The organism is Streptomyces sp. NBC_00390 (genome assembly GCF_036057275.1).
Classification (GTDB): Bacteria; Actinomycetota; Actinomycetes; order Streptomycetales; family Streptomycetaceae; genus Streptomyces.
The window spans coordinates 859884-973799 of sequence record NZ_CP107945.1 but is presented as its reverse complement, the minus strand read 5'-3'; the positions used below and the strand labels follow the sequence as shown (position 1 = coordinate 973799).

Sequence of the window (113916 nt, the reverse complement as noted above, 5' to 3'; positions counted from 1 at the left end):
CGGCGGGTACGGCGGCCAGCACACCGGCCGCCGCACCCGCCTTGAGCAGACTTCTGCGGTTCAGCACGTACATCTCCCTCAGCTCGTGGACGGGCGAGGCGCGTCACGCACGGACATCTGCGCCATACAGGTCAGCAGCGACCGCTCGAACGTGGCGACGAAGCCTTCGACGGTGTCCGTCGCACGCGGCCTGGTCAGATAGGGGGCGAGCCTCTCCTCGACCTCGCGCACGCCCGGCTGGACCGCCATGTGCCGTGCGATGGCGCGCAGATCCCCCTCGTACTCGATGACCCGGACCATCGTGTCGTCGCGGATGAAGACCGCGGTGGACAGAATGCGGGCGCTCTCCTCGCCCCCGTCGTCCTTGACGACGGGCGAGCCCACCCTGCGGAAGCCGGTGAAGATCTCGGTGATCTCCTTCTCGTAGCCGGCCTTGATGTCGTACGTGATGGCGGCGAAGGGCATGGCTGCTCCCCTGGTCGGGTGGACTCCTGCCCGGCCATCGCACGGCACCGCGCTCGCCAGGTGCTCGAGCGCCGGTACACCCGTCCCCGCTCCGCTGGAACATCAACGCTTCTTCGAGCCGGCCTTTAGGTACGGCTGGGACGGTTCGAGCCACTGGACGGACCAGGTCGTTGAGGAGGCGGGCAGTGACCACCGAGATCACGCGCACCGTGCGGGTGCACGCTGACGACGTCGAGGCCAACACCCGGCGCGGCGGCGACATCCGGACGACGCTCAGCCCCAGGACAGTGGGGTGCACTTCCGGTTTCGGCGGTGTACTGACCCTGGAGCCGGGTGACTTCGTCACCGAGCACTACCACCCCTATTCCGAGGAGTTCCTGCACGTCATTTCCGGCCAGCTGGAGATGACCATGGACGGCCAGCCCATCACGCTCGGGCCGGGCGACTCGCTGCTCGTGCCCATCGGGGTACGGCACCGGCTCGTCAACACCGGCAGCGAGACCGCGAAGGGCGCCTTCCATCTCTCACCGCTCGCACCCAGGCCCGAGCTCGGGCATGTGGACACCGAGAAGGTCCAGCGGCCCGAGGAGTCCAACCCCCAGGTGGGCGGTGCCCGGTGAGCCGCAGAGCGGTCATCACCGGCATAGGCGTCGTCGCGCCCGGCGGAGTGGGCAGGGAGGCCTTCTGGGACCTGCTCACCGCCGGCCGCACCGCCACCCGCCGGATCTCGCTGTTCGACCCCAGCGCCTTCCGCTCCCAGGTGGCGGCCGAGGCCGACTTCGACCCGGCAGCCGCGGGGCTGAACGCACGCCAGATACGGCGGATGGACCGCGCGGCCCAGTTCGCCGTCGTCTCGGCCCGCGAGGCCGTGGCGGACAGCGGAGTCGATTTTGCGAACACCCCGCCCGAGCGCATCGGCGTCAGCATCGGCAGTGCGGTCGGCTGCACCATGGGGCTCGAGGAGGAGTACGTCCTGCTCAGCGACGCCGGCAAGCACTGGCTGGTGGACCACACCTACGGAGTGCCGCACCTGTACGGCTACATGGTGCCCAGCACCCTGGCCGTCGAGGTCGCCTGGGAGGTGGGCGCCGAAGGACCCGTCGCCCTGATCTCCACCGGCTGCACCAGCGGACTCGACTCGATCGGGCACGGCGCCCAGCTGATCGAGGAGGGCACCGCGGACGTCGTGCTCACCGGAGCGACCGACGCCCCGCTCTCCCCGATCACCTCCGCCTGCTTCGACGCCATCAAGGCCACCTCGCCCAACAACGACGACCCGGAGCACGCCTCCCGGCCGTTCGACCAGGACCGTGACGGCTTCGTCCTCGCCGAGGGCTCCGCCGTGCTGGTCCTGGAGGAGAAGTCGGCCGCAGAGGCCCGCGGCGCCCACATCTACGGCGAGCTCGTCGGCTTCGCCGGCCGCAGCAACGCCTTCCACATGACCGGCCTCAAGGCCAACGGCCGCGAGATGGCCGAGGCCATCAAGGTGGCCCTGGACCGGGCCCGTCTCGACGCGAGCGCCGTGGACTACATCAACGCCCACGGCTCGGGCACCAAGCAGAACGACCGGCACGAGACCGCCGCGTTCAAGCGCACCCTCGGCGGCCACGCATACAAGGTCCCCGTCAGCTCGATCAAGTCGATGGTCGGCCACTCGCTCGGCGCCATCGGCTCCATCGAGGTCGCGGCCTGCGCCCTCGCGCTGGACCGCCAGGTCGTGCCGCCCACCGCCAATCTGCGCACCTCCGACCCGGAGTGCGACCTGGACTACGTCCCGCTGACCGCCCGGGAGCACCGGATGGACGTGGTCCTCAGCGTCGGCAGCGGATTCGGCGGGTTCCAGAGCGCCATGCTGCTGGCCCGCCCCGGCGCGGCCCGGAACTCGAGGAGCTGACGGTGACCACAACAACGGCCAAGGCCCCCGTCATCACCGGACTCGGCGTCGTCGCGCCCACCGGCCTCAGCGCCGAGGCCCACTGGTCCGCCGTACTCGGCGGGCAGCCGGCGATCGGGCGGATCAGCCGCTTCGACCCGTCCGCGTACCCGGTCCGCCTGGCGGGCGAGGTGCCGGGCTTCGTGGCCAAGGAACAGGTGCCCAGCCGGCTCATCCAGCAGACCGACCGCTGGACCCATCTGGGCCTGTCCGCGGCCGAGGCCGCCATCAACGACGCCGACGTCAACCCGGCCGAACTGCCCGAGTACGAGCTGGCCGTGGTGACCTCCAGTTCCTCCGGAGGGACCGAGTTCGGCCAGCACGAGATGGAGAACCTCTACCAGCACAACCCCGAGTGGGTCGGCGCGTACCAGTCCATCGCCTGGTTCTACGCCGCCACCACCGGCCAGGTCTCCATACGGCACGGGCTGCGTGGCCCCTGCGGCGTGATCTGCACCGAGCAGGCCGGCGGCCTCGACGCCATCGGCCAGGCACGCCGCCTGATCCGCACCGGATCGAGGCTCGTCGTGACCGGCGGCACCGATGCGTCCCTGTGCCCGTACGGGCTGACCGCCCAGCTGTCCACCGGCAATCTGTCCACCGTGCAGGACCCGGCCCGCGCCTATCTGCCCTTCGACAGCGAGGCGTCGGGCTATCTGCCCGGCGAGGGCGGCGCGATGCTGATCGTCGAGAGCGCCGAGGCCGCCGAGGCCCGCGGCGCCCAGAAGATCTACGGCCAGGTCCTCGGCTACGCGGCGGGCTTCGACCCGCCGCCGCCCTCCGCCGCCGGCCCCGATTCCTTCGCCTCCGGCCGGCCCCCGGCGCTGCGCCGCACCATCGCGGCCGCACTCGCCGACGCCGGAGTCCGACCGGACGCCGTCGACGTGGTGTTCGCCGACGCGCTCGGCGTGCCCTCGGCCGATCTGACCGAGGCCGAGGCGCTCGCCGAGATCTTCGGCCCGCGCGGCGTACCGGTCACCGCTCCCAAGACGCTGACCGGCCGGCTGTACGGCGGCGGCGCGCCCCTGGATGTCGCAACAGCCCTGCTCGCCCTGCGCGATCAGGTGATCCCGCACACCGTGGGCCCCACCGCACCGGCCCCTGGGCACGAGATCGACCTCGTGCTCGGCGAACCGCGCCACCAGGAGCTGCGTACCGCGCTCGTCGTCGCCCGCGGACACGGCGGCTTCAACGCGGCGCTCGTCCTCGGCCGGGCGGGCTGAACCCGGGCCGGCCGACAACCGCGCCAACCGACTCACGGCAGGAGGCCGTCATGGCGGGACACACCGACAACAGCATCGTGATCGAAGCGCCGATGGACCTGGTCTGGGACATGACCAACGATCTCAAGTCCTGGCCGCAGCTCTTCAGCGAGTACGCCTCCGTGGAGATCCTCGAGGAGGAGGGCCGGGAGATCACCTTCCGGCTGACCATGCACCCCGACGAGGACGGCAACGTGTGGAGCTGGGTCTCCCGCCGCGTCCCCGACCCGGAGAGCCGCACCGTCCACGCCCACCGCGTGGAGACCGGCCCGTTCGAGTTCATGCGGCTGTTCTGGGAGTACACCCAGGAGGACGGCGGCGTACGGATGCGCTGGGTGCAGGACTTCCACATGAAGCCCGAGGCCCCGGCCAGCGACGCCGGTATGACCGAGCACCTCAACCGCAACACGGGCATCCAGATGAACCTGATCAAGCAGAAGGTCGAGGCCGAAGCGGCCCGCCGCGCCACGGCAGGCTGAGGAGGTTCCAACGGTGATCGCCTATCTGGTCCCCGTGGTGGTCCTCGTCAACGGCCTGGCCGCCGGCGTGCTGTTCGGCACCCAGCTCGGCGGCTGGCCGCTGCTCGCGGCCCTGCCCGCCGACCGCTACGTACACGCACACGCCTTCTTCGCCACACGCTACGACCCGGCGATGCCGCTGTGCCTGCTCGGGACGCTGATCGGCGACGCCGTCCTGGCGGTGATCGCGCCGGAGGCGGCCGTACGCGCCCTGTTCATCGTGGGCGCCGTGCTCGCCGCGGCCACCGTCACCATCTCACTGATCAAGAACGTCCCGGTCAACAAATGGGTGCAGACCCTCGATCCGGACAACCTGCCCGACGACTTCGAGGCCAACGACCCGCGCTGGAACTGGGGCGCGTGGAACCACCGGCGCAGCGTGCTCACCCTGCTCGCGCTGCTGGTCAACTGCGCCGCCCTCGCACTGCTGCTCTGACTGACACTCTTGCGGAGGAATTCATGGATCTCGGTCTCAAGGGCAAGAAGGCCCTGGTCACCGGCGGCACCCGAGGGGTCGGCCGGGGGATCGTCAAAGCGCTGGCCGAGGCCGGCGTCGATGTCCTGACCTGCTACCAGAACTCCGGCGACGCGGTCACCTCGCTGGAGAAGGAACTCAAGGAGACCGGCGGCAACCACCATGTCATGCGGGCCGACGTCTCCGACCCGGACGATGTCGCAGCCCTCCTGACCCAGGCCAAGGAGCAGTTCGCCCGGCTCGACCTCGTGGTGAACAACGCGGGCGCCATCAGCCACATCCCTTACGCGGACCTGCCGTTCGACGAGTGGCGGCGCATCATCGACACCAACATCACCGGAACTCACCTGGTGATCCAGAACGCCCTGCCGCTGCTGCGCAGGGGGTCCTCGGTGGTCAGCATCGGCTCCAAGGCGGTCGAGGCCGGCATCCCGCTGCGCTCCCACTACACCACCACCAAGGCCGCGCTCGTCGGCCTGAACCGTTCGCTGGCCAAGGAGTTCGGCGCCAAGGGCATCCGCTTCAACGTGGTCGCCCTCGGCGTCATCGAGACGGAGAACCTGCGCAAGCTGCCCGCGGACCAGCAGCAGCTGATGATCGAGCGCTACAGCGCCAAGACCGCGCTCGGCCGGCTCGGCACCCCCGAAGAGGTCGCGGGCGCGATCCTCTGGCTGGCCAGCGACCTCTCCCGGTACGTCACCGGGTCCACCATCGGCGTCGACGGAGGGATCTCCTGATGACCAACGGCAAGCACTCACGATCCGAGGGCGCCTTCCGGGTACTGCTCCGCATGGAGATCAACCCCGGTCTGGAGGCCGACTTCGAGAAGGCCTGGCGCGGCAGCACCGAGGCGGTCACCGGCCACCCGGCCTGTCTGGGCCAGTGGCTGTCCAAGGACAACGACGAGGAGAGTGTCTATTTCATCGTCAGCGACTGGACCGATGAAGTGGGCTTCCGCGAGTTCGAGTCCAGCGACGCCCACCTCGCCCACCGCGAACGGCTCCACCCCTACCGCGGCAAGGGCTCGTTCAACACGATGCAGGTCATCGCCCACATCGAGGGCAAGGCCGCCACACATGCCGCATGAGGTCCGGGTCCTGGTCCACCAGGCGGCCCACGACGACGAGCAGCTGGCCGCGGTACGCGCCGCGTACCACGAGGTCAGCAAGCGCCTGGCGGGCGTAGCGGGGATGCTCGGCAACGAACTGCTGCGCTCCCCGCACGACCCCACCGCGCTCGTCGTCGTGAGCCGCTGGAGCGATCTGGCCGCGTTCCGGCGCTGGGAAGAGGGCGCCGGGCACCGTGAGGACACCGCCCCCTTGCGTCCGTACCGCGACACCCGGCTCGCCGTGCCGTTCGGCATCTACGAGGTGGAGGCGGCCTACTGAGAGCCCGGGGTGTGTCCTTCGGATCCAGCCGGGCTCTCGTGCCCTGGTCACCCACAGCCTTCGGCGTGAGTGGTACCCCCACCCCACAGCCTTCGGCGGGGCAGGTGCCCCCACGCGCCTGGTCGTCGGCCGGCATGGCTCACGCCATTCCTGTCTTCTCCGCTCTGCGACATCCCCCGTGGCCCTCCGGGCACGGGCGGTGCCCCCGGCACTGGACCCCACTCGCTGATACGGCCTGATCCCGAAGACACGCCCCGGGCCTCTCGTCCGCCCCGCGATCGCATCCTGTTCACCGCTCCGGCCCGATCCGGAAGAGAGGCCCCGTTCATGACCATCACGGTTCAACCCGTTGGCCGCACCACCGCGGCCGACGAGCAGGCAGCCTGGGTCTCCTGCTCCGGCTGCCGCTCCCTGGTCTACGGCAAACGCTACGCGCGTCTGCTGCGGGTCTGCCCGGAGTGCGGTGCGCACGCCCGACTCGACGCGCCCAGCCGTATCGAGCAGCTCTTCGACACCGGCACCCCCCAGGCGGTGCCGGTTCCGGCCACCCAGGTCAACCCGCTGGACTTCGTCGACCAGCACCCGTACGCGGACCGCCTTCAGCAGGCCAGGACCCGCACCGGACAGCAGGACGCCGTGCTGGTGGTCCGTGGACGGATCGAGGGGCGGCCGCTGGTCGCCGCCGTCATGGACTTCCGGTTCTTCGGCGGCAGCCTCGGCGTGGCGGCCGGCGAGGCGATCACCACGGCCGCCGAGACCGCGCTGCACGACCGCGTACCCCTGCTGATCGTCACCGCCTCCGGCGGAGCACGCATGCAGGAGGGCGCGCTCTCGCTGATGCAGATGGCCAAGACGAGCAACGCCCTGGCCGAACTCGACGAGGCGGGTCTGCTCACCGTCACCCTCGTCACCGACCCCACCTACGGGGGCGTCGCCGCGTCGTTCGCGACCCTGTCCGACGTGGTGGTGGCCGAACCGGGCGCCCGTATGGGCTTCGCAGGACCGCGCGTCATCGAGCAGACCATCCGCCAGAAGCTGCCCGACGGCTTCCAGACCGCCGAATTCCTGCTGGAGCACGGTCTGGTGGACGACGTGTGGTCGCGTACCGAACTGCGCGCCCGGCTCAGCAGACTGCTCGCCGTCGCGGAGGAACCCGGTCCGGACTGGGGCGCCGGTGAGGAGGACCCCGTCGTCCGGGACAGCCAGCTCCTCGACCAACTGCCCGCCTGGGACTGCGTCCAGCTGGCACGTGAGGCCGGCCGGCCCACCGCACTCGAACACATCGGCTACTGGCTCGACGGCTTCGTCGAACTGCACGGCGACCGGGCCGGTGAGGAGTGCTCCGCGATCGTCGGCGGCGTCGGCCGCCTCGACGGACTTCCCGTGATGGTGATCGGTCATCAGAAAGGCCACACGACAGCAGAGTTGGTCAGCCGCAACTTCGGCATGCCCTCCCCGGCCGGCTACCGCAAGGCCGCACGGCTGATGCGGCTCGCCGCCAAGCTCGGCATCCCCGTGGTGACCCTCATCGACACCCCCGGCGCCTACCCGGGCCTCACCGCAGAGGAGAAGGGCCAGTCGGTCGCCATCGCCGAGAACCTGCGGCTGATGGGGTCACTGCCCGTGCCGGTGGTCGCTGTGGTGACCGGCGAAGGCGGCAGCGGGGGAGCACTCGCCCTCGGCGTCGCCGACCGGGTGCTGATGTGCGCGAACGCCACCTACTCGGTGATCAGTCCCGAAGGCTGCGCGGCCATCCTGTGGAAGAACGCCGCCGAGGCCGCCGTGGCCGCCGACGAACTCGCCCTGGACGCCGCCTCGCTGCTGCGCCTCGGAGTGGTCGACGGAGTCATCCCCGAGCCCGAGGGCGGCGGCCACACCGACACCACGGCGATGAGCGACACCGTACGCCGCGCCACCGTCGTGGCGCTGCGCGAGCTGCGCGGCCGCACCACCTCACCGGCCGGACGGCGCCGGCGCTTCCGCGCCTTCGGTCTCGCCCCCGACCCGGGGACACGGACGTGACCAGCTATTTCGCAGGTGGTCACGGCATCGGCAACGGCAGGTACTACGGAGAGATACCCATGAGCGAAGTGACCAAGGAGAGCCTCCGCAATCCCCGGACCGACGACCCGCTCAGCGGTCTGGACTACGACACCAGCGCCCTGGCCCTCACCGACATCTGCCGCAGCATCGCGGACGTCGTACGAGTCGGCTCCAACCACCCCAGGAGGGTGCGGGTGAGTCTGGGCGCGGCCAGCATCGAGGTCGAGTGGGAAGAGGGGCAGGCCCCCCAGGGCGAGGGGCCCACCGCCGCCCCGCCCGTCGAGGAGACGGTCGAGGGCTACCACGAATGCGCGCCCCTGGTCGGCACGTTCTATCTCGCTCCGTCCCCCGGCGCCCCGCCCTTCGTCCGTCCCGGCGACCGCGTCGAGGTCGGCCAGCAGCTCGGCATCGTCGAGGCGATGAAACTGATGAACCCGCTGGAGGCCACCCGGGCCGGCACCGTCGTCGACATCCTGGTCGCCGACGGCGCCGCAGTCGAGTACGGGCAGGCGCTGGTGCTCCTCGATCCCGAGGGCCCGGCGGGCCGCGCGGGGGAGGGGTGACCGTGACCTTCGACACCATCCTGGTGGCCAACCGCGGCGAGATCGCGCTGCGCGTGATCAGGACCTGCAAGGAGATGGGCATCCGGACCGTCGCCGTGCACTCCACCGCCGACAAGGACAGCGCGCATGTGCGCGCCGCCGACACCGCGGTACAGATCGGCCCCGGCATGCCGCGCAAGAGCTACCTCTCCGCGCCCGCGATCATCGAGGCGGCCATCCGCACCGGGGCCGACGCGGTCCATCCCGGCTACGGATTCCTCTCCGAGGACCCCGACTTCGCCGAGATCTGCGCCGACAACGGACTGGTGTTCATCGGCCCGAGGCCCGAGGTGCTCTCCCGGCTCGGTGACAAGGCCGTCGCCCGGGAGCTGATGACCGACGCCGGGCTGCCCGTGCTTCCCGGCAGCCCCGGCACCGTCGACAGCGCCGCCGAGGCCACCGACCTCGCCGCGCGCATCGGCTTCCCGCTCATCATCAAGGCCGCGGCGGGCGGGGGTGGCCGCGGCATGACAGTCGTACGGCAGCAGAGCGACCTGTTGCCCGCCTACCGCCAGACCAGGGCCACCGCACAGGCCGTCTTCGGCGACAACCGGGTCTATCTGGAGCGCTTCTGCGACAGCGCCCGCCATATCGAGGTACAGGTACTCGCCGACGGCCAGGGCAGCGTCCTGCACCTCGGCGAGCGCGACTGCTCCGTGCAGCGCCGCCACCAGAAACTCATCGAGGAGAGCCCCGGACCCGGGCTGCACAAGGAACTCACCGCCGCCATGGCCCGGGCCGCGGTACGCGGCGCCCGCGCGGTCGGCTACACCGGCGCCGGCACCTTCGAATTCCTCGTCCACGACGAGGGGTTCTCCTTCATGGAGATGAACTGCCGCATCCAGGTGGAGCATCCGGTCACCGAGGCCGTCTTCGGCGTCGACCTGGTGCGCGAGCAGATCCGGGTCGCCGCCGGGCAGGCCCTCGGCTACGCCCAGGAGGACCTCGTACCGCGCGGCGCGGCCGTCGAATGCCGGGTCAACGCCGAGGACCCGGCCCGCAACTTCGCCCCGTGCCCGGGCACGCTCGAGGAATTCGTGCCGCCCGGCGGGCCGTTCGTCCGCGTCGACACCCACGGCTACGCCGGCTGGCGGGTGCCCTCGCAGTACGACTCCCTGCTCGCCAAGGTCATCACCTGGGCGCCCGAGCGGGAAGCGGCCCTGGACCGGATGGACCGGGCACTGGCGGAGTTCCGGATCTCCGGGCCCGGCGTGCACACGACGATTCCGCTGCTGCGCGACGTCATCGCCGACCCCGCCTTCCGCAACGGAAAGCACGACACATCGTTCCTGGACGCGCGCCCCTGAGGTGCGTCACGGCACCGGACGGCCGGCCTGGGCGATCGTCCTTGTGGGCCGGCCGGGCCGAGCCGGTCGCTGCGCAGATCACTCGGCGAGGAGGGAATCAGCGATCGAGGTGCGGGCGTAGAGCACCGAGCGGCCCGCTCGGTGTGCGCTGACCAGGCCCGCGTCGCGCAGCGCGGTGAGGTTCTGGGACACCCCTGCCGGGGAGAGCCCCGTACGGTGGGCCAGTTCCGTGGTGGAGGCCGGGGTCTCCAGTTCGGTCAGCAGCAGGGTCCGGGAGCGGCCGAGCACGGCGGCGACTGCCCCAGACCGGCGAGGCGTTGGTGCCCGGCGCCGTACCGCGCGACCGGGACCAGGCGATCAGCGTGGTGCGCCGCGCGGTCGAGCTCGGCGTGAACCACATCGACACCGCCGCGTTCTACTTCTCGCCCCTGCGATCCGCCAACGAACTGATCAGCCGGGCCCTGGCCCCGTACCCGGACGATCTCGTCATCACCACCAAGGTCGGGCCGGGCCGCGCTCCTTCGGGCGAGTGGCTGCCCCACGCCACCCCGGACCAGCTGCGCGGCCAGGTCGAGCAGAACCTGCGTCAGCTCGGCCGCGACCACCTCGACGTGGTGAACCTGCGCATCATCGGAACCGATTCGATCGTCGAGCGCTTCGGCGCACTGGCCGAACTGCGCGACGCCGGGCTCATCCGCCACCTGGGCATCTCCAACGTCACCCCGGAACATCTCGCCGAGGCCAGGGCCATCGCGCCGGTGGTCTGCGTACAGAACCAGTACGGCATCGGAGTGCGGCCCGACCACGACGAGTTCGTGCGTGCCTGCGGTGAGCGGGGCGTCGCGTTCGTGCCGTTCTACTCGATCGCCGGCACCGGGCGCCAGGCGGGCGCGAGCGGCGCCGAGAGCGACGAGGTACTCGCCGTCGCACAGGCGCACGGTGCGAGCGCGGCGCAGGTGCGACTGGCGTGGACGCTGCACCGCGGGCCGCATGTGCTGGCCATTCCCGGTACGGGCGACCTGGATCATCTCGTCGCCAACGTGGCCGCAGGCGCACTGCGCCTCTCCGAGGACGAACTGGCCGCCTTGGACTGCCTGCACCGGCGCGGAGCGTGAGCTTGGGCCCGCTCTCCAAGAGCCGCCGGCCCGGACGCCCGGCACTGATAGCGCCGCGCCACCACTCACCCGTCACCGGCCCCGCTCACCAGCCGACGACTGCATCGCGGCGGAACAGAATCCCGGAGGGCCCGTCGTCGGGCAGGTTCGCCGCGCGGACGACGGCCTCGGCGGCGGCCTCGGGGGACTGCTCGGCCTCCGGGCGCATCCGGGTGCGGACAAGACCCGGATTGACCGCGTTGACCAGCACTCCCGATCCCTCCGTCTCCTTGGCCAGCATCACCGTCAGGGCGTTCAGGGAGGCCTTGGACACCGAGTACGCGGGGCACTGCGGCGCGATGCCGATGGTGAAGGTCCCCGTGCCGCTGGAGACATTGACGACACGCCCCCAGCCGGCCCGGACCATCCGCGGCACGTACGCCTGCGCGACCCGCCAGGAACCCAGCAGATTGACCTGCAGCGTCTGCTCCACCAGCTCCAGCCCGACCTCCGAAGGCGCCTTGCCCCAGTCGAGTTGCACACCCGCGTTGTTGACGAGAACGTCCACCGGCCCGGTGCACTCCACGGCACGTGCCACGGAGTCGGCGTCGGTGATGTCCAGCCCGACGCCCCGTGCGCTCCCGCCCAGCATCTCGGCCGTCTTGCGGGCCGTCTCCTCCTCCCGAGCGGCCACCACCACCCGGTGTCCCTGGGCATGCAGCAGCGTCGCGACCGCCAGACCGAGTCCGCGGTTGCCGCCGGTCACGAGCGCGGTGCGGGGAACAACAGCCATGACACAAGCCTCCATAGGTCGAAGGCCCGGCACCCCCGGGGCGGGGATGCCGGGCCCATTGAGCTCACTCAATCGGTACGGGACAGCAACTGGCTGACTGCGGCGGCCAGTTCACCCTTCGGGTCGGCGGAGCCGGCAGGCGAGCGCCAGGCCACGAATCCGTCGGGACGCACCAGGACCGCGCCGCCGGCCTCGATGCCGTACGTCTTCGGCACGCTGCCGGACGCGGTGAACTCCGCCCCCGCGCCGCCGATACGGTGCGCCGCCAGGGTGATGCCGAGCTCGTCGGCGACGGCCTTCGCCGCGTCCACCCACGCCTGTCCTTCCTCGGCGGTGACGACGACCGCGGAGCGCCCGTACAGGTCGAGCACCGAGATGCTCGTGCCGGAGCGGTCCAGCTCCAGATGCGGCGCCCGGGTCCCCGGCTCGCCGCTGAGGTTCTGCGGCGCGACCGGCGGTCCCGCGCTGTAGCGGTAGCCGAACACCGTGGTGCCGTACGCCTCGGCCGCGTCCTGGCCCTCGGCGTCGTCCCCGGTGCGCTCCTGCATCATCCCGAGGGCCTGCTGGAGCGTCATCCAGGCGACCGGGTGCCGCTCGGCCTGGTAGGTGTCCAGCAGCTCCTCACCGGCCTCGCCGTCGATGACAGCGGCGAGCTTCCACGCCAGGTTGCTCGCGTCCTGGATGCCCAGGCTCGCCCCGAACCCACCGGTGGGCGGCACCAGATGGGCCGCGTCACCGACCAGGAAGACCCGGCCCTGGCGGTAGTTGCGAGCCACCTGGGCGCCGATGACGAAGCTGAGCCACTTCGCCCCGCCCGCAGGCAGCTGGGCGATGATCCCGACCTCCAGGTCGGGCTCGCCGATCGCCGCCCGAACCAGCTCGACCGCCTTCTCCTCGGTCATGTCGTCCAGACTCTCGCCGGGCGGCATCCCGGTCGCGAAGATCCACCGCTTCTGGCCGTCGTGCGCGAACAGGATGGTCGAGGGCGCCGGCTTGTCGAGGTAGCAGACCCCGACCGGACGGCCCCGCGCCGCCTTGCTCAGATCGGCCTCGAAGAGCACCGACACGGTGGTGGCGAACTCACCGGGCCCGTCGGACTCGATGCCGAGCTTCGTACGGATCGGGCTGCGGCTGCCGTCGGCGGCCACGAGGTACTTCGCCCGGACCGTGCGCTCGACGCCGGTACCGGTGTCCTTCAGTACGGCGGTGACGCCGTCCCCGTCCTGATCGAAGGAGACCAGCTCGGTGGAGAACGCCAGCTCGGCGCCGAGCTCCCCGGCCCGCTCGCGCAGCAGGTGCTCGAGCCGGTCCTGGTCGATCGGGGCCCACTCGCACGGGCTGACCGAACCGCTCGGGTCGGGCTGGTCCGTCGGCCCGCTGAACATCTCCGGGCCCGCCAGCGTCTCGGCACGGATCATCAGCAGCTTGCTGAAGTCCGTGGCGAGGCTCGCCTCGGACCAGATCCGGTCCTCGAGCCCGACCTGCCGGTACAGCTCGACGGTGCGCGGGTTGACACCGCGCGAGCGGGGGTGGCTGAGGGTGTCGGGGTGCCGTTCGACGACCAGCGAACGTATCCCGTGCCAGCCGAGGAAGACCGCGGTCGACAGCCCGGTCACGGCGCCTCCGACGACGAGGACCGGGACCTCCTCAGTGGTCTTGCTCATGGACGGATTCCTTTCCTCGGATCGGGACTGCCGTACCGCCGTACTGCCGCAATGCGGTGGTGCCTTGGTGCCGCACTGCCGGGCTGCCGAACGCGGCCGCGCTCACGCGGCCTTGCGGCAGATGACGACCGTGTCGTAGTCGCTGAGCGGCTTGACCTCGGTCGAGGCGAAGCCGGCGTTCTTCGCGTGCTCCAGGAGCTCGGAGGTCGGGTACTCGGAACCGCCGTCGGTCACGAGCAGCATGTCCAGGCTGATCACCAGGTTCTCGACGTGGTCCGGCTCGTCGTCGAGCATCCGGTCGTAGACGATGAGCGCGCCGCCGGGGTTGACCGCGTCGAACGCCTTGGCCACCAGCTCGCCGCGCTGCGTGCGGTCCCAGTCGTGCAGCACGTGGCCCATGGTCACCACGTCAGCCTTCACGGGCAGCGGGTCGGTGAAGAAGCTGCCGCCGTGGAAGTGGACCTTGCCGGTGAGCCCGTAGCTCCCCACGTGCTCGTCGAAGAGCGGCTCCATCGGAGGCAGGTCGAAGACGTGCCCCTCCAGATGCGGCTGGTTCTTCACGATGATCGAGCAGAGATTGCCGCGCGCACCGCCCACGTCCAGGACGGACTGGGAGGTCGACCAGTCGAACTTGCCCACCAGCTCGGGGCCCACGACATGGGTCAGGGCGTCCATCATGTGGACGAACTGCTTGAGGATGTGAGGGTTCTGGACCACGACGTCGAAGTGGCTGCCGGACTGCTGCTCACCGGTGCGCAGGGCCTCACCGAGCCGGCCCCACGCCGGGTACAGGTTGCGGTTGGAGCGCTCGAGGAAGCCGCCGACCCAGGTGCGCTCACCGCGCACGAGGTAGGTGTCCGCGCCCTTGGCATTGCGGTAGCCGCCGTCGGAACGCTCCAGCAGACCGAGCGCCGTCAGCAGGTTCAGCCAGTCGCTCAGCCCGCGTCCGTGCAGGCCGAGCTCCTTGCGGATCTCCTCCTCGGTGGAGGTCCCCTTGTTGTGCAGCGTCGTGAACAGGTCCAGTTCGACAGCGGTCAGCAGCGCCTTGGCGTCGCAGAACGCGTTGCTCAGCCGGATGATTCCGGCCGACGTGCTGACGTCCGGGCTGGTTTGCGTCATGCGCAGGACTCCTTCCAACACGGCGCATGGCCTGGCGCCAGGCCGCTTGGGCGGAGAATCCCGTTCCCGGGTTGAGGTCACCTCAAGAGGGACTGGGGCAGCAGGCCGCGGGTCGCCCGGCCCGTCGTTGCGGGCTAGAGTGTCCGGACGCCGGGGGCGACATCCGCCGCCTCACCCGCCGGACGTAACTCCCCTGCCACGGTTGCCAGGGGAGGCAGGGCGCAGCGCGAGGGCGCACCATATGACCGCTGCCGTCAGTACGGCCGCGGCCATCGCGCCCAGCAGGGGTGCTTCCGGCCGCCAGCCCAGCGAGAGCCGGGTACCCAGGAGGGTGAGCACACCTGCGACCCGCCCCGGGCCGTAGACGGGGACCCTCGCGGCGGCGGCCCGCAGTGCGGTTGCCGCGGCCAGGCCGGTCGCGGTCCAGGCGGCCAGATACGGCCACACCGACCCCGGAGCGGCGGACGGCAGCCCGTACTGCTCGGGGCCGATACGGTACAGAGCGCCCGCCCAACCCAGGCCTACGCCAAGGACGGTGATGCCGGCCACCCACACGGCGTGGCGCCACAGCGGGCCGGGCCGCACGGTCTCTTCGTGGCTTTCAGGGGTGGACGGGTCGTCGACGAGTTCGATCACGCCCAGAAGGACGCGGGCCGACGGCCGCACGTTGCCCCTGGCCTCGGGATTTCGCGCAGCGGCAGACGCCTGCATCGGCCCGACCGCGCTGCCGACCACGAGAAGATCACTGCCCGAGGGGAACTGAGGGAAGCTTACGCGTCTTCCGTACCGGTGCTCCAGGAGACGGAAGTTGAAAGCCGGTGGGCTGCCCGGACATAGTGGCGTGCATGGCTTCCCTGGTGAGACACATAACCATCGACTGCGCCGACGCCTACGGTCTGGGCAGCTTCTGGGCCGAGGCCCTCGATTCTCCGCTGGCCGACGACGACCACCCGGGCGACGATGAGGCGCTGATCGAATCGCCGGGAGCCACGCTGCTGTTCGTGACCGTCCCCGAGCGTAAGGCGGCCTCCGTCAAGAACCGTGTGCACCTGGATCTGCAGCCGCAGGACCGCACCCGGGACGAGGAGATCGAGCGGCTGCTGGCCCTGGGCGCCACCCTGGTGGCCGATCACCGCCGCGCCGACGGCACGGGCTGGGCGACTCTGGCCGACCCGGAAGGCAACGAGTTCTGCGTCGAGCGCAGCGCGGCGGAGCGCGCGGCCGCGGGCCGGCAGTAGCTGCGCCGTATCGCAACTCCGGCACCGCCCCCGGCCGTTACCGTCCCTCCGGGCCTCTTAGCGGTCGGTAGCTCCGTCGCCGACCCAGTTGGCTCTCGTAGATCCGCCTGGGTGAGCCGTCCCGCGGTGCCCGGGGCCACGGCGTGGCGCGAGGCAGCCGCCTCCGCCGCCGGCCCCGCGCCGGTCCGCGCCCTTGGCATTGCGGTAGCCGCCGTCGGAACGCTCCAGCAGACCGAGCGCCGTCAGCAGGTTCAGCCAGTCGCTCAGCCCGCGTCCGTGCAGGCCGAGCTCCTTGCGGATCTCCTCCTCGGTGGAGGTCCCCTTGTTGTGCAGCGTCGTGAACAGGTCCAGTTCGACAGCGGTCAGCAGCGCCTTGGCGTCGCAGAACGCGTTGCTCAGCCGGATGATTCCGGCCGACGTGCTGACGTCCGGGCTGGTTTGCGTCATGCGCAGGACTCCTTCCAACACGGCGCATGGCCTGGCGCCAGGCCGCTTGGGCGGAGAATCCCGTTTCCCGGGTTGAGGTCACCTCAAGAGGGACTGGGGCAGCAGGCCGCGGGTCGCGACCGAGGAACAGGCGCAGCGGCAGGGGAGACGGACACAGCCGCAGGCCGCTGCGCCGACGCACGTCAGGTCGCCCGCACCGACGGGTACGAGAGGTGCTCGACACCCTGGGCACTCACGCTCAGATCGGGCGGCGAGCATCCGGCCCGACTCTGGGCGATCCTCGACGAAGCGGTGCTGCGCCGGACGGTCGGCCCGGCGGAGGTGATGCACGACCGTCCGCGGGCGCCGGCGAGCAGCTGCACATCACTGTGCAGCTCCTGCCGTTGTCGCCCGGCGCACACCCCGGACGCAGGAGGTCGCTGACGATGTCGGGGACTCCCCAGAAATCTTCGACCAGTTGAGAGCCCTCGCCTCCGATCCGTAGAAGACACGCGCCCGCACGAAGGACCATCGCTGCCACGGAGTCGACGCCGTGCGCGCCCCCATGCGCGTCGTGGAACTGCGATCTTCGCGCAGCTCAACACGCGTGCTTCGACGCTCCCTGCCACCGCGCCGAGCACGAGTCCACCGCCAGGTCAGGGAAGGCCTCGCGGCCGCCGGCGAAGATCTCTGACACCAGCGGGGCCCCGTCTTGACTCGGTCATGAAGTCTGCGTCGACCTTCGTAGACGCACACCGGCACTTCCAAGTACCGCATGATCTCTGACGATTGAAGTTTCGAACTAGTGCACTGTCCGAGATCGCTGGAACCGTGCGAAGGCTCTGGATGATCAGGTGAATGGGCCTGGTGGCCGCGTAGGAAACCATGCCAAAATACCTACGGCGGCAGGGGGTCAGGGCACCGCGCTAAACCTCAGGGGCACATAAATTCCGCCGACCACGCCCACTCGAGACTCGATCATCAAGGAAAATTACGCATGGCGCGTTACGGCTTCGAAACGAACATTCCCGAACTGACCCGCCGCCTAGGTCTAAATCTCTACAACGATCCCACCATTTCACTGCGAGAACTCCTGCAGAACGCCAACGACGCATGCATCCTCGCGGAGGGGCTCCTGGGTGCACCAAAAGGACGCATCGACATTTCTGTCGACTCCAAGAATCACAGGTTATCAATCACTGACAGCGGAATCGGGATGGATGAAAGGTGTCTCAAAGAGGTATTGAGCACCATCGCGTCGTCCACGAAGGCAGAGCTTCGAAAGGAGTTGGAGAGGAAGCACTTCAAGCCGGCGCGAGGAATCGCCGGGCAGTTCGGCATCGGCTTTCTTTCCACATTTATCATCGCCGATGATGTTCACATTGAAACTCGCCATCAGCAAGAAAGCGGGCCTGGGTCCTTGTGGCACTCGAAAGGAGACGGCTACTACGATCTGCGGCCGAGCCCGAAGCCTTTGTCCCGAGGCACGACCGTCACACTTGTCCTTAAGGAGGAGTTCCGCAACAAGATCAACACCATGACCATCACCGAGGCGCTTGCGAAGTATTGCCCGTTCATTCGAACGCCCTACTACATCAACAGCTCGGCTCTACCGGCAAACCATGAACTGCCGCCCTGGAGTGATACAGACAATCAAGGTCTTGCCGACGCCTATCTGCGTTCGAATTTCAACAGACGGCCGCTGGTCAACTTCTACATCGATCACGATGGCCCGGTTATCATCGGCTCAGAATCCGTACCGCACCTGAGTATCTCCGGATACCTCGCCATCCCTGATCAGCAGTTTTGGAGTGAAGAGCCTCGGGTTTATACGTCTGGTCTCTACGTCGGCGAGATCAGGGATGGCCTTCCCTCATGGGCACGCTTCGTTCTCGGGGGTATCGAGTGCCCAGATCTTGACTTGACGCTTGGCCGCGACGACGTGATGAAGAACACGACATGGAAGGCGGTCAAGAAGGTTGTAGCGGGAAAGCTGACTCAAGCCATGGTGCGTGACCTATCAGACCGTAGATCCCGGATACGGCAGCGCTGGAACAGCGTATTTGATATCCACGCAGAAGACATCATGCGATCCGCAGTGGAAGATGCGCGCTATGGCGAGGGAGATTTCTACCGGGCAGTGCGAGACATCATCCCATTCCGCATCGGCGGGGAACGGATGTCCCTTGCAACTGCAATTACGCAAGGAAAGTGTATCGAAGAGGGCGGCAAGAAGGTTCTCTTCTACTTCGCACAGGGATTCCGACGCCATGAAAGTGCAGGGGTGCAGGAAAGCCTGCTCTTCGATGAACGCGGGCTCCACTTCATCGACGCGCGAAACTTCTATGAGCGCGATTTTCTCCAGCAATACGGGGCTGACAACTCGTCTCTTGCGCTGGTCCCCATAGAGGACGGACTTGAGTATGTCCTGAACTTCGAGTGCGACGCTGATGACGCCAGGATCATCTCAGAGACCTGCCGCGCACTCGGTTACAACGCCCGGTTGAGTAAATTCGAGCCCTCGGAGCTGGCTGGGGTGATCGTACCGGTTGGCGACCAGGACGGCCATGACAGAGAGTTGGACTGGTCCACGCCCGAGGGGCGGGAGGAAGTCATACAGCTACTCGTGGGCGCAGCCAGTCCGGGAAACTATCGCCCTTACACCCTGTGCATCAATGCCAACAATATCCTGGTGCAGGAAATCCTGCGCTATACCAGAGAACACGGTGTTGACTCGCACATAAAATTGGCGCTGAAGCAAATCTACTTCATGTCGGTCCTGGTGTTCGGTGACGCGAACACTCGTGTCATCGCTGAAATGGCGCCCAGTCTGTCCAGCCTGATGCTCAGTTTCCTGCGGCGCTCAACGGATCTGGATTCAGAGTTGGCTCGGCTGCGCCAAATGGTCTCCGAGGCCCAGAAGCGAGTAGGGGAAAAGGAAGCAGAGCTTCTCAGGAGTGGGATATTGAAGAGGGAAGACGGAACGGTATTTCTCGCCTATGGGTACGATGAGCCGACAGCTCAACTTGTCCAAACGTTCAAGCATCTGCTTCAGGACCGAGGGATATCGGTCATCGACGGACAGGTGGACGCCGCCGGATCGCTGTCTGAGCAAATACTTCGCCGGATCAGGTCTTCTTCCATGTTCGTCGGCGTCCTGACGCCTCGCGACAAGATAGCGGGCGATGGGGGGTCAATCGCTTCCACTTGGGTAATCGAAGAGAAAGGAGCTGCGCGCGCATGCGGAATCCCTGTCCTGCTCATCGTCGACAAGGGCGTAGCCCAACAATTCTACGGTAACTTGGAAGGCGACAACGTCCGAATTGCAGTCGGCGATCAACCTGCAGACTGGGTCGATGCCTTTCGCAGGGCGACCAATATGATCGTGGAGACTCTGCGTCAGACGTCGAATCACGATTGAATCACTCCGGCTGCAGAAGGGCGTGCACGCGCCTGGCCTTGACGATGAGGCCGCCGATGAGTTGTCGCAGTCGCCCTCGTGGTGAACGCCGTGTACGACCCACGAGAGATGCGTATTCAGGACTGACGAGCACGAGAATTCATAGGACTACGTCAATGAGGCCGGGGACCCGCGGTGAAAGCGCCGACGCCCACCGAGACCTCGAAGCAGCCATGCACGCAGGTCATCACGGGAATCGGCCCCGACCCGTCGCAGCCGCCCAAGCTGAGAGGCCGGTCGATGGCCTGCGGACCCCATCCTGACTGAGGCCGAGCGAAGCCGACTGGGCCGCGTACGCGGACTGGCGCGAGCAGACGGCTACGGCCCTTGAGGCACGCGCCGGCTGCTTGGCCGGTCAGGAATCGGCGGCTCCGCCAACTCGGCGGCCCCAACACCCGGAAGAGCGTTCACGAAACTGCGGTCAGTGGCCCTGACCTGGCAGCAGTGGCAGCACATCGTCCGTCCGGACCGCCGTACCGGGGCGGCCGGAGAAGGCCCGGGGCCGTCGGCGGCACCGGTGGCCACCGCCGCATCTCCACTGCCTCTCAAGTCGAAGTGGCTACTCATCAGGGGTGCCGTGGAGGGATCCCGGCGGAAGCCCAGCTTGCCCAGAGGGGATATGCATGTATGACGTGAAGATCCCGGTGCTGATCGTCGGTGGTGGTCCCGTTGGCCTGTCCACGGCGCTGTTCAGCGGCCGGCGTGGCGTGCGGACGATGCTCCTGGAGAAGAGGGACAGCACCTCCATGCTCCCCCGCGCTCCCGGTCTGCAGGCCCGCACCATGGAACTGTTCCGCGCAGCGGGACTCGGGAAGGACATCCGTGCGCTCGAAATGGGTGATTCCCACGCCTACTTCGAGGGCGGGATCATCAAGGTCGACACGTTCGCGGACATCGACAACGCGGAGCTGCTGGAGTCGCCGTCACTGGACGGCGAGACGGTCAGCCCCGAGCGGGTGATGGGCTGTGGCCAGGACCGGTACGAGAAGGTGCTGGTGGCCAAGGCCAAGGAGTACGGCGCGGACGTCCGCTTCAACACCAAGCTGATCTCGTTCGAGCAGGACGCCGACGGCGTCACCGCCATCGCCGAGGAGGGGGAGACCGGCAAGCGGATCACCATCCGTGCCGACTACCTCGTGGGCGCCGACGGAGCGGGCAGCCGCATCCGTGAGGCCCTCGGCGTCAAGCGCGTCGGCCGTGGCACGGTCTTCAACGCCCTGAGCATCTATTTCCGGGCGCCCGAGCTCGAAGTGCTGCTCAAGGACACCAAGTTCATCCTGTGCTACGCCTCCGCGGGTGGCACGCTGATGGGCCTGTCCCGGCTGCACGGCTGCGACCCGTGGCTGGCCGCGCCCATCTACTACCCGGAGAAGGGCGAGAAGCCCGAGGACTACACCGACGAGCGGTGCATCGAGATCGTCCGCCGGGCCTCGGGCAAGGACATCGACGTCGAGATCATGGACAAGGTGCCGTGGCAGGGCGCCCAGCTGGTCTCGGAGACCTTCCGCGCCGGCCGTGTCTTCCTCGCCGGCGACGCCGCCCACGTACACCCCCCGGCCGGCGGCTTCGGTGCCAACACCGGTATCCACGACGCGCACAACCTGTCGTGGAAGCTTGCCGCAGTCCAGCACGGATGGGGCACCGAGGCGCTGCTCGACACCTACGACGCCGAGCGGCGTCCGCTGGGCACCGCCATGTCGGAGCAGGCGCTGGTGCGCAACCGCATCCGGCACGGGTACTCCACCGAGCAGGACCGCGCGGACTTCGTCGACGACGTGATCATCACGCTGGGTTACCGGTACCGCTCCACCTCCATCGTCGGGGCCGAGGGCGCCAAGGTGCTCACCCCGGATCTGGAGCTGACCGGCGAGCCGGGCACCCGGGCGCCGCATGTCTGGCTCGGGCGGGGCGACGAGACGATCTCCACGATCGACCTGTTCTGGGACTCGTTCGTGCTGCTGACCGGTCCCGAGGGCGGCGCCTGGGCGCAGGCCGCGGCACCGCTCGCGGAGAAGCTCGGCATTCCGCTGCGTACGCACACCATCGGCAAGGGCGCGGAGCTCACGCCCACCGACCGCGACTGGGCCGAGGTCTACGGAATCGGCGCGGGCGGCGCGGTGCTGGTACGCCCGGATGCCTTCGTCTCCTGGCGGTCCGAGGGCGGCGCCGACGATCCGCAGAGCGTGCTCGCGGACGTCCTCGCCCGGGCCTCGGGCGTCGAGACCGCTGCCGTCACGGCGCCGTGAGAGGAGACGTGGAGATGACCGCGGACGCCGTAGCGCATCCCGGCGCCGTGCTGGCCCAGGCCATGGCCTTCCAGCCGGCCCGGCTGGTGCTGACGGGCATCGAGATCGGCCTGTTCACCGCGCTCGCCGAGCAGCCGGGCACCGAGGAGGAGATCAGGGAGCGGCTGGGCCTGCACACCAGGGGCACCGACCACTTCCTGGCCGCGCTGGTCGAACTGGGCTTCCTGGAGCGTTCGGCGGGCGGGGAGTTCTCCAACTCCTGGTCGGCGAGGCAGTTCCTGGTCCCCGGCGACGACGGATATCTCGGCGGCTTCCTGAAGATCGCCGGGCAGGTCATGTACCCGGCGTGGGACAAGCTGGGTGAGGCCCTGCGTACGGGTGCGCCGCAGGCGGCCACGTACACCGGCGAGGACATGTTCGGTGAGCTGTACGACAGCGACGAGAAGAAGGACGGGCTGGTCGGCATGGCGGAGGACGCCAGCCGCCCGCTCATCCCGGCGCTCACCGAGTCGTTCGGCTGGGCGAAGTACAACTCCGTGCTGGAACTGGGTGGTTGCCGCGGCAACGTCCTGGCCGGTCTGGCGAGGGCGCATCCTCATCTGGACGCGTGCGTCTTCGACCTGCCCCAGCTGGAGGGGGACTTCGCCGCCCACATGGCCGACATCGGCATGGCCGGCAAGGTCCGCTACCACGGCGGTGACTTCTTCGCCGACGCGCTGCCGCAGGCGGATGTGCTGATGATCGGGCATGCGCTGGTCGACTGGAACGACGAGCAGCGCAAGCAGTTGGTGAAGAACACCTTCGCCGCGGTGCGCCCCGGCGGGGCGTTCCTGGTGTGGGACCCGGTGATCGTCGACGACGACGAGAGCTATCTGCGCAATCTGATCCGCAGCCTGAACCTGCAGCTGATGACGCCGCACGGCAAGGGCTACCGGTTCGAGCAGTGCGCCGAGTGGATGCGGGAGGCCGGCTACGCCGAGGTCACCCACACCGCACTCGGGCACGACGTGACCCTGGTCGTGGCACACAAGGACTGATGTCCTCGTCTCATGACCGGATCCGCTCGAGGTGCCTTTCCTGCAGCTCGCGGCTGCTGCGCATGAAGTCCAGCAGCAGCTCGAGCTGCTCGGTGCTGTAGCGGGCGACCTGCTGGAACCCGTCGACCGCGAGCGGGCCGAAGATCTCCTCCACGGCCTGTACGGCTTTCGGGGTCGGCCGCACGATCGATTTGCGCCGGTCCCTGGGGTCGGGGGAGCGGGTGAGATAGCCGAGCCGGTCCAGGCGGTCCAGCAGGGCCGTGACACTGCCCGTGGTGAGTCCGAGCGCCGCACCCAGTTCGCTGGGTGCGGCGCTTTCGCGCTGCATGAGGACGTCCAGGGCGTGCAGATCGGTGCGGCCCACACCGAGGCGGTCGGCAGCAGCGGCGTCGAAGGAGTCGACGGCCGTCTGGAGTGCCCGGATCTCGGTGGCGAGCTCCTGCTGAAGATTTTTCCCGTTATCACTTGACATCCAAGTAACTCGACCTTCAAGATAAATATCGATAGCTTGGCAATCAAGATAGTCGAGCGCCAAGCGAAGTCAACCCTTCGAATCACGATCGGGTCGTTGCCCGGGTTCCCGGAAGGAACACTGCGATGAACACCCAGAAGAACGGCACCACCGCACAGATCGAGGCCTACTACACGAACGTCAAGCGGCTGGGGCACTGGACCGACTCCCGCACCGTCGAGGTCACGGCCCGACGCGGCTCGGTCCACGTGGACCTGCGCTCCGCGCAGATCCCCGAGGGCGACCTCGAGGTCCGCATCACCGCCGAGCGCTCCATCCTCAAGATCCTCGTGCCGGACGGCACCGTCCTCGACGAGTCGGGGCTCGCGTACGAGGGCCGGTCCGAGGTCAAGGACGCGCAGCGGCACTCCGCATCCGGCGGCCGGCGGCTGCGGCTGACCGGTGTGCTGAAGCGCAGCGAGATCCGGATCGTGCGCGGCGGCGTCGCGACACTCACGGCGATGTTCTCCCGCGAGTTCGTCGACGACTGCCGTACGGCACACCGGGACGGCACGCTGCCGACGGTCCACGCCCCCGAGAGCGTCCGCCAGGGCACCCGGAGGGACAACGTCTGATCCTTCAACAGACCCTTGAGCGCGCCCCCTTAGCGTCGTGACAGCTGCTGCCGGACCCCGCCGTCAGCACGTCGCAGTCGCTCAGGGGGCGTGTTCATGACTCCTCATCAACTTCAGTTCCTCTTCGTCGCACTCGCGGCCATCCTGGTGCTCAGCCGGCTGCTCGGCGCGGCCGCTCGCCGGCTCGGGCAGCCACCCGTGGTCGGCGAGATCCTCGCAGGCATCCTGGTGGGCCCGTCCTTGCTGAACGGGGCGATCGCCGACTTCCTCTTCCCCGCCGACATCCGGCCACTGCTGGCCGCCCTGGCCAACCTCGGCCTGGTGCTGTTCATGTTCGTCATCGGCTACGAACTGGACCTGGCGCTGATGCGCGGCAAGGGGAAGGTGGCGGCGAGTGTCTCACTGTGCTCCGTCGCTCTTCCGTTCGCTCTCGGCGGGCTGCTGGCTCTGCATCTGATTGGACGTCATGAGTCCGTCAGCCGGACCGGATTCGTGCTGTTCATGGGTGCGGCCATGTCCGTCACCGCCTTTCCCGTACTGGCCAGGATCCTGTCCGACAGCGGGCTGGGCCGGACCCGGATCGGCGGGATCGCCCTGGCCAGCGCCGCGTTCGACGACATTGTCGCGTGGTCGCTGCTGGCCGTGGTCGTGACGGTCTCGGGCGGTGGCGACCAATGGTCGATGCTGCTCGCACCGGTCTATCTGGCCGTGATGTTCTTCCTGGTCAAGCCGGGGCTGCGGCTGCTGTTCGACGAGCGCAGGAGCGGTGGCCGGATCACCTCCGACCGGCTCATCGTCGTGCTCGGCGGTCTGATGCTGTCCTGCTGGGCGGCCGAGTGGCTGGGCGTGCATTTCGTCTTCGGCGCCTTCCTGTTCGGCGTGGTCATGCCGCGCCAGACCTCGGAGCTGGTCCGGGTCCAGGTCGTCGACCGGTTCGAGCACCTCAGCCGGCTGCTCCTGCTTCCCGCGTTCTTCGTCGTCGCGGGCCTGAAGGTCGACCTGTCGGGCACCGGGCTGCAGGGTCTCGGGGAACTCGGCCTCATCCTGCTCGTGGCGATCTCGGGCAAGTTCATCGGCGCCTTCGTCGGCGCCCGGGCCAACGGCGTACCGGCCCTTCAGAGCGGTGTGCTGGCGACCCTGATGAACACCCGAGGGCTCACCGAGATCGTCATCCTCACCATCGGCCTCCAACTCGGCGTCCTGGACCCGGCGTTGTACTCCCTGATGGTGGTCATGGCCCTGGTGACGACGGCGATGGCCGGCCCGCTGCTGCATCTGTTCAAGCGGCGCGCAGGCAGTACGGAGGCGATCGGCGACTACGGCGACGCCGCGGGCGATCCTCCCGCCGGGGAGGAGCGGCGCGTCGCCTCGGCGAGCAGCCCGAGGCACTGACCAGGGCGCTCTTCGACCCGGGTGCCCGCTGACCGGGCGCCCGGGCCGGGACGCCGGTCCCGCGGCGACCGGTGCGGCATCTGCCGGATGCGCTGCGTGTACGGGCCGGCGGTCAGTCGACGGCATCGGGTCCGCTGACGGCGAACCCGCCTGGGCTCTGGGGTGTTCGCGTGCTGGGGTGTCGGCATGGAGATCTTGGTTCTGGGTGGAACGGCGTGGGTGGGCAGGGAACTGTCGCGGCAGGCGCTCGAACGCGGCCATCGGGTGACATGCCTCGCTCGCGGCGAGAGCGGAGACGTCGCGGACGGAGCGACGCTGGTGGCCGCCGACCGGCGCGACCCTTCGGCGTACGAGCCACTGCTCGAGCGCGACTGGGATGCTGTCGTCGAGGTGTCATGGCAGCCGGGCTTCGTCCGTGCGGCGCTCGACGCGCTGGGCGGCAGGGCCCGGCACTGGACCTATGTCTCGTCCGTCAGCGCCTATGCGTCCCATGCCACGCCGGACGCGGACGAGTCCGCGGCCCTTCTTGATCCGACCGACCGGAGCGAGGTCGACCGCGCGTTGTACGGCGAGGCGAAGGCGGCCTGCGAGCAGGCGTCGGCGGCCGCCGTGGGCGACCGCCTTCTCGTCGCACGTGCCGGTCTCATCGGTGGCCCCGGCGATCACAGTGGACGCTCCGGTTACTGGGTGGCCCGTGCAGCACGCGATCCGCACGGGCCGATGCTGGTGCCCGATGCACCGGCCATGCCGGCACAGGCAATCGACGTGCGAGATCTCACCGCCTGGCTGCTCGACTCCGCGGAGCAGGGGAGCACCGGCACATACAACGCTGTCGGTCCGGTCGTTCCGCTCGGAGAGTGGATCGAGCTGTCGCGTGCCGTCGGCGGCCACACCGGTCCGGTGGTCACCGCCGTCCCGGCATGGCTGCTCGCGAACGGCGTGGCCGAGTACATGGGGGCCGAGTCGCTGCCGATATGGCTGGCCACGCCGGGCTGGGAAAGGTTCTCCGCCCGGGACGGGGCTGCGGCGCGCGCCGCCGGGCTCCGCCATCGGCCCCCGGCGGAGCTGCTGGCCGACACACTGGTCTGGGAACGCGAGCAGGGCCTGGACCGGGCGCGACGGGCCGGCCTCAGCGCCCGGCGGGAGCGAGAGCTGCTCGACGCTCTCGGCTGACGGCTTTGTCCTCGCCCGCACACCGGGAGCTTCGCCTGCGGCGCCTGCGGTCCCGGGTGCGCGGAGGAGTGGACACTGTCGGCGTACGGGCGGCAGGGCCGCCGACCCGGACCTCAGCCGAGCGTCGCCCCGGCCAGCCGCTCCAGCTGGTCCGCCTGAGCGGTGCAGGGGAAGACCAGCAGCTCGTCGCAGCCGGCCGCCGCATAGGCCGCCGCGGTCTCCCGGAGCCGGCCCTCGTCGGTGATGACCGCCTTGGCCGCCATCTCCGCCTTCGGACCGATGAAGGAGTAGTACGCCCGCAGATACGACTCGGCGGTCTCCTGCGCGCCCGGCCCCAGGCACGCGTACACCAGCGCCACCAGCTTGGGCTCGGTGCCGCGTCCCTCGGCGCGCCAGGCCGCCTTCGCCTGGCGCGCGAGTTCGGCGTACGCGGTCGCCGAACTGCCGCCCGCGATCCACCCGTCGGCGAACCGTGCCGCACGCTTCATCGCCGCCGGCGTGTGACCGCCCACGATGATCCGAGGCCCCTCGCCCGCGGGGAACGGCCCGATACCCGGCACCGGCCCCTTGCCGGCCCAGACCTCACGCAGCTCCGTCAGGATGCCGTCCAGGCGGCGTCCGCGGTCCTGGTACGGGGCCCCGGTGGCCCGGAAGTCGTCGTCACGGCCGCCGGCCGCCACACCGACGGTGAGCCGCCCGCCCGAGATCTCGTGGATCGTGGCGAGCTGCTTGGCCAGCAGGGGAGTGCCGGGCCGGTACGCGGCCAGCAGGATGGACGTCGTCAGCCGGATCCGCTCGGTCACCGCGGCGGCCGCGGCGAGCGAGGTGAGCGGCTCGTAACTGTCGTACACCAGACGGTCGAGCGTGCCGAGGCTGGAGAACCCGTGGTTCTCCGCCAGACGGGCCCAGTCGACGAGCCGCCGTCCGTCGATGTCCGGCACTGTGGTGGGCAGGCCCACTCCGATCTCCATGAAGTCTCCTTGATCGTCGGGTTGTCGGGGCCGGCGATCCCGGCCCCTCGAGGCTCCGCTTCCGGGCCTCGGCGCCCTCGACCTCCCTCTGCGCCCTGCGGGCGGGGGAGGTGACCCCGCGGGACTTTGGTCGGCTCCTCGCCGGTGCTTGCCGACAGGGAACCGCGAATGCAGCACGTCCGGCGTTCGAGGCACGGCCGAAGGACGTCAGGGCCACCGATGCGCCCGCCCCGGTGAAGCAGACCGGTGCCGGTGGCGCAGCACCCCGCGCCACCGGCACCAGCCCGCCACTCGTGCAGATCAGCTCGGCTTACGACCCGTCACCAGCGTGTTTCCCAGCGGTAGTTCGTGCTCGGCGATGCCCGTGAAGCCCGCCACCCGCATCCACTGCCCGCAGTCACCCGGGTGGTACCCCGCCCCCGCCGGCGTCATCACCAGCATGTGCAGGCTCGCCACCAGGCCGGCCAGGTCCGGCTTGTCGCCGGGCATCGGGTCGTAGACCAGCAGCGCACCGCCCGGCCGCACCGCCCGGTACGCCTTCTCGATCAGAAGCTTGCGCTGCTCGAGCGAGAAGTCGGCCAGCACATGCCCGATCACGATCACGTCGGCCTCGGGCAGCTCGTCGCTGAAGAAGTCCCCGCCGGTGAACGACAGCCGGTCCGCCACCCCGAGCGCCTTCGCGTGCTCGGCGCACGGCCCGGCGTTCTGCGGCCGGTCGAAGACCCGCCCGGTCAGATGCGGCTGGGCGCGCAGCAGCAGCCCGGCCAGATTGCCGCGCGCACCGCCGACGTCGGTCAGCGTGCTCCAGCCGCTCCACTCCTGGGACCCGAGCAGATACGGCACCAGCGGCGCGCTCAGCGAGTCCTGCATGGTCAGGAACACCCGCTGCGCGGCCGGGTCGCTGAGCATCGCCTCGAAGTCGCCCTCGGCCTGCGGGGCGCCGGTGCGCAGCGCCTGGGTGAGCCGCCCCCAGGCCGGGTACAGCACGAAATTGGCGCCCTCGAGGAAGCCGCCCGCGTAGTTCTCGCCGCGGACCAGGTACCGCTCGGCCGCCTCGCTGTTGCGGTACCGGCCCGAGCTGCGCTCCAGCAGCCCGAGCGCGACCAGCGCGTCGAAGAAGTCGGTGGCGGCCCGCGGATGCAGCCCGAGGGCTGCCCGCAGCTCCTCCACCCCCGCCTCGCGGTCCGCGGTGCCGGAAAGGGTGGTGAACACGCCCAGCTCCAGGGCGGTCAGCAGCAGCTTGGCCGAGGCGAACCCCAGTCCCAACTGGCCGATACCGGCCGGATCCTTGGGGTCGGTCGCCGGATTGATCGTGGTCATGCTGGACTGTCCTCCTTGAGCGTGGTTTCGCCGGGGCCGCTGCCGGCATCGGCCGGCCTGCCGTCCTCGACCGCACCCGGCTGCTCCGCGTCGCCCGCAAGGCCCCGCACCACGGCATCCCTGCGCAGCGCCAGTGCGCCGCCGGCCGCCAGCGCCATGACCGCGAGCATCAGGTAGTAGAGCGGTTCGGGGATGACGTCGATGAGCCGGACCATGCCACTGCCCGCGCCGCCGCCGAGCGCGGCGAACAGCCAGAGCAGACCCAGCATGTGTGCGATGAACCTCCGCGGCAGTACGTCGGCCACGGCCGCGATACCGACCGCTGCGACGATCAACTCGCCGCATGCGTGCATCAGATAGACGACCAGCAGCCACACCGGGGAGACCTTCTGGTCGCCCGAGGCCAGGGTCGCGGCCAGCGCCATGATCAGGAAGCTGACCCCGGTGAGACCGAGCCCGGTGGCGAACTTGACCGGCACACCGCCGCGCCCGCCGCCGTGCTTCAGCAGCGCCCATGCGAACACCGGCGCCAGGACCAGGATGAACAGCGGGGTCGCCGACTGGAGCCAGCTCACGGGCACGTCGAAGCCCAGGATGTGGCGGTCCGTCGACTCCTTGGCGAACAGGGTGAGCGACGAGCCGTCCTGGGCGATCATCGACCAGAACAGTGTCGATCCGAGGAAGATCCACAGGAAGGACCGCAGCCTTCTGCGGTCCGAAACCGTCAGCTCCTTGCTGCGGTACAGCACCGTGTAGGCGAGGACCGGCGCGAGGATGCTCACGGTGCCGACCATGCCGATGGCACCTGCCGGCCCCAGGCCGCCCGATGCCACACCTCCGGTGACCAGCAAGAGCACCACGGCCGCGGTGACACCGATCCGGCGGTAGGCACGCCGGGACTCCTCCGCGCCGAGCGGCCGGCCCGGCCGCGCCCCGACGTCCTGGAACTGGTGCCGGCTGAGGAACAGCTGGACGGTGCCGAGGAGCATCGCCGTTCCGGAGGCCGCGAAACCGAGCCGCCAGTCGACCCGCTCGCCGAGGAAGCCGGCGATCAGCGGCGAGAGCAGGGCGCTGACCTGGATGCCGACGTACATCAGCGAGATACCCGCCTCGCGGCGGCCGCTGTCCTTGCCGAACATCAGGTTGAGCATCGCCTGATGGTTCGGCTTGTACAGGCCGAGGCCCACCGCGAGCAGGACCAGACCCAGCGGAGTGCTCCACAGCCACGGGGCGGCCAGAGCGAAGTGGCCGACGGTGGTGACAACGGCGCCCATCAGCAGGGTGCGCCGGGGGCCGAGCAGCCGGTCGGCCACCCAGCCACCGGGCAGGCAGAGCATGAAGGCGAGCCCGATCCACGCGCCGAACAGCGCCGCGGCATCGGCCTTCGCGAGTCCCAGGCCGCCTTCGGAGCGCGGAGCGACGGCGAACAGGACGAGGATGGCCTGCATCCCGAAGAAGCCGAAACGCTCCCACACATCACTCATGAAGAGCGTGCGGTACCAGGCCGGCCAGGTTCTGACGGAGCCGGTGCCGGCCCCGCCCTGGCCGGTACCCGGGTCCCCGGTGCCGGGGCCCCGTTCAGCGCGTGCGGTGCTCATGTGGTGGGCTCTCCCTCCGTACGCGCCAGGTGCAGACGGGGGCGGAAGGCAAGGTAGAGACCGCTGACGGCGTTCTCGGGGCTCATCGGGGCCTGCTTCTGCTCGTGCACCTTGTTGAGGTTGGCGAGCGGGTTGGGGTCACCGCTCTCCGCACCGTTGAGGTGGGCGTGCACCCGCGAGTAGACGTCCTGCGCGTCGTCGAGATCGGCGATGCCGGTGACGATGCGGTCGAACGCGTCCTGGATGCTGAGGCCTTCGCGCTGGTCGCTGGTGAGCTTCTGCGCGTTGTAGAAGTGGTGCTCCTTGCCGCGGTAGCTCTCGTAGAACACGGAGACGAGCACCAGCAGGCGCTCGTAGGAGTGCCTGTAGACCGTGTTGTAGAACTCCCAGGCCTCCTTCTCCGTCACCTCGCCGCGCAGCACGCTGGAGATGCTCGCGGCCGCCAGCATGGCGCTGTAGGTGGCCAGGTGGACACCGGTGGACAGCAGCGGGTCGAGGAAGCAGGCCGCGTCGCCGCTGAGCAGGTAGCCGGGGCCGCAGAAGCTCTCGGCGGTGTACGAGTAGTCCTGCTCGACCTTCATCCCAGAGACCTGCTCGGCGCCTTCGAGAAGGCGCTTGATGTGCGGAGTCTCGGAGATGGCCTTGTCGTAGACCTCCTGGATGCCGCCGAGCGCGTTCTTCTTCTCGTTGAAGATGTCCCGTCCGGTGACCAGACCGACGCTGGTGGTGCCGTTGTGCAGCGGAATGTTCCAGAACCACCCGTCCTCCGAGGAGATGACGGCGATGGCTCCGTCGGGCCCGCGGTCGAGCGGCTTGACGTTCTTCCAGTAGGACCAGGCGCCGACATTGCGGAAGATCTCGTGGTACTGACGGTTCTTCAGGTGCTTGGCGGCGAACACACCGCCGCGGCCCGAGGCGTCGATGACATAGTCGAAGGCGATACGGCCGCTCAGGCTCGCGTTCTTGGTACCGGTCCACAGCGCCGCCACGGGTCGGTCGCCCTCGAACTCGAGCTCCTTGACGGTGATGTTCTCCACGACCTCGACGCCGAGCGAGGCGGCGTGACGCAGCAGAATGTCGTCGAACTCGGAGCGCACGACCTGCCAGGCGTTGGCGCCGTCGTCACCGAGGTTGTTGAACACGACCTCCCACTCCTCGGGGCCCCAGAAGAAGTAGGCGCCGCCCTTGGGCTGGAAGCCGTGTGCCTCCACCTTGTCCCAGACGCCGAGCATCTCCAGGATCGGCCGGCAGGAGGGCAGGATCGATTCGCCGATGTGATAGCGGGGGAACTCGTCGCGCTCCAGCAGTGTGACCTCGAAGCCGTCCTTGGCCAGCAGGCCGGCGGCGGTGGAGCCCGCGGGCCCTCCCCCGATGACGAGGATCTGGGTGGAACCACGCATGTATTTCTCCAATCCTCCGGAGCTCGCGAAACGGGGTCTGACCGTCCGCTCGACCGTGCACCCGGCCGCCGGAGGAGCGCTGGAGACGAACTCGACGCAGGCTCCGGCGCCGCTCCGTGCGCGCCGCGCACCGCGTCCGCCGCCGGCCCGGCGTGCCCGGGAAACCCCGGAGGGCGCGAACGGCCGCGAATGTCCGGTTCCAGTCGGCCGACGCCGTTCCGGCCGACGCCTCGCGCGCGGAAAGGGGAGCTGCGCGGTGTGCCGGGGAGGGCTCTTGAGTGCTTCGCGAGCGAGACCCTGCCGCGATCTGGCTGAGTGATGGCCGGAATCCATCGCGTACATCGCGTTCCATCGAGCAAGGGAGAGCCAGATGGCTGCACGTACCGTCCGGTTGTGGGCGGCGGGCACGACGGCGTCCGCACTGCTGGCCGTGGGCCTCGTGGCCGCCGGCAGCACGGCAGGGGCCGATACCACCAAGCACCGGCCCACGGCGACGGCCACGGTCGCGCCGTCGCCGACGGTGCAGACCCGGTACGGCCAGACGACGCTCTACACGACCGACGTCAACAAGCTGCTGAACTTCTACCGGGACGCGCTGGGGTTCGAGGTGCTGTTCCGCCTGCCGGAGACGGGCGCGGCGGTGTTCGGCACGGTCCGGCTGGGTCCGGACTACTACATCACCATGACCACGTACGACAACGTGAAGCAGGCGACCGGGATCGCGAACATCGGCAGGTCGCGGATGCACCAGTCCGAGGTCGTTGTGCTCACCCCGGACGTGGATGCCCTCTTCGCCAGGGCGAAGAGGGCAGGGGCGAGGGTCCTGATGGCCCCCAAGGACCAGCCGTGGGGCGAGCGTTCGGCCTATGTGGCCGACCCTGAGGGCAATCTGATCCAGATCTCCACGCACACCGAGAGCTGACGGGAAGGCCGGCTCGGACGGTGGTTCACCGAGGCACGCGCCCCGAAAGGGGCGCGTGCCTCAGCGCGTTGCGGCAGCGAGGGAAGCCGGCGTGATCGCCTCGTCCCAGCTGACACGGTAGGAGTAGACCGGCTCGGTGGCCTTGACGCCGAGCTTGAGGAAGAAGGGCAGCACCAGGTCGCGCACGCCACGCTGGAAGCCGTTCGACGCGGCCTTCTGGTTACCGGTCCTGCGGCCCTCCTTGATGATCTTCTCCACCCGGTCCTTGCGGATCGACTGGAAGGCGGCGAACGCCTGCTGCGGAGTGTCCAGGTCGCGCAGGCACTTGGCCAGCACGATCGAGTCCTCCATCGCCATCGAAACGCCCTGACCCACGTGCGGCGACGTGGCGTGAGCCGCGTCCCCGACCAGGCAGACCAGGTCCTTGTGCCACTTCGGGATCGACAGCATGTCGTAGATGGGGTATCCGAGGATGCCGCTCTCGGTGGACTCGATGATGGCCGAGACCGGGTGGTGGTCCCGGCGGTGCTTGGCGAGCAGCTTCGGCTTCCACTCCTCGTGCGGGGTCCGCTCCAGCTCGCCGCGTCCGGGCTCCTTGGCCTGGTGGAAGTTCTCGAACCAGTAGATCTCGCCGGACGACGTGGTCTGATAGCCGAAGAAGCCCTCCAGGCAGAACGACATCCGCATCACGCCGTCCGCCGGCGCCGCCTGGTCGCTGCGTGTGTAGCCGGCGGTGCCGACGACGCCGGTGTACTGGGGGTGCGGAGCGTCGGGCAGCACCGTGTAACGGGTCTTGGAGTGGATGCCGTCGCAGCCGACCAGGAAGTCGCCCTCGGCGCTCGAACCGTCCTTGAAGCGGGCCACCACGCCGTCCGCGGTGTGCTCCACGCTCTCGAAGAACTTGTCGAACTCGATCTGCACACCGCGGGCGACGGCCGCCTCGCGCAGTGCCTTGTTGAGCAGCCCCCGCTTGATCAGCAGGGTCTCGGCCGGGTTCAGGCCCAGCTGCTTGCCCTTGTGGTTGAGGAAGGCGGTGCTGGTGGTCTGGGTGCCGTACTTCTCCACCTCTTCGCGGATGCCGAGGGTGTCCAGCACGGCCATCCCGTTGGGGGCCAGGTTGAGGAACGCCCCGGCCTCGTCGCGGGGCGCGCCGCTCCCTTCGTAGATCACGGCGGTCACGCCGATGCGCTGCAGGAACATGGCCAGTACCGGGCCCGCGATTCCGCAGCCGATCAGCACGGCCTTCCGTGCCCCCGCCGCTGCTGTGTTGCCCATGCTCAGTCTCGCTTCCTGTGCGTTCGTGTGCTTCGTGTGCGACAGCTGTTTCGGTCGTGTGGCCCCTGGCCCGGGCGCAAGCCGGGGCCAGGGGCCGGAAGCCCGTCCTCCCCACAACGGGAGAACAGGTCGGTCTGGTTGCGCGCTCAGAGAGAGATGTTTTCCCCCTGCGGGTGAGAGTTCTCGGCGACGGAACCCTGAGATTCCCCTGATAGGGGCGGAGCGTTGTCGCGCAGAGCGCGATGCAGAGCGCCGGGCCACCACATACGTTTGCCGATGTCCAGCGAGAGTGCCGGTACGAGGACGGTGCGCACCAGGAAAGTGTCCAGGAGGACGCCCAGGCCCACCAGTATGCCCAGTTCGGCCATCGTCACCAGGGGAAGCGAAACAAGGATCGAGAAGGTGGCCGCCAGTACGAGACCCGCGCTGGTGATCACCGCCCCGGTGCTGGCCAGACCGGACTGCACGCCCTTCTCATGGCCCAGCAGACCGACCTCCTCACGGACCCTGGTCATCAGGAAGATGTTGTAGTCGATACCCAGTGCCACGAGGAAGACGAAGCCGAGCAGTGGCAGGGAATGATGTACCCCAGCCCAGTCGAATGCATGCTCGAACAGCAGATTGCTTGCGCCGAGCGCCCCGAAGTACGACAGCACCACGGTCGCGAGCAGCACCACCGGCGCAACCACCGCCCGCAGCAAGGCGATCAGCACCAGCAGCACCACGGCGAGCACGACCGGGATGACAAGCCTGCTGTCCCGCGAGACGGCCCGCTGGGTGTCGAGCGCACTGGCAGTCGCACCGCCGACCTTGGCGTCCGCGCCCTCGACCCGGTGCACCGCGTCCCGCAGCCGGTTGACGGTCCGCTCGGCGGCCGGCGTGTCGGGGTCGTCCTCGAGCACCACGGGCACCTGCACCAGCCCGCGGTCGCGCGAGTACTTCACCTGCTGCACCTCGGCCACACCGCTCACCGCGCCGACGGCGTCGACGACCTGCTGTTCGGCAGAGGCCTTGGCGATCACATCCGCCGGCGCGGACGAGCCACCCGGGTAGTGGGCGGCCACCAGCCGCTGACCCGCCACCGAGTCCGGCGTGCTGGTGTACATCTCCGACTGGGTCAGACCGAAGCCGATGCCCGTCGCGCCGAACGCCAGCGCACCCATCACCAGCGTCGCCGTCACCCACGACAGCCGCGGACGCTTCGCCACCGCCGCGCCGATACGGGCCCAGCCACCGTGCTCGGCCCGCTGGGACTGCCCGAACTTCGGCACGAACGGCCAGAAGATCCAGCGTCCCAGGATGACCAGCAGCGCCGGCAGCACGGTGACCATGGCGAGGAAACCGCACAGCACGCCCGCGGCGCCCACCCAGCCCAGGGACTGCGAGGAGTTGAGATCCGCCAGGAGCAGACACAGCAGCCCGATGACGATGGTCCCCGCGGAGGCCAGGATCGCCGGGCCGGAGCGGCGCAGCGCGATCTGCATCGCGGCATGCCGGTTCTCGTGGCGGGTCAGCTCCTCGCGGTAGCGGGCGATCAGCAACAGGGCGTAGTCCGTGCCCACACCGAACACCAGGACGGTCAGCAGACCCGAACTCTGGCCGTCCACCGGCAGATCGGCGAACTTGCCGCCCGCATAGGTGATCACCTGAGACAGCACCGAGGCGAAACCCACCGCGATCAGCGGCACCAGCCACAGCACCGGACTGCGGTAGATGAGCAGCAGGAGCAGGGCGACCACGATCGCACTGCCGATCAGCAGCGTGCCGTCCAGCTCGTCGAAGACGTCGATGGTGTCCTGGAGCGCACCGGCAGGACCCGCCACCTTGACCTGGAGATCGGCCGGCGCGTTCGCGTCGGCGACCTCCCGCGTCTTCTTCAGCACCTCGGAGAACTCTTCGCTGTACGGCACCGGGACGGTCAGCAGCAGAGCCTTGCCGTCCTCGGAAGCGGCCGGCGCGTCGATCGCACGGTCCGGCACCAGCGGTGCCAGCTCCTTGCGGTCCGCCTCCGCCGCGGCCCGGTCGGCCGCCGTGATGCCGCCGTCGCGGACATAGACGACGACCGCCGGCAGCACCTCGTCGGTGTGGAACTCCTCCAGCCGGTCGTTCACCACGGCCGCTTCCGCGTTGCCGGGCAGATAGGCGTTGGCGTCGTTGTCCTCGACGTCCGCCACCTTGCCCGCCAGCGGCCCCAGGGCCATCGCGAGAATCAGCCAGGCGGCGAGGACGAACCACTTGGCCCGTCGCCCGCCCGGTAGGGTCGCCAGCCGCTTCATCTGGCCTCTCCTGCTCTGTCCCCGGTCTTCACGGCAGAACCGGAAGGCCGCTCCCCGGCGGCCGGCGCTCCGGCCGCCGTCTCCTCGATCACGCGGATGGACTTCGTCGGGCAGCCACGCGCCGCCCGGCGGATCTCCTCGTGCAGCGCCTCGGCCGGCGACTCGTCGAGGACCAGCACAAGCCCGTCCTCGTCCTGGTCGAAGACCCCCGGCACGCGGTACACGCACAGACTGCTCACCGCGCACGTCTCGGAGTTGGCCGTCACACGCATGGGGCTCTCCTCACCACTCGACGGGGATCTCGGTGAAGCCCTCCATGAACCCGCCCAGCGCCCGCGGCATCTCCTCGGCCGGGACCGCGAGCCGGATGTCCGGGAAGCGGCGCAGCAGCGACTCCGTGGCGACCTGGAGCTCCATCCGGGCCAGCGCCGCACCCACGCAGTAGTGCAGACCGGCGCCGAAGGTCATGTGGTGGTTCTCCTTGCGGCGGATGTCCAGCTCGAAGGGGCAGTCGAAGACCTCCGGGTCCATGTTCGCGCCCTCCTCGGAGAGCAGGACGCTGGTGCCCTTCTTGATGACCGCACCGTCCGACAGCGGGATGTCGTCGATCGCGTACCGCATCGTGCCCACCGACGAGCCCATGATCTGCGTACGCAGCAGCTCCTCGACGGTCGACGGCACCAGCGACCAGTCCGCCTGGATCGCACGTACGAACTCCGGGTGGTGCAGCAGCACCGCCGTACCGGTGCCGATCTGGCTGGCCGTCGTGACATAGCCGGCGATCAGCAGGCCCTGCGTCCAGAAGTGCAGCTCGTGCTCGTTGAGCCGGCTGTCGTCCTCGTCGTCGCGGACCCGGATCAGTTCGCTGACCAGGTCGTCGCCGGGGTTCTCCCGCTTGGACTCGATCAGGTCGCCGAGGTACTTCCACAGGTTCTGGCGGCACTTGCCGACCTCCTCCGGCGGCATCTTGGTCACCGAGAGGAAGCCGTCGACATAGCCGCGGAACCGGTCGCGGTCCTCCGCCGGCACACCGAGCAGCTTGCAGATCACCATGATCGGCAACGGGAAGGCGAACGCCTCGTTCAGCTCGACCGGCTGCTCGGAGGCCTCCATGGCGTCCAGCAGCTCGTCGGCGACCTGCTGTACATACGGACGCAGGGCCTCGATACGGCGGGCCGTGAACGCCTTGGTGACCAGGGAGCGCACCCGCGTGTGCTCCGGCGGGTCCGGGTCGATGTTCGGGTCCATGAACAGGTCGTTGTCCTTGGAGATCCGCGCGCAGTCAGGCCGTGCGATGTTGCGCGAGAGCCGCTTGTCCGCGAACAGCGCCCGTACGTCCTTGTAACGGGTCACCAGCGTGGCGACGTCCCCGCTCGGCAGGGTCACTTCCATCGCCGATGTCTCGTGCACATCGCGCAGCGCTTCGGGGACCTGCATGGGCGGGGTCCACGCGAACGGATACCTGGGCGGGGTGTGGGTGCTCACAACGGTCCCTTCCGATCAGTGTGTAGTGCGGTACGTCTTCACAGCGGCCAGGACGGCCTGGACCAGGCGCCTTCGGCGAAGGCCCACTCGTAACGGGTGCTGACGGCGAAGTGGTCCACGAGCTCGGCACGTTCGGGACCCGAGAGCTCCTCGCCGAGCCGGTCGGCCGCGGCCATGAAGCCCTTCACCGCGTAGCCGTATCCCTCGCCCGGGTGGTAGATCTCGATCCATTTCGCATAGCGCGAGCCGGGCGTGTGGTGCTCCAGCAGATGGTTGGAAACCTGGAAGTTGAACCACACCATCGGCAGCAGCGCCCCGAACCCGGCGGCGAACGACGTCGCCGACGCCGCCTGGAAGAACGAGCAGTGGGCGTGCGTCGCCGGATCGGCGGCCGCCTCCGGGTCCAGCTGCGGGGCGCCGAGCTCGGGCGCCAGATTCCCGTACGCCTCACGCAGCTTGTCCCGCGCCTCCAGCGACCCGGTGATCGACCGCCCGAGCAGCGCGGTGTACCGGTCGCTGCGGGCGGCGGCGGCCGTACGGGCGAGCGAGCGGGCGTAGGCCGGCAGCAGATGGGCGGTGTCCTGGTGGACGAAGTGCGCCAGCGACTCGCCCGGCAGCGAACCGTCCCGCAGCCCGCTCCAGAAGGGATGCGCCGTGACCTTGTCCAGGATCGGTGCGGCGAGCTCCTTCAGCTCTTCCTGCAGCATGATGTCCCTTCCCGTCGCCATCAGAGGTCGAGTCGTACGCGGTAGTGCCGCAGCCAGGCGTCGAGTTGGAGCACCATCTCCACGTTGCGGCGCTCGCCCCAGCCGTCCACGGCGATGGGCCGGTCCTCCTTGGCGAGCTCCGTGCACGCCGCGCTGTCCAGCAGCGGCTGCACCGGGCTCGACGGATCACCCGCCACGGCGTTGAACCGGGCACGCAGCACCTCGCCGTAGCGGGGGTCCTGCGTGATCGGGAAGGGGCTCTTGCGGCGCTGTGTGACCGACGCCGGCAGGAGATCCGCCACCGCGGAGCGCAGCACGCTCTTCTCCCGGCCGTCGGCGGTCTTCATCGCCCACGGGATGTTGTAGACGTACTCGACCAGCCGGTGGTCGCAGTACGGCACCCGCAGCTCCAGGCCCACCGCCATGCTGAGGCGGTCGTCACGCGACAGCAGCAGCGGCAGCCAGCGCGACAGATGCGCATGGCCGACCACCCGCATGGTGTGCTCCTGGCCCGACTCGCCCGGTACGCGGGGGACTTCGGCGACCGTCTCCGCGTACCGCTGCGCCGAATAGCCCGGCACATCGATCTTCTTCAGGAATCCGGGGTCCAGCAGACCGGTGCTCATGCCGTGCGGCGCGACCCGCAGCCCCATCGTGACCCACGGGAAGTTCGCGGTGTCCACGAGCGTCGGGTCGCGGAACGACTGGTAGCCGCCGAAGAGTTCGTCGGCGACCTCGCCCATCAGCGCGACCGTGGAGCGCTGGCGCACCGCACGCAGCAGCAGATACAGCGAACGGTCCATGTCGGGGATCGGGCGCGGCAGATCCTGGGCGCGCAGGGCCGCGGCGTCGACGACCGGGTCGGCGAGATCGGAGGTGCGTAGCACCACCGGCTCGTGGTCGGTGCCGACATGGCGGGCGACCTCGGCCGCGTAGGGCGCATCCGGGTCCTCGTGCCAGAAGTCCTTGCGGAACCGCTCGGTGTGCCCCTCGAAATCCACCGCGAAGGTCTTCGGCCGCTCACTGCCCGACATCGCGGCGAACGCCGCGATCGCGCTGGAGTCGACGCCGCCGGACAGCAGGGTGCACAGCGGGACGTCGGAGACCAGATGGCTCGCCACCGACTCCTGCAGCAGGCCCCGCACCGTGTCGATCGTCGTGGCGAGATCGTCCGGGTGCTCGTGGTGGGGCAGGGTCCAGTACCGCGACTCGGTGACCGAGCCGTCACGGACCACCGTCACATGGCCGGCCGGCACCTCCCGCATCCCGCGGTAGACGGCATGACCCGGCGTGGCGATGTACGCCAGCAGCTCCGCCATGCCCTCCGCGTCGACCACGCACTCGACCGACGGATGCGCAAGCAGCGCCTTGGGCTCGGAGCCGAACACCAGACCGCGGCCGGCCGAGGCGTAGTACAGCGGCTTGATGCCCAGCCGGTCACGGACGAGCACCAGCTTCCCGTCCCGCGGGTCCCAGACGGCGAACGCGAACATGCCGTCCAGCCGCTCCGCGCAGCGCTCACCCCACTCGAGGTAGGCGCGCAGCACGACCTCGGTGTCGCCGGCCGTCCGGAACCGGTGCCCGAGCGACTCCAACTGCGAGCGCAACTCGCGGTAGTTGTAGATCTCGCCGTTGTGCACCAGCACAGCGAGCGTCCGGCCGCCCTCCTCGGCGACCATCGGCTGCGGGCTGCCGTCCACATCGATGACGGCCAGTCTGCGGTGACCGAGAGCGGCACGCGCGTCGGTCCACACCGCTTCGTCGTCCGGGCCGCGATTGGCGAGCGTGGCCACCATCGCCCGTACCGTCGAAGCCTCTTCGGCGAGGCCCCGTTCGAAGTCGACCCATCCCGCTATCCCGCACATGCGACCACCCTCGACTCGATCTCGGCGACCAGCTCGGCAGGGGACGGCAGACCCAGCATCTGCTCACGCAGCTTGTTCGCGGCGGCCCGGTGGGCATCGCCGCCGATGAGCTTGTCGGCCTCGGCGCGCAGCCGCTCCGGCGTCGCCTCGTCCCGGGTGAGGACCTCGCCCGCCCCGGTCGCCAGCACCCGGCCCGAGTGGCCGAGGTGGTCGGGGAGCTGGGGCACCAGCAGCAGCGGAACTCCGGCCCGCAGCGAGGTCAGCACCGTGCCTGCGCCGCCGTGCGCGACGACCAGATCGGCACCGTCGACGAGCAGATGCAGCGGCGTGTCCTCGACGATCCGGACCTCGCCGGGCAGGTCGCGCAGGAGCGCCGCCTGGCCGGCGGTGACCGCGAGAACCACCTCGGTGCCGGGTGCGGCCAGCGCGCGCGCCACCTCACCGGCCAGGAACCGCTCCGGCGCCAGCCGCGCCATCGTGTGACCCCAGGTCACCACGATGCGCCGGCCGGCGGTCCCCGGCGGGCCGAGCGGGGGATGGAGCGGCCCGCCGGGGCCGTTGAAGGGGATGTACCTCATGGCAAGGCGGGGATGGTCGACCGGCACCTGGAAGTCGTCCGGGCACGGATCGACGGTCAGCAGACCGAACGGGTCGAACTCACCGACCCCGTTGCGCTCCGCCAGCGGCGCCAGCACCTGCGGCAGCAGACCGCGGGCCCGCGCCATCAGATCGGTGCCGTACAGCACACGCACGGCGGGTACGCCCGCAGCGGCGGCAGCCAGCGGACCCGCGAGGGCGGTCGGTTCGAACATCACGGCGTCCGCGCGCCAGTCGCGCGCCAGCTGGGCCAGCTCGTCGGTCATCGAGTCGGCGTGTGCGTAGAACATCTGCATCGCGCGGGGGCCCTTGCCGCTGCGCGGGGTCTGCCCGCCGCCGTCGGCCGGGCCGTTCGCCGTGGGCAGGACGTAACCGCGTACCATCCCCACCGCGTCGACGTCCCTGCCGACCGACACGGCCGGCAGGCCGGTCCGCACGGTCTCCTCGTACAGGGCCGGCTGGCTTGCGACCAGCACGTCATGGCCCGCGGCCCGGAATGCCCATGCCATCGGCACCAGCGCATACAGATGCGATGGCCAGGCCCAGGTCGTGAACAGTACGCGCATGGCTCGCCCCAACCCCTCTCAGTGCCGGCTGCGTCCTGCCCTGTCATGGCTGATCGGGCGAGGTCCGCGATGCGCCGACGGTGGCGCAGTCGGCTATTGCAGCGGTCGCGGCGCGCTAGAAGCGCGCCGGACCGCGGACGGGCGCTGTCCCGGGGACTCGAACACCCTCACACCACCTGGAAGTTGGCCATCATGGCCATGTCCTCGTGCTCGAGGTTGTGGCAGTGGAACATGTACCGGCCACGGTGGCCCGAGAAGCGGGCCAGCACATCGACCACCTCGAACGGCCGGACGTCCACGGTGTCCTTCCAGCCCGCATCCGTCGCCAGCGGCGCCTTCCCGCTGCGCGCCACGACCTGGAAGTGCGCCAGATGCAGATGCACCGGGTGGTGGAAGTCGCTGCTGAACCGCCAGCGCTCCACGGTCCCGAGCCGCGGCCGGGCGGCGAAGGCATCGGAACGGAACGGCTTTCCGTTCACCGTCCACACCGCCGAGCCGTCCCCGGCGTTCGTCTGCCGGAAGTCGAACCGCCGCTCGGCCACCGCCGACGCCGCCCGCAGCGCCTCCACATCCGCGAGCTTCCGCGGCACCCTGCTGTCGTCCTTCGCCGGCCGGGCGACCCGGAACCGCATCACCCGGCGCATCCCGCCCTCGTCGAGGGTGTTCACCAGCGTGACCGTGGACCCCACCGGATACGCGGCGAAGTCGACGACCACGTCGAAGCGTTCGGCCGGGGCGACAGGCAGCGCCTCGTGTGCGCGCGGTGCGCCCAGCAGCCCCGCGTCACTGCCGACCTGCACGAAGGACGCTCCCTCCCGCGGACCGGGCTCCAGCGCGAGCCGGTAGCGGCGCGCGTTGGAGGCGTTCAGGATCCGGAAGCGGTAGCGGGCCGCATCCACCTCCAGCTCGGGCCAGGGCACGCCGTTGACCAGCGTCACATCGCCCATGACGCCTTCCATGTAGGCGTCCTCGACGCCCGGCGCCCCGGTCAGCGAGGGGTCGACGGACGGATAGCGCAGCGCGCCGTCCTCCTCGAACGCCCGGTCGCAGATCATCAGCGGGATGTCCCGCTCGCCGGACGGGAGGTTCAGTGCCTCCTCCTCGTCGTCCCGCACCAGGAACATCCCGGCCAGCCCGCGCCACACCTGCGGCGCGCTGAAGTCCATCCGGTGGTCGTGGTACCAGAGCGTGGCCGCGGGCTGGTCGAGCGGATACGTGTAGTCCTTGGCGCCCTGCGACAGCTTCCAGTCGGCCGCGGCGACGTGCATGCCGCCCCCATGGCCTCCGTGGCCCTGCTTGCCCCCGGACGCGGGATCGTGCCGGTACCCCTTGGGAAGCACGAGATCCGTCGGATAGCCGTCCGACCCGGGTGCCTGGATGCCACCGTGCAGATGCGTCGAGGTCGGTACCGGCAGCTCGTTGCGCACGGTCACGACCATCTGCCGGCCCGATCGGCCCACCAGTGTGGTGCCGGGAAAACTGCCGTCGTACCCCCACACCTCGGTCCTCAGACCCGGCAGGATCTCCAGTTCGGCGGCACGCTGCACCAGTTCGTAGTGGTCGACCCCGCGCTCCGTACGCATCGGTGCGGCCGTCCGCGGCACCGGCAGCGGCACCCGGAACGGCTCCGGCAGCCGTGAGCGGCTGGCGAGGAGCTCTCCGGACACCTCACGGGACAGACTGCCGCAGCCCGCGACGCCGATCGCGGCCGCCGCGCTCGCGCCGCCCGCCAGGGCCAGCAGCCTCCGCCGGGACAACGGCGCCGACGGGATGTGCCTCGCGCTCATCGGCGGCCACCGCGGGAGGCGAACGCCCAGTACGTCAGGGCCGTGGCCCCGGCGACCAGCGCGACCCCGAGCGGGATGTGCAGGCCGAGATTGCGGGAGAAGCCGGAGCCGCTCTGCAGCTGCACCAGGAAGGCGACGAGCACGGCGACGGCGAGCGGCCACAGGGGCCCGCGCCCCGGCCGCCACAGCAGCACCGTATTGATCACAAGCAGCCAGCTCAGGAAGCTGATGGTGTGCGCGTTGATCTCGTGCAGGGTCAGCAGATCCACGTCGCCGGTGATGAACATCCCGGCCAGGACCGGCTGCACGAGGGTGAGCAGGAGAAACGTGGTCATGATGCAGCGCAGCAGGATCAGCGGCCAGCGCCGCACCTTGCGCACTGCCGGCGGGCCGTCCGCCGGCCGCCTCCGGGGCGAGCGCGTCTGCGGACGCCGCGGATCCCGCTCCCCGGGATTCGCGGCGTCCGCAGGGCGGACGTCTGGTGGCTGGCTCATGGGTAACTCCTCCAGGTCGACGACACAGTCCGACGGTGACAGCCGAGACTCGAGTGGAACTTGAGCGGTAAGCGCCCGGACGCGGAATGGCGGGGACCGGACCATGCCATGGCCGGTTCCGGTCGGATGGCGCGACCTGGCTGCCTGCCGGGCGGAGCCGTCCGGCGCCCGGGCGGGCCGGACCGGTCCTCGATCGGCCGTCGAGCGAGAGCGGAGAACGTGCGGGGGCATCCCTGCCGACGCCTTGGAGGCTGACCGATGGCCGAGACCCCGCTCTTCCGCGTGATCCTGCGGATGGAGATCCAGCCCGGGACCCAGGACGCTTTCGAGAAGACCTGGTGGGAGGTGGGGTCGGCGATCGCACGACAGCCCGCCAACCGCGGCCAGACCCTGTCCCGTACGACAGAGGGCGACCGCAGCGTCTACTACGTGGTCACCGACTGGGCCGACGAGGCCTCGTTCCGCACCTTCGAGCTCAGCCCTGCCCATGTCGAACACCGCCGCCGGCTGGGCAAGTACCGCACCCACGGCGAGATGATCACCACGCACACGGTGTACGACATCCCGCCCGCACCCCGGCCCGACAGCATCACCGCCGCCGCCCCGGGGACCGCCGCGGACAAGCGCGCCCTGGCGTTCGTCGGGCTCGGCAACATGGGCGGCGGCATGGCCCACGCGCTGCTGGACGCGGGGCACCGCCTCACCGTCCACAACCGCACCGAGGCGAAGGCCCGCCCACTCGTGGACGCCGGTGCCACCGCGGCGGCCGGTCCCGCCGAAGCGGCCCGCGGCCACAGTGTCGTCGTGCTCAGCCTCAGCGACGAAGCAGCCGTGGACGACGTCCTGTTCGGGCAGATCGTGCCGGTCCTCGCACCCGGCAGCATCGTGGTCGACACCTCCACCGTCTCCCCGGAGTACGCGCGCAAGGCCGCCGCCCGGCTGGCCGACGCCGGACTGCGCCGCGTCGAGGCCTGCGTCGTCGGCAACCCGTTCCAGGCCCGCGAAGGCAAGTTGCGCGTCTACACCAGCGGCGCCGAGCAGGACGCGGCCGAGGTCGCGGACATCCTCGACGCGATCGGCGCCGAGGTGCTGCACCTCGGCGCCCCCGGCACCGCGGCCACGCTCAAGCTGATCTTCAATCTGCTGCTCGGAGCCCAGGTCGCCTCGCTCTCCGAGGCGGTCGCCTACGGCGTGCGGGCCGGACTCGACCGCGACCGGCTGCTCGCCGCCGTCGCGGGCAGCGGATTCAGCTCCGTCGTCATGCGTTTCCGCGCCGAACTGATGCGCAAGGGCACCTACGAGCCCGCCTTCTTCCGCTCCACGCTGATGGAGAAGGACCTGCGCCTGGCCATCGACGACGCGGTGGCGACCGGTGTCACCATGCCCGTGCTCGACACCGTCCGGGCGGGCTTCGCCGCCGTGGTCGCGGCGGGCGACGGGGACAAGGACGCCTCCGTCCTCATCGAGCACACGACGGCGACCGTGCCGGCTCCCCGCACCGGCGGCGACGCGTCATGACGTCCCCGGCCGACGCCCGCTACCGCCGGCTCAAGCAGCTCGCCGAAAGCGGCGCCACCGCCGACGGCAACGCGCCCGACGACATCGACCGGGTGCTCGAGCTCGTCTTCGAATGGTTCCGTGCCTGCTTCCGCCCCGAACGGGCAGGCGGGCAGTCCGGCATCTTCCACTACGCCGTCAACACCCCTCTCGGCGTACGTCACCGCTACATCGTGGTCGACACCGGCAGCTGCACCGCCACCGTCGCCGCCGATCGCCCCGCGGACGCCACCATCGGTCTCGACGTCCAGGATCTCGTCGCCCTCGCCATCGGCGAACTCAAGGGCACCGACGCCTTCGTCAACGGCCGGCTCAAGATCTCGGGCGATGTCTTCTTCGCCATGAACTGGATCGAATGGTTCGGCTCCCGCAGCACGCCCCCGAGCGCTCACTGACATCCGTCGCCCGCCGTTTAGCCGGCTTTGAGCCCTCCTGCAGCCGTCCCGCGCAGTCTGCCCGGAAGGACAAGCCCGGCAACTGCGTGCCGCACCCTGGAGGTTCCGTGTCCCTTCGTCTGTTCACCTCGGAGTCCGTGACCGAGGGTCACCCCGACAAGATCGCCGACCAGATCAGCGACGCTGTCCTCGACGCGCTGCTCACCCAGGACCCGAAGTCCAGGGTCGCGGTCGAGACACTGATCACCACCGGCCAGGTCCATGTGGCCGGTGAGGTCACCACCCAGGGATACGCCGAGATCCAGAGCCTGGTCCGCGAGACCGTGCTCAAGATCGGCTACGACTCGTCGGCGAAGGGCTTCGACGGCGCGTCCTGCGGCGTCTCGGTCTCCATCGGCGCCCAGTCGCCCGACATCGCCCAGGGTGTCGACACCGCCTACGAACAGCGTGTCGAGGGCGCCGGTGACGGTGTCGACGAGCTCGACCAGCAGGGCGCCGGCGACCAGGGCCTGATGTTCGGCTACGCCTGCGACGACACTCCCGAACTCATGCCGCTGCCCATCACCCTCGCCCACCGGCTCGCCCTGCGGCTGTCCGAGGTCCGCAAGAACGGGACCGTCCCGTATCTGCGCCCCGACGGCAAGACCCAGGTCACCATCGAGTACGACGGTGACAAGCCCGTGCGTCTCGACACGGTGGTCGTCTCCTCGCAGCACGCCCCGGGCATCGACCTGGACTCGCTGCTCATCCCCGACATCCGCGACTGCGTGGTGCAGCCGGTGCTCCAGCAGCTCGCCGAGGACGGCGTCCAGCTGCCCACCGAGGGCTACCGTCTGCTGGTGAACCCGACCGGCCGCTTCGAGATCGGCGGCCCGATGGGCGACGCCGGCCTCACCGGCCGCAAGATCATCATCGACACGTACGGCGGCATGGCCCGCCACGGCGGCGGCGCGTTCTCCGGCAAGGACCCGTCCAAGGTGGACCGCTCGGCCGCCTACGCCATGCGCTGGGTCGCCAAGAACGTGGTGGCCGCCGGTCTCGCCGCCCGCTGCGAGGTCCAGGTCGCGTACGCGATCGGCAAGGCCGAGCCCGTGGGTCTGTTCGTGGAGACCTTCGGCACCGAGACCGCGCCGGTCCCGCGCATCCAGTCGGCCATCAACCAGGTGTTCGACCTGCGCCCGGCCGCGATCATCCGCGACCTCGACCTGCTGCGCCCGATCTACTCCCGGACCGCGGCGTACGGCCACTTCGGCCGGAACCTCCCCGAGTTCACCTGGGAGACCACCGACCGCGCCGAGAAGCTGCGCCAGGCAGCCATCGCCGACTGACGGCAGCCGGACCGACGAAGGAGCAGTGACCGAAGTGCGCATAGCCGTAACTGGTTCGATCGCAACCGACCACCTGATGGTCTTCCCCGGCCGGTTCACCGAGCAGCTCATCGCCGGCAGCCTCGACAAGGTGTCACTCTCCTTCCTTGTCGAGGAACTCGAGATCCGCCGAGGCGGCGTGGCAGCGAACATCGCCTTCGGCCTCGGCCGGCTGGGCCTCGCCCCCTACCTCGTGGGTGCGGTGGGCACGGATTTCGCCGACTACCAGGTCTGGCTGAAGGAGAACGGTGTCGACACCGAATCCGTGCGCGTCAGCGAGTCGCTGCATACCGCCCGCTTCATGTGCACGACCGACGACGACCACAACCAGATCGGCTCCTTCTACACCGGAGCGATGAGCGAGGCCCGCCACATCGAGCTGCGGCCCGTGCATGAACGGGCGGGCGGGCTCGACCTGGTGGTGATCTCGCCGAACGATCCCGAGGCGATGGTGCGCCACACCCTCGAATGCGCGGACCTCGGTATTCCGATCGTCGCCGACCCCTCGCAGCAACTCGCCCGCATGGGCCGCGACGACGTGCGCGCCCTGCTCGACCGGCCGGCCTATCTGTTCACCAACGAGTACGAGAGCGTGCTCATCCAGGAGAAGACCGGCTGGACCGAACAGCAGATCCTGGGCCGGGTGGGCACCTGGGTGACCACCCGGGGCGCGGACGGGGTCCATGTGGAACGAGCGGGCCTGCGGCCGGTCGACGTCCCTGCCGTCGCGCCGGCCGGGACGATCGAACCCACCGGAGCAGGCGACGCGTTCCGAGCCGGATTCCTGGCGGCGACCGCCTGGAATCTCGGCCTGGAGCGTGCCGCTCAGCTCGGCAGCGCGCTCGCCACCACCGTGCTGGAGACCACGGGCACCCAGCCGGAGGAGCTGAACGGCTCCGATCTCCTGGAGCGCGTCCGCGGCGCCTACGGCGAAGGGCCGACGGCCGAACTGGCCCCGTACGTGACGGCAGCGACATGACCGGGACCCGGATCGAAGCCCTGCGTGAGGCGCTGGCCACCCGTGTGGTGGTGGCGGACGGTGCGATGGGCACGATGCTTCAGGCGCAGGATCCGACGCTGGAGGATTTCCAGGATCTCGAGGGCTGCAACGAGATCCTGAATGTGACGCGGCCGGACATCGTGCGGTCGGTGCATGCGGCCTATTTCGAGGTCGGGGTCGACTGTGTGGAGACGAACACGTTCGGTGCGAACTTCGCGGCGCTGGCGGAGTACGACATTGCGGAGCGGGTGTTCGAGCTGTCGGAGTCGGGTGCGCGGATCGCGCGTGAGGTGGCGGACGAGTTCACGGTCTCGACGGGCCGGCAGCGGTGGGTGCTGGGGTCGATGGGGCCGGGTACGAAGCTGCCGACGCTGGGGCATGCGCCGTATCTGACGTTGCGGGACGCGTATCAGCGCAATGCGGAGGGCATGATCGCGGGCGGTGCGGATGCGCTGCTGGTGGAGACGACGCAGGATCTGCTGCAGACCAAGGCGGCGGTGCTGGGGGCGCGGCGGGCTCTGGAGGCCGTCGGGGTGAGTGTTCCGGTGATCTGTTCGGTGACGGTGGAGACGACGGGCACGATGCTGCTCGGGTCGGAGATCGGTGCGGCGCTGACCGCGCTGGAGCCGCTGGGTATCGACATGATCGGTCTGAACTGCGCGACGGGCCCGGCGGAGATGAGCGAGCACCTGCGTTATCTGGCCCGCCACTCCCGTGTCCCGCTGTCCTGCATGCCCAACGCGGGCCTGCCGGTCCTGGGCAAGGACGGCGCGCACTATCCGCTGTCGGCGTCCGAGCTCGCGGATGCGCAGGAGACCTTTGCGCGCGAGTACGGGCTGTCGCTGGTCGGCGGCTGCTGCGGCACGACGCCGGAGCACCTGCGCCAGGTCGTCGAACGCGTGCGCGGCCTGGAGCCGCCGGTGCGTGAGCCGCGCCCGGAGCCGGGTGCCGCGTCGCTGTACCAGACGGTGCCGTTCCGTCAGGACACCTCCTACATGGCGATCGGTGAGCGGACGAACGCGAACGGGTCGAAGAAGTTCCGTGAGGCGATGCTGGAGGGCCGCTGGGACGACTGTGTGGAGATGGCGCGGGACCAGATCCGTGAGGGCGCCCACATGCTCGACCTGTGTGTGGACTATGTCGGCCGGGACGGTGTGGCGGACATGGAGGAGCTGGCGGGGCGTTTCGCGACCGCGTCGACGCTGCCGATCGTGCTGGACTCGACCGAAGTCGAGGTGCTGCGGGCCGGGTTGGAGAAGCTCGGCGGCCGGGCGGTCATCAACTCGGTCAACTACGAGGACGGCGACGGCCTCGAGTCCCGCTTCGCCAAGGTCACCAAGCTGGCGGTCGAACACGGCGCAGCGCTCATGGCTCTCACCATCGACGAGGAGGGACAGGCCCGCACGGTCGGGACGAAGGTCGCGATCGCCGAGCGTCTGATCGAGGACCTCACCGGCAACTGGGGGATCCACGAGTCCGACATCCTCATCGACACCCTGACGTTCACCATCTGCACGGGGCAGGAGGAGTCCCGCAAGGACGGTATCGCCACCATCGAGGCCATCCGTGAGCTGAAGCGCCGTCACCCGGACGTGCAGACGACGCTGGGCCTGTCCAACATCTCCTTCGGCCTCAACCCCGCGGCGCGGCTTGTGCTCAACTCTGTGTTCCTGGACGAGTGCGTGAAGGCCGGTCTGGACTCGGCGATCGTGCACGCCTCGAAGATCCTGCCGATCGCGCGACTGGACGAAGAGCCCGTCAAGGTCGCGATGGACCTGATCTACGACCGCCGGAGCGAGGGTTACGACCCGTTGCAGCGGTTCCTCGAACTCTTCGAGGGCGTCGACACGAAGTCGATGAAGGCCGGCAAGACGGAGGAGCTGCTGGCACTGCCGCTGGAGGAGCGGCTCAAGCGGCGGATCATCGACGGGGAGAAGAACGGTCTGGAGGCGGATCTGGACGAGGCGCTCCAGGACCGTCCGGCGCTGGAGATCGTCAACGACACGCTGCTGGAGGGCATGAAGGTCGTCGGTGAGCTGTTCGGCTCGGGTCAGATGCAGCTGCCGTTCGTGCTGCAGTCCGCCGAGGTGATGAAGAACGCGGTCGCCTACCTCGAGCCGCACATGGAGAAGTCCGATGCCGAGGGCAAGGGCACGATCGTGCTGGCCACGGTGCGCGGTGATGTGCACGACATCGGCAAGAACCTGGTCGACATCATCCTGTCGAACAACGGCTACAACGTGGTCAATCTGGGGATCAAGCAGCCGGTGTCCGCGATCGTGGAGGCGGCGCAGGAGCACCGGGCCGATGTGATCGGCATGTCGGGCCTGCTGGTGAAGTCCACGGTGATCATGAAGGAGAACCTGGAGGAGCTCAACCAGCGCTCGCTGGCCGCCGACTTCCCGGTCATCCTCGGCGGCGCGGCGCTCACCCGTGCCTATGTCGAGCAGGACCTCCACGAGATCTACCAGGGCGAGGTCCGCTACGCACGGGACGCGTTCGAGGGCCTGCGGCTGATGGACGCCCTCATCGCCGTCAAGCGCGGCGTCCCCGGCGCCACCCTCCCCGAACTCAAGCAGCGCCGCGTGCGGGCCACGTCCGACGCGGTGGTCGAGGAGCGCCCCGAAGAGGGAGCCGTACGCTCCGACGTCGCGATCGACAACCCGGTCCCCACCCCTCCGTTCTGGGGCACCCGGGTCGTCAAGGGCATCCAGCTCAAGGAGTACGCCTCCTGGCTCGACGAGGGCGCCCTGTTCAAGGGCCAGTGGGGCCTGAAGCAGTCCCGCGCCGGTGACGGCCCCTCGTACGAGGAGCTCGTGGAGTCGGAGGGCCGGCCGCGGCTGCGCGGCTGGCTGGACCGGCTGCACACCGAGAACCTGCTGGAGGCGGCCGTGGTCCACGGCTACTTCCCCTGCGTGTCCAAGGGCGACGACCTGATCATCCTGGGCGAGGACGGTTTGGAGAGGACCCGGTTCACCTTCCCCCGCCAGCAGCGGGGCAGAAGGCTCTGCCTGGCGGACTTCTTCCGCCCGGAGGAGTCCGGTGAGGCCGATGTCGTCGGCCTGCAGGTCGTCACCGTCGGCTCGAGGATCGGCGAGGCCACGGCCAAACTCTTCGAGGCCGACTCCTACCGCGACTACCTCGAACTGCACGGCCTGTCCGTCCAGTTGGCCGAGGCCCTCGCCGAGCACTGGCACGCCCGCGTGCGTACCGAACTCGGTATCTCGCAAGGGGATCCCGACTCGCTCGGCGGTATGTTCCGCACCGAGTACCAGGGGTGCCGCTACTCGCTCGGCTACCCCGCCTGCCCCGACCTCGAGGACCGGGCGAAGATCGCCGGCCTTCTGCGGCCCGAGCGCATCGGCGTCGAACTGTCCGAGGAGTTCCAGCTCCACCCCGAGCAGTCCACCGACGCGATCGTCCTCCACCACCCCGAGGCAAGCTACTTCAACGCGGGAGGTGCCCGCCCGTGACCAGCGTGCGCGATCTGCGTGATGTCCTGGCGGCGGGGGAGAGGACGTTCTCCTTCGAGTTCTTCCCGCCGAAGACCGACGCCGGCGAGGAGCGTCTGTGGGACGCCATCCGCCGGATCGAGGCCCTGGCACCGGCCTTCGTCTCGGTGACGTACGGCGCGGGCGGGTCGTCCCGGGACCGTACCGTCGCCGTGACGAAGAAGATCGCCACCCATACGACGCTCCGGCCGGTGGCCCATCTGACCGCCGTCGGCCACTCGACGGCCGAGCTGCGCCACATCGTCGGCCAGTACGCCGACGCCGGCATCCGCGACGTCCTGGCCCTGCGCGGCGACCCGCCGGGCGACCCTGGCGGACGGTGGGACCCTCACCCGCAGGGCTTCACCCACGCTCATGAACTCGTCTCACTCATCCGTGAGTTGGGGGACTTCAGTGTCGGTGTGGCCGCCTTCCCCGAGCGTCATCCGCGTTCGGCGGACTGGGAGAGCGACATCCGCCACTTCGTCGCCAAGTGCCGTGCGGGCGCCGACTACGCCATCACCCAGATGTTCTTCCGCGTCGAGGACTATCTGCGGCTGCGCGACCGGGTGGCGGCGGCCGGCTGCGACACGCCGATCATCCCGGAGATCATGCCCGCCACCGATGTGAAGCAGATCCGGCGCTTCGCCGACCTGTCCAACGCTGCCTTCCCCGACGGGCTCGCACGCAGGCTGGAGGCGGCCAGGCACCGGCCGGCCGACGGTCATCGCATCGGGGTCGAGTACGCCACCGTGATGGCCGAGCGGCTGCTGGCGGAAGGAGCCCCGGGGCTGCACTACATCACGCTCAACCGGTCCAACGCGACGCTCGAGATCCATCAGAACATCCAGAACTCAAGGAGTGCACATGCCCTCGCAGCCGACCGCTGACTTCACGGACTTCAAGGTCGCGGACCTTTCCCTGGCCGCCTTCGGCCGCAAGGAGATCACGCTCGCCGAGCACGAGATGCCCGGCCTGATGTCGATCCGCAAGGAGTACGCGGAGCGGCAGCCGCTCGCCGGCGCCCGGATCACCGGCTCCCTGCACATGACCGTGCAGACCGCGGTGCTCATCGAGACGCTGGTCGCGCTGGGCGCCCAGGTCCGCTGGGCGTCCTGCAACATCTTCTCCACCCAGGACCACGCCGCCGCCGCCATCGCGGTCGGCCCGAACGGCACCCCGGAGAACCCCCAGGGCGTCCCGGTCTTCGCCTGGAAGGGCGAGACGCTGGACGAGTACTGGTGGTGCACGGAGCAGGCGCTGACCTGGCCGAACACCCCGACCGGCGGCCCGAACATGATCCTGGACGACGGCGGCGACGCCACGCTCCTGGTCCACAAGGGCGTCGAGTTCGAGAAGGCGGGTGCGGTTCCCGACCCGTCGACGGCGGACAGCGATGAATTCCGTGTCGTACTGGAGCTGTTGGGCCGCTCCACCATCAACTGGTCCCAGCTCGCCTCCGGGATCCGCGGTGTGACGGAGGAGACCACGACGGGTGTGCACCGTCTGTACGAGATGCACCGTGACGGGACGCTGCTGTTCCCGGCGATCAACGTGAACGACGCGGTCACCAAGTCGAAGTTCGACAACAAGTACGGCTGCCGGCACTCGCTGATCGACGGCATCAACCGGGCGACGGACGTGCTGATCGGCGGCAAGACCGCGGTCGTGTGCGGTTACGGCGACGTGGGCAAGGGCTGTGCGGAGTCGTTGCGCGGCCAGGGTGCGCGGGTGATCGTCACCGAGATCGACCCGATCTGCGCGCTGCAGGCGGCGATGGACGGCTACCAGGTGACCACGCTGGACGAGGTCGTCGAGACGGCGGACATCTTCATCACCACGACCGGCAACAAGGACATCATCATGGCCTCGGACATGGCCAGGATGAAGCACCAGGCCATCGTCGGGAACATCGGCCACTTCGACAACGAGATCGACATGGCCGGTCTGGCGCAGCTGCCGGGCATCGTCAAGGACGAGGTCAAGCCGCAGGTCCACACCTGGACGTCCCCGGACGGCAAGGTGCTGATCGTGCTGTCCGAGGGCCGGCTGCTGAACCTGGGCAACGCGACCGGGCACCCGTCGTTCGTGATGTCCAACAGCTTCGCCGACCAGACCCTGGCGCAGATCGAGCTGTTCACGAAGCCGCAGGAGTACCCGACCGACGTGTACGTGCTGCCCAAGCACCTCGACGAGAAGGTCGCCCGGCTCCACCTCGACGCCCTCGGCGTCAAGCTGACCACCCTGCGCCCGGAGCAGGCGTCGTACATCGGCGTCGAGGTCGAGGGCCCGTACAAGCCCGACCACTACCGCTACTGACCGACCCGCACCATCCCAGAGACCAGGCCCCCGCCAATCCCCCGGGCGGGGGCCTGACCTGTGCCCCCGCACGCTGTCAGCGCATCGCGGCGATGGCCCACTCCGCGACGATCGCCACCGCGACGCCGACACCGAGCACCGCGGTGGCGACCTTTGTGCGCCCCACCCGGCTGAGTACCAGCGCGCTGCCCGACAGAATGAGTGCGATGCCGTAGAAGCCCAGGGTGAGCACGGAGTGCGTGCTGCCCAGCCGCAGCACCAGCGTGACCGCCACGGCGATCATGATGGCGGCGGAGAGCGCGATGCGGACGTGGCGCGCCTGACGTGGTGTGAGCCCCTGCCGCTCCGGGCCCGTATTGGCTTCTGACATGCCCGAAAGCCTATCCGTCGTACTGCGCCGCGGGGCGGCCAACCCCGATCATGGCCTGCCGGTCCCGACGCGGACCGGCCACAGCGGCGCTGTGCCCGTGAGCTGGCATGTCATGAGGTACAGCGGGATCGGCGGGGTGTACGGGCTGGAGTTGTCGGACGGGCCGACCAGCCGGGGGCTGGTCGCGGGTACCCGGGCCCCGCGGGCGTAGTGCGACGGCAGCGGCCAGGTCAGCCCCAGGTCGGAGCCCGCCGGCACGATCCACCACCACCAGTGGCTGTCGGCGAAGACGCAGCCGTTGCGCGGCAACCGCGCAAGAAGCCGGAATCCGTAGCGCGCGGGCACACCGACGGCGTCGCAGCCGAGCGTGACGGGGATCCCTGACGGGACGCGGAGCCGGGTGAGCCGGCTCTCACCGCTCCAGCTCGCAGCGAGCCTGCTTTCGAAGTCCCGCCTCGCGGCGTCCGTCCCCGTTCCGTCCCCCGCGCCGCCCTGGGGTTCCCGACGGTCCGGCGGTCGCGCGCCGGTGTGGTGCCCCTCGTCGTGGCGCCCGCTCCGGGTGAGAAACGCCGCCAGGCTTCTCAGCACGCCCATCCCGTCTCGCGGGAGAGCTCCGCCCAGACGATGCGGCCGGTGCCGTGTTCACAGTCGTGTGCTCCCCAGGCGCTGCTGACGGCCTCGACCAGCAGCAGGCCGCGCCCGCGCTCCTCCTCGGCGGCGATGCCCTCCTCGGCGTTGCGGCACACCCGCGGACCCGTGGTCGTCGACCCCTGGTCCTGCACGGTGATGCGCAACTGCGGCTCTCCATTGAGGAGTTCACAGGCCACCAGACTTCCGCCGGTGTGCACCACGGCGTTGGTGACGAGTTCGGATATGACGAGCAGCGCGGTGTCGTGCAGATCGCCGTGGATGCCCCAGTAGCGGAGCTGATCTCGCGCCAGTTTCCGTGCCTGTGAGACGAATTCGACGCGCGCCGGCAGCTCGAAGCCGTACCGGTTGAGGTCGGTTCCGGAGTGGGGGTCCAGGAGCTGGGCAGTGAGCGCGTCACGGTTCACGCCCCCACTCTCCCGCTGCATCAAGCACCTTGGCAAGAGCCACTTTGAAAAATGCAGAGTGGGCATATTCATCGTTGGGGTGCCGTGGCACACTGCTCGCAACAGAGCACGTGGGGAGGTCTCAAGTGAGTGAACCGCGGTCCGCCCCCACCGTGGGTCAGGTGGTTCTCGGCAAGCGCCTGCAGGATCTGCGGGAACGCGCAGGTCTCAGGCGCGAGGAAGCGGCCAAGGTGCTGCGCGTCGCCCCCGGCACCGTCCGCAGGATGGAGACGGCCGAGGTCGCGCTGAAGATTCCGTACGTGCAACTGCTGCTCGGCGTGTACGGGGTGCCCGACGAGGAGGCCCGCGGCTTTCTCGAGCTGGCCGAAGAGGCCAACAAGCCCGGATGGTGGCAGCGTTTCCATGACGTCCTGCCGGGCTGGTTCAGCATGTACGTCAGCCTGGAGGGTGCCGCAAGCCTCATCCGTGCGTATGAACCGCAGTTCGTGCCCGGTCTGCTGCAGACCGAGGACTACGCGCGGTCGATCATGCTCGGCGGAGCGATCGGCCACACCGAGACGGAGGAGATCGAACGTCATGTGGCCCTGCGGATGGAGCGGCAGAACCTGCTGACCCGTCCGGATGCGCCCAGATTCTGGGTGATCATGGACGAGACGGTGCTGCGCAGGCCCGTCGGCGGACCCGGCGTGATGACGGGCCAGATCGACAAACTGCTCCAGGGCGCCGAACTGCCTCATGTCACCTTGCAGATCGCGGAGTTCAAGACCGGTCACCATCCGGGCACCTACGGTCCCTTCGTGCTGTTCCGGTTCGCCATCCCCGAACTCCCCGACATGGTGTACAGCGAGTACCTGACCGGCGCCGTCTATCTGGACGCCCGCCCCGAGGTCGCCACGCACCTCGAGGTCATGGACCGTATGGCGGCCCAGGCTGCGACTGCGCAACGCACGAAGGAGATTCTCCGGGATCTCCGCAAGGAGCTGTGAATGGATCACATATACAACGGCATGCCCGCTGCTGAGCTGGGCGAGGAGGGCTGGCACAAACCGTGGAGCGGCGGCAACGGCGGCAACTGCGTCGAGGCCATGAGACTGGCCGACGGCCGGGTCGCCGTACGCCAGTCCGCCGACCCCGACGGCCCGGCGCTGATCTACACCTCCGGCGAGATCGCCGCCTTCATCCAGGGAGCGAAGTCCGGCAAGGCGGATTTCCTGGTCAACTGAGCTGCTGCCGCGGGGGGAGCAGTGTCACCAGGAATTTCTTCGCGGCCGAGACGTTCCCGGCGGAGTCGACGGTGCGGTACTCGATCGTGTGGGTGCCGTAGTCCGGCGTCGCGTCGTCCCAGGGCACCACGCGAGGTGTGCCGAGTTTGCCGTACACAAGGCCGTCGATCTCGGTGCCTCGCGGGGTGAAACGGTAGGGGGCGTCCGCGTCCGTCGGCCAGCCGTAGTACGTCTGCCAGCCGTCGCCGTCGACCCTGAACTGGCGGACCACATGGCCGCCGTGTTCGTCACGGGCGGTCAGCTCCATCGTGAAGGGGCCGTCGTACACGTACTCCACCGGCCTGCCGGGCCGGTGGACCGTGCGCAGCGGCTCGGAGAGTGCGTACGCGCTCCCGGCCGGGGAAGCGTCCACCGTCCAGGACAGCCGGGCGCCGGTGCCGGCGATCCGGGCGGTGAGCGTGTGCGTGCCGGGGCGCAGGCGCAGCGTGCCCAGGTCGAGGTCGCGGTCGTTGCCCGCATTGACGACCGGGCGGCCGTCGAGCGCCCAGCGGACCGACAGGTTCCGGGTGCTCGGATGGCTGGTGTCCGCGTGGACGACCGCGTCCGCACCCACCGGGGCCGAGGTGTCGGTGTGCCCGGTGAAGGCGGCGGTCACCTGGTCCGGCGGTGTGCCGACGGCAGTGTCCACCGTCCAGCTCACCGTCCGGGTCAGCGCGGATGACCCGCGGATCGCCGGGTCGCGGACGAACGGCGTGGGGTCGGTGACGGTTGCCGTCAGGCTGTGCGTCCCGGGCCGCAGGCGCAGTGCGCGCAGATCGACCGTCCGCGCACCGTCGGCATCGACGAGGCGGCGGCCGTCCAGCCGCCATACGACGTCGAGTTCACCGCCGACCGGATGCAGTGTGTCCACCCACACCGTCCGGTCGTCGCCGATCGGGAACGAGTTCGCAGTGTGGTCCTGCACCAGGTTCACCTTGGCCGATATCTTCTGCACCATCACTTCGCGCTCGACCTGGTCGAAGGCGTACCCGAGGGTCTTCATCAGCGAGTGCCTGCTCGGCCGCCACACCCCCTTGGTGGAGTACATCCCGCCCTCGTACCGGCCTATGACCCCGCCGGCCTCGCTCTTCTCGCCCAGCCAGCGCCACCACTTGGCCCGCTGCTGCCTCATCTCGTCCTCGGTGAGCAGCGTGTGATGCGCCGAGCCCGGCTCGCCGTCCGCGTGGACGCCGCCGGGCACACCGCGGGTGTAGTAGTCGTACTCGTCCTGGAGCTTGCCCAGCGAGTGCCCTATCTCGTGCGGGGTGATCAGCGAGGACAGCGCGTTGCCGCCCGACGCGGTCGCATAGGTGCCGCCCGCTCCGCCGTAAGTGCCGCTGTTGGCGAGCGCGACGATCTGCCGGTTCGCGCCCGCGGTGCCAGGTATCAGGTCCGCGAGCGCCGTCGCCGCCGCGCTGTCGACGCTGAGCAGGCGCTGCACGCTGTCCGCAGTGCAGCCGCCCCAGAAGCCCATGTTCAAAGGGGTGTCACGGCGTGGGTCGCCGAGTCCCGGGTCGCAGTCCACGCCGGACTCGGCCGACGGGACCTCCACCGCCCACACATTGATGTACGACCGGTAGGAGGCGAACGGCTCCGTCGACCAGAGCACATTGAGGTGGGTCTCGACATCCGCACGGAACTTGGGCAGTTCACCGGCCGTGTAGCCGTCGCCCAGCAGTACCAGGTTGAACCGCTTGTCGGCGGGGCCGGTGGTCTGCACCGGCACGACCGTCGCGGCCTCGGTCACCGGCGCATCGGCCCGGGCGGTCGGGGCGCCCGTGCCGAGGAGCAGCACGGCCAGGACGGCGCCCGCGGTGGCGAACAGACCGGCTCTGCGGATTCCCGCGACGGATGAGGTCATGGTGAGGGAGCGTAGTGATGAGGTCAACTCGTAGTAAAGACAGGGGAGTTGATGGTACGTCTCAGACGAGGCGTATCAGCCACCGCAGACCTGCCGGACTCGCTGCGAATAGCCGGTCGCCTTCGAGTTGGGGCGTTGGTGGCTTCCGTGCACGCTCCCGGATCCCCGGGGCACACCTGGCCGGCACACGCCCCCTGGTCCCCGGCACCTCCGGATCCGGCACCGCGGGCGCGGCGGGCTGCACGTTGCACACCGTGACGCTGCCCATCGCCTGCGTGGAAGGCCGGAGCAAGTCCGCCCGGTGGACCGGCGTACGCGTCCGCGATCTGCTGGAACGCGCCGGAGCGGCCCCCGGAACGGCCGTGCGGGTGGTGTCGCTGAGCGCCGCGCCCCAGGGGGCTGCCGCGCCGTGCGCCTGCCGGTGGGTGCGCCGTACCCTCCCCAAGCTCTCGCGCTTGACCGGGGGCTGATCGAGGGCTCCTGGGGTGTCGGTGTGGTTCTCGGGGGCGTTTGTCCGGGTGCTGGGAGGCTGGGTACTGAAGCCAGCCGTAACCCAGGCCCCCGACGGAGCACCGGCGCGGCACGCCTGGGGGGACGTGCTCGCGATCCTGTCGGAGGCCGGTCGGCACGAGCCACTCGATCCGGAGGACCTTGAGCGGCTCGCGCTCGCCGCGCACCTGATCGGCAAGGATTCCGAGAGCGACGAAGGCAGGGTTGGTGAACACGCGGCGCAGCCGTCCCCCTCGTCGCCCGTCACCCGGGGCGGGCCGCCGTCCGGCTGGGCACTTTCCTCCCTACAGCGCGAAGGGACGGTCCCGACGGGCGTCGTGCAGCACCGAGCCCCACCACTCCAGCTGGTCGAGCAGCACCTTCGCCGCGCCGTTCGGGCCCTGCGGCTCCACGAGGGTGCCGTCGGGAGCGAAGAGCTCGAAGTAGCGCGGGAAGGACACGTAGTCGCGCAGTGTGTGCGCATGCAGTTCGCCGAAGACCTGTCGCAGCTGCTCGATCGCGAGCAGACCACCGCTGCCGCCGCTGTAACCGACGAAACCGATCGGCTTGGCCTGCCACTCGGTGTAGTGCCAGTCGATCGCGGCCTTCAGCGAAGCGGGGAAGCTGCGGTTGTAGTCGGGAGTCACCACGACGATCGCGTCCGCCTCGCGGATCCGCCGCGTGAGGTCCGCCATGCCGTCCGGCCGCGGCAGATCGGGCTGCAGCGCCGGCGGTACAGGTGGCAGTTCCAACGGCAGCGGCGTGTCGGCGAGATCGACCAGGTGCGCCGTGAACCGGCCGTGCTGCTCGGCCTGTTCGACGAACCACTTCGCCACCACCGGGCCGAACCGGCCCTCCCGGACACTGCCGATGATCACTGCGAGATCGAGGGTTGCATCGGACATGGGTGTTCTCCTTGTCGGCATCGTGAACGTGCGGCCTTCGCACCGCACACCCGTCAACCTGCCGGTCGCGGCCGACCCGAGGAAGGCCGGGCCGAGGCTGGTAGTGGCAGGGCCACGATCCGCCCGGGCCCCGCTGTTACGGTCGACGGGTGAGCGACAACGAGCTGGGCCTGTTCCTGCGCACCCGCCGCGAGGCCGTCACCCCCGCCGAAGTCGGCCTGCCCACCGGCCCCCGCCGCCGTACGCCCGGGCTCCGCCGTTCCGAACTGGCCACGCTCGCCGGCGTCAGCGTCGAGTACGTGACCCGGCTCGAGCAGGGCCGCGACCGCCGGCCGTCCGCGCCCGTGCTTGCCGCTCTCGCCGACGCACTGCGGCTCACCCCCAGCGAACGCGTCCATCTGCACCGCATCACCAAGGCTGCGGAGGGAGGCTTCAGCTGCATGGGTGCCGCGATCCCGTCGCGTACGGTGCGGCCCACCGTGCGGGCCCTGATCGACAGCCTCGAGCCCGCACCCTCCGTCCTGCTCAACCGGCTCGGCGAGATCCTCGCCTGGACCGAGGGCTACGAACGTCTCGCACGGCCCATGGGCCTGCTGGACGGCACCCCGCCGAACCTGGCCCGCTTCGTCTTCCTCGACGAACGGGCCAAGGCCGCCTACCCCGACTGGGACCAGGTCGCCGACGAACAGGTCGCCGCGCTCAAGCAGGGTCCCTTCCGTGCGGATCAGCAAGTCGCGCTCCTCGCGGACGAGTTGACCGTCATGGCCGGGGCCGCCTTCGCCGACCGGGCGGAGGTCTTGCCCGGCCTGCCGAAGGCGAACGGGGTCACCCGGCTCGTCCACCCGCAGGCGGGTGAGCTGCGCCTGGCGTACGAAACCCTCGAACTGCCCGCGGACGACGATCAGCGCCTGGTCGTCCACCTCCCCGCCGACGACCTCACCGCCGCGGCCCTCGACCGTCTCCACGGTCGTCGGCCGGGAGTGCTGCGGGTCGTCTCCGGCTGACGGCCGCCGCTCGTCCGGCCTGATCCGACGACAGGACCTACGGCCGGGTCAGATAGGCGAGTCCGGGATGCTCGGCCCGGTATCCCTCCAGCAGCCGCCGTGCCACGCTCACGGAGTCGACCAGGGGGTGCAGCGCGAAGGCCTTGACCGCGCTCGCCCGCGAACCGCTCTCCGCCGCCGCGAGCACCTCACGCTCCACCGCCTTCACCGAGGCCACGAGACCCGCCGCGTGATACGGCAGCGGGTCGACCGTCACCGGGTGCGCGCCGTTCACGTCCACGAAGCAGGGCACCTCGATCACGGCCTGCGCGTCCAGCACGGCCAGCGTGCCCTGGTTGCGGACGTTGAGGATCAGCGTCGTGTGCTCGTCGCGCGCGATCGCACGCATGAGGGCCAGTGCCACCTTCTCGTAGCCGCCCGACTCCAGATCGTCCTCGTCCCGCTCGCCGGTCCCCGCCGCCTCGCGGTTGGCCGCCATGTATGTCGCCTCGCGCTCCGCGAGCGTGCGGTGCCAGGTCTCCAGCGGGGGTGTGCCGGGACGCCGCATCTCCTCGTAGAAACCGGCCTGTTGGGTCCGAAGGAACGCGCCGCGTGTCTGCTTCGCCTCCTGGTAGGCGCGTACCGTCTCGCGGTTGAAGTAGTAGTAGTGCAGATACTCGTTGGGCACCGCGCCCAGCGACCGCAGCCAATCCGGCCCGAAGAGCCTGCCCTCCTCGAACGAGCCCAGAGCGTCGGTGTCCGCCAGCAGCCGCGGCAGCTCGTCGCGACCGCCCACGCGTAGCCCGCGCAGCCAGCCGAGGTGGTTGAGGCCCACATAGTCGATCCAGGCCGTCGCCGGGTCGGCACCCAGCGCCCGCGCGACCCGCCGCCCGAGCCCGACGGGCGAGTCGCAGATGCCGATCACCCGGTCGCCCAGCACCCGGCTCATCGCCTCGGTGACCAGACCGGCCGGGTTGGTGAAGTTGATGACCCAGGCATCGGGGGCGAGCCCGGCGACCCGGCGCGCGATGTCCATGGCCACGGGGATCGTACGCAGCCCGTAGGCGATCCCGCCCGCGCCGACGGTCTCCTGCCCCAGCACGCCTTCGGCCAGGGCGACCCGTTCGTCGGCCGCGCGTCCTTCGAGACCGCCGACCCGGATCGCGGAGAACACGAAGTCCGCACCGCGCACGGCCTCGTCGAGGTCACGGGTCACCACGACCCGGGGCGCGTCCGGGTGCGCGGCGGCCTGTTCCGCGAGCACCCGGGCCACCGCGTCGAGCCGGTCCGCGTCCACGTCGTGCAGTGTGACCCGGGTGACGCGGCCCTCGCCGCGATCGGCGAGCAGCGCCCCGTACACGAGGGGCACGCGGAATCCGCCGCCGCCGAGAATCGTGAGCTTCATGCCGTTACGCTACTCGGCGGCCGGCGGCCCTCAGCCCAGATCGAGGGCGTTGCGCAGCCCCAGCCGGTAGCGGATGCGGTCGTGGCGCTTGAGGATCTCCAGCTCCGGGGCGCGGAACATCGGCGTGATCGTGCAGCGGGCCGCTGCCGAGCCGTCGCGGTCGAGAAGGGCGTTGACCGCGGCGCGCGCCGAGGCGTTGGCGCCCTCCATCGTCGCCAGGTCGATGTCGACGGACACGTAGTCGCCGGCCAGGAAGAAGTTGGGGATCGCGGTCGCCGCCTGCGGGCGGTTGTGGAAGGTGCCGACCGGGTGGATGAGCAGCTCGTCGTCGTTGGTGGGGTTCGGGGTGCCGAGGCCGTCGACGCCCGGGTCGAGATACCAGGAGTGCAGGGCGCCGTCCTTGAGCACGGTCTTGCCGGTGTCGTTGACGGCCGCTTTCAGCTGAGCCCACACCTCCCGCGCCACCTCGTTGCGGGTGCACTGCTTGGCGGTCTTGCCGTACAGGATCCCTGGCTGGTCCCATTCGGAGATGTCCACGGACAGGCAGTCCACCGCGACGCCGTCGCCGTAGTCGGCGGGGAAGTCCCTTTCCGGCCAGTGTCCGGCCTGCTGAATGGCCGTCAAGGCCCAAGGTGAGTCGATGCAGTTGAAATGTCCGTTCAGGAGCGGTGCCCGCTCGGTGAGATAGAACTGAATGCCCGTCATCCAGTCCGTCTCCAGCTTGTCGCAACGCCCGAGCTGCGGATCGGCCGCCCGCAGTGCCGGGCCCCAGGTCCGCCGCGCATGCTCGACGGGCATCGCGGAGACATAGTGGTCGGCGGTGACGGATGTGCGTGCACCCTGCGGGTCCTCGATCACCGCGGCGGTGACGCGCCCGGATCCGTACCTCACCTCCCGTACGGTCCAGCCGACGCGGAACTCCACGCCCCGAGCTCTCAGATGCTCCACCCACGGATCGATCCAGGCCTCGTTGGTCGGGGCGTTGAGGATCCGGTCCAGGGGCCCGTCGGCGCCGCGTCCGAGCGCGTTGAAGATGAAGGCTTCGAGGAGCGAGGCGACGGTGCGGGTGCTGGCCTCCTCGGCCTTGGTCGCCACGATGTTGCGGGTGACACCGACGGCGAGGATGCGCTGGTAGTCGTGGCTCATCTGCCCGGCCCTGACGAAGTCCCACCAGGGCTTGTACTCCCATGTCCCGTTGCGCCGTTCGTCACAGCTGGTGAAGAAGACCAGTACCCGCCCCACGAAGTACGCCGCCTCGTGGGGCGGGATGCCGCGCACGGTCTCCAGCAGGCCCGTGAGAGCCCGGCGGATGTCGTCGAGGGAAAGGTCGGCCGGCTTGTGTCCGGGCCAGGGGAGGGGGAGGCGCAGATCCTCACGCCCGGTGCGGGCGAACGACATCTCGGGCGGTGCCACCAGGTTGTCCCACACCCCGTTGGCGTTGCCGGGGAAGGGGATGCGGCGCATCGTGTCCGGCAGGTTGTGATAGATGCCGGGGATGAAGCGGAAGCCGTGCTCCGCGGGTAACGCGCGGCGTCCGCCCCTGGCGCTGTCCGGAACGTCCATGCTGCGGGCCTTGCCGCCCAGCGCCCGGCGCTCGTACACGGTGACCTCGAAACCGCGCTCGGCCAGCTCGTGCGCGGCGGTCAGCCCGGCGACGCCGCCGCCGAGCACGGCGACGGACCGGACACCACCGGCCGCGACGGACCGGACACCACCGGCCGCGACGGACCGGACACCACTGGCCGCGACGGACCGGACGCCTTCGGCCGCGGCAGCTGTGCCGGCCGCCCCTGCCGTGGCCAGCGCGGCACTGCCGCCGACCGCGGCCGTCCCCGCAATGAACGTACGTCGTGAGGTGCCCGACCGATCCATAACCGATCCCCTTACCCGACGGTAACTGGCGCGTCCGGCGCAGGAGCATACGGAGATCCCCCATGACCCGGAAGCGCTCTGTGGGCTCGTTCGCGCATTGGCTGGAAAATGGAGTCATGGCCCGACACATCTCACGTCCCAAGCGGACTGCCGCTCCCGCTCTCACCGCGGACTCGCCCTGCCCGTGCGGGCTTCCCGCGACCTACGGGGAGTGCTGCGGCCGCTTCCACAGCGGCGAGGAGTCCGCCCCCACCGCCGAGCACCTGATGCGCTCCCGCTACAGCGCCTTCGCCGTCCAGGACGCGGCGTATCTGCTGCGCACCTGGCATGCGTCGACCCGGCCCCGGCATCTGGAGCTGGACCCGGCGATGCACTGGGCGAGCCTGGAGATCGAGGAGACGACGGACGGAAGCGCGTTCCACGTGAAGGGCACGGTCACCTTCCGTGCGCGCTACCGGCACCACGGCAAGCGCGGCGAACTGTACGAGCGCAGCAACTTCCAGCGGCAGAACGGGATGTGGGTGTACGTGGACGGCACGTTCATCGACGGCACCTGAGGGCCGGGGCGCCGGCGCTCAAGGCCGGCTGCGACGTTCCGGCGGAAACCGGATGGACCACGGTGCGCGGCACGGATACCGTCCTGTCTTCCGACCAGTCAGCCGCATCCGCCGGAGAACGATCCCGATGACCAGCCGTCCCGCAACGACCACCCTCTGGCGCCCGACCGGCCCCAAGGAGCTCGAGCTGGTACGGGAGTTGGAGTTCCGCGCCTGGCCACCGAGGCTGCCGGAGCAGCCGATCTTCTACCCGGTTCTCGACGAGGAGTACGCGATCACGATCGCGCGCGACTGGAACGTGAAGCACGACGGGGCCGGCTTCGTCACCCGCTTCCAGGTCGAGTCCGGGTTCCTGTCCCGGTACCCGGTGCAGCAGGCCGGCGGGCGGACCATCCTCGAACTGTGGATTCCCGCCGAGGAGCTCGACGACTTCAACGCGCACATCGTCGGGACGATCGAGGTCGTCCACGAGTTCCACTGAGACCACCGGGCCTCGCCGGGCGACGTAGCACGGACCGCTCGTCCGGCGATCCGAACGATGCGGCTCAGTCCAGGACCACCCGCGCGATCAGTTCGGCGACCCTTGCCGGCTGATCCGTCATCACCATGTGGCCCGCGTCGGGCACGGTGACCATGGTCACGCGGGTCATGGCGGCGAGCTCGTCGTGCTCCTCGTCGGTCAGCCCGATCTCGTCGCGGTCGCCGCGTACGACCCATGCCCGCGCGCCCGACTCGCGCAGCCGGGGGACCAGTGATCCATGGCGGTCCAGATAGTCGAAGTAGTGCCGGACGATCTTGCGGCAGACCGGCGGGTCGTTCTTCTTCAGCTCGGCGATCAGCTCGTCACGACTGTCCCCGGGCAGGCTCTCCGCCATCGCGTGCGGTGTCATGTGCACCATCGCGGACCAGGCCAGGGCCCCGATTCCGGGCACTCGGCCGAGGCGGTCGGCGACCTCGAGCTCCTTGAACTCGTCCGGACGCGAGAACGTCGGGGACAGCAGGACGACAGGGCCCGTGAAGTGTCCGCCGGCGGCCATCTCCAGGGCGATGTTGGCGCCGAGGCTGTGGCCGACCACGGCATCGCATCCGCGCTGCGCGGCGAGAGCGCCGTAGAGCGCCGCATAGGTCTCCATGCGCGGATCCTGTGGGGCAGGGGTGCCCGCGAAGCCGGGGATCGTCACCGCGGCCAGCCGCACCGGCGCCCCGGCGAGTGCCGGTGCGCCCATCAGGCCGTCATAGAACGCCGTGCTGAGCATCGCACCCGGCAGCAGCAGCACGGTGTGCGGGGCGTCGGCGGGCCCCGACTCGTGGATCTGCCATGCGTGGAACTCCTCGGTACCGCTCACGACCGGACCTCCGTCTACGCCTGCGGCCGGCCCACAGTGTGGCGCGCCGGCGGCCGCGCTCCGGCGACCCTGACCCGAACGCGGCATGTCACGGCGTGGGCGTGTGCCTGCCCAGTGAATGAGTAAGAATGGGAACGTGAGTACGAATATGGGGGAGTCCCGCCCGCCTTTGAACGCGGCCATGACGGGGTCCGAGTTGCTGCGCTGGTACTGGACGCTGGCCGAACTGACGGGGCTGGCCCGGTCGACGGGCGTTTCGACCGCAGGCGGGAAGGCGGAACTGACCGCTCGCCTGGCCGCCGCCCTCGACGGGGCGCCGCCGTCGGCCGAGGTGCTGCCCGCGCCCGCCCGCCGCTCCCGGGCTGTCCCGCAGCTTGCCGCGCCGGTGGCCGCCGGCACGGTGATCCCGGAGGGGCAGCGGTGCAGCCAGGTGCTCCGCGCCTTCTTCGCCGCCCGGATCGGTCCGGCGTTCCGCTTCGACGCCTTCATGCGCGCGTTCATCGCCGAGAGCGCGGGCCGGACGCTCGGTGACGCCGTACAGCACTGGTACGACACGCGGGAGGAGGCGGCGAGGCCTCAGGAAGTCGGCGCCCAGTTCGAGTTCAACCGCTTTCTGCGGTCCTGGCATGCCGAGCATCCGTCGGGCACTCGCGCCGAGGCGCTGAACGCCTGGCGGGTGCACCGGGCGACGCCGAAGGGCAGGGCCGGGCCGTGATGCCGGCGGCGACGCGGCGGGCCGAGCGAAGGGCCGCCCGAACGGGGGCGGCCCCTGGATCGCCGGAGCGATGGCCGCGGCAGCGGGAGGGGGGTACTACCAGCCGCGGCCGGGCTTCACCGTCAGTCGCGGGTTGTATGCGGCCAGTACCTTGTTCGCCCGGGCCAGCGTGGACAGCGCGTGCTCCCGGTCCGCCCGGTCCTCGGCACACAGCGGGCCACGGAAGCGGTACACCTCGCGCGCCGCGCACTCTGCTTCGATCTCCGCCTGGAGTACGTGTGCCGGCATGCAGGAGCCGATCAGTACGGCGACGCGATCGGGGATCGGCACGGGGATGAGGGGGGAGGCGGTCACGGCTTGTCCTTCTCTGCTTCTCTGCTCCACCCCTCCATTCCTACTGAAGGGGCTTCCGGGTCTGTCTGCGGGGATGTCTCCGTGCTGCAACCGTTCTCGGATCATCCGTGCTTCTCGTCACCTTGCCGATCGCGTCCCGATCGGACTGGTCAGGGAGCCCGGAGTCGTACGAGATGCGCAGTGCACGCCTCGCCGCGCCGGCTGCCTGTGGCGGCACCGCCGACATACCTTACGCGAACGCCGGCCAGGACCTCGCACCGGTGGTGCTCCGGAGCCAGGACGGCGACGGCTGCCGACGTACCGCCAAGTCACCGCGACCGCAAAGGCGTTGACGGTCGCCGAGCTGGAAGCGGGCGGCCGGGTCGCGATCATGTCCCGTACCCGCTACGAGTGACCGTGCTCGACGTCGTGACCCGGGCGCCGGGCGGCCGGATCGTTCCTATGTGCGCCGCATCCTACGCCGACCAGGGCAAATAGCACTTTCAGGACAGTCCTGCCGGTCGCCTGGTCGCCGAGAACCATGAGCACACCGGCACTGTGGCCACCGCCACACCGCATCCTGGCGAACCTCCCCCGTCCGCAGGTCCGGCGGCGGTGCGCCGGACCACCCTCACCGTGCTCGGCCGGGCGATCCCCGGCCGGACCGAGGGGTTCCAGGCCGTGTCGGACACGGCTCAGCGGCGGAGGTCACCGTGACCGGCCGTTCACCCGCCCGGAGCCGACAGCACCTCGGACAGGTCGTACCGCACCGGCTCCTCCAGCTGGGCATAGGTGCAGCTCGCGGCCTCACGGTCGGGCCGCCACCGCCGGAACTGCGCGGTGTGCCGGAACCGGTCGCCCTCCATGTGGTCGTAGGCGACCTCCACCACCCGCTCGGGCCGCAGTGCCACCCATGACAGGTCCTTCTTGCCCGACCAGCGGCTCGGCGCGCCCGGCAGCCGGGCACTCTCGTGGGCGCTCTCGTCCGCCCACGCAGCCCACGGGTGACCCTCCGGCGGATCCATCCGCAGCGGCTCCAGCTCCTCGACCAGCTCCTCGCGCCGCTTCGCCGAGAACGCGGCGCACACGCCGATGTGCTGGAGGGCGCCCGAATCGTCGTACAGGCCCAGCAGCAGCGAACCGACGATCGGCCCGCTCTTGTGGAAGCGGTAGCCCGCCACCACCACGTCGGCCGTGCGCTCGTGCTTGACCTTGAACATCAGGCGGGCGTCAGGGCGGTACGGCAGATCGAGCGGCTTGGCGATGATCCCGTCGAGGCCTGCGCCCTCGTACTGCTCGAACCACTGCTGGGCGAGTGCGACATCCGTGGTGGCGGGCGCCAGATGGACGGGCGGCCGGGTCCCGGCCAGTGCCTCGGTGAGCATCACCCGCCGCCGGTCGAGCGGTGTGTCGAAGAGGGAGTCGTCGCCGAGCGCGAGCAGATCGAAGGCGACGAAGCTCGCGGGCGTCCGCTCGGCCAGCATCCGCACCCGCGAGTCTGCGGGATGGATGCGCTCGGTGAGCCGGTCGAAGTCGAGGCGGCCCTCATGGGCGATGACGATCTCGCCGTCGACGACCGACCGGGCGGGCAGCTGGGTGCGCAGTTCGTCGACCAGTTCGGGGAAGTAGCGTGTGAGCGGCTTGCCCGTACGGCTGCCGATCACCACCTCGTCGCCGTCCCGGTGCACGATCGCCCGGAAGCCGTCCCACTTGGCCTCGTACTGCATCCCGGGCGGGATCTTCTTCACGGCCTTGGCGAGCATCGGCTTCACAGGGGGCATCACCGGCAGATCCATAGGGCGATTGTCCGGTATGCGAGGACTCTCGGCACGGCCTACGCTGGCGGGCATGGCCGCAGCGGTGGAACTGGAAGTGGGCGAGCGGACCGTCCGTGTGTCCAATCCCGACAAGGTGTACTTCCCTGAGCACGGCTACACCAAGCTGGACATGGTCCAGTACTACCTGGCCGTCGGCGACGGCATCACCCGCGCGCTGCGCAACCGCCCCACCACGCTGGAGCGCTACCCCGACGGCGTGACCGGCGAGTCCTTCTTCCAGAAGCGCGCCCCCAAATACCTCCCCGAGTGGATCCCCACCGCACACATCACCTTCCCCAGCGGCCGGTCCGCGGACGAGATGTGCCCGACGGAACCGGCCGCGGTCCTGTGGGCGGCCAATCTCGGAGCTGTCACCTTCCACCCGTGGCCCGTGCGACGCGACGACACCGACCATCCGGACGAGCTCCGCATCGACCTCGACCCGCAGCCCGGCACCGACTACGCCGACGCCGTGCACGCCGCCCACGAACTGCGCGACGTGCTCGACGGGGCAGGTCTGCGCGGCTGGCCCAAGACCTCCGGCGGACGCGGTCTCCATGTGTTCGTGCCGATCGAGCCGCGCTGGACCTTCACCCAGGTCCGGCGCGCCGCGATCGCCTGCGGGCGGCAACTGGAACGCCGCATGCCCGACCGGGTGACGATCAAGTGGTGGAAGGAGGAACGCGGGCAGCGCATCTTCGTGGACTACAACCAGACTGCCCGCGACCGCACCATCGCGTCCGCCTACTCGGTCCGCCCCCGCCCGCACGCCCCGGTCTCGGCACCGCTTCGCTGGGACGAGATCGACGACGCCGTGCCGGAGGACTTCGACATCAAGTCGATGCCCGCGCGCTATGCCGAAGTGGGCGATGTCCACTCCGACATGGACGACCAGCGCTTCGGCCTGGAGAGCCTGCTTGAGTTGGCCAACAAGGACGAGGCGGAGCACGGACTGGGCGATCTGCCGTACCCGCCGGAGTACCCGAAGATGCCGGGTGAGCCGAAGCGCGTCCAGCCGAGCCGTGCCAAGAAGGACGACGCCGAACCCGCCGAGTAGGGACAGGGCCCGCGCCGACGCTCCGGAAGAGCCCGCCCCTCGACGGCGAGGTCACCCGGGAGCCCCCGGCCCAGCGACCGGTCCCGCCCGGACCCGGACGGGAGCCGTGGAGCGAGGGCGCCGAGCACCTCGGGACGAGCGCCCCGGCGTCCGGCCCGCGCCGGACGGTGACACTTCCGTACCGCCGTGGGTCGGCCGGCTTCCGGGCGGGCGGAGCCCAGCCCTGGGCCGGACCGCGCATCACGAGGACGACGGTGTGGGCGAGTCGGCCCTGCGCACGGCGTCTCAGAGCCGGTCGCCCGGCCGCCGCCGCGGCCGGGCGTGTCCGCCGCGGAAGCCGGCAGCACCGGTCACAGCGATGCGGCGTCCGTCCGGTCATCGGAGGGTCTCCGGGCGGTCGGAACCGGTCAGGCCCGCAGGAGCGGACGGCCGGCGCGTACCGTGAGGGTCCGCCAGCTGGGCAGGGCCGCCCTGCGGTCGGCCTCGGCCCGCACCACGACCGGGCGGTACGGCGCCAGGGCCTGGAGCACATCGGCCAGCTGGACCCGGGCGAGCCTGGCCCCCGGGCAGGTGTGCGGCCCCGCGCCGAAGACCAGGTGGGCGACGTCGGGAGCGGCGGGACGCCGGGCGTCCGGTGCGCTCCGGTGGGCGCCGACGGCGTGCCGGGTGACCAGCAGGAGCCGGTCACCGGCGCGCACCGGGCAGCCACCCGCCGCGCCGTTGGCCGCGGCCACCCGGGGCAGCAGCGGAGAAGCGGCCGTGATGCGCAGCAACTCGTCGGCCAGGGGCCCGCGCAGGGCGTCGTCCGCGGCCTGGTCCCACAACTGGGCGTCCGCACACCAGGCAGCGGCCCGGGGCAGCGCCGCGACCGTGGTGTTCACGGCGGCGACCGCCACCATCGTGGACAGCGCGTCGTCCCCGACGGTGCCGAGCAGCTGCCGCAGCCGAGCCGCCGCCTGCGCCGCCTCGGCCCGGGCTCCCCGGCGGGGCAGCCCCGGCAGCTCGCTGCGGACCGAGGCGGCGGCGGCGTCGGCGGCGGCAGCGGCCACGGCGGACGGGGACGCGCCCGAGCCGGTCAGCGCGCAGACGACCGAGCCCGAGAGCTCCCGGGCGAGCGCGACGAGGTCCACCTCCTCGCCCGTGGCCAGCGGTTCGAGCCGTCGCACGAGCAAGGGCTGCCACACCGCCCGCAGTCGCTCGACGCCGAACGCTCCGAGATCCCTCGCCAGACCACGTCGCCCGGACCGGTGTTCGTCGCCCTCCTGGTCGAACAGCATCCCGCCGTAAGGCTGTTCAGCCGGGCCCAGCGCGGACCGTGCCGCCGCTCCCGTGGTTCCGGCCGCCGTACGGTCGAGAGGCAGGCGGGTCAGCACCTCGCGGTACGCGTCCGCGTCGTGCACCAGCAGCGTGCGTCCGATCCGGAGCACAGGGCGGCGGCGGGCGGCCGCGAGGAGAGCGAAGAGGACGGGGTGACTGCGCAGATACACCTGCCGGTCCCGGCGCCGTGCCCGCGCAACGCCGGTGCCGCCCGCGGCCGGCACCGGATCCTGACGAACGGCGGCACTCATCGGAGACGTACCGCCGCGAGCTCTGCCGTGGCCTCACGGTCCGGCTTGCGTGAGCGGCCGGACAGCGGGACGGGGGCGAAGAGCAGCGCGTCGGGCCGCGCGGAACCCATCCGCCGCATCGGGTCGGCGAGCGCGGTCCGCAGCTGCTGCTCCGTGTAACCGGGCCGGGGCTCGACGACGGCGACGAGCCGTTCGTCGCCGTCGCCCGCGGGCACACCGACGAGCACGGCGAGTTCCACACCCGGCACGTGCAGGGAGGGTTCGTACAGGCCCGGATAGATGTTCTCGGCGCGGCGCAGCACCATGTCCTTGCAGCGGCCCTCCAGAACGATCCGCCCGGCGGCGTCCAGGTGCGCCCGGTCGCCGGTGCGCACCCAGGGGTCCGGGTCGTCGCCCAGGCAGCGGTGCCGGGCCGCGGCCCCGGCGAGCAGCAGCTCGCCCGCGTCGTCCGTCCTGGCCTCGACGCCCGGCAGCGGCGCGCCGACGAGATCGCCGGCGCCGTCGTACGCAGCCTTCTGCCTGGACTCGACCGCGGCGGCGGGGAAGAGTTCGGTGAGCGCGTACACGCCCCAGGCCTCCGCAGCGCCGGCCTTCCGTACGCGGTCGAGCAGTTCGGCACTCGCAGGCGCCGAGCCTGTCCACACCCGGCCGGTGAAGGGGGCCCCGGCGCGCAGCGCGTCCCTGAGCTGAGGTGGAGTCAGATAGGTTCCCTGGGGCCGCAGTCGGTGCAGCTGCCGGGAGAGGACCCGGGGCGAGCGGGCCGGGAGTGCGACCGGTGCGCCCTGTGTCAGAGCCGGCACGAGGACGAAGAACGTACCGCCGACGACGGGTTCGTCCGGGTGCGCGGAGAAGAGGGCGCGGACCGTGTCCATGCCGGCGGACAGACTGGAGCGGGTGTGCACGACCGCCTTCGGGCGGGATGTCGTACCGGACGTGAAGACGATGACCGCGTCGCCGTCACCGTGGTCGGTCACCGGGATGCGCGTCCCTGCCGCTTCGAGCGCGGGTGCACAGCCGGGCAGCCTGCGGCCCACTGTCGCGACCGGAGCGAGCTCGGCCAGATCGGGCAGCGTGAGGCGGGCCCGCGCTGCCAGTGGCCGGGCCCAGCCGGCGACCGCCTGTGCGGTGGCATCGGCCAGCACGAGCGAGGGTCGGGCGAGTGAGAGCCGAGAGCGCAGCACGTCCGGGCCGGCGCCGGGATCCAGCACGGCGCCGCGCAGTCCGAGCCGCCACAGGGCGAGCAGGACGGCGAGCGCCCGAGGGCCGGGACGCACCGCGACGCCGACGGTGTCCCCGGTGCGCAGACCGCGTGCGTACAGCGATGAGGCGTACGCGTCGGCAAGCCCGGCGAGTTCACCCCGGGTCGCCCGCACCCGGCCATGCCCGGTCAGCGTCGCGCCGAGCACGGCCGGCCGTTCCGGGGCGGAGCGCAGCGCGTGGTCGAGAAGGTCGAGCATCAGGAGCCATCCACGGGTAGGTGACGGTGGGCGGGAGGACGAAGCCGGAGCGAGGCCGGGCGAGGGCGGCGAGAGCCGAGGCGGGGCCGGCCACGCCGCCACCGGCCTGCGGACCGCGGCCGCCGACCGGGAGCGACGGGCGCACCGCGGCCCGGCCGCCGGCGGACGGGCGATCCCCGAAGGCAACGGCGCGCACGTCCCGCAGGCAGGGGGTCCGTTCGGACCCTGCGGCGCGACGGCGCAAGCGAGGGGCTGGGCCGTGCGGCGTACGGCCGGGGCGCGCCGGCGACCCCGAAGGGCCGAGGCGCGCGACGGTCCGCGCACGGATGGTGCGTAGGAGCTGGGACGCCGTGGCGCAGGCGCTGCGCGGCAGGGACGACTCAGCGGGGGTCGTCCCCGCGCCCGCCGCTGCCGCGGTCCAGATACCAGCGGGCCGTGCCCCTGATGCCGTAAGCGCCGAGCCGGCGCGTGGAGTTCTCCACGACCATGGCCCGGCAGTGCACGATCCGGTCCGTCTGCCGCCGCACCCGGTTGAGGAACAGACGGTCCGTCGGCGACGGCCGCCGGGGCATGCCGCCCGCGGCGAGGTACAGGCCGGCGGTGATCGCCATGTTGTTCCCGGCGTGCATGCGGTACGGCGCCAGGTAGCCGTTCCTGCGGGCATGGGCGGGCCTGAGCCGGCCGAACAGGGCGGCAAGCCGCACCAGAAGGGCGAAGCCGGTGCGGCCGAGCGGCCCGTGTTCGTCATGCCGTGCCACGATCCGGCCGCACACCATACGCGGCTCGGCGAGCGTGCCCCGGTCGGTGAGCGCGGCACGGGCTGCGGCCGTCCAGCCGGGCCGTGGCAGACAGTCGGCGTCCGTGCGCACCAGCAGGGTCGCACCCCGGACGATCGCGTACCGGAACCCGGTGTCGACGGCGCAGCCCACACCCTTCACGGGCTCGGCCAGCACCTCGACGGGAAACGGCGCGCACCCGGCGAAATCCCGGGCGATGGCGCCCGTACGGTCCGTCGAGGCGTTGTCCACCACGAGAAGTGTGAAGTCACGGTCCTGCTGGGCGGCAAGGGCGCCGAGGGTACCTGCGAGCCTCGCCTCCTCCTGGTGCGCGGGCAGGATCACCCACATCGTGCCGTGGCCCGTCACGACTTCTCCCAGATCATCGTCATGATGCTGATGCCGCCCCCGAGGCCCACGAACAGCACCCGGTCGCCGGGAAGCAGCTCCTCGTACGCCTTCTCCAGCTGGACCCCGATGCTCGCGCTGGCGATGTTGCCCAGTTCCGGGACGGTGATCACCAGCTTCTCCGCCGGTACTCCGGTCAGTTCGGTGAAGCGTTCCAGATACGGCACAGTCACCTGGTGCACCAGCACCTTCGCGAAGCAGCTCCAGTCCAATCCGTTGCGGTGCAGCGTGCGTTCGACGACCGAGGTGCCCGTCTTCTCGAAGACGCCGCGCAGTTCGTGGCCGTCACCTCGGAAGTACGTGTGGTCGTCACCGCGCGGATGCCGGGAGCCGCCGCCGGGGATGCCGCCGACGTCCCAGTGCTCCGAACGCGTCTCGGTGTCCACGTCGAGAATGCCGCCGCGCTCCACCGCCTCCAGGACGACCGCCGCGCCCGCGTCCCCGAAGGTGTAGCCCGCGAAGCCGTCGCGGAACGCCGCGAGGTCGGCGGGCGCCCGCCGTACCGCACGGCTCGGGGTCTCACCGGTCACGACCAGGGCGCGCCTGGCCCGGCCGGCCTGGATCATGACGCGGGCGAGGTCGATCCCGTTGATGAAGCTGTTGCAGGCGTTGGTGACATCGAGGGCGTGTGCATTCGAGCCGAGTTCGGCCTGCACGATGTGCGCCGTGGCGGGCTCGACCATGTCGCGCGACGCGGAGGCGAAGAGCAGCAGGTCGATGTCGTGCGGGTCGAGCGACGCTGCGGCCAGCGCCCGGCGGGCGGCGCGTACGGCGAATGTCGACGCGTGTTCGTCGTCGGCGGCGACGCGGCGCGTGATGATTCCGGTGGCCTGGGCGAGCAGCGTCGGCGGCAGGGTCCTGCCGAGTCCGCGCGCAGCTTCGTGCAGCAGGCTCTGCGATGTCAGCACCGCGTCCGGCAGCGCGCTGCCGACGGCGGTGATTCCGACCCGCGGACGCGGATCGCTCGTCTGTTTGAGCATGTGCTGATGGTTTCAGGCCATGATCAGCCGGACCTGAGTACGGCGGCTCAATTCCCGGTGTCCGAAGGTGAGTAGGGGCGCGGATGGCGGCACGCGAAGAAGGCCGGGCACCCCTCTCGGAGGGTGGTGCCCGGCCCGGCTTCGTATCCGCTCACAGCTCCTTGATGCGGATGTTGCGGTACGAGATCACATCGGTCGTACCGTGGACCTGGAGGCCGATGTAGCCGGTGGCGTAGCGCCGGCCGTCGGTGCCCGGGTCGTCGGCGCGGGGCGGGGTGAAGACCTGGCCCCCGGCGTTGTCGAACTCGTTGATCAGGACGCCGTTGCGGAACACCGAATAGTGCTGGCCCTCCACCCTGATCTCGTAGTCGTTCCAGGTGCCCTTCGGGGTGACACCTGCGCCGCCGAGCCCGACCCGGTCGAAGCCGTAGACCGAACCCGTCTTGTACATGTCGCCGTCGGGCCGGTCCAGTACCTGCACCTCATGGCCGTACTTGATCGCGACCCACTCGGGACGGGACTCCTCCGGGTTGTTGTGGACGTACGGGAAGCGCACGAAGACACCGCTGTTGGCGTTGCCGGTGCCGGGGGCGTCGTCGCGCCACTGCAGTTTCAGCGAGAAGTCCCCGTACTGCCGCTGCGGGAACCACAGCATGCCGAGACCGCCCTTGGTGGTGCCGCTGGTCATCGACCCGTCGGCGTTCAGGCCGAACGAACCGCCGCCCACATGCTGCCACTTGGCGAACGAGCCCGGCGTGCCGTCGAAGAGGTCGCGATAGCCGGCGTTCTGCCCCGGCTTGCCGAGACCGGACTGTTTGGCGGCCCGGTAGATCTTCTTGTGCTCACGCTGGTCGATCACACCGTCGGCGAGCAGTCTGTCGAGCACCGCGTCCACGTGCTTGAGGAACAGAGCGTGTGAGGACCAGTCCTTCTCGTCCTCGATCAGCTCGTTGACGGTGCAGCGGCTGCGGGTCATCCGGTTGGGTACGCCGGTGTCCACCGCGCCGACGACGACGGTCAACCGCTCGTCGAACTCGGGGCAGTTGGGCGCGGGGACACCGCCGCCCTCCGCGATCGTGAACGACACGCTCTGTGCGGCGGCGGTGTTGCCGGCCTTGTCCGTCGCCCGGTACAGCACCGTGTGGTGGCCGACCCGGTCGACGATCACCGGTGTGGTGTAGGCGAGATACGGGCCGCCGTCGAGCGAGTACTCGACCTTGTCGAGACCCGACCCGGTGTCGGCCGCCACGACCGTCACCTTGGCGCTGGTGATGTACGCGCCGTCGGAGTTCTTCTCGCCCGAGACGCCTGCCGTCATCTCCGGCGGCGTCGTGTCCTCGGCCGGCGGCTCGACGACCGTGAAGTCGACCGACTTCTCCGCGGCCGCATTGCCGGCCTTGTCGGTGGCCTTGAACCTGACCTTGTGCGAGCCGGTCTCGTGCACCATCACCGGTGAGGTGTACGGCTGCCAGGCGCCGTCCGCCCCGATCGCGTACTCGATGGTGTTGACGCCCGAGCCGGTGTCGGAAGCGGTCACGGTGACCGTCGCCATCCCCAGATACCGGCCCTGCCCGTCCTTCTCGCCGCTCACCGTCGCCGAGGTCTCCGGGGCGGTGGTGTCGTCGGTGGGCGGGGCGGCCACGGCGAAGTCGACGGCCTTCTCCGCCGCGGTGTTGCCCGCCTTGTCCATGGCTCGGTAGCGGATTCGGTGCGTGCCCACCTGGTCCACGACCACGGGGGTCGTGTAGGCCTGCCAGGGGCCGTCCGCCCCGATCGCGTAGTCGATCCTGTCGACACCCGAGCCCGCGTCGGTCGCGCCCACGGTCACGGTGGCCTGGCCGATGTACGCGCCGTCCGCGTTCTTGTCGCCGTCGAGCCTGACCGTCGTCTCGGGGGCGGTGGTGTCCTCGCCGCCGCCCTCGGTGACGGTGAGGACGCCCTGCATCGCTCCGTGGCCGGGAATCGTGCACTTGAACAGATACCGGCCGGGCGTGAGCGTGACCTCGGCGGTGTGCCGGCCGCCCATGTCGTCGTTCGGATTGGCCAGGATGTTGAGCGGCACATCGTGGTTGTACTCGGGGTCGGACAGATCGAAGGTCAGCGTGTGCGGCATTCCGGTGGTGTTGCCGGTCGCCCTGCTGTTCTCGAACACGATCGTGGTCGCGCCCGCCACCGCGGTGGTGGGGAACGACAGATAGCGCTCGATGGAGTCGCCGGCCGTCCAGGTCAGTACCTGGGCGGCGGCCGCTGCCCGGTCGTCGTCGGTCCTGCCGTACGCGGCGGCGGAGGTCAGTGCGAGGACCGACACCACGGCGGCCACAAGTGCCGTCCAGAAAGTCGCCGTTCTGCGTCCGAGTCTCACCGGTCCGCCGCCTTCCTTGCCAGCTGGTCCGCGGCCGGGGTCGCCTCGCCGCCCTTGTAGGTCACGTGCCACAGCGCTGACCTGGAGTCTGAGGTGAAGAAGCCGCGCCCGTAGTCCAGGACGTACAGCGAGCCGTCCGGAGCGAACTTCCAGTCCATGAGGTTGCGGATGCCGTCGGCCCCCACGGGGATGATCTTCTTCAGGGATTCGGCGTGGACCGGGAGGCCGCCCTTGCCCACGGTCCTGGGATCGGTGAGCACCGCGTGCCGCGGCTGGTCGCCGTCGTAGAAGTCACCGACGAACCACTTCCCGTCCCAGTACGACGGCCACTTCACGGTGCTGGTGCTCGCCGCGTCGTAGCGGTGGACGGGACCGTTCATGGTGGCCTGGCCGCCGCCCTTGAGCCAGGGCAGCAGGAGCTTCTGCTCCTCCGTCCTGTAACTCGGGATGCCGTTCGCGTCCCGCGGGTAGTCGACCCCGCCGCCCTGCGGCGAGTACCAGATGGTGTTGGAGGTGACGGGCGGCAGATTCACCAGGCCGTCGTTGTTCGGGGACTCGTTCTTCGGCGCGTCGCAGTTGTACCAGCCGAGCGGCTTGGCGGGATCCGGCAGATTACGGTCGCGGTAGGGCTGCTTGTTGCCCATGCAGTACGGCCAGCCGTGGTTGCCCGCCTTGGTGATGGCGGCGAAGGTGTCGTACTTGGCCGGACCCCAGGTGGTCGACGGCGCACCGGCGTCCGGGCCGACCCAGCCCGCATAGAGGATGTCGGTCTTCTTGTCGACAAAGATGCGTGCCGGGTTGCGTACGCCCATCACATAGATCTCGCCGCGGGTCTTGCCGCCGCCCTCGTCCGGTTCCTGGCCTGTGAAGAGGTTGCCCTCCGGGAGCGTGTAGGTGCCGTCGACCTGCGGATGGATACGCAGGATCTTGCCGTTGAGATTGTTGGTGTTGCCGGCGGTGCGGCGCGCGTCGGCGAACGACACGCCCTTGAAGTTCGGCTCGGGGTTGTTGCCGGAGTAACCGCCACTGAAGCCCGAGGAGTTGTTGTCACCGGTGGCGATGTACAGATTCCCCTTGGAGTCCCAGGCCATCCCGCCGCCCGCGTGGCAGCAGCTGTGGATCTGCACCGGCCAGGCGAGCAGCACCTTCTCGCTCGCCAGGTCGAGCCGGTTGGTGGCGAGATCGAGGGTGAAGCGGGAGACCCGCCGCTCGGCCATGTGCGTGTCCCGGTTGATCCGCGAGTGCGGTGTCCAGTGCAGATACACCCAGCCGTTGGCCATGAAGTCGGGGTCCAGCTCGATGCCGAGCAGCCCTTCCTCGACCTTGATCAGCTCGTCGCCGCCGCCCTTGTTGCCGAACACGGTCAGCGCCCCGGCCTTGGTGACCTTCCCGGACGAGGGGTCGTAGACGTGGATCTCACCCTCGCCCTTGCCGATGTCGGGGTTGTTCCAGTCGGTGACGACCGGCTTGCTCGAGTCGGCGCCGCCGCGGCCGATGTACAGCACTCGCCCGTCGGGGGCTGCGACCAGGCCGTGGGGCTCGCCGATCTGGTCGTTCTGCCCGGGCTGGTTGGGCCGGGTGACGCGCTCGGCGGTGTAGTTGGCGTTGATGGTCGCCTTGCAGTCCGCCTGGGAGAGCCGGGTGGTCCAGGCGAGTGCGCCGCGCAGATGGTCGCGGAAGTCCGTCTCCGTGAAGCTGTCGGCCGTACCACCCATGCCGGTGTAGAAGGAGCGGCCGCCGTCGTAGTCACGGCACCAGGAGACCGGATGGTCCCAGCCGTTGGCGCCGGTGCCGGGGGAGTACGAGCTCTCCTTGACGCGGGCGACGGTGTGTACGCTCCCCGACGGGTTCACCGCCCAGTTGAACCACCTGTCGGGCCGCTTCCACTGCAACGGGAGCAGCTTGGTGGCCGGGTGCTGCCGGTCGCCGACCTCGACGGTCGCCCGCTGGACGGCACTCGCGGCGCCGGCCGGCCGGGCTCCGATCAGTCCGGTGAACCAGTCCGAGTACGGCTCGGTGCGCGCCGCGTCATGGATGCCGACGAAGCCGCCGCCCGCCTCCAGATAGGACTCGAGTCCGGCCTCCTGCTCGGGGTCGAGCACATCCCCGCCGCCGGTCAGGAACACCACCGCGTTGAACTTGCCGAGCCGTCCGGCGTTGGTGAACACAGCCGGGTCGTCGGTGGCTTCGGTCTTGAACCGGCCTGTGGCCGGGCCGCTCTGCCCGATCGTCTCGATCGCCGCGATGCCGGCGTCGACGGTGGGCGACTCCTCGGTGGCCGAGGCATGGAAGACGAGCACCTTCACATTCGCCCCGCCGGGCGGCGAGGGAAGGGACAACGTTGTCGGCGGATCCGGGTACGGTCTGGCGCTGGCGACACTGCCGCCCAGCAGGGAGGCCGTCAGTCCTCCGACACCAAGAAGGGCCGCGAGTAAGCCCTTCCGGGATCTCGATCGTGTCGACCTGCGGTGTGGTGCGCGCTGCATGTGGTCACTCACCCCTCTGTGGTCACAACAACAGCCGCTGAAGCTAGACCTCTTTTCGCGGTTCGCCAATAGGCGGGACCGCAATGGCACAAACTTTGTCCTGTGTGTGGATGAACCGAGATCCCCCGGCTACCGTGAGCCCGTCCCCGGGGTCACCTTCGCCCCGTCAATCTCCGTACAGCACTGGAGAGTTCGGCATGGACAGACGGAGCTTCAACCGGCGGATGCTCGCGGGTGGCGCGGTCGCCGCGACGAGTGTGACATCGTTATCACTTGCTTCCGCCTCCAACGCGGCGCCGGTTGCCACAGGCGCACCGGAGACTGCCCCGGCCGGCGGTCGGGTACGCCATCTCAAGCTCGTCGCCGAGAAACTGGCCGACGGCCGGATGGGATACGGCCTGGAGCAGGGCAAGGCGACGGTCCCGGGCCCGCTGATCGAACTCGTCGAGGGCGACACCCTCCATATCGAGTTCGAGAACCTGATGGACGTGCCGGTCAGCCTCCACCCGCACGGAGTGGACTACGACATCGCCAACGACGGCACCCGCATGAGCAAGAGCCATGTCGAACCCGGCGCCACACGCACCTACACGTGGCGCACCCACGCGCCCGGCAAGCGCACCGACGGCACCTACCGTCCGGGGAGCGCCGGTTACTGGCACTACCACGACCACGTGGTGGGCACGGACCACGGCACCGGGGGCATCCGCAAGGGCCTCTACGGTGCGGTTGTGGTGCGCCGCAAGGGCGACATCCTGCCGGACAAGCAGTTCACCATCGTCTTCAACGACATGACGATCAACAACCGCCCTGCCGCCGACCCGCCCGACTTCCAGGCCACCGTGGGTGATCGCGTCGAGATCATCATGATCACGCACGGCGAGTACTACCACACCTTCCATATGCACGGTCACCGCTGGGCGGACAACAGGACGGGCCTGCTCTCCGGCCCCGAAGACGTCAGCCGCGTGATCGACAACAAGATCACCGGCCCCGCGGACTCCTTCGGTTTCCAGATCATCGCGGGCGAGCATGTCGGCGCGGGCGCGTGGATGTACCACTGCCACGTCCAGAGCCACTCGGACATGGGCATGGCCGGCCTCTTCCTGGTGGCCAAGCCGGACGGCACGATCCCGGGCCACGAGCCGCACCACCCCGCGGCCGCAAAGCCGGGGGCCGGCGGGCACGACCACTAGGCCCTGCCGGGGCGATCTTGTCGGGCCTGCGACGCTCCCCCAGAGCTTCTCCCCCAGGACTCCGTCCGGGGGGACCCCCAGGAGGTACCCCCAGCTACGGCACCTCGCTGTGTTGTCGGAGTCGCCCAAGTGCGTCCGGTACGAGGGCGATCTTCCCCAGCCTCCGGCCGGGCGGTACCCCTACCGGCCTGCGATACGTCCCCTCGGCCCTGGTGGGCCTGGGGAGGCCCCATGTCTCGGCCCTGGTGGGCCTGGGGAGGCCCCATGCCTCGGCCCTGGTGGGCCTGGGGAGGCCCCATGTCTCGGCCCTGGTGGGCCTGGGGAGGCCCCATGTCTCGGCCCTGGTGGGCCTGGGGAGGCCCCATGCATCTGACGCCGCAGGCTGAACCTCGAAGATCGCCCGGACAGGGTCTAGGAGGGCCAGGGGCTGTCCGGTGGCGTGTGCGAGCCGCTTGCGTTTCCCCGGCAGCTGCCCCGTCGCTGAACCAGGAGGCTCCCCAGAGCAGTGCGTTGATGCAGGACCGCCCGCCCGGCGCGGACCGTGGTGATCAGGCCGGCGCCGCGCAGCGCGGCGGCATGAGCGGAAGCGGTGGCATTGCTGACGCCCAGCCGCCGGGCGAGTCGGCTGGTCGTGTGCTCCTGCGCGAGCAGGAGCAGAGCCTCGAAGCGGGTGCGCCCGAGCACCCCGGCCAGCGCGTCGTCCGTGCTGCCCGGGCCGGCCGGCGAGAGCGGCAGGCCCGGACCGGCCGGGTAGCTCACGATCACGGGGCGGTCGGGCACACAGGAGACGACGGGATGGGCCGTCCAGTGGAACGTGGGCAGGAGCACCACACCGCGACCGCGCAGCGCGACGTCCCGCGCACCGGATCCCTCGAACTCCCAGACGTCGTCCCGCAGCCGGGCGCCGGGGACCAGCGAGGCGAGCACGGCGCCTGTGCCGTGCTCGGCCACGGCCAGGGCGTGACGGGTGAATTCCGCCTGGTGCAGGTGCTGCACCACAGGCCATACGGGGCGCACCACCGCATCGAACGCCGCATGCTGTGCGCGACGCAGGATGTCCCATGCATCGGCGTCGCCCCGGTGCAGGTCTCGGATCCACGGCGGAACCGGGGAGGTGCGCCGGGCGTACACCCGCTCGATCTCGGAGCGGACCAGGTCCGGTTGTGAGGCCCGGACGAGATCCAGACTCTCCCGCAAAGAGTCGCCGAGCACGTCGATGAACCGGGGGGCCTCATCCGCGGGGACCAGGTCCCTCAGCGGCAGGACGGTGGCGGGCAAGGACCGCAGCAGTCGTCGTCGCCAGTGGCCGAAGAGCAACTCGTCGGTGGGGCGGGTCATCGTCATGAGGGCCGCGTTCAGTTCCTGCAACGGAGCCGGACGGGACGCGAAGCGGACGCGGGCGAAGTCGGCGGCCGTGAAATGGATCCGGATCACTACTCTCCCGGGCGGCGCTGCGCCATCGTTTCGGTCAGTACCTGAACGATCGCCCGCACTCCCCGCCGGGCGGCAGTGTTCGGTCATGCCTCCTTCATTCATTCAGGGGGCCGCCGTGAGGCGCAAGGACTGATGTCACAGAGGTACAAGGGGAGCCATGTTGCAAGAAGACTCCGGCCCTGGGCGGGCGGGTACCACCGGCGTAGGCCGACGGACCGTCGCCAAGTCGGCCGTATTGGCAGTGGCGACGCTGCTCGCGGGCGGTGGTGGCGTCGCACATGCACACGCCCCGGGACGAACACGGGCGCGGGGCAGCGGTGATGTCGTCGTGCGGCTGCCGTCGCCGACCGGTCCGCACCGGATCGGGGTGACCACGCTCCATCTGGTCGATCGTTCCCGGCGCGACCCGTGGGTCCCTGAGATCCCCGTCCGGGAAGTGATGGTCACCGTTTTCTATCCGGCCCGCACCGTCCGCGGATACCCGCTCGCTCCGCAGATGGCCGCCGATGCCGTCGATCTGTTCAAGGCGATCGACGCGTCCGTGCACCACTTGCCGGCGAACGGCGTGAACTGGGCGGCCACCATGACGCATGCGCACACGGACGCACCCGCGCAGCCCGTGCGGCGCCCGGTGCTGGTCTACAGCCCGGGAGGCGGCGACCCGCGCACGATGGGCACCGGGGTCGCCGAAGAGCTGGCGAGCCACGGCCATGTGGTGGTGACCATCGATCACCCCGGCGATGCCAGTGAAGTCTCGTTCCCTGGCGGGATGACGGGGAGGGACAAGGTCCGCCACACGGTGTTCACGGGAGATCCCCGGCAGGACCCACAGCTCTTCCGCACCGCGTTCGACACCCGGATCGCGGACACCCGGTTCGTGCTGGACCAGCTGGAAGTCCTGGCGGCCGGACGGAACCCGGACGCCCAGGGACGTGCCTTGCCGCAGGATCTCGGCCGTGCGCTGGACCTGCGGCGTGTGGGCATGTACGGCCACTCAGCGGGAGGCACCACCGCCGCCGAGACGATGTACGAGGATCGCCGCATCCGTGCCGCGGTCAACATGGAAGGCTATCTGGACCACCCGCCCAAGGCACCGGGAAAGGAAGGTGAGTTGTTTCCCGTCGCCCGGTACGGGGTGGACCGGCCGCTGCTTCTGCTGGGAACCGACGGCTTCATCGACCGACGCGGGCTGGAGTGTTCCTGGTCGGCCATGCTCGCCCACCCGCAAGGGCGCACCCGTCGGCGTGGGCTTCACAACGCCGCGCACTGGGTGTTCACCGACTACGCCGCCATCGCGCCCCAGTTGCAGGCCGCGGGGGTGATGGCCGCCGGCGACCGGATCAACCTGGTCGGTGCGATCGCCCCGGCGAGATCGGTGCCCGCAGTGCGTCATTGCATGCTCTCGTTCTTCTCCCGGCACCTGCATCCGCACTGATCTCTACGGCTACTGCGTCGCGACGGGCAGGAGCCCCCGCTCGCCGAAGACCTTCTTGGCGACGAACGTGGCGTTGAGCGCCCTGGGCATGCCGCAGTAGACGGCCGAATGCAGCAGCGCCTCCACGATCTCCTCGGGTGCGAGCCCCACATTGAGTGCGGCGTTGATGTGTATCTCGAGCTGCGGCTCGCACCCGCCGAGGGCCGTGAGCATCCCGAGTGTGACGAGCTGCCGGTCGCGGGGCGCGAGGCCGGGCCGGTCGTAGATGTCGCCGAAGGCCCAGGCGACGATCTGGTGGCCCAGCTCGGGCGATACGTCGGCAAGCGAGTCGACGACCCTGCGGCCGGCCTCGCCGTCGACGCGGCCGAGTACCTCCATCCCGTGGTCGAAGCGGTCTTGGCGGGCCTGCTCGGAGGCCCGGCGTTCGGTGCTCATGTGCAGTCCCTGTTCTGCTGCCGGCCTGCGTCGGCAGCGGTTCGTCGCGGCTTTTCGCCGGCCATGGGGCGACGGTAGGTCCTGGAGCGTGCACCAGGTCAACCCTCGGGGGCCGGGCCGTGATCGGTGCGGCGTAGGCTCATCAACTTCATTAGTTATCCCTAGTGTTGCGCATGTGTGATCGTGTGCGTGGAGTTGCTGCGTTTGTCCAAGGCTGCGAAGCGTCTCGGGATACACCCGATGACGCTTCGTCAGTGGGCTCTCGACGGCAAGATCCCGTACATGTGGGTCGGTCGCGAGCGCCGGTTCTCCTCGGTTGACGTGGAGACCATGAAGCGTGGCAGTAATTCCTCCCGTCCGCGGCTGGAGCTTCTGTACGTACGCGTGTCCGGCTCGTCCGGGCAGGTGTCTTCGCTGGAAGCTCAGGAGCAGGAACTGCGGGCCACCTCGACCGGTGAGATCGTCAAGGTTCTCCGCGACCGTGCCTCGGGCCTGAAGGAGAACCGGCCGGGTCTGAACCGGGTGTTGGCGATGGTGTCGGACGGCTCGGTGACCGTGGTCCGCGTGACGCACGAGGATCGGCTGGCGCGTTTCGGGGTGGGTTGGCTGAAGCGGCTGTTCGCCGTGTACGGGGTCGCCGTGGAAGTGCTGCACCCGAAGAAGCTCGGCTGCCGCGACGAAACTGGCGAGGAGTGGGACGCGGTACGTGCCGCGATACCGGGCGGCGAGTACCTGCCGTCCAGCATCATCCGGTCCCGAACCCGCCAGATCGTCTCGTTCGAGCGGAGCAACGGGCGGCTGCCGGCCGACCTGTTCGAGCTGGAGTCGACGCCGCGTGTGCCGCACATGCTGCTCCTCGCCGCGTGTGACGGACAGCAGGCCACCGTCGAGCGGTCCGCCACGGAGCCGACGAAGGCCCTGCTGCGTTTGCAACTGCCCACCCGCCCGGACCCGCAGGCATACCGCGACTGGACCTGGGTGGAGTGCGCGATCGCGCTGCCGCCCACGGTCCCGGCGAACGCGGTCATCCACCTGCCCACCCTGCGCATCACGGGCGGGAAAGTCCGTGCCGACCTCGCCTACACCCACGCCGTGCCGAAGACCCAGCGCACCGGGCACAAGGTGGCGTTGGGTGTGGACTGGGGCCTGAATACCCTCCTCAGCGCAGGCGCGGGCCGACTCCACCCCGACGGGAAGATCACCGCCCTCGGCATCGGCGGTCAGTTCCGTGCCGCCGGGATACTCGCCAAGCAGCACCGGCTGCGGAAGATCTCCGAGCGCCTGCACGCCAAGGCCGACCAGTACGCCCGCCTTGCCGACTCCGCCCTGGACGGCAAGGCCGCCACGCTGGCGGAGGAGATCCGCCGTGTCTCCGAGCGCCGCTCGAACCTCAACGACGCCCTCGCCTGGGCCGGCGCTCGCTGGGCCGTGGACCAGGCCGTCGCGGCCGGGGCCACGGTCATCTACCTCGAAGACCTCCGGTCGATGGAAGCCGGCGGCATGGGCCGCACCCACAACATTCGCATGTCCCAGACCGTGCGCGGTCAGATCGCCGACCGCATGCGGCACCTCGCCGCCGAGACCGGTATCGCCGTCGTCACCGTCCCACCGCGCAACACCTCCAAGCACTGCCCCAGCTGCCTCACCCCGCTGCGGCACCGCAAGGCCCCCGATCGGCCCACCGTGCGGGATGGAAGTGGGCCATCTGCCCCGGCTGCCGCTGGCAGGGCGACCGGGACCAAGGAGCCTGGCGACGGATCGCCGCCCGCGGCCTCGCCCACCAGACCAAGACCGTCGTCGACCGCGCCAGCGGCACGATGGTGATCCGCGCCGTGGTCGACGCGATGGAGGCCAAGGCCGTCATCACGACGGTCCCGAAGGCCGGCCGGACGGACCGGTCCAAGACCAGTCCGACCCGGCCACGAACCAACCGCCTCACGCCCAGGCGACGTGAGGTTCCCTCCCCGGCACGGCCCTCGGGTCGCACCGGCCAGCGTCCGGAGGGACACGCACCAACGGACCGGACACCGCTGCCCCGCGCAGCCCACCGGCACCAGAGCGTGACCACGATCAGCACACCCACCACCGGCCGGCACCGGCCACGCGGAGCAGCACTCGGCGTCGGATTCCACCTCCACGCTCACGCTTCCCCACCCAGGTGGACAGAACCCACACCCGACCCCACGGTTCGCACGGGTTCGCTTAGCTGATCAGAGACGCTCAAGAACCATGAGTGAACAGGCTGAGGCAGGCACGACGCGCCACTTGGTCCTCCATGACTACGGGATGGGCGGAGTGTGGTGGTGGGTGTGGGCGCACTCCGCGCGGGAGATCGTCGAGGCCTGCGCCGAGGTCGAGGTGGTCACGGATGCGGACTCCGTGCGGCGGGCGGAGACCTGGGATCTGGAGGAAATCCGTCTCGACGCGCCGGACCCCGGCCCGCTGTCCCGCTTCCGCGCGCAGCGGGACGCCCAGCGTGACCAGCCCGGTTTCGGTGTTCTGGCGGGCCGGGACCGCGTGTACCTGGGTGAGCGGGAGGACGGCGAGGGAACGCTCTGGCTGATGGAGCTCGGACCGGACGGGCGACGGCTGCGCCAGGTCGAGATCGGCCCGCAGGACGAAGGGATCAGGACGGGGCCCGACGACTGGCCGTTCAACCCGCCCCACGACCTCCACGATCCGCGCTACGCGGCCATGGAGATCGGCGCGGACGAGTTCGAGGGGGCGTGGCGCCGCGCCCGCTGCGAACCCGAGGGCTCCTGAGCAGGTCACCCGGGCCGCGGCTCCGGTCACTCTGCCGCTGACAGGTCCCACACCTCCCAGGCGGTGTACGGCTCGGCCTGGACAAAGATCCGCGGGCCGCGGCCGACCACTCGGCGGCGGCCGATCGCCGAGCCGTCCGGCCGGACGAGCGTCCCGTGCGAGTAGGGCTCGGCGGAGGTCTTGGTGAGGGTGCAAAGCACCAGGCGGTCACTGTCGCCCCCGTACCCGCCGAACAGGGCGACACCCTGGCCGTGCACCGCGATGGCACTGGCTCCGCTCACCGGAGTGGTCCATACGGTCACGGGACGTCCGGCACGGATCCGGAGCAGGGGAAACTCGGTGTACGGGTATGCCCATGCCGTGCCCGCATGCACGTTCAGCGCATAGCAGTCCGCGACGTACTCGACCTCGGAGGCCGGCTTCAGCGTCCACACCGCCTCACCGGTCGGCGACCAGCAGCGCACGCCGGGCGAACTGAGCGGGTCGTCGCCGAAGACGCCTTCGTCGAAGTAACCCACCCAGAGAGCGCCGGACTCGTCGGCGAGCAGGTGCCCGATTCCGTCGCCGACGGCGAAGGACCACGACGGTCGGCCCAGTGCGTCGAAGACCTGGACGTGATCCGCATTCCCGCGGCGGCGGGCGTCGGCGACGACGAAGCCGCCGTCGGGAAGTGCTTCCATATGGGGGTATCGCGCGGTCACGGCGCTCAGCCGCGTCTCGTGCACCCGACCGTCGTCGACCGTGACGACCAGCGCGTCGTAGACCGAACCGCGCTCCGGCCCGGCGAGCAGCCAATGGGCCTGCCCGAACGCGTCGACGGTGCTGCTCAGGATCGTCCGCCGCGCATGGGCGCGCGGCAGCCGGGCGTACGGAGTGAGTGAGGTGGTTTCCATGGTGCTCCTCGGCGGGGGGCGGCGGACTCGGGCGACTGATCACGCGGTCCGGCGGCGCATGGGCCGAGGGCAGCAGCGGCGGGCGACTACGCGGCATGGGCCTTTCGGGTGGTCATGGACAGGAATCCTGCATGAGCGGGCGGCACAGGCGCAACGGACTTCGCGGCGAGGGGACCCGCCTGGGGCCTTACTGGGTGCGCCGGTCCCGGATCGGTAGCAGACTCGGGACAGTCAATACGGGGGGACCCCGCAGAGGAGCGGACCATGCTCACCACCCCTTATGTCACCGGCACCCCGAACTGGATCGACCTCGGGACGCCGGACATGGACGCCGCGGAAACCTTCTACCGGGGCGTGTTCGGCTGGTCCTTCCGGTCGGCAGGACCCGACGCGGGCGGCTACGGCATGTTCCAGCTGGAGGGCAGGACCGCCGCGGGCGCGATGACTGTCCCCCCGGAGCAGGGCCCGCCCGCCTGGAGCGTGTACTTCCAGTCGCCGGACCTCGATGCCACGGCGAAAACGGTCATGGACAACGGCGGCGGCGTCGCACTCGAACCCATGGACGTCTTCGACCTGGGCCGAATGGCGATCTTCACCGACCCGGCCGGCGCCCGCTACGCCGCCTGGCAGCCCGGCAAGAACAAGGGCCTGGACGTCGTGAACGATCCCGGCGCCGTGGTCTGGCTGGAGCTCTACACCCCGGAGCCCGATGCGGCGCTCAATCACTACGCCGCGGTCTTCGGCTGGGAGACCTCCACCATGCCGCTGCCGGACGGGAGCGGCACGTACACCATGGTGAACCCGGCCGGAGCGGGCGCGGACGCCATGTTCGGCGGCTTCGTACCCCTCGCCTCGGACCCGCTGGAAGCGCAGGGCGACCCGTACTGGCTGCCGTACTTCGCGGCCGCCAACTGCGACGCGACGGTGGCCATTGCCCAGCAGCTGGGAGCGACGGTCCGGATGGCCCCGGTGGAGATGGAGGGCGTGGGCCGCTTCGCCAAGCTGGCCGACACGGCGGGCGCGAAGTTCGCGGTCATGCAGGGTGTGGAGACGCCGGCCTGACCCCTCGGGCTTCGTTGATGCTTCATTGACTCGGCGTTTATCGCCGGGCGGCAACGTGTCAGTCATGCCGATCAACATCATCACCGACCAAGAACTCTCCTGGCAGGAGACCGCGTTGTGCGCCCAGGCCGGCCCGGAGTTCTTCTTCCCGGCCCCAGGCTCATCCACCCGCGAGGCCAAGCAACTGTGCGGGGCGTGCGAGGGCCGCGTGGCGTGCCTGGAGTACGCGCTCGCCAACGACGAGCGGTTCGGCGTCTGGGGCGGCCTCTCGGAAAAGGAACGCCACAGCCTCCGGCGCGCGGAGCGCACGCCGCGCTGAGCCCTAGGTGGTCCGCACCTTCCCGCCTCTGACCAGGTCCGCCCGCTCGGCGAGCTCGTCCTCCTCGGGGGTCCCGTCCGGTACGGCTTCCCGGCGCGCATCGGGCACGACCCGCACGGGAAAGTGCCCGCCGACGGGCGAGACCACGCCTCCGTACCGGATGTCGCCGGCGAACCAGATCATGTCCGGCCGAGGGTTCTGCTTCTCCTTGAGGTTCACGGAGAACGGCGTGAACCTGAGAATCGGGGCGTGGTCGTCGGTGAACCTGATCCTGATGACCTTGGGGCTCTCGAGCGAGCGGTGGGGGTACTCGCAGGGGAAGGCGCGCCAGGGGTACGTCTTGAGGATGGCGGCGTTGCGGCGGGTGCGGCGTAGGGCGAGCAAGGTGACGCCCAGGGTGAGCGGGTAGAACAGGACGCTTGCGATGATCAGCGAGGCCATGTCCGACGGGGGAGTGACCACCCCCATGTACGACCATGCGGCACCGAACGCGAGCATCCCGCCCGACCAGATTCGGCGCTTGAGAACAAGTCGCCGGTGCCCCAAGGCTGTGGGCGGGTGATCGAAGGCCGCCTTGGACAGAGGGAGCGCAAGTGGCAGAGAAGTCATCAGAACAGCTCCAGGATGCGGGAATGCCTCGGAGCCGGTGCCGTTGACATCTCAGGGTCGGCGAAGGTCATAGTTCCAGCGATGCATTCGAGGATGTCGGCGTAAGAGTCCGCGTGGCGGGTCGCAGTGCTCGTGAGATCGGCTACGGCAAGATGCCTGCCGGTCGGGAACGGCACGGTCAGCCGTGCCTGAAAGACCTCGCACACCGGCGCGCAGATTCCGGCGTGCTCGAGCAGCTCGACAGGCGGTGGAGCCAGCAACCCGACGACCAGACCGGCGGGTACGCCAGCTGGTAACCCGATGAACCTGCAGGTGTGGGCCTGCCAGATCGACGAGTTGGCGACCGCGAGTGCGCCTTGGGCTGCCGCAAGGGCTGGTGTACGTGCTTCGATTTCCTTTACGGACAGAGAGAACAGGGAAACGCTCGCACCGTTCTCGCCGTCAGGATGGACACCGATCGAGGCATGCACTCCGGCGTCGACGTCCAGCCTGCTGATGAGCTCGAGAACTGTGCGAAGTTCGGTATGTGCGCGCTCAACGAACTGCTCGTTCTCGAGGACGAGGGGCAGGACCGCCAGTGACACCTGTTCGATCTCTGTTGCCCCAATGGCATCGAGGTTGTGGTAGCCAGGAGGTAACCGGAACCAAAGCGGGGGTTGAGAATTTGGCATGAGAACCGCCTTGCGAGGTTGAGATCAGCGTGCCAGTGAAGTCCAGGCTTGAGCAGCCTTGGCCATAGAGCTGGGGCCGTCGTCGAGCACGGCGCGAGTGCCATCAACGGCCGTGCCGGTGTGGGCAACGGTCTCGTGATCGTCGTACGGCGAGAGATGCGTGATCGCCGTTGCTGCTCCTGCCCCTGCGAACGTGTACTTGACACCTTCCTTCACGTACCGCGGCGTACTCTGCAGCGCCCACTCAGTGAGCGGGTTCTCCACTTGACGCAGGTCGTCCGTTGCGTTCCATACGCCGCTGGAGAACCCCCGCCCGCCCGCAACCGTCGCCGCAAGCGTGCCGGAATCCGCCGCAGCACTCGCAGCCTGGACTGCAGTCCTCGCGGACTTCGCACCGTGCGCGATCGCGGCGACGCCGGGAACCGAGCCGAGCGCGTCGCCCGTCAACGTGACCGCGCTGTCCCAGAAGTCGGCGTCGAACTCGCCTTTGGTGAAACCGTCCTTGAGAGACTTGCGCATCTTGGAATCCGCCAGATGCAGTGTGAGAGCGCCGATGCTGGCACCCGTCGCCACCAGCATCAGCACCAGCCCCGCCGGCGGAAAGACCGGGCCGATGGCCAAGGCCAGGAAGCCCGCGATGGCGGAAACATCGGACAGCAAATCCCCCAGGTCCTCGTCGATCCACTTCAGAACCTGGTCCATCACCCCCGGCTCCCGCGGCGCCAACCTGTCCGTCGCCTCGGTCAGCGACTTCGCGATGCGTGACGCCTCCGCCCGGTGCGTCTCCTCCAGTTCGCGGGCCTGGGCCCGGACCGTGGCCAGGGCCTCCCGGGCGCTCGTCACCGCGGCCGTCGCCGCCGAGAGTTCGGACCGGGCGATCTCCGGCGTGGCGCTGACCGCGTCGTGGTGGGACTCCGCCCGGGACAGTGCCGCATGGTCGAGCTTCGCGCGGGTCTCGTAGCGCGTCGCCGTCGCCTGGTAGCCCACCAGGTTGTCGTGCCAGGTGCGCAGTTGGGCCGCCGCCTTCGACACCGAGCGGTGGGCGTTCTTCAAGTGGCGGGGGAGCTCGCCGTCCAGCGAGTCGCGGAACGCCGTCGCCGCTTCGCCGCGCCAGTGCGAACTCTCGCCCAGGAGCTGCTCGACCAGCTTGTGGGCGGTGCCCAGTGCCGTCGCCGACGTCGTGAGCTTCTTCTGCAGGGCATCGATCGCCGTGGGGCTGCCCGGCACGGGGTCCCAGCCCAGGTACGGATACTCAGGCATGTGCGTCCCCTGTTTCCACCGCCAGGAACGCCGCGGCGATCGCCGTGTTGACCTCCGTGTAGCCCTTGTGGCTGGCCTTCACCCCGTCGTTCACCGACTTGATCCGTGAATCCAGCTGCTGCGCGCCGTACTTCCAGCGCTTCTGGAAGGCGTCGCACGCGTCGTCCAGTTCCTTCGTGCCGAGCTGGTCGGCGCGGACATGCTCCAGCCCGTGTCTCGCCTCGGCGAGTGAGGTCAGTGAGCGGTCCAGCGCACGGGAGAAGCGGCCCAGTTGATTCATGTCCGCCTGAAGAAGGCCATTCATGGCCGACCACCTTGGCAGAGCATCGACCGGACCGGATACATGCCGTACCTCGTACGGGTGGTGGGATATCCGGATGCTCGCATTGACGGCCGGTCGTTAGGATCACCGGACACACGGGGGTGGTGGATCACATGAACGACCAGGTCACGAGCGACGATCTCGAGACATTCGACCTGACGGTACGACGGCTGCGCGCCCTGCCTCTGGGGCATCCCCTGCGGATGCGGGGCGAGGAGATCGCCGCATCCTTCGCACGAGAGAGCCGCAACAAGCGCCGCAAGGCCTTCCGGAATGCCCGCTCCGAGGCCGATGCGGCCCTCGCGGCCAGCACCGCGACCGGTGCGCTCGACCGGCGTGAGGACGCCCCGCTCGAAGCGGCGGCGGACTCCGGTGCGGGCCGGGGCCGGGGTGCCGTCAGGTACTACACACGGGCACGGCACTGCTATGTCTGCAAGGCCCTCTATCGACAGGTCGACAGCTTCTACCACCGGCTCTGCCCGCCCTGCGCGGCCGACAACACCGCGCGCCGCGCCCTGTCCACCGACCTCACCGGCCGCCGCGTCCTGCTCACCGGCGGCCGGGTGAAGATCGGGTTCCAGCTGGCGCTCATGATGCTTCGCGACGGCGCCGAGCTGCTCGTGACCAGCCGGTTTCCCGACGACACCCTGCGCCGCTTCCGGGCGGCGCCGGGCAGTGAGCGGTGGCTCGACCGGATCACCGTCGTCGCCGTCGACCTGCGCGACCCGCGCCAGGTGCTCGGACTGTGTGAACAGCTGCGGAGCGAGGGCCGCCCGCTCGACATCCTGGTCAACAACGCGGCCCAGACGATACGCCGGCCACCGCAGTCGTACGCGCTGCTCGCCGCGGGTGAGAGCGGTGTGCCCGCGCCCGGGGTGCTGACCGCGCCCGGGTTCGCGCCGATGGCCGCGATCGAGGGGACGGGCGGTGCGCTCGCCCTCGTACTGGAGGACGCCGACGAGGCCGGACTGCTGCCCGACCTCTCACCCGGCAATTCGTGGTCGGCGCGGCTCGGGTCCCTCGACCCGGCCGAGCTGCTGGAGACCCAGCTGGTCAATGCCCTCGCGCCCACGCTGCTGGCGGACCGGCTGCTGCCGCTGCTGCTCGCCTCGCCGCGGCCGCGCCGGTACATCGTCAATGTGACGGCCGTGGAGGGCCGGTTCGCCGTACGCAACAAGACGTCCGGCCACCCTCACACCAATATGGCCAAGGCGGCCCTGAACATGCTCACCCGCACCAGCGCTCAGCAGCTGGCCGCCGAGGGTGTCCATATGTGCAGCGTCGACACCGGCTGGATCACCGACGAGAACCCGGCGCCGCGCAAGGCGCGTATCGCCGCCGCCGGGGGCCGTACGCCTCTGGACGTGGTCGACGGCGCGGCGCGGATCTACGACCCGATCGTTCGTGGCGAGGCGGGCGAGCCGCTGGCCGGTGTGTTCCTCAAGGACTACCGGGAGGCGGCGTGGTGAGCCGGCCGGGCAGCTGCGCGGACGTGATGCGGAAGGCCTCCCCGTAGACCTGCCAGGTCAGCGGCGTCGCCAGATCCATGTTCCCGCTGCGCAGGAAGACCCGCTGTGCGGTGTCGATCCGGGAGGTGTCCCTGGCCTGTTCGCTCTTCTGCCGGATCATCACGGCACGCCGTGCATCGAGGAAGGCGGTGAGATACGCTCTCTCGCCGCCGCCCTCCGCGGCCGTGTCGGCCTTGCGCATCGCCGCCTCACGGATGCCGTAGAAGCCCTCAGGTCCGAGGCCCGGGCCGTGCAGCACCATGGCGTCGTAGTAGATGAACTGGCCCAGCGTGGACAGTCCGTCCAGTTTCGCGAGCCGTACGGCGGGATCGAAGTAGATCCGGTCCCGGATCTCGTCCTGGGCCGTGCGGAACGCGGGGTCCTCGGCGGCCTTCGTCCAGGCGGCCTCGAAGCGGGGGCCGAGTCCCTCCCGGGAATCGGTGCCGTCGACCGCGCGCAGGGCCGGGAGGTAGGGGGCCAGCGGGTTGCCCGGGTGCTCCTTCGTGAAGTGTTCGACGAGCTGGAGCATGTCGTTCGTGCCGGAGCAGAAGCCGATGATGCCGGCGACGTAGCCGTCGCCGTTCCCGGAGTACTCGATCGCCCCGTACAGGCTGCGCCAGTCCAGGGTCGAGTTCTCCGCGCTCGCCACCAGCCGCGCCGCCATCTCCTTCTTCAGCGGGGCGGCGAGCCCGGGCGGCATGGCGTCGATCAGCGCGTCCTGCTTCTTCTGCTCGCTCTCGCTCCCGGCTTTCAGCGGATCGGGTGCCGTTGTCTGCCGGGTCCGCAAGGCGGGGTCGTCGGCCGGCCGCTCGCCGTCGCCGCCCGGACCGGAGACGAAGGCGGCGGCGATGGCCACGGGCGCGCCGAAGAGGACGAGTCTGGTCAGGGGTTTCACGCGGCACAGCGTACGGTGCGACCGATGGCCGCCGGCAGGGCCACCCTCGTCGCGGTGGATGCGCCACCTGCCCGCTCTGCGGACCGGTGGCCCGGGGCGCGGCCCCCGCTGCGGCGCGCGCCCCCGGAGCGGCTCAGCGGGCCGCGCGCGCGGCCAGTCGCGCCTTGCGGGCCTCGAGCTTCGCGTCGAACTTGAGGGCCTCGGAGTTCAGCCCGTCCATGTAGAGGCCGAGCTCGTCCTGAGCCTGCTGCCCCTCGGGGCCGAGCCCGTCGATCTCCATGACCTTGAGGAAGCGCAGCACCGGCTGCAGCACGTCGTCGTGGTGGATGCGCAGGTTGTAGATCTCGCCGATCGCCATCTGCGCGGCCGCCCGCTCGAAGCCGGGCATGCCGTGCCCGGGCATCCGGAAGTTCACGACGACATCGCGCACGGCCTGCATGGTGAGGTCGGGGGCGATCTCGAAGGCCGCGCCCAGCAGATTGCGGTAGAAGACCATGTGCAGGTTCTCGTCGGTCGCGATACGCGCCAGCATCCGGTCGCAGACCGGGTCGCCCGACTGATGTCCGGTGTTGCGGTGCGAGACCCGGGTGGCGAGCTCCTGGAAGGCCACGTACGCGACCGAGTGCAGCATCGAGTGCCGGTTGTCCGACTCGAAGCCCTCGGACATGTGGGCCATCCGGAACTGCTCGAGCTTGTCCGGGTCGACGGCGCGCGAGGTGAGCAGGTAGTCACGCATCACGATGCCGTGCCGGCCCTCCTCCGCGGTCCAGCGGTGCACCCACGTGCCCCATGCGCCGTCCCGTCCGAAGAGCGAGGCGATCTCATGGTGGTAGCTGGGGAGGTTGTCCTCGGTCAGGAGATTGACCACCAGCGCGATCTTGCCGATGTCGGTGACCTTGGAGTGGTCGGGCTGCCAGGCCACGCCGTCCTCGAAGAAGCCGGGGAAGTTGCGGCCGTCGGAGAAGGGTACGTACTCGTGCGGCATCCAGTCCTTGGCAACCTTGAGATGGCGGTTGAGCTCCTTCTCCACCACCTCCTCCAGCGCGTACAGCAGCCGGGCGTCGGTCCACGCTTCCGAGCTGCCGAGGTGGGGAGAGGTGATCGTCACGAGTACTCCTGGGGACGGGAGAGCTACCTACGTTCTCGTAGGTTACGAAGCCGTAGGTTAAGCAGGCGGTAAGCCGCTCGCCAAGCCCGCGACCGTAATGTCCTGTTACGTCCTACTATGCATACAGGTCGCGCAGTCGTACGGAGAGGCAGGTCACACAGCCTTCGAGCTTTTCGAACTCGCTGATGTCCACCGGTACGGGCTCGTAGCCGAGGTCCGCGAACAGCTCCGCCGTCTTCGGCGCGCTTGCCGCCATCAGCAGCTTTCCACCGCCGAGGAGCACCACGTGGGCCCCGGACTCCTCGGGGACCTGAAGGTGGTGCGGGAAGTGGGAGAAGCTGTCGACCAGGGGCGGGTAGCCGATGACGGTGGAGTCCGGCAGCGCGGTGACGGCCGACTTCAGGTGCAGGACCTTGCTCACCGGGACGGCTATGACGCGCGCACCGAGCGGCTCGAAGGCGGCCCGCAGCTGCTGCACCCCGTCGGCGTTCGTACGGCCGCCGCGGCCGACGTAGATCGTGTCACCGACCTTGAGGACATCGCCGCCGTCCAGGGTGCCCGGCCCCCACACCCAGTTCACCGAGCAGCCGAGCCGTGCCAGCATCTCCTCGACCGCGGAGGTCTCCGGCCGCCGGGACTCCGCGCCAGGGCGGGCGATGAGGGCGACATTGCGGAACATCACCACGGTGTCCTCGATGAACACCCCGTCCGGGCAGTCGTCGGCCGGCGCCACCTCTACGGTCTCCCAGCCGTGCTCGCGCAGTGCCCCGGCGTACGTCTCCCACTGGGCGAGCGCCAGCTCCGGGTCGACGGGTCGACGCTCGACATGGGTGACCAGCCCCTCGGCGAGACGTGGGCTGGGGCGGCGGATCAGGGCTTTCCTGCTGGGCACGGGCGCTCCTGGTGTCTCGGGTGCGGGCCCATCATGTCCCGCGGGTCCGGGGGAGGGAATCCCCCGCGGAACCGCGTGCCCGCCGGTCGTGGCGTCGAACCGTGGCGGCGGGCCCGAACACCGACGGGCCGGTGCGCCCGTGCGGCTGCCGGGGGCGGCGGTACGCCCCCGGCAGCCCTCACCGCTCCCGCAGGCCTTCCCGCACCCCCTCCGCCGTCGTCGGGCGCAGCGCGCCGTCCAGCAGCAGCCAGCGCGTGATGCCGATCGACTCCAGGAACGTCACGTCGTGGCTCGCCACGATCAGCGCGCCCTCGTACGACTCCAGCGCCGCAGTCAGCCTGCGCACGCTCGCCATGTCCAGGTTGTTCGTCGGTTCGTCGAGCATCAGCAGCTGCGGCGCCGGTTCGGCGAGCAGCAGCGCGGCCAGCGCCGCACGGAAGCGCTCGCCGCCCGACAGGGTTCCGGCCGGCTGATCGGCCCGTGCGCCCCGGAACAGGAAGTGCGCCAGGCGCGCCCTGATCCGGTTGTCCGTGGCCTCGGGAGCGAACCGTGCCACGTTCTGCGCGATGCTCAGCCCGTCGTCGAGCACATCGAGCCGCTGCGGCAGGAAACGCAACGGCACCTCGGCCACCGCAGTGCCCGCGAGCGGCGTCAGCTCACCGGCGATCGTCCGCAGCAGGGTGGTCTTGCCCGCGCCGTTGCGGCCGACGAGCGCGACGCGCTCCGGGCCGCGCACCTCCAGCTCGCCGCGCACCTCGGCCCCGTACGGCAGCCGGAGATCACTCAGCCGCAGTACGCCGCGGCCGGGATGGACCTTGGTGAACGGCAGCTCGATACGGATCTCGTCGTCGTCGCGCACCGCGTCCACGGCCTCGCCCAGCCGCTCCTTCGCATCGGCGAGCCGCTCCGTGTGCATGATGCGGTGCTTGCCCGCGGACTCCTGTGCGGCCCTCTTCCGCGCACCCATCACGATCTTCGGCTCCCGCTTGGAGTCCCACATCTTCTGGCCGTACCGCTTGCGGCGGGCCAACTTGACGTGCGCGTCGACCAGTTCGCGCCTCTGGCGCTGTACGTCGGCCTCGGCGACGCGCACCATGCGCTCCGCGGCCTCCTGCTCGACCGCGACCACTCGCTCGTACGCGGTGAAGTTGCCTCCGTACCAGCTCACTTCGCCGTCGCGCAGCTCGGCGATCTGGTCGACGAGGTCGAGCAGCCGGCGGTCGTGACTGACGACGACCATCACGCCCGACCAGCCGGCCACCGCGTCGTAGAGCCGCTGACGGGCGTACAGATCAAGGTTGTTGGTCGGTTCGTCGAGCAGCAGTATCCGTGGGCGGGCGAGCAGCAGGGCCGCCAGCCGGAGCAGCACGCCCTCACCGCCCGAGACCTCCCCGATGGTGCGGTCGAGGCCGATGTGTCCGAGGCCCAGCTGTTCGAGCGTGGCGTGTGCGCGCTCCTCGACATCCCAGTCGTCGCCGATCGCGGTGAAATGCTCGTCGCTCGGGTCACCGGCCTCGATGGCGTGCAGGGCGGCACGCTTCGCGGCGATGCCGAGCACCTCGTCCACCCGTAGCGCGGTGTCGAGCACCAGATTCTGCGGGAGGTAGCCGATCTCGCCGAGAGCGCGTACCGCTCCGCCGGTCGGTGCGAGGTCGCCTGCCATCAGCCTCAACAGGGTCGACTTCCCTGATCCGTTGAGGCCGATGAGCCCGGTACGGCCCGGGCCGACCGCCATGTGGAAGCCGTCGAAGACGCTCGTGCCGTCCGGCCAGGCGAAGCTCAGTGAGGAGCAGGTGATATGCGTGGGGGAGGTGGTCATACAGGGGTCTCCTGGTTGCGTGGAAGGGGTAGGGCAACGGATGGAGACACCACAGCGCGGGCGACGGCGGCCGAAGGGGCGAAGAGGAGAAGGTCCCGGCCGGACAGTGGACGGCGGTACGCCGAGGTCGCACACGACGAGCACGGGCAGAAGCCGTGCCACACGGTGTCTCATGACCTCAGACGAGCAACGTCCTACTCCGATCGACGACAACAGAACCACTCGTCACGGTAGGAGGCCCCCTGGGGAGCGTCAAATGTATTTCCCGAGGCACCGGTACCGAGGTGCCGAGACGCCGGGCAGCCGACAGGTTGATGTCGCAAAGCTGCCAGCCACCCTGCCCGGAGCAGTGGTTGGGTTCACGGCATGACGAACCTTCACGATCTCGCCCGCCGTTTCCACGCCCTGCACACCCCCGGCCGTCCGCTGGTCCTCCCCAACGCATGGGACACCGCCGGCGCCCGGATCATTGCCGAAGCCGGCGCCGCAGCGATCGCCACCACCAGCGCGGGAGTCGCCTGGAGTCTGGATGCCGCGGACGGTGACCGGGTGGACCGCGCGGGCGCGCTCGCCAGGATCGCGCGCATCGCCGCCGCCGTCGACGTGCCGGTCTCGGCAGACATCGAGGGCGGCTACGCGGCAGACGCCGACGGGGTCGCCGCGACGGTCCGTGAGGTGCTCGACGCGGGTGCCGTCGGCGTCAACATCGAGGACGGGCCCCGGCCGGCGGCCGAGCATGTGCGATGCATCGCCGCGGCTCGCGCGGCCGCCGACGCCGCGCAGGTGCCGCTCTTCGTCAACGCCCGTATCGACGTCTATCTGGCCGGCATCGGTCCGGTGGGGGACCGGCTGGAGGAGACGCTGAGGCGGGCCGTCGCATGCGTCGCCGCCGGAGCGGACGGGATCTTCGTCCCGGGCGTCGTCGACCCGGACACCGTCGAGGCACTCGCCAAGGGCATCGACGCGCCGCTCAACGTGCTGGCGGGACCCGGTGCCCCGGCCACGACGGAACTGGGACGGCTCGGTGCGGCGCGCGTCAGTGTCGGCTCCGGGATCGCGCAGGCCGTCCACGGGCTGGTACGCGCCGCGGCCGAAGAACTGCTCACCGACGGTACGTACGCATCCCTGGCCGGGGGTTACGGCTACGCGGAACTCAACGCGCTGCTCGGTGCGGATGGTCGCTAGGGCCCTCCGGTTCAGGTGAGCCCGGCCGCCGAAGGACCGGCCTCAGCAGGGGTCGCGCAGCAGCTCGGTCAGATCGCGGTCGAGATCCAGATACAGATGCTCGTGCCCGGACGGGACCAGCCCCTGCACGCGCTTGAGGAAGCGGCGCAGCTCGCCCGTGCGGATGTGCACCATCGCCATGCCTTCGGGGGCATGGAACTCCAGCACCGTACGGTCATAGCCGTAGGGCCGCACGCGAACGTCCCCGACACCGGCCGGTTCGTGGACGCCCGCGGCCAGCAGCTCGCGGGAGAACGCCCACGAGATGTCCTCACCCTCGAGCGTGGCGGGCGCCGGGAAGTCCAGCCGTACGGCGAAGGGGTCCTCCCGGTCGTAGCGCAAGGTCACCGGGATGGACTCCATCAGGGGTGCCGAGGCGACCAGGCGGGCCTGGACGCCCTGCTCGATGACGGTGGACAAGGCCTGCTCCTCAATGCGCGGCACGCTGTTGGCTCCCTGACATGGGTGTAGACGGCGGAACGACCGGATCCGTGCATCGCGACGGGACGTGACCTGCGTCACCGTCCGGCAAGGACGCACCCTGGACGGGGTATCGCCCGTGGGCTAGCTTCCAGCGCCATGACATCCAAGGGGAAGACGGGACGAGCGGTTTCGCTGGGGCTGTGCACGGTTGTTGCGGCAGCAGTGCTGGCCGCGCCGGCTCAGGCATTACCGGTGGAGCACCTGACGACCGGGCAGGGCGGTGCCCCGGCCTGGAACGTGAAGGACACCGGGACCGACGCGCGCTTTCGCGGACTCGCGCCCGTCAGCCGCAGGATCGCGTGGGTGGCGGGGTCCAAGGGAAAGGTGCTGCGCACAGTGGACGGGGGCCGCAGCTGGCTCGATGTCTCGCCGCCGGGCGCGGCCGAGCTCCAGTTCCGTGACATCGAGGCGTTCGACGCAAGGCGCGCGGTGGTGCTGGCCATCGGGGAGGGGGAGGCGTCCCGGGTGTTCCGTACCGACGACGGCGGGGCGACCTGGACCGAGTCGTTCCGTAACGACGACCCGAGAGCGTTCTACGACTGCATCACCTTCTTCGACAGCCGGCACGGGCTCGCCATGAGCGATCCGGTGGACGGCAAGTACCGGATCCTGTCGACCGGCGACGGCGGCAAGTCGTGGAAGGTGCTGCCCGACGACGGGATGCCGGCGGCGCTGCCCGGCGAGGCGGGCTTCGCCGCCAGTGGCCAGTGCCTGGTGAGCTCGGGGCCCAAGGACGTCTGGCTGGCGACCGGCGGCGGGGCGACCGCCCGGGTGCTCCACTCCGCCGACCGCGGCCTGCACTGGAGCGCCACCGAATCCACGATCCCGGCCGGGGACCCGGCGCGCGGCGTCTTCGCCCTCGCGTTCCAGGGCCGCGGGCACGGCCTCGCGGTCGGCGGCGACTACCGCCCCGACCAGGCGTCCCCGCAGGCCGCCGCGGTCACGGACGACGGCGGCCGTAGCTGGCGGCAGTCCACGACGCCGCCGCCCGCGTACCGCTCGGGGGTGGCGTGGCTGCCGCGCAGCAGGACGGCTGCGCTCGCGGTCGGGCCGACGGGCACCGATCTGACGGTCGACGCCGGGCGCACCTGGCGCACCGTCGACACCGGCTCGTTCGACACGGTCGACTGCACACCCGACTTCGGCTGCTGGGCCGCCGGCGAGAAGGGCCGCGTGGCGCGCCTGGAATTCTGACCGGTCAGGACGGCAACTGCTGCTGGTAGGGGGTGAGTTCGGGCACGGTCCTGGTCATGATGAACTCCGTGATCCGGTACGTGCACACCTCGCCGGCGACGAAGGGGTCGGCCGCCGTGATCCTCTCCATGCACGCGCGGTCGTCCCCGACGGCGAGGATCACCCCGCCGTCGCGCGGGTTCTTGCGGCCCGAGGCGATGAACACCCCCTCCTCGTACTGGGCGTCGAGCCACTCCAGATGGGCCTCGAGCAGCTCATCGACCCTCTCGAGGGGTGCGGTGTAGGTCAATTCGAGTACGAACATGATCCGGAGGCTACCTCTCGGGCCGCGTAGGCTGGGCCGCACCATGAAGATCGTCGAAGCGCCCGCCGGCTGGCCCATGACCGAAGCGGCTGCCCTGGCCGTCCAGGACGAACTGCGAACCCGAGTCGTCCTGGACGAGCCCGGCCCGCCGCCCGGCACCGGACTCGTGACCGGCGTCGATGTGGCGTACGACGACGAACGCGACATCGTCGCTGCCGCGGCCGTCGTCCTGGACGCCGCGACGCTCACGGTCGTGGACGAGGCCACCGCGATCGGCCGTGTCACCTTCCCCTACGTCCCCGGGCTGCTGGCCTTCCGTGAGATCCCGACGGTGCTGGCCGCGCTGGACGCCCTCACGGCCGGTCCCGGACTGGTCGTCTGCGACGGTTACGGCCGGGCGCACCCGCGGCGCTTCGGGCTCGCCAGCCACCTCGGAGTGCTCACCGGCCTGCCGACCATCGGCGTCGCGAAGAACCCGTTCGTCTTCACCTACGGCGAACCGGGCAGCGGGCGCGGCGACTTCGCCCCGCTGCTGGCGGACGACGCCGAGGAGGTCGGCCGGGCGCTGCGCACCCAGAACGGCGTCAAGCCGGTCTTCGTCTCCGCCGGCCACCGGGTGACCCTGGCGAACGCATGCGCCCACACCCTGCACCTGGCCCCCGACTACCGCATCCCGGAGACCACTCGCCGCGCGGATTCCCTGTGCCGTCGCGCGCTGCGGGAGGCCACGTCGGCGTGAGCCCCTCCGGGGGCTTCCGCGCTGACGACCGGGACGGCCAAACGATCCATGCGCGCTGTGGCGCGAGGGCCACGGTCAGTCGTATATGCGCTCGGCGTACTGCGGGCCGTAGTGTCGCTCCAGCTCCTCGAGCGACTCCTCGGTGCGCTCCGGACTCTTCGAGATCCGGGCACGGGAGGGTGCGCGCGGGTGAGGAACGGCGTGCGGGCGGTGGCGCGTTTTTCGTCTCCAGCGGGCCGAACCGCCGGCTTTGCTCGTCGGCGGGGCGCGAGCGACCGCCGAGGGAAGTGGGGCCTCACCTGACGCCTGGCGCGGTGCTCCTCCTGGCTCGTACATCGGCGACGACATACGGCAGCCCGGGCAGGACCAGCGCCCGTGCGGCCCGCAACGGCACGGTGAACAGCACGTCGTGACCGGCCGACCACCTGGTCGGTGCCGCCGCGGCCACTCCGACGCCAAGTGACGTGGCCCGGCCGCGCAGACCCGAAGTGCCGCGCCGCTGTGCCCGCGGCAGTCCCTCCGCCCTGCCCCGACCGGCCTCGATCGGCAGACCTCACACAGCTGCTACCGCGCGTCCGCCACGCGGAACGTGATCCCCGCCGCTCGCAGCCGCTCCAGCAGCGCGTCGCCCATCGCCACCGTCGTCGTCACCTGTCCCGCGGTCTTCGGCAGGTCGTCGAAGGCCAGACACATCGCCGACTCGGCGAGCATCTTCGCCGTCTCGTCGTAGCCCGGGTCGCCTCCTGCGACCTCGGTGAAGACCCGGCGCCCGCCGCCCTCGCCCACGAAGCGGACCGTGAACCAGCTCCGCGCGCGTCGCTTCTCGCTCGGTCCTTCGCCCGGCTCGTAACGGTCCATCAGCCAGCGCCGGGCGGCCGGGATCTGGGCGAGCGCCACGCCCGCGCCCACGGCCGCCGGGCCGCCCAGCGCCATCGGCAGGGACTTGACCGCCGCGTAGTGCCGGTAGCGGAAGTCGGGGCCGTAGCGCTCCAGCGCACGGGCCGAGCGCGCCACGATCTGCCCGTCGATCGTCGGCAGCGGCAGCGCCCACGCACCGGTCTCGCGGCTGAAGCGCGGCGCGCCGAGCGGTGCCCGCGCCCGCCGCCCGACCAGGCGCGGCTCGTGCAGCCGGCGCTCCTGCGCCGCGCGTGCCGACTGGCGGGGCCGGCCCATGGCGGTGAGCGCGGACGCCATGGTGCCGCCGGAGAACATGGCGTTCGACCGGACGAATCCGTCGACGGCCAGCGGCACGCCCTCGGGCAGCTGCCGCACGGTGAAGTACGCGCCGAGATCGTGCGGCACCGAGTCGAAGCCGCAGGCATGGACGATCCGGGCACCGGTCTCCCGGGCCCGGGCGTCGTGCCGGACGAACATCAGGTCCACGAACTCCGGCTCACCGGTCAGGTCCGCGTAGTGGGTCCCGGCCTCGGCGCACGCCGAGACCAGGCCCTCGCCGTACCAGACATAGGGGCCGACCGTGGTGGCGACGACATGGGTGGACTCCGCGAGCTCCCGCAGCGCCTCGTGGTCGTCCGCGTCCGCCACGATCAGGGCGAGATCGGCGCAGCGCGGATCGAGAGCGGCCAGCCGTTCGCGCAGCTGCTCCAGCTTCACCCGATTGCGCCCCGCTATCGCCCAGCGGCAGCTGTCGGGCGCGTGCCGCGCGAGGTACTCGGCGGTCAGCACACCGACGAATCCCGTGGCTCCGAAGAGCACGATGTCGTACGGGCGCTGCGCGCGACCGGTCCCGTTCTGGCTGTTCAATGGCCCCTCCGCCGTTACCCCACGCTGATGTCGGTGGCTGAGGCTAGCGTGCCCGGCGGCCCCGCAGAAGATGCGTTTCCCATCAGTAACCTGCGAGTCTGGGGAAGCTAAGCGCTTGCTCTGCCCAAGGTCTTGTGCGGAGTGGAACGCGTTCTTACCATCACTGGTGTTACATCAGTAGTGTCACATTGCTGGGGGCTGGATGACAGCGTCAGGGAACGGTCCGCTGACCGGGGTGCGCGTGGTGGAGCTGGCCGGTATCGGGCCCGGCCCGTTCGCCGCGATGCTCCTCGCCGACCTCGGCGCCGATGTCGTACGCGTCGACCGCCCCGGCGGTTCGGGGCTCGCGATCGATCCGGCGTACGACCTCACCAACCGCAACAAACGGTCGGTGCTGATCGATCTCAAGACCGAGGACGGCCCCGGCCAGGTGCTCGACCTGGTCGAGAGGGCCGACGTACTGATCGAGGGCTACCGTCCCCACGTGGCCGAGCGGCTCGGGGTCGGCCCCGACGAGTGCCTCGCCCGCAACCCGCGCCTGGTCTACGGGCGCATGACCGGCTGGGGGCAGGAGGGGCCGCTCGCCCAGCGCGCCGGTCACGACATCGCTTACATCGCCGTGACCGGCACGCTCGGCATGATCGGCAAGCCGGACGAGCCCCCGACCGTCCCCGCCAACCTCGTCGGCGACTATGCGGGCGGCTCGCTCTACCTCGTCATCGGCGTCCTCGCGGCGCTCCAGCACGCCCGTGCGGGCGGCACCGGCCAGGTCGTCGACGCGGCCATCGTCGATGGCGCGGCGCATCTGGCCACGATGATCCACGGCATGATGGCGGCCGGCGGCTGGCAGGACCGCCGCGGCGCGAACCTGCTCGACGGCGGCTGCCCCTTCTACGGCACCTACGAGACCGCCGACGGTCAGTACATGGCGGTCGGGGCGCTGGAGCAGCAGTTCTACAACGAGTTCATCGAGCTGCTCGGCATCAAGGACGAGGTCCCGGCCCGCAAGGACTTCGACCGGTGGGGCGAGCTGCGTGCGGCGGTCGCCGCACGGTTCAGGACGCGCACCCGCGCGGAGTGGACGGCCGTGTTCGAGGGCTCCGACGCCTGCGTCGCCCCTGTCCTCTCGCTCCGCGAGGCCCCGGCTCATCCGCATCTCGCCGCCCGCGGCACCTTCGTCGACCACGGCGGCATCACCCAGCCCGCGCCCGCACCCCGCTTCTCCGCCACTCCGGGGGCCGTGACCCGTCCGCCCGCCCAGCCCGGCGCGGACACCGAAGCGGTGGCCCGCGACTGGGACGTACCCAGCATCACGACCGGCATCGAGGCCGGCACCCGGCCCCAGGAGGACCGTTGAAGCGTCAGATCTTCGCCGCGGAGCACGACGCCTTCCGTGACACCGTCCGTACCTTCCTCACCAAGGAGGTGCTGCCCCACTACGAGCAGTGGGAGAAGGACGGCATCGTCAGCCGGGAGGTGTGGCGTGCCGCGGGCCGTCAGGGGCTGCTGGGCCTCGCGGTGCCCGAGGAGTACGGGGGCGGCGGGAACGAAGACTTCCGGTACGCCGCCGTGCTCCACGAGGAATTCACCCGGGCGGGTGCACCCGGACTCGCGATCGGGCTCCACAACGACATCATCGGCCCGTACCTCACCTCACTGGCCACCGACGAGCAGAAGCAGCGCTGGCTGCCCGGCTTCTGCACCGGCGAGATCATCACTGCCATCGCGATGACCGAACCGGGTGCGGGCTCCGACCTCCAGGGCATCCGCACCACCGCCGAGGACCGGGGCGACCACTGGCTCCTCAACGGCTCGAAGACCTTCATCTCCAACGGCATCCTCGCCGACCTGGTGATCGTCGTCGCGAAGACCACCCCTCAGGGCGGCGCGCGCGGCCTGACCCTGCTCGTCGTCGAGCGCGGCATGGAGGGCTTCGAGCGCGGCCGCAACCTCGACAAGATCGGCCAGAAGGCGCAGGACACCGCCGAGCTCTTCTTCAACGACGTACGTGTCCCCAAGGAGAATCTGCTCGGCGAACTCAACGGCGCCTTCGTCCACCTGATGACCAATCTGGCGCAGGAACGCATGGCCATCGCCGTCGCGGGGATCGCCGCCGCCGAGTATCTGCTGGAGATCACCACCGAGTACGTCAAGGAGCGGGAGGCCTTCGGCCGGCCGCTCGCGAAACTTCAGCACATCCGCTTCGAGATCGCGGAGATGGCCACCGAGTGCGCCGTCACCCGGGCCTTTCTGGACCGTTGCATCGAGGAGCATGCGAACGCCACGCTCGACGCCGTCCACGCCTCGATGGCCAAGTGGTGGGCCACCGAGCTGCAAAAGCGCGTGGCCGACCGCTGCCTGCAGCTGCACGGCGGGTACGGGTACATGACCGAATACCGCGTCGCCAAGGCCTTCACGGACGGACGCATCCAGACGATCTACGGCGGCACGACCGAGATCATGAAGGAGATCATCGGCCGCTCGCTGCTCGGCTGACCCCCCACCTGATTCTGCTCGGCCCACCCTCATCGAAAGGCTCCCGACAGTGAGCACCGAAGCGTATGTGTACGACGCGATCCGCACCCCGCGCGGCCGTGGCAAGGCCAACGGCGCGCTGCACGGCACCAAGCCGATCGACCTCGTCGTCGGACTGATCCACGAGATCAAGGCCCGCTTCCCGGGCCTGGACCCGGCCGCCATCGACGACATCGTCCTCGGCGTCGTCGGCCCGGTCGGTGACCAGGGCTCCGACATCGCCCGGATCGCGGCGATCGCTGCGGGGCTGCCCGACTCCGTCGCCGGCGTACAGGAGAACCGCTTCTGTGCCTCGGGCCTCGAAGCCGTCAACATGGCCGCGATGAAGGTCCGCTCCGGCTGGGAGGACCTGGTGCTGGCCGGCGGCGTCGAGTCCATGTCCCGGGTGCCGATGGCCTCCGACGGCGGTGCCTGGTTCGCCGACCCCATGACCAACTACGACACCGGCTTCGTACCGCAGGGCATCGGCGCCGACCTCATCGCCACCCTCGGCGGCTACACCCGCCGCATTGTCGACGAGTACGCGGCGCTCTCCCAGGAGCGGGCCGCGGCCGCCTGGAAGGACGGCCGCTTCGACCGCTCGGTCGTCCCGGTGCGCGACCGCAACGGCCTGGTCGTCCTCGACCAGGACGAGCACATGCGCCCCGGTACCACGGCCGAGTCCCTCGCCGCGCTCAAGCCGTCCTTCGCGGGCATCGGCGATCTCGGCGGCTTCGACGCCGTCGCGCTGCAGAAGTACCACTGGGTCGAGAAGATCGACCACGTCCACCACGCCGGCAACTCCTCCGGCATCGTGGACGGCGCGGCGCTCGTGGCGATCGGCAACAAGGCGGTCGGCGAGCGCTACGGGCTCACCCCGCGGGCGCGCATCGTCTCGGCCGCCGTCTCCGGTTCCGAGCCGACCATCATGCTCACCGGCCCGGCGCCCGCGACCCGCAAGGCGCTCGCCAAGGCCGGGCTCACCATCGACGACATCGACCTGGTCGAGATCAACGAGGCGTTCGCGGGCGTCGTGCTGCGTTTCGCCGACGACATGGGTCTCCCGCTCGACAGGATCAACGTCAACGGCGGCGCGATCGCCATGGGTCACCCGCTCGGGGCGACCGGAGCCATGATCCTCGGCACCCTCATCGACGAACTGGAGCGCCAGGACAAGCGGTACGGCCTCGCCACGCTGTGCGTCGGCGGCGGCATGGGCATCGCCACCGTCGTCGAGCGTCTCTGACCCCCCGTCCTTCCCTCCCGTACGGAGTAACCAGAACCATGAGTGAGTCCACCACCATCCGCTGGGAACAGGACGAGACCGGCGTCGTCACCCTCGTCCTCGACGACCCCAACCAGTCCGCCAACACGATGAACAACGCCTTCAAGGCATCCATCACGGCGATCGCCGACCGCGTGGAGGCCGAGCAGGAAGGCATCCGCGGCATCATTTTCACCTCCGCGAAGAAGACGTTCTTCGCCGGCGGCGACCTCAAGGAGATGATCAAGGCCGGTCCCGAGGACGTCCAGGCCGTCTTCGAGGCGGGTATGGGCATCAAGCGGGCCCTGCGCCGCATCGAGACGATCGGCAAGCCGGTCGTCGCCGCCATCAACGGCGCGGCGCTGGGCGGCGGCTACGAGATCGCCCTGGCCTGTCACCACCGCATCGCCCTCGACGCGCCCGGTTCCAAGATCGGCCTTCCCGAGGTCACCCTCGGCCTGCTGCCGGCGGGCGGCGGCGTCACCCGCACCGTACGGCTGATGGGCATCGCCGACGCGCTGCTCAAGGTCCTGCTCCAGGGGACGCAGTACAACCCGCAGCGCGCCCTGGAGAACGGCCTCGTGCACGAAGTGGCCGCGACGCCCGAGGAGATGCTGGCCAAGGCCCGCGCCTTCATCGACGCCAACGCGGTCTCCCAGCAGCCCTGGGACGTCAAGGGGTACAAGATTCCCGGCGGCACCCCGTCGAACCCCAAGTTCGCCGCCAACCTTCCCGCCTTCCCGGCGAACCTGAAGAAGCAGACCGCGGGCGCGCCCTACCCGGCGCCGCGCAACATCCTCGCGGCCGCCGTCGAGGGCTCGCAGGTCGACTTCGAGACCGCGCAGATCATCGAGGCGCGGTACTTCACCGAGTTGGTCACCGGCCCGATCGCCAAGAACATGATCCAGGCGTTCTTCTTCGACCTGCAGGCGGTGAACTCCGGCGCGAGCAGGCCCAAGGGCATCGAGCCGCGCCCCGTCCGCAAGGTCGCCGTGCTCGGCGCCGGGATGATGGGCGCGGGCATCGCGTACTCCTGCGCCCGCGCCGGCATCGAGGTCGTCCTCAAGGACGTCACCGCCGAGGCGGCGGCCAAGGGCAAGGCGTACTCCGAGAAGCTGCTCGACAAGGCGCTTTCCCGGGGCCGTACGACCGAGGCCAAGCGCGACGCGCTTCTCGCGCGCATCACGCCGACGTCCGACCCCGCGGACCTCGCGGGCTGCGACGCCGTGATCGAGGCGGTGTTCGAGGACACCGCCCTCAAGCACAAGGTGTTCCAGGAGATCGAGGCGGTCATCGAGCCGGACGCCCTGCTCTGCTCCAACACCTCCACGCTGCCCATCACGGTCCTCGCGGAGGGCGTGGAGCGTCCCGTCGACTTCATCGGTCTGCACTTCTTCTCGCCCGTCGACAAGATGCCGCTGGTCGAGATCATCAAGGGTGAGCGCACCGGTGACGAGGCGCTGGCCCGCGCCTTCGACCTGGTCCGCCAGATCAACAAGACCCCGATCGTGGTCAACGACTCGCGCGGCTTCTTCACCTCGCGCGTCATCGGCCAGTTCATCAACGAGGGCGTGGCGATGGTCGGCGAGGGCGTGGACCCCGTCTCCGTCGAGCAGGCGGCCGCCCAGGCCGGTTACCCGGCCAAGGTGCTCTCCCTGATGGACGAGCTGACCCTCACCCTGCCCCGCAAGATCCGCAACGAGAGCCGGCGCGCGGTCGAGGAGGCCGGCGGCTCCTGGACCGGCCACCCGGCGGACGCGGTGATCGACCGCATGGTCGACGAGTTCGGGCGCCCGGGCCGCAGCGGTGGGGCCGGTTTCTACGAGTACGGCGAGGACGGCAAGCGGGCCGGTCTGTGGCCGGGGCTGCGCGAACACTTCGGCAAGGCCGGAGTGGAGGTCCCGTTCGAGGACATGAAGGAGCGCATGCTCTTCTCCGAGGCTCTGGACACCGTCCGCTGCCTGGAGGAGAACGTGCTCACCTCCGTCGCGGACGCCAACATCGGCTCCATCATGGGCATCGGCTTCCCCGCCTGGACGGGTGGCGTGCTCCAGTACATCAACGGCTACGAGGGCGGTCCGGCCGGATTCGTGGCGCGCTCCCGTGAGCTGGCCGAGCGTTACGGCGAGCGGTTCCAGCCGCCGGCGCTGCTGGTCGAGAAGGCCGAGCGGGGCGAGGTCTTCACCGACGCCTGATCCGGTCCGCGGCGGCGCACGGACGGGTTCCACCGCTGCGAGGTGAACCGCCCACCAGGGGCGCAGCCGTACGGCTGCGCCCCTGGACTTTCCGGCAAGTCTCACCGCGTCACGGGGCGTCGACGCAGACGCCCCAGACAGTGATGTTGATGGTGATGCCGGTGGCGTTGCGGTAGGTGCCGGACCATGTGGTGTCGTTGATCGGCTGGGTCTCCATGACGTAGAGACCGCTGCTGGCCAGGACGGCACTGTCCAAGCCCCCGCCCGTGACCACCTTGCCGGCCGGACAGCTCACCGTGATGGTGCAGATGCTGTCACCAGTGCAGGCCACGGTGTTGGAGACCCTTTGGTAACCAGTGACCGGGCCAGAGCCCGTGGCGCCCGTCGGGCCGGTGGGACCCGTTGGTCCGGTGGCACCCGTGGGGCCGGTGGCACCGGTGGGACCCGTGGGACCCGTGGGACCCGTGGGACCCGTGGGACCCGTGGGGCCGGTGTCCCCTGTCGGGCCGGTGGGACCTGTTGGTCCGGTGGCACCTGTTGGTCCGGTGGCACCTGTGGGGCCGGTGGCACCTGTCGGGCCGGTGGGACCTGTTGGTCCGGTGGCACCTGTGGGGCCGGTGTCCCCCGTCGGGCCGGTGGGACCTGTTGGTCCGAAGTCACCCGTGGGGCCGGTGTCCCCCGTCGGGCCGGTGGGACCTGTTGGTCCGAAGTCACCCGTGGGGCCAGTGGGACCCGTTGGTCCGACGTCCCCCGTCGGGCCGGTGGGACCCGTGGGACCCGTGGGGCCAGTGGGACCCGTCGGGCCGACGTCACCCGTGGGGCCGGTGGCACCTGTCGGGCCGGTGGGACCTGTTGGTCCGGTGGCACCTGTGGGGCCGGTGTCCCCCGTCGGGCCGGTGGGACCTGTTGGTCCGGTGGCACCCGTGGGGCCGGTGGGACCCGTTGGTCCGACGTCACCCGTCGGGCCGGTGGGACCCGTTGGTCCGAGGTCACCCGGCGCGCCGGTCGGACCCGTCGGACCTGTCTCACCGGTCAGGCCGGTTGCGCCGGTTGGGCCTGTCGGACCCGTGGGTCCGGTTGCTCCGGTCCGTCCCCGCCCGCACTTGTCGCGGTCGAGCGCGGCGTCGGCTCTCGCACCGTCTTCGGACGGCTTGCACTCTCCGTTGCTCAGATGCCTTGCCGTGCCCGCGGTCTCCGACCAGACGTGCGCCACGGCGAGTTGCGGACCTGCGATCCCGGCAAGCACCAGGGCCGTGGAAGCCACGAGCCCTCGAGCAGCCCACCTTCCTCTTCCGGGCACGGGGCCCAGAGATGACTTGGTCCTGCGCTCAGGACGCATACAAAGCCCTGCCTCTCTGACGTGAGTCTGAACCGGTCCCTTGTAACGGCGGTCCTTGCGAAACCGATCCGAGTGAGGATCCGGAAGCCCGTGCGAGCTCCCCGGCCGCATCGGCATGCAAAGGCGACCACTTAAGAAGCGCGCGCGCATATCAGCGCATTGGAGTAGCAGGCTCGGGTGAGGGTCGGCCGCCTGGCAGAGGATTTCCGGAACGGCGGCGGGCGGGTCGGCGGCGCCCGAGCGTGCGTTTGAGTTCCGCCTTGTCCATCGACGAGCGACCGCGGAGGTTGCGACGGCGGGCCTCCGCGCAGAGCTGGTCGTAGGTGGGCCGTCGGCACCGGAATGGGGAGCGCCGACCGCCGCGTTTACTGGAGGACATGTCGCGGGTGGAGGTGCGGCTCGCGGTGCGGCCTAAAGCTCCTGGCTCTGCGCCCCCGTGTCGAAGGCGGCCCGCAGCTCTTCCCGCAGCGACCGCTGGAACGCGGTCACCAGGGCCTGGATCACCATCGGCTGCATATGGGCCGACAGGGACTTCATCGCCGCCACATGATCCGCGTCCGACTCGCGCTCCCGGTACGGGCCCCAGACCTCGTCCCGGAACAGCCGGGTCAGGTCGTGCGCCGCAGCCCTGGCGTGCTCCAGCAGGACCGTGCGGGAGGCGAGGATCGTCTCGTGCGCGATGGGCACGTCCAGCAGTTCGACGCCGAGCCGCAGCAGGCCGCCGTCCAGGCGGAAACTGCCCGGATCGCCCGGACGCCGGTCCAGCACGCCCATCGCCGCCAGCCGGTCCACGTCCTGGTCCGTGAGCGGGCGTCCGGCGCGGCGCTCCAGCTCCTGCCGGGTGACCTCCTCGGCGGACTCGGGGGCCCAGGAGGCCACCAGAGCACGGTGGATCGCCAGATCCTGCGCGCTCAGATCCTCGGGCAGCTGCTCCAGATAGCGCTCGATGGCGGCGAGTGTCATGCCCTGGTGCTGGAGCTCCTCGATGAGGGCCAGCCGGGACAGGTGGTCCGCGCCGTAGTGCCCCACGCGGCGGGCGCCGATCACAGGGGGCGGCAGCAGACCGCGGGTGCTGTAGAACCGGATGGTGCGAACGGTGACCCCGGCGCGCGCGGCCAGTTCGTCGACGGTGAACGTCGGCTCCGCGGTCTCGGTGGCCATGGCCCTCCCTCTGTCCGAACCCTCCAGTGCAACAGTATTGCTGTCTCACCGATGTTGTGAAAGTGGTGGGAGGGCACTGGAGATCGATTGTCAGTGGCGGATCGTACGGTTGTGCCATGTCCGAGATCAGATATGTCCGGGGGGACGCCACGGCGCCGCACGGCAAGGGCGTCAAACTGATCGCGCACGTCTGCAACGACCTGGGCGGCTGGGGCAAGGGCTTCGTCGTCGCCCTGTCACGCCGCTGGCCCGAGCCGGAGGCGGACTACCGCCGCTGGCACCGCGAGCGCTCGCGCAACGATTTCGCCCTGGGGGCCGTGCGGTGCGTCCAGGTCGGCCCGTATCTGTGGGTGGCCAACATGGTGGGCCAGCGGGGGATACGCACCGGCAGCAACGGCGTCCCGGTGCGCTACGAGGCCATCGACCGCGCCCTCGCCGCAGTGGGGGACAAGGCTCTGGAGCTGGGGGCGTCCGTCCACATGCCCCGCATCGGCTGCGGCCTCGCGGGCGGGAAGTGGCCCCGCATCGAGCCGCTGATAGCCGAGCGGCTCACAGCCCGCGGGGTCGCTGTGACGGTGTACGACCACGGCGGCTGAGGGCCGCGTGCGGCGCCGTGCCCGGCGGCGCAAGGGTCCTGCGGCGTCATGAATCCATCGTCTCATCGTGAGCGACGGCGTTCCGGGGAAGGTGAGCTGGAGGGACGATGTCCGATCGGGGCGACCTGAACCACGCGGCCGTCCATGCCGGGGACCCACGGCTGTCTTCCCAGTTCACCGCCGCGATCCTCCGTCTGGAGGTCGGAGCCCGGCTCGGGCCGTTCCTGCCCGTCGATCTCGGCGACGGTGTGACGCTCGACCACTACGAGAAGACGGACGAGCCGATCCAGCCGCGCGGGTCAGTCCTCGGGGCGCAGCGAGTGCCAGACGCGTTCGGGCAG

General features: G+C 70.1%; 105 protein-coding genes and 2 pseudogenes (2 of these 107 running past the window's edge). 52 read left to right on the top strand and 55 right to left on the bottom strand.

The window, feature by feature from the left end:
• Both OHS70_RS04140 and OHS70_RS04135 read right to left on the bottom strand, forming a co-directional pair.
• Positions 1-73: the 5' portion of a multicopper oxidase family protein gene (locus OHS70_RS04140; protein WP_328393746.1), read on the bottom strand. The gene continues 1352 nt to the left of window position 1, outside the view; 73 of the gene's 1425 nt are visible here — the first part of the coding sequence; the start codon lies at positions 71-73; its stop codon lies beyond the left edge, outside the window.
• Between the two features lie 5 nt (positions 74-78).
• Positions 79-465, bottom strand: a complete 387-nt coding sequence (locus OHS70_RS04135; RefSeq protein WP_328393744.1) for a SchA/CurD-like domain-containing protein — start codon at positions 463-465, stop codon at positions 79-81.
• Between the two features lie 185 nt (positions 466-650).
• Here OHS70_RS04135 and OHS70_RS04130 point away from each other — a divergent pair, with 185 nt between their 5' ends.
• From OHS70_RS04130 to accC, 11 genes are all read left to right on the top strand, one after another.
• A complete protein-coding gene (locus tag OHS70_RS04130; RefSeq protein WP_328393742.1) occupies positions 651-1085 on the top strand; it encodes a cupin domain-containing protein in 435 nt (144 codons plus the stop codon).
• Positions 1082-2359: a beta-ketoacyl-[acyl-carrier-protein] synthase family protein gene (locus OHS70_RS04125; RefSeq protein WP_328393740.1), complete on the top strand. Its 1278-nt coding sequence runs from the start codon at positions 1082-1084 to the stop codon at positions 2357-2359. The genes OHS70_RS04130 and OHS70_RS04125 overlap by 4 nt, the downstream gene beginning before the upstream one ends.
• 2 nt (positions 2360-2361) lie before the next feature.
• The gene (locus OHS70_RS04120) at positions 2362-3621 is read left to right on the top strand and encodes a ketosynthase chain-length factor (RefSeq protein ID WP_328393738.1); all 1260 of its coding nucleotides are present in this window, start codon (positions 2362-2364) and stop codon (positions 3619-3621) included.
• Positions 3622-3671: 50 nt separating this feature from the next.
• Positions 3672-4139 carry an SRPBCC family protein gene (locus tag OHS70_RS04115; protein ID WP_328393736.1) on the top strand — a complete coding sequence of 156 codons (468 nt, stop codon included), beginning with the start codon at positions 3672-3674 and terminating at the stop codon, positions 4137-4139.
• Between the two features lie 13 nt (positions 4140-4152).
• On the top strand, positions 4153-4614 hold the full coding sequence (locus tag OHS70_RS04110; RefSeq protein ID WP_328393734.1) for a DUF1772 domain-containing protein: 462 nt from the start codon (positions 4153-4155) through the stop codon (positions 4612-4614).
• 23 nt (positions 4615-4637) lie between these two features.
• Positions 4638-5390, top strand: a complete 753-nt coding sequence (locus OHS70_RS04105) for an SDR family NAD(P)-dependent oxidoreductase (RefSeq protein ID WP_328393732.1) — start codon at positions 4638-4640, stop codon at positions 5388-5390.
• Entirely contained in the window at positions 5390-5740 is a 351-nt protein-coding gene (locus OHS70_RS04100; RefSeq protein WP_328393730.1) for an antibiotic biosynthesis monooxygenase family protein, read from the top strand. Before OHS70_RS04105 ends, OHS70_RS04100 begins: the two co-directional genes overlap by 1 nt.
• The gene (locus OHS70_RS04095) at positions 5730-6041 is read left to right on the top strand and encodes an antibiotic biosynthesis monooxygenase family protein (RefSeq protein WP_328393728.1); all 312 of its coding nucleotides are present in this window, start codon (positions 5730-5732) and stop codon (positions 6039-6041) included. Before OHS70_RS04100 ends, OHS70_RS04095 begins: the two co-directional genes overlap by 11 nt.
• Before the next feature lie 327 nt (positions 6042-6368).
• The gene (gene accD / locus OHS70_RS04090; protein ID WP_328393726.1) at positions 6369-8063 is read left to right on the top strand and encodes an acetyl-CoA carboxylase, carboxyltransferase subunit beta; all 1695 of its coding nucleotides are present in this window, start codon (positions 6369-6371) and stop codon (positions 8061-8063) included.
• Positions 8060-8647: an acetyl-CoA carboxylase biotin carboxyl carrier protein gene (locus OHS70_RS04085; RefSeq protein ID WP_328393724.1), complete on the top strand. Its 588-nt coding sequence runs from the start codon at positions 8060-8062 to the stop codon at positions 8645-8647. Before accD ends, OHS70_RS04085 begins: the two co-directional genes overlap by 4 nt.
• Positions 8644-9993, top strand: a complete 1350-nt coding sequence (gene accC, locus OHS70_RS04080; RefSeq protein ID WP_443062559.1) for an acetyl-CoA carboxylase biotin carboxylase subunit — start codon at positions 8644-8646, stop codon at positions 9991-9993. Before OHS70_RS04085 ends, accC begins: the two co-directional genes overlap by 4 nt.
• A 78-nt stretch (positions 9994-10071) precedes the next feature.
• Here the strand turns inward: accC and OHS70_RS04075 are convergent, their stop codons facing one another.
• Positions 10072-10281, bottom strand: a complete 210-nt coding sequence (locus tag OHS70_RS04075) for an ArsR/SmtB family transcription factor (RefSeq protein ID WP_443062558.1) — start codon at positions 10279-10281, stop codon at positions 10072-10074.
• An 8-nt stretch (positions 10282-10289) separates the two neighbouring features.
• On the opposite strand from OHS70_RS04075, the gene OHS70_RS04070 reads away from it, so the two are divergent.
• Complete coding sequence (locus tag OHS70_RS04070) at positions 10290-11108, top strand: aldo/keto reductase (RefSeq protein WP_443062725.1); 819 nt, start codon at positions 10290-10292, stop codon at positions 11106-11108.
• An 85-nt stretch (positions 11109-11193) separates the two neighbouring features.
• Here the strand turns inward: OHS70_RS04070 and OHS70_RS04065 are convergent, their stop codons facing one another.
• The 4 genes from OHS70_RS04065 to OHS70_RS04050 form a co-directional block, all read right to left on the bottom strand.
• Complete coding sequence (locus OHS70_RS04065; protein ID WP_328393720.1) at positions 11194-11880, bottom strand: SDR family NAD(P)-dependent oxidoreductase; 687 nt, start codon at positions 11878-11880, stop codon at positions 11194-11196.
• A gap of 68 nt (positions 11881-11948) precedes the next feature.
• Positions 11949-13544, bottom strand: coding sequence for an FAD-dependent monooxygenase (locus tag OHS70_RS04060; protein WP_328393718.1), 1596 nt, complete (start codon positions 13542-13544; stop codon positions 11949-11951).
• 102 nt (positions 13545-13646) lie between these two features.
• Entirely contained in the window at positions 13647-14663 is a 1017-nt protein-coding gene (locus OHS70_RS04055) for a methyltransferase (RefSeq protein WP_328393716.1), read from the bottom strand.
• A gap of 171 nt (positions 14664-14834) precedes the next feature.
• Positions 14835-15374 (bottom strand): hypothetical protein, encoded by a 540-nt coding sequence (locus OHS70_RS04050; RefSeq protein ID WP_328393714.1) that lies wholly within the window; start codon positions 15372-15374, stop codon positions 14835-14837.
• A 134-nt stretch (positions 15375-15508) separates the two neighbouring features.
• Here OHS70_RS04050 and OHS70_RS04045 point away from each other — a divergent pair.
• Positions 15509-15886: pseudogene (locus OHS70_RS04045) on the top strand (VOC family protein); the annotation flags it as partial.
• A gap of 72 nt (positions 15887-15958) precedes the next feature.
• Here OHS70_RS04045 and OHS70_RS04040 read toward each other — a convergent pair.
• Positions 15959-16348, bottom strand: a complete 390-nt coding sequence (locus OHS70_RS04040) for a methyltransferase family protein (RefSeq protein ID WP_328393712.1) — start codon at positions 16346-16348, stop codon at positions 15959-15961.
• On the opposite strand from OHS70_RS04040, the gene OHS70_RS38985 reads away from it, so the two are divergent.
• From OHS70_RS38985 to OHS70_RS04025, 4 genes are all read left to right on the top strand, one after another.
• On the top strand, positions 16229-16771 hold the full coding sequence (locus tag OHS70_RS38985) for a Scr1 family TA system antitoxin-like transcriptional regulator (protein ID WP_443062557.1): 543 nt from the start codon (positions 16229-16231) through the stop codon (positions 16769-16771). The two genes, OHS70_RS04040 and OHS70_RS38985, sit on opposite strands and share 120 nt — an antisense overlap.
• A gap of 553 nt (positions 16772-17324) precedes the next feature.
• Entirely contained in the window at positions 17325-19748 is a 2424-nt protein-coding gene (locus tag OHS70_RS04035) for an ATP-binding protein (protein WP_328393710.1), read from the top strand.
• 662 nt (positions 19749-20410) lie between these two features.
• Positions 20411-22033 (top strand): FAD-dependent monooxygenase, encoded by a 1623-nt coding sequence (locus OHS70_RS04030; RefSeq protein ID WP_328393708.1) that lies wholly within the window; start codon positions 20411-20413, stop codon positions 22031-22033.
• 14 nt (positions 22034-22047) lie between these two features.
• Positions 22048-23070 (top strand): methyltransferase, encoded by a 1023-nt coding sequence (locus OHS70_RS04025; RefSeq protein WP_328393705.1) that lies wholly within the window; start codon positions 22048-22050, stop codon positions 23068-23070.
• A gap of 10 nt (positions 23071-23080) precedes the next feature.
• Here the strand turns inward: OHS70_RS04025 and OHS70_RS04020 are convergent, their stop codons facing one another.
• A complete protein-coding gene (locus OHS70_RS04020; RefSeq protein ID WP_328393703.1) occupies positions 23081-23542 on the bottom strand; it encodes a MarR family winged helix-turn-helix transcriptional regulator in 462 nt (153 codons plus the stop codon).
• Between the two features lie 125 nt (positions 23543-23667).
• Between OHS70_RS04020 and OHS70_RS04015 the strand changes: the two genes are divergently transcribed.
• The 3 genes from OHS70_RS04015 to OHS70_RS04005 all read left to right on the top strand — a co-directional run bounded on the left by OHS70_RS04015 (position 23668) and on the right by OHS70_RS04005 (position 26721).
• The gene (locus OHS70_RS04015) at positions 23668-24156 is read left to right on the top strand and encodes a hypothetical protein (protein WP_328393701.1); all 489 of its coding nucleotides are present in this window, start codon (positions 23668-23670) and stop codon (positions 24154-24156) included.
• A gap of 96 nt (positions 24157-24252) precedes the next feature.
• Positions 24253-25548 carry a cation:proton antiporter domain-containing protein gene (locus OHS70_RS04010; protein ID WP_328393699.1) on the top strand — a complete coding sequence of 432 codons (1296 nt, stop codon included), beginning with the start codon at positions 24253-24255 and terminating at the stop codon, positions 25546-25548.
• Between the two features lie 186 nt (positions 25549-25734).
• A complete protein-coding gene (locus OHS70_RS04005; RefSeq protein ID WP_328393697.1) occupies positions 25735-26721 on the top strand; it encodes an NAD-dependent epimerase/dehydratase family protein in 987 nt (328 codons plus the stop codon).
• A 113-nt stretch (positions 26722-26834) separates the two neighbouring features.
• On the opposite strand, the gene OHS70_RS04000 is transcribed toward OHS70_RS04005, so the two are convergent.
• From OHS70_RS04000 to OHS70_RS03985, 4 genes are all read right to left on the bottom strand, one after another.
• Complete coding sequence (locus OHS70_RS04000; RefSeq protein ID WP_328393695.1) at positions 26835-27692, bottom strand: LLM class flavin-dependent oxidoreductase; 858 nt, start codon at positions 27690-27692, stop codon at positions 26835-26837.
• A 300-nt stretch (positions 27693-27992) separates the two neighbouring features.
• Positions 27993-29012 carry a methyltransferase gene (locus tag OHS70_RS03995; protein ID WP_328393693.1) on the bottom strand — a complete coding sequence of 340 codons (1020 nt, stop codon included), beginning with the start codon at positions 29010-29012 and terminating at the stop codon, positions 27993-27995.
• Positions 29009-30610: a peptide MFS transporter gene (locus OHS70_RS03990; RefSeq protein ID WP_328393691.1), complete on the bottom strand. Its 1602-nt coding sequence runs from the start codon at positions 30608-30610 to the stop codon at positions 29009-29011. Before OHS70_RS03990 ends, OHS70_RS03995 begins: the two co-directional genes overlap by 4 nt.
• Positions 30607-32010, bottom strand: a complete 1404-nt coding sequence (locus OHS70_RS03985; RefSeq protein WP_328393689.1) for a tryptophan 7-halogenase — start codon at positions 32008-32010, stop codon at positions 30607-30609. Before OHS70_RS03985 ends, OHS70_RS03990 begins: the two co-directional genes overlap by 4 nt.
• Before the next feature lie 370 nt (positions 32011-32380).
• On the opposite strand from OHS70_RS03985, the gene OHS70_RS03980 reads away from it, so the two are divergent.
• Positions 32381-32932, top strand: coding sequence for a VOC family protein (locus OHS70_RS03980; RefSeq protein ID WP_328393687.1), 552 nt, complete (start codon positions 32381-32383; stop codon positions 32930-32932).
• Between the two features lie 60 nt (positions 32933-32992).
• On the opposite strand, the gene OHS70_RS03975 is transcribed toward OHS70_RS03980, so the two are convergent.
• The 9 genes from OHS70_RS03975 to OHS70_RS03935 form a co-directional block, all read right to left on the bottom strand.
• Positions 32993-34207 carry an FAD-dependent monooxygenase gene (locus OHS70_RS03975; RefSeq protein WP_328393685.1) on the bottom strand — a complete coding sequence of 405 codons (1215 nt, stop codon included), beginning with the start codon at positions 34205-34207 and terminating at the stop codon, positions 32993-32995.
• 146 nt (positions 34208-34353) lie between these two features.
• A complete protein-coding gene (locus OHS70_RS03970; RefSeq protein WP_328393683.1) occupies positions 34354-36483 on the bottom strand; it encodes an MMPL family transporter in 2130 nt (709 codons plus the stop codon).
• Positions 36480-36755: a ferredoxin gene (locus OHS70_RS03965; protein ID WP_328393681.1), complete on the bottom strand. Its 276-nt coding sequence runs from the start codon at positions 36753-36755 to the stop codon at positions 36480-36482. The genes OHS70_RS03970 and OHS70_RS03965 overlap by 4 nt, the downstream gene beginning before the upstream one ends.
• 10 nt (positions 36756-36765) lie before the next feature.
• On the bottom strand, positions 36766-37968 hold the full coding sequence (locus tag OHS70_RS03960; RefSeq protein ID WP_328393680.1) for a cytochrome P450: 1203 nt from the start codon (positions 37966-37968) through the stop codon (positions 36766-36768).
• Between the two features lie 38 nt (positions 37969-38006).
• Positions 38007-38675, bottom strand: a complete 669-nt coding sequence (locus OHS70_RS03955) for a TenA family protein (protein ID WP_328393678.1) — start codon at positions 38673-38675, stop codon at positions 38007-38009.
• Between the two features lie 20 nt (positions 38676-38695).
• On the bottom strand, positions 38696-40540 hold the full coding sequence (gene asnB / locus OHS70_RS03950; protein ID WP_328393676.1) for an asparagine synthase (glutamine-hydrolyzing): 1845 nt from the start codon (positions 40538-40540) through the stop codon (positions 38696-38698).
• A complete protein-coding gene (locus tag OHS70_RS03945) occupies positions 40528-41703 on the bottom strand; it encodes a nucleotide disphospho-sugar-binding domain-containing protein (RefSeq protein ID WP_328393674.1) in 1176 nt (391 codons plus the stop codon). Before OHS70_RS03945 ends, asnB begins: the two co-directional genes overlap by 13 nt.
• 167 nt (positions 41704-41870) lie before the next feature.
• Complete coding sequence (locus OHS70_RS03940) at positions 41871-43490, bottom strand: multicopper oxidase family protein (RefSeq protein WP_328393672.1); 1620 nt, start codon at positions 43488-43490, stop codon at positions 41871-41873.
• Positions 43487-43984, bottom strand: a complete 498-nt coding sequence (locus OHS70_RS03935; RefSeq protein WP_328393670.1) for a hypothetical protein — start codon at positions 43982-43984, stop codon at positions 43487-43489. Before OHS70_RS03935 ends, OHS70_RS03940 begins: the two co-directional genes overlap by 4 nt.
• Positions 43985-44242: 258 nt before the next feature.
• On the opposite strand from OHS70_RS03935, the gene OHS70_RS03930 reads away from it, so the two are divergent.
• From OHS70_RS03930 to ahcY, 7 genes are all read left to right on the top strand, one after another.
• A complete protein-coding gene (locus OHS70_RS03930; RefSeq protein WP_328393668.1) occupies positions 44243-45502 on the top strand; it encodes an NAD(P)-binding domain-containing protein in 1260 nt (419 codons plus the stop codon).
• A complete protein-coding gene (locus OHS70_RS03925; RefSeq protein ID WP_328393666.1) occupies positions 45499-45936 on the top strand; it encodes an SCP2 sterol-binding domain-containing protein in 438 nt (145 codons plus the stop codon). Before OHS70_RS03930 ends, OHS70_RS03925 begins: the two co-directional genes overlap by 4 nt.
• A gap of 107 nt (positions 45937-46043) precedes the next feature.
• Complete coding sequence (metK, locus tag OHS70_RS03920; protein ID WP_328393664.1) at positions 46044-47264, top strand: methionine adenosyltransferase; 1221 nt, start codon at positions 46044-46046, stop codon at positions 47262-47264.
• Positions 47265-47298: 34 nt separating this feature from the next.
• Positions 47299-48282 carry a carbohydrate kinase family protein gene (locus OHS70_RS03915; protein WP_328405395.1) on the top strand — a complete coding sequence of 328 codons (984 nt, stop codon included), beginning with the start codon at positions 47299-47301 and terminating at the stop codon, positions 48280-48282.
• A complete protein-coding gene (gene metH / locus OHS70_RS03910) occupies positions 48279-51776 on the top strand; it encodes a methionine synthase (protein WP_328393662.1) in 3498 nt (1165 codons plus the stop codon). The genes OHS70_RS03915 and metH overlap by 4 nt, the downstream gene beginning before the upstream one ends.
• 5 nt (positions 51777-51781) lie before the next feature.
• Complete coding sequence (gene metF, locus OHS70_RS03905) at positions 51782-52684, top strand: methylenetetrahydrofolate reductase [NAD(P)H] (RefSeq protein ID WP_328405393.1); 903 nt, start codon at positions 51782-51784, stop codon at positions 52682-52684.
• On the top strand, positions 52662-54113 hold the full coding sequence (ahcY, locus tag OHS70_RS03900) for an adenosylhomocysteinase (RefSeq protein ID WP_328393660.1): 1452 nt from the start codon (positions 52662-52664) through the stop codon (positions 54111-54113). The genes metF and ahcY overlap by 23 nt, the downstream gene beginning before the upstream one ends.
• A gap of 76 nt (positions 54114-54189) precedes the next feature.
• Here ahcY and OHS70_RS03895 read toward each other — a convergent pair whose 3' ends face one another.
• The 3 genes from OHS70_RS03895 to OHS70_RS03885 are packed head-to-tail and all read right to left on the bottom strand — an operon-like array spanning position 54190 to position 55538.
• Positions 54190-54483 (bottom strand): hypothetical protein, encoded by a 294-nt coding sequence (locus tag OHS70_RS03895; RefSeq protein WP_328393658.1) that lies wholly within the window; start codon positions 54481-54483, stop codon positions 54190-54192.
• A gap of 48 nt (positions 54484-54531) precedes the next feature.
• Entirely contained in the window at positions 54532-55071 is a 540-nt protein-coding gene (locus OHS70_RS03890) for a hypothetical protein (protein ID WP_328393656.1), read from the bottom strand.
• On the bottom strand, positions 55065-55538 hold the full coding sequence (locus tag OHS70_RS03885) for an ATP-binding protein (RefSeq protein ID WP_328393654.1): 474 nt from the start codon (positions 55536-55538) through the stop codon (positions 55065-55067). The genes OHS70_RS03890 and OHS70_RS03885 overlap by 7 nt, the downstream gene beginning before the upstream one ends.
• A 125-nt stretch (positions 55539-55663) precedes the next feature.
• On the opposite strand from OHS70_RS03885, the gene OHS70_RS03880 reads away from it, so the two are divergent.
• Positions 55664-56524: a helix-turn-helix domain-containing protein gene (locus OHS70_RS03880; RefSeq protein WP_328393652.1), complete on the top strand. Its 861-nt coding sequence runs from the start codon at positions 55664-55666 to the stop codon at positions 56522-56524.
• Positions 56525-56761: a DUF397 domain-containing protein gene (locus OHS70_RS03875; RefSeq protein WP_328393650.1), complete on the top strand. Its 237-nt coding sequence runs from the start codon at positions 56525-56527 to the stop codon at positions 56759-56761. It begins immediately after the preceding gene.
• On the opposite strand, the gene OHS70_RS03870 is transcribed toward OHS70_RS03875, so the two are convergent.
• Positions 56754-58661 (bottom strand): M64 family metallopeptidase, encoded by a 1908-nt coding sequence (locus OHS70_RS03870; RefSeq protein WP_328393648.1) that lies wholly within the window; start codon positions 58659-58661, stop codon positions 56754-56756. The two genes, OHS70_RS03875 and OHS70_RS03870, sit on opposite strands and share 8 nt — an antisense overlap.
• Before the next feature lie 254 nt (positions 58662-58915).
• Between OHS70_RS03870 and OHS70_RS38980 the strand changes: the two genes are divergently transcribed.
• Positions 58916-59131: a hypothetical protein gene (locus OHS70_RS38980; protein ID WP_443062556.1), complete on the top strand. Its 216-nt coding sequence runs from the start codon at positions 58916-58918 to the stop codon at positions 59129-59131.
• Positions 59132-59455: 324 nt separating this feature from the next.
• On the opposite strand, the gene OHS70_RS03860 is transcribed toward OHS70_RS38980, so the two are convergent.
• On the bottom strand, positions 59456-60055 hold the full coding sequence (locus OHS70_RS03860) for an NADPH-dependent FMN reductase (RefSeq protein ID WP_328393646.1): 600 nt from the start codon (positions 60053-60055) through the stop codon (positions 59456-59458).
• Between the two features lie 149 nt (positions 60056-60204).
• Between OHS70_RS03860 and OHS70_RS03855 the strand changes: the two genes are divergently transcribed.
• Positions 60205-61059, top strand: coding sequence for a helix-turn-helix transcriptional regulator (locus tag OHS70_RS03855; protein WP_328393644.1), 855 nt, complete (start codon positions 60205-60207; stop codon positions 61057-61059).
• Between the two features lie 37 nt (positions 61060-61096).
• Here OHS70_RS03855 and OHS70_RS03850 read toward each other — a convergent pair whose 3' ends face one another.
• Both OHS70_RS03850 and OHS70_RS03845 read right to left on the bottom strand, forming a co-directional pair.
• Positions 61097-62443 carry a 6-phospho-beta-glucosidase gene (locus tag OHS70_RS03850; RefSeq protein ID WP_328393642.1) on the bottom strand — a complete coding sequence of 449 codons (1347 nt, stop codon included), beginning with the start codon at positions 62441-62443 and terminating at the stop codon, positions 61097-61099.
• A gap of 30 nt (positions 62444-62473) precedes the next feature.
• Entirely contained in the window at positions 62474-64315 is a 1842-nt protein-coding gene (locus OHS70_RS03845) for a hydroxysqualene dehydroxylase (protein WP_328393640.1), read from the bottom strand.
• A 116-nt stretch (positions 64316-64431) separates the two neighbouring features.
• Between OHS70_RS03845 and OHS70_RS03840 the strand changes: the two genes are divergently transcribed.
• Positions 64432-64872, top strand: coding sequence for a YchJ family protein (locus OHS70_RS03840; protein ID WP_328393638.1), 441 nt, complete (start codon positions 64432-64434; stop codon positions 64870-64872).
• A gap of 127 nt (positions 64873-64999) precedes the next feature.
• Positions 65000-65353 carry a hypothetical protein gene (locus OHS70_RS03835; protein WP_328393636.1) on the top strand — a complete coding sequence of 118 codons (354 nt, stop codon included), beginning with the start codon at positions 65000-65002 and terminating at the stop codon, positions 65351-65353.
• Between the two features lie 64 nt (positions 65354-65417).
• On the opposite strand, the gene OHS70_RS03830 is transcribed toward OHS70_RS03835, so the two are convergent.
• Positions 65418-66218 (bottom strand): alpha/beta fold hydrolase, encoded by an 801-nt coding sequence (locus OHS70_RS03830; RefSeq protein WP_328393634.1) that lies wholly within the window; start codon positions 66216-66218, stop codon positions 65418-65420.
• 136 nt (positions 66219-66354) lie between these two features.
• Here OHS70_RS03830 and OHS70_RS03825 point away from each other — a divergent pair, with 136 nt between their 5' ends.
• On the top strand, positions 66355-66933 hold the full coding sequence (locus tag OHS70_RS03825; protein ID WP_328393632.1) for a DUF6434 domain-containing protein: 579 nt from the start codon (positions 66355-66357) through the stop codon (positions 66931-66933).
• A gap of 96 nt (positions 66934-67029) precedes the next feature.
• On the opposite strand, the gene OHS70_RS03820 is transcribed toward OHS70_RS03825, so the two are convergent.
• The gene (locus OHS70_RS03820; RefSeq protein ID WP_328393630.1) at positions 67030-67287 is read right to left on the bottom strand and encodes a hypothetical protein; all 258 of its coding nucleotides are present in this window, start codon (positions 67285-67287) and stop codon (positions 67030-67032) included.
• Positions 67288-67991: 704 nt separating this feature from the next.
• Positions 67992-69062: an ATP-dependent DNA ligase gene (locus OHS70_RS03815; protein WP_328393628.1), complete on the bottom strand. Its 1071-nt coding sequence runs from the start codon at positions 69060-69062 to the stop codon at positions 67992-67994.
• A gap of 52 nt (positions 69063-69114) precedes the next feature.
• Here OHS70_RS03815 and ligD point away from each other — a divergent pair, with 52 nt between their 5' ends.
• Positions 69115-70140, top strand: coding sequence for a non-homologous end-joining DNA ligase (gene ligD / locus OHS70_RS03810; protein ID WP_328393626.1), 1026 nt, complete (start codon positions 69115-69117; stop codon positions 70138-70140).
• A 407-nt stretch (positions 70141-70547) separates the two neighbouring features.
• Here ligD and OHS70_RS03805 read toward each other — a convergent pair whose 3' ends face one another.
• From OHS70_RS03805 to OHS70_RS03780, 6 genes are all read right to left on the bottom strand, one after another.
• The gene (locus OHS70_RS03805) at positions 70548-71708 is read right to left on the bottom strand and encodes a cytochrome P450 (protein WP_328393624.1); all 1161 of its coding nucleotides are present in this window, start codon (positions 71706-71708) and stop codon (positions 70548-70550) included.
• The gene (locus tag OHS70_RS03800; protein WP_328393622.1) at positions 71705-73165 is read right to left on the bottom strand and encodes a class I adenylate-forming enzyme family protein; all 1461 of its coding nucleotides are present in this window, start codon (positions 73163-73165) and stop codon (positions 71705-71707) included. The genes OHS70_RS03805 and OHS70_RS03800 overlap by 4 nt, the downstream gene beginning before the upstream one ends.
• Positions 73166-73545: 380 nt before the next feature.
• Positions 73546-74310, bottom strand: a complete 765-nt coding sequence (locus tag OHS70_RS03795; protein ID WP_328393620.1) for a glycosyltransferase — start codon at positions 74308-74310, stop codon at positions 73546-73548.
• On the bottom strand, positions 74307-75329 hold the full coding sequence (locus OHS70_RS03790) for a 3-oxoacyl-ACP synthase III family protein (RefSeq protein WP_328393618.1): 1023 nt from the start codon (positions 75327-75329) through the stop codon (positions 74307-74309). The genes OHS70_RS03795 and OHS70_RS03790 overlap by 4 nt, the downstream gene beginning before the upstream one ends.
• A 151-nt stretch (positions 75330-75480) precedes the next feature.
• The gene (locus tag OHS70_RS03785; protein ID WP_328393616.1) at positions 75481-77691 is read right to left on the bottom strand and encodes an OmpL47-type beta-barrel domain-containing protein; all 2211 of its coding nucleotides are present in this window, start codon (positions 77689-77691) and stop codon (positions 75481-75483) included.
• The gene (locus OHS70_RS03780; protein ID WP_328393614.1) at positions 77688-80177 is read right to left on the bottom strand and encodes a ThuA domain-containing protein; all 2490 of its coding nucleotides are present in this window, start codon (positions 80175-80177) and stop codon (positions 77688-77690) included. Before OHS70_RS03780 ends, OHS70_RS03785 begins: the two co-directional genes overlap by 4 nt.
• Before the next feature lie 197 nt (positions 80178-80374).
• On the opposite strand from OHS70_RS03780, the gene OHS70_RS03775 reads away from it, so the two are divergent.
• Entirely contained in the window at positions 80375-81373 is a 999-nt protein-coding gene (locus OHS70_RS03775) for a multicopper oxidase domain-containing protein (RefSeq protein ID WP_328393612.1), read from the top strand.
• Positions 81374-81784: 411 nt separating this feature from the next.
• Here OHS70_RS03775 and OHS70_RS03770 read toward each other — a convergent pair whose 3' ends face one another.
• On the bottom strand, positions 81785-82807 hold the full coding sequence (locus OHS70_RS03770; RefSeq protein ID WP_328393610.1) for an ArsR family transcriptional regulator: 1023 nt from the start codon (positions 82805-82807) through the stop codon (positions 81785-81787).
• Positions 82808-82964: 157 nt separating this feature from the next.
• Between OHS70_RS03770 and OHS70_RS03765 the strand changes: the two genes are divergently transcribed.
• Positions 82965-84242, top strand: a complete 1278-nt coding sequence (locus tag OHS70_RS03765; protein ID WP_328393608.1) for an alpha/beta hydrolase family protein — start codon at positions 82965-82967, stop codon at positions 84240-84242.
• Between the two features lie 9 nt (positions 84243-84251).
• Here OHS70_RS03765 and OHS70_RS03760 read toward each other — a convergent pair whose 3' ends face one another.
• Positions 84252-84677, bottom strand: coding sequence for a carboxymuconolactone decarboxylase family protein (locus OHS70_RS03760; protein WP_328393606.1), 426 nt, complete (start codon positions 84675-84677; stop codon positions 84252-84254).
• Between the two features lie 177 nt (positions 84678-84854).
• Between OHS70_RS03760 and OHS70_RS03755 the strand changes: the two genes are divergently transcribed.
• Both OHS70_RS03755 and OHS70_RS03750 read left to right on the top strand, forming a co-directional pair.
• Positions 84855-86501: a recombinase family protein gene (locus OHS70_RS03755; RefSeq protein WP_328393604.1), complete on the top strand. Its 1647-nt coding sequence runs from the start codon at positions 84855-84857 to the stop codon at positions 86499-86501.
• 405 nt (positions 86502-86906) lie between these two features.
• A complete protein-coding gene (locus tag OHS70_RS03750) occupies positions 86907-87440 on the top strand; it encodes a hypothetical protein (RefSeq protein ID WP_328393602.1) in 534 nt (177 codons plus the stop codon).
• Positions 87441-87466: 26 nt separating this feature from the next.
• Here the strand turns inward: OHS70_RS03750 and OHS70_RS03745 are convergent, their stop codons facing one another.
• Positions 87467-88333, bottom strand: coding sequence for a hypothetical protein (locus OHS70_RS03745; RefSeq protein ID WP_328393600.1), 867 nt, complete (start codon positions 88331-88333; stop codon positions 87467-87469).
• A 264-nt stretch (positions 88334-88597) separates the two neighbouring features.
• Between OHS70_RS03745 and OHS70_RS03740 the strand changes: the two genes are divergently transcribed.
• On the top strand, positions 88598-89395 hold the full coding sequence (locus tag OHS70_RS03740) for a VOC family protein (RefSeq protein WP_328393598.1): 798 nt from the start codon (positions 88598-88600) through the stop codon (positions 89393-89395).
• A 64-nt stretch (positions 89396-89459) separates the two neighbouring features.
• Positions 89460-89714 carry a WhiB family transcriptional regulator gene (locus tag OHS70_RS03735; protein ID WP_328393596.1) on the top strand — a complete coding sequence of 85 codons (255 nt, stop codon included), beginning with the start codon at positions 89460-89462 and terminating at the stop codon, positions 89712-89714.
• A 3-nt stretch (positions 89715-89717) separates the two neighbouring features.
• Here OHS70_RS03735 and OHS70_RS03730 read toward each other — a convergent pair whose 3' ends face one another.
• The 4 genes from OHS70_RS03730 to OHS70_RS03715 are packed head-to-tail and all read right to left on the bottom strand — an operon-like array spanning position 89718 to position 92558.
• Complete coding sequence (locus OHS70_RS03730) at positions 89718-90323, bottom strand: hypothetical protein (RefSeq protein WP_328393594.1); 606 nt, start codon at positions 90321-90323, stop codon at positions 89718-89720.
• Positions 90323-90994, bottom strand: a complete 672-nt coding sequence (locus OHS70_RS03725; protein WP_328393592.1) for a hypothetical protein — start codon at positions 90992-90994, stop codon at positions 90323-90325. Before OHS70_RS03725 ends, OHS70_RS03730 begins: the two co-directional genes overlap by 1 nt.
• A 24-nt stretch (positions 90995-91018) precedes the next feature.
• Entirely contained in the window at positions 91019-92254 is a 1236-nt protein-coding gene (locus tag OHS70_RS03720; protein ID WP_328393590.1) for a putative T7SS-secreted protein, read from the bottom strand.
• Complete coding sequence (locus OHS70_RS03715) at positions 92247-92558, bottom strand: hypothetical protein (RefSeq protein WP_328393588.1); 312 nt, start codon at positions 92556-92558, stop codon at positions 92247-92249. Before OHS70_RS03715 ends, OHS70_RS03720 begins: the two co-directional genes overlap by 8 nt.
• A gap of 131 nt (positions 92559-92689) precedes the next feature.
• Here OHS70_RS03715 and OHS70_RS03710 point away from each other — a divergent pair, with 131 nt between their 5' ends.
• Positions 92690-94045: an SDR family oxidoreductase gene (locus tag OHS70_RS03710; protein WP_328393586.1), complete on the top strand. Its 1356-nt coding sequence runs from the start codon at positions 92690-92692 to the stop codon at positions 94043-94045.
• Here OHS70_RS03710 and OHS70_RS03705 read toward each other — a convergent pair.
• The 4 genes from OHS70_RS03705 to OHS70_RS03690 form a co-directional block, all read right to left on the bottom strand.
• The gene (locus tag OHS70_RS03705) at positions 94017-94970 is read right to left on the bottom strand and encodes a chitosanase (protein ID WP_328405391.1); all 954 of its coding nucleotides are present in this window, start codon (positions 94968-94970) and stop codon (positions 94017-94019) included. The two genes, OHS70_RS03710 and OHS70_RS03705, sit on opposite strands and share 29 nt — an antisense overlap.
• 142 nt (positions 94971-95112) lie before the next feature.
• Positions 95113-96087, bottom strand: a complete 975-nt coding sequence (locus OHS70_RS03700; RefSeq protein WP_328393584.1) for an acyl-ACP desaturase — start codon at positions 96085-96087, stop codon at positions 95113-95115.
• A gap of 115 nt (positions 96088-96202) precedes the next feature.
• Entirely contained in the window at positions 96203-96979 is a 777-nt protein-coding gene (gene ddaH / locus OHS70_RS03695; protein WP_328393582.1) for a dimethylargininase, read from the bottom strand.
• 178 nt (positions 96980-97157) lie between these two features.
• A complete protein-coding gene (locus OHS70_RS03690; RefSeq protein WP_328393580.1) occupies positions 97158-98798 on the bottom strand; it encodes an ABC-F family ATP-binding cassette domain-containing protein in 1641 nt (546 codons plus the stop codon).
• Between the two features lie 366 nt (positions 98799-99164).
• Between OHS70_RS03690 and OHS70_RS03685 the strand changes: the two genes are divergently transcribed.
• On the top strand, positions 99165-99983 hold the full coding sequence (locus tag OHS70_RS03685; RefSeq protein WP_328393578.1) for an isocitrate lyase/PEP mutase family protein: 819 nt from the start codon (positions 99165-99167) through the stop codon (positions 99981-99983).
• 42 nt (positions 99984-100025) lie between these two features.
• Here OHS70_RS03685 and OHS70_RS03680 read toward each other — a convergent pair whose 3' ends face one another.
• Entirely contained in the window at positions 100026-100442 is a 417-nt protein-coding gene (locus OHS70_RS03680) for an SsgA family sporulation/cell division regulator (RefSeq protein WP_328405389.1), read from the bottom strand.
• Positions 100443-100601: 159 nt separating this feature from the next.
• On the opposite strand from OHS70_RS03680, the gene OHS70_RS03675 reads away from it, so the two are divergent.
• Positions 100602-101699 (top strand): WD40/YVTN/BNR-like repeat-containing protein, encoded by a 1098-nt coding sequence (locus OHS70_RS03675; RefSeq protein WP_328393576.1) that lies wholly within the window; start codon positions 100602-100604, stop codon positions 101697-101699.
• 4 nt (positions 101700-101703) lie between these two features.
• On the opposite strand, the gene OHS70_RS03670 is transcribed toward OHS70_RS03675, so the two are convergent.
• Complete coding sequence (locus tag OHS70_RS03670) at positions 101704-102003, bottom strand: YciI family protein (protein WP_328393574.1); 300 nt, start codon at positions 102001-102003, stop codon at positions 101704-101706.
• Positions 102004-102046: 43 nt separating this feature from the next.
• Here OHS70_RS03670 and OHS70_RS03665 point away from each other — a divergent pair, with 43 nt between their 5' ends.
• Positions 102047-102742 carry an endonuclease V gene (locus tag OHS70_RS03665; protein WP_328393572.1) on the top strand — a complete coding sequence of 232 codons (696 nt, stop codon included), beginning with the start codon at positions 102047-102049 and terminating at the stop codon, positions 102740-102742.
• Positions 102743-103306: 564 nt separating this feature from the next.
• Here OHS70_RS03665 and OHS70_RS03660 read toward each other — a convergent pair.
• Positions 103307-104506, bottom strand: a complete 1200-nt coding sequence (locus OHS70_RS03660) for a saccharopine dehydrogenase family protein (RefSeq protein WP_328393570.1) — start codon at positions 104504-104506, stop codon at positions 103307-103309.
• Positions 104507-104708: 202 nt separating this feature from the next.
• On the opposite strand from OHS70_RS03660, the gene OHS70_RS03655 reads away from it, so the two are divergent.
• Genes OHS70_RS03655 through OHS70_RS03640 form a run of 4 tightly spaced genes read left to right on the top strand, consistent with a single transcriptional unit; the run spans position 104709 to position 110479 of the window.
• On the top strand, positions 104709-105863 hold the full coding sequence (locus tag OHS70_RS03655; protein WP_328393568.1) for a CaiB/BaiF CoA transferase family protein: 1155 nt from the start codon (positions 104709-104711) through the stop codon (positions 105861-105863).
• Positions 105860-107002 carry an acyl-CoA dehydrogenase family protein gene (locus OHS70_RS03650; protein ID WP_328393566.1) on the top strand — a complete coding sequence of 381 codons (1143 nt, stop codon included), beginning with the start codon at positions 105860-105862 and terminating at the stop codon, positions 107000-107002. Before OHS70_RS03655 ends, OHS70_RS03650 begins: the two co-directional genes overlap by 4 nt.
• A 49-nt stretch (positions 107003-107051) precedes the next feature.
• Complete coding sequence (locus OHS70_RS03645; protein ID WP_328393564.1) at positions 107052-108266, top strand: acetyl-CoA C-acetyltransferase; 1215 nt, start codon at positions 107052-107054, stop codon at positions 108264-108266.
• A gap of 38 nt (positions 108267-108304) precedes the next feature.
• The gene (locus tag OHS70_RS03640) at positions 108305-110479 is read left to right on the top strand and encodes a 3-hydroxyacyl-CoA dehydrogenase NAD-binding domain-containing protein (protein WP_328393562.1); all 2175 of its coding nucleotides are present in this window, start codon (positions 108305-108307) and stop codon (positions 110477-110479) included.
• Between the two features lie 109 nt (positions 110480-110588).
• Here OHS70_RS03640 and OHS70_RS03635 read toward each other — a convergent pair whose 3' ends face one another.
• On the bottom strand, positions 110589-110810 hold the full coding sequence (locus OHS70_RS03635; RefSeq protein WP_328393560.1) for a hypothetical protein: 222 nt from the start codon (positions 110808-110810) through the stop codon (positions 110589-110591).
• A 1419-nt stretch (positions 110811-112229) separates the two neighbouring features.
• Positions 112230-112979, bottom strand: a complete 750-nt coding sequence (locus OHS70_RS03625) for a MerR family transcriptional regulator (protein ID WP_328393558.1) — start codon at positions 112977-112979, stop codon at positions 112230-112232.
• 116 nt (positions 112980-113095) lie between these two features.
• Here OHS70_RS03625 and OHS70_RS03620 point away from each other — a divergent pair, with 116 nt between their 5' ends.
• On the top strand, positions 113096-113575 hold the full coding sequence (locus OHS70_RS03620) for a macro domain-containing protein (RefSeq protein WP_328393556.1): 480 nt from the start codon (positions 113096-113098) through the stop codon (positions 113573-113575).
• Between the two features lie 107 nt (positions 113576-113682).
• Positions 113683-113865 (top strand): annotated as a pseudogene (locus OHS70_RS03615) (VOC family protein); the annotation flags it as partial.
• Positions 113866-113874: 9 nt separating this feature from the next.
• Here OHS70_RS03615 and OHS70_RS03610 read toward each other — a convergent pair.
• Positions 113875-113916 carry the end of a hypothetical protein gene (locus tag OHS70_RS03610; RefSeq protein WP_328406183.1) on the bottom strand. It continues 393 nt past the right edge of the window, so only the last 42 of its 435 coding nucleotides appear in the window; its start codon lies off the right edge, out of view; the stop codon is at positions 113875-113877.

Excerpts from the sequence above, each read along its gene's own strand:
- OHS70_RS03815 (WP_328393628.1), bottom strand. The coding sequence starts at position 69,062 with ATGGATCTGCCGGTGATGCCCCCTGTGAAGCCGATGCTCGCCAAGGCC.
- OHS70_RS04030 (WP_328393708.1), top strand. The coding sequence starts at position 20,411 with ATGTATGACGTGAAGATCCCGGTGCTGATCGTCGGTGGTGGTCCCGTT.
- OHS70_RS03765 (WP_328393608.1), top strand. The coding sequence starts at position 82,965 with ATGTTGCAAGAAGACTCCGGCCCTGGGCGGGCGGGTACCACCGGCGTA.
- OHS70_RS03710 (WP_328393586.1), top strand. The coding sequence starts at position 92,690 with ATGAACGACCAGGTCACGAGCGACGATCTCGAGACATTCGACCTGACG.
- OHS70_RS03870 (WP_328393648.1), bottom strand. The coding sequence starts at position 58,661 with ATGACCTCATCCGTCGCGGGAATCCGCAGAGCCGGTCTGTTCGCCACC.
- OHS70_RS04060 (WP_328393718.1), bottom strand. The coding sequence starts at position 13,544 with ATGAGCAAGACCACTGAGGAGGTCCCGGTCCTCGTCGTCGGAGGCGCC.
- OHS70_RS03720 (WP_328393590.1), bottom strand. The coding sequence starts at position 92,254 with ATGCCTGAGTATCCGTACCTGGGCTGGGACCCCGTGCCGGGCAGCCCC.
- OHS70_RS03715 (WP_328393588.1), bottom strand. The coding sequence starts at position 92,558 with ATGAATGGCCTTCTTCAGGCGGACATGAATCAACTGGGCCGCTTCTCC.
- OHS70_RS03845 (WP_328393640.1), bottom strand. The coding sequence starts at position 64,315 with ATGGATCGGTCGGGCACCTCACGACGTACGTTCATTGCGGGGACGGCC.
- OHS70_RS03850 (WP_328393642.1), bottom strand. The coding sequence starts at position 62,443 with ATGAAGCTCACGATTCTCGGCGGCGGCGGATTCCGCGTGCCCCTCGTG.
- OHS70_RS03620 (WP_328393556.1), top strand. The coding sequence starts at position 113,096 with ATGTCCGAGATCAGATATGTCCGGGGGGACGCCACGGCGCCGCACGGC.
- OHS70_RS03970 (WP_328393683.1), bottom strand. The coding sequence starts at position 36,483 with ATGAAGCGGCTGGCGACCCTACCGGGCGGGCGACGGGCCAAGTGGTTC.
- OHS70_RS04050 (WP_328393714.1), bottom strand. The coding sequence starts at position 15,374 with ATGCAGGCGTCTGCCGCTGCGCGAAATCCCGAGGCCAGGGGCAACGTG.
- OHS70_RS03740 (WP_328393598.1), top strand. The coding sequence starts at position 88,598 with ATGCTCACCACCCCTTATGTCACCGGCACCCCGAACTGGATCGACCTC.
- ahcY (WP_328393660.1), top strand. The coding sequence starts at position 52,662 with ATGCCCTCGCAGCCGACCGCTGACTTCACGGACTTCAAGGTCGCGGAC.
- OHS70_RS03965 (WP_328393681.1), bottom strand. The coding sequence starts at position 36,755 with ATGCGTGTGACGGCCAACTCCGAGACGTGCGCGGTGAGCAGTCTGTGC.
- OHS70_RS03805 (WP_328393624.1), bottom strand. The coding sequence starts at position 71,708 with ATGAGTGCCGCCGTTCGTCAGGATCCGGTGCCGGCCGCGGGCGGCACC.
- OHS70_RS03745 (WP_328393600.1), bottom strand. The coding sequence starts at position 88,333 with ATGGAAACCACCTCACTCACTCCGTACGCCCGGCTGCCGCGCGCCCAT.
- OHS70_RS03935 (WP_328393670.1), bottom strand. The coding sequence starts at position 43,984 with ATGAGCCAGCCACCAGACGTCCGCCCTGCGGACGCCGCGAATCCCGGG.
- OHS70_RS03640 (WP_328393562.1), top strand. The coding sequence starts at position 108,305 with ATGAGTGAGTCCACCACCATCCGCTGGGAACAGGACGAGACCGGCGTC.
- OHS70_RS04010 (WP_328393699.1), top strand. The coding sequence starts at position 24,253 with ATGACTCCTCATCAACTTCAGTTCCTCTTCGTCGCACTCGCGGCCATC.
- OHS70_RS03675 (WP_328393576.1), top strand. The coding sequence starts at position 100,602 with ATGACATCCAAGGGGAAGACGGGACGAGCGGTTTCGCTGGGGCTGTGC.
- OHS70_RS04035 (WP_328393710.1), top strand. The coding sequence starts at position 17,325 with ATGGCGCGTTACGGCTTCGAAACGAACATTCCCGAACTGACCCGCCGC.
- OHS70_RS03690 (WP_328393580.1), bottom strand. The coding sequence starts at position 98,798 with ATGACCACCTCCCCCACGCATATCACCTGCTCCTCACTGAGCTTCGCC.
- asnB (WP_328393676.1), bottom strand. The coding sequence starts at position 40,540 with ATGTGCGGGATAGCGGGATGGGTCGACTTCGAACGGGGCCTCGCCGAA.
- OHS70_RS03800 (WP_328393622.1), bottom strand. The coding sequence starts at position 73,165 with ATGCTCGACCTTCTCGACCACGCGCTGCGCTCCGCCCCGGAACGGCCG.
- metH (WP_328393662.1), top strand. The coding sequence starts at position 48,279 with ATGACCGGGACCCGGATCGAAGCCCTGCGTGAGGCGCTGGCCACCCGT.
- OHS70_RS03670 (WP_328393574.1), bottom strand. The coding sequence starts at position 102,003 with ATGTTCGTACTCGAATTGACCTACACCGCACCCCTCGAGAGGGTCGAT.
- OHS70_RS03735 (WP_328393596.1), top strand. The coding sequence starts at position 89,460 with ATGCCGATCAACATCATCACCGACCAAGAACTCTCCTGGCAGGAGACC.
- OHS70_RS03940 (WP_328393672.1), bottom strand. The coding sequence starts at position 43,490 with ATGAGCGCGAGGCACATCCCGTCGGCGCCGTTGTCCCGGCGGAGGCTG.
- OHS70_RS03875 (WP_328393650.1), top strand. The coding sequence starts at position 56,525 with ATGGATCACATATACAACGGCATGCCCGCTGCTGAGCTGGGCGAGGAG.
- OHS70_RS03835 (WP_328393636.1), top strand. The coding sequence starts at position 65,000 with ATGACCAGCCGTCCCGCAACGACCACCCTCTGGCGCCCGACCGGCCCC.
- OHS70_RS03625 (WP_328393558.1), bottom strand. The coding sequence starts at position 112,979 with ATGGCCACCGAGACCGCGGAGCCGACGTTCACCGTCGACGAACTGGCC.
- OHS70_RS03665 (WP_328393572.1), top strand. The coding sequence starts at position 102,047 with ATGAAGATCGTCGAAGCGCCCGCCGGCTGGCCCATGACCGAAGCGGCT.
- OHS70_RS03955 (WP_328393678.1), bottom strand. The coding sequence starts at position 38,675 with ATGCTGCAGGAAGAGCTGAAGGAGCTCGCCGCACCGATCCTGGACAAG.
- OHS70_RS04055 (WP_328393716.1), bottom strand. The coding sequence starts at position 14,663 with ATGACGCAAACCAGCCCGGACGTCAGCACGTCGGCCGGAATCATCCGG.
- OHS70_RS03975 (WP_328393685.1), bottom strand. The coding sequence starts at position 34,207 with ATGGGCAACACAGCAGCGGCGGGGGCACGGAAGGCCGTGCTGATCGGC.
- OHS70_RS03775 (WP_328393612.1), top strand. The coding sequence starts at position 80,375 with ATGGACAGACGGAGCTTCAACCGGCGGATGCTCGCGGGTGGCGCGGTC.
- OHS70_RS03750 (WP_328393602.1), top strand. The coding sequence starts at position 86,907 with ATGAGTGAACAGGCTGAGGCAGGCACGACGCGCCACTTGGTCCTCCAT.
- OHS70_RS03895 (WP_328393658.1), bottom strand. The coding sequence starts at position 54,483 with ATGTCAGAAGCCAATACGGGCCCGGAGCGGCAGGGGCTCACACCACGT.
- OHS70_RS03925 (WP_328393666.1), top strand. The coding sequence starts at position 45,499 with ATGACGTCCCCGGCCGACGCCCGCTACCGCCGGCTCAAGCAGCTCGCC.
- accD (WP_328393726.1), top strand. The coding sequence starts at position 6,369 with ATGACCATCACGGTTCAACCCGTTGGCCGCACCACCGCGGCCGACGAG.
- OHS70_RS03995 (WP_328393693.1), bottom strand. The coding sequence starts at position 29,012 with ATGACCACGATCAATCCGGCGACCGACCCCAAGGATCCGGCCGGTATC.
- OHS70_RS03685 (WP_328393578.1), top strand. The coding sequence starts at position 99,165 with ATGACGAACCTTCACGATCTCGCCCGCCGTTTCCACGCCCTGCACACC.
- OHS70_RS03730 (WP_328393594.1), bottom strand. The coding sequence starts at position 90,323 with ATGACTTCTCTGCCACTTGCGCTCCCTCTGTCCAAGGCGGCCTTCGAT.
- OHS70_RS03945 (WP_328393674.1), bottom strand. The coding sequence starts at position 41,703 with ATGCGCGTACTGTTCACGACCTGGGCCTGGCCATCGCATCTGTATGCG.
- OHS70_RS04135 (WP_328393744.1), bottom strand. The coding sequence starts at position 465 with ATGCCCTTCGCCGCCATCACGTACGACATCAAGGCCGGCTACGAGAAG.
- OHS70_RS04015 (WP_328393701.1), top strand. The coding sequence starts at position 23,668 with ATGAACACCCAGAAGAACGGCACCACCGCACAGATCGAGGCCTACTAC.
- OHS70_RS04095 (WP_328393728.1), top strand. The coding sequence starts at position 5,730 with ATGCCGCATGAGGTCCGGGTCCTGGTCCACCAGGCGGCCCACGACGAC.
- OHS70_RS03990 (WP_328393691.1), bottom strand. The coding sequence starts at position 30,610 with ATGAGCACCGCACGCGCTGAACGGGGCCCCGGCACCGGGGACCCGGGT.
- OHS70_RS04025 (WP_328393705.1), top strand. The coding sequence starts at position 22,048 with ATGACCGCGGACGCCGTAGCGCATCCCGGCGCCGTGCTGGCCCAGGCC.
- OHS70_RS04020 (WP_328393703.1), bottom strand. The coding sequence starts at position 23,542 with ATGTCAAGTGATAACGGGAAAAATCTTCAGCAGGAGCTCGCCACCGAG.
- OHS70_RS04040 (WP_328393712.1), bottom strand. The coding sequence starts at position 16,348 with ATGACGCAAACCAGCCCGGACGTCAGCACGTCGGCCGGAATCATCCGG.
- ligD (WP_328393626.1), top strand. The coding sequence starts at position 69,115 with ATGGCCGCAGCGGTGGAACTGGAAGTGGGCGAGCGGACCGTCCGTGTG.
- OHS70_RS04065 (WP_328393720.1), bottom strand. The coding sequence starts at position 11,880 with ATGGCTGTTGTTCCCCGCACCGCGCTCGTGACCGGCGGCAACCGCGGA.
- OHS70_RS03790 (WP_328393618.1), bottom strand. The coding sequence starts at position 75,329 with ATGCTCAAACAGACGAGCGATCCGCGTCCGCGGGTCGGAATCACCGCC.
- OHS70_RS03840 (WP_328393638.1), top strand. The coding sequence starts at position 64,432 with ATGGCCCGACACATCTCACGTCCCAAGCGGACTGCCGCTCCCGCTCTC.
- OHS70_RS03860 (WP_328393646.1), bottom strand. The coding sequence starts at position 60,055 with ATGTCCGATGCAACCCTCGATCTCGCAGTGATCATCGGCAGTGTCCGG.
- OHS70_RS03725 (WP_328393592.1), bottom strand. The coding sequence starts at position 90,994 with ATGCCAAATTCTCAACCCCCGCTTTGGTTCCGGTTACCTCCTGGCTAC.
- OHS70_RS03980 (WP_328393687.1), top strand. The coding sequence starts at position 32,381 with ATGGCTGCACGTACCGTCCGGTTGTGGGCGGCGGGCACGACGGCGTCC.
- OHS70_RS04005 (WP_328393697.1), top strand. The coding sequence starts at position 25,735 with ATGGAGATCTTGGTTCTGGGTGGAACGGCGTGGGTGGGCAGGGAACTG.
- OHS70_RS04115 (WP_328393736.1), top strand. The coding sequence starts at position 3,672 with ATGGCGGGACACACCGACAACAGCATCGTGATCGAAGCGCCGATGGAC.
- OHS70_RS03780 (WP_328393614.1), bottom strand. The coding sequence starts at position 80,177 with ATGCAGCGCGCACCACACCGCAGGTCGACACGATCGAGATCCCGGAAG.
- OHS70_RS04000 (WP_328393695.1), bottom strand. The coding sequence starts at position 27,692 with ATGGAGATCGGAGTGGGCCTGCCCACCACAGTGCCGGACATCGACGGA.
- OHS70_RS03985 (WP_328393689.1), bottom strand. The coding sequence starts at position 32,010 with ATGCGTGGTTCCACCCAGATCCTCGTCATCGGGGGAGGGCCCGCGGGC.
- OHS70_RS03655 (WP_328393568.1), top strand. The coding sequence starts at position 104,709 with ATGACAGCGTCAGGGAACGGTCCGCTGACCGGGGTGCGCGTGGTGGAG.
- OHS70_RS03930 (WP_328393668.1), top strand. The coding sequence starts at position 44,243 with ATGGCCGAGACCCCGCTCTTCCGCGTGATCCTGCGGATGGAGATCCAG.
- OHS70_RS04100 (WP_328393730.1), top strand. The coding sequence starts at position 5,390 with ATGACCAACGGCAAGCACTCACGATCCGAGGGCGCCTTCCGGGTACTG.
- OHS70_RS03760 (WP_328393606.1), bottom strand. The coding sequence starts at position 84,677 with ATGAGCACCGAACGCCGGGCCTCCGAGCAGGCCCGCCAAGACCGCTTC.
- OHS70_RS04105 (WP_328393732.1), top strand. The coding sequence starts at position 4,638 with ATGGATCTCGGTCTCAAGGGCAAGAAGGCCCTGGTCACCGGCGGCACC.